General features: G+C 68.2%; 82 protein-coding genes and 1 tRNA gene (2 of these 83 cut by a window edge). 39 read left to right on the top strand and 44 right to left on the bottom strand.

Annotated features, from left to right (window positions below; translation table 11 throughout):
- From HDA45_RS32275 to HDA45_RS32265, 3 genes are all read left to right on the top strand, one after another.
- A protein-coding gene (locus HDA45_RS32275; protein WP_184901726.1) for an inositol monophosphatase family protein crosses the window boundary here: on the top strand, positions 1-412 show its end. 482 nt of this gene lie to the left of the window's left edge; only the last 412 of its 894 coding nucleotides appear in the window; its start codon lies off the left edge, out of view; it ends in the stop codon at positions 410-412.
- 608 nt (positions 413-1020) lie between these two features.
- Positions 1021-1929 carry a S1 family peptidase gene (locus HDA45_RS32270; RefSeq protein ID WP_221471300.1) on the top strand — a complete coding sequence of 303 codons (909 nt, stop codon included), beginning with the start codon at positions 1021-1023 and terminating at the stop codon, positions 1927-1929.
- Positions 1930-2649: 720 nt separating this feature from the next.
- Complete coding sequence (locus HDA45_RS32265) at positions 2650-3594, top strand: hypothetical protein (RefSeq protein ID WP_184901725.1); 945 nt, start codon at positions 2650-2652, stop codon at positions 3592-3594.
- Positions 3595-3976: 382 nt separating this feature from the next.
- Here the strand turns inward: HDA45_RS32265 and HDA45_RS32260 are convergent, their stop codons facing one another.
- The gene (locus HDA45_RS32260) at positions 3977-4951 is read right to left on the bottom strand and encodes a DUF4238 domain-containing protein (RefSeq protein ID WP_281400814.1); all 975 of its coding nucleotides are present in this window, start codon (positions 4949-4951) and stop codon (positions 3977-3979) included.
- 436 nt (positions 4952-5387) lie between these two features.
- Between HDA45_RS32260 and HDA45_RS32255 the strand changes: the two genes are divergently transcribed.
- From HDA45_RS32255 to HDA45_RS32220, 8 genes are all read left to right on the top strand, one after another.
- Positions 5388-5633, top strand: coding sequence for a hypothetical protein (locus tag HDA45_RS32255; RefSeq protein WP_184901721.1), 246 nt, complete (start codon positions 5388-5390; stop codon positions 5631-5633).
- A 160-nt stretch (positions 5634-5793) separates the two neighbouring features.
- Positions 5794-6108 carry a beta/alpha barrel domain-containing protein gene (locus HDA45_RS32250; protein WP_184901719.1) on the top strand — a complete coding sequence of 105 codons (315 nt, stop codon included), beginning with the start codon at positions 5794-5796 and terminating at the stop codon, positions 6106-6108.
- An 8-nt stretch (positions 6109-6116) separates the two neighbouring features.
- Entirely contained in the window at positions 6117-6593 is a 477-nt protein-coding gene (locus HDA45_RS32245) for a GNAT family N-acetyltransferase (protein ID WP_184901717.1), read from the top strand.
- 30 nt (positions 6594-6623) lie between these two features.
- The gene (locus HDA45_RS32240) at positions 6624-6821 is read left to right on the top strand and encodes a hypothetical protein (RefSeq protein ID WP_184901715.1); all 198 of its coding nucleotides are present in this window, start codon (positions 6624-6626) and stop codon (positions 6819-6821) included.
- Between the two features lie 785 nt (positions 6822-7606).
- The gene (locus HDA45_RS32235; protein ID WP_184901713.1) at positions 7607-8617 is read left to right on the top strand and encodes a hypothetical protein; all 1011 of its coding nucleotides are present in this window, start codon (positions 7607-7609) and stop codon (positions 8615-8617) included.
- A gap of 123 nt (positions 8618-8740) precedes the next feature.
- On the top strand, positions 8741-10000 hold the full coding sequence (locus HDA45_RS32230; protein WP_184901711.1) for a hypothetical protein: 1260 nt from the start codon (positions 8741-8743) through the stop codon (positions 9998-10000).
- A 380-nt stretch (positions 10001-10380) separates the two neighbouring features.
- Positions 10381-12282: an AAA family ATPase gene (locus HDA45_RS32225; RefSeq protein ID WP_184901709.1), complete on the top strand. Its 1902-nt coding sequence runs from the start codon at positions 10381-10383 to the stop codon at positions 12280-12282.
- On the top strand, positions 12279-14093 hold the full coding sequence (locus HDA45_RS32220) for a UvrD-helicase domain-containing protein (protein ID WP_184901707.1): 1815 nt from the start codon (positions 12279-12281) through the stop codon (positions 14091-14093). The genes HDA45_RS32225 and HDA45_RS32220 overlap by 4 nt, the downstream gene beginning before the upstream one ends.
- Before the next feature lie 575 nt (positions 14094-14668).
- On the opposite strand, the gene HDA45_RS32215 is transcribed toward HDA45_RS32220, so the two are convergent.
- Complete coding sequence (locus HDA45_RS32215) at positions 14669-17872, bottom strand: AAA family ATPase (protein ID WP_184901705.1); 3204 nt, start codon at positions 17870-17872, stop codon at positions 14669-14671.
- A 1118-nt stretch (positions 17873-18990) separates the two neighbouring features.
- Between HDA45_RS32215 and HDA45_RS32210 the strand changes: the two genes are divergently transcribed.
- Positions 18991-20025 carry a hypothetical protein gene (locus HDA45_RS32210; RefSeq protein WP_184901703.1) on the top strand — a complete coding sequence of 345 codons (1035 nt, stop codon included), beginning with the start codon at positions 18991-18993 and terminating at the stop codon, positions 20023-20025.
- 60 nt (positions 20026-20085) lie between these two features.
- On the opposite strand, the gene HDA45_RS42525 is transcribed toward HDA45_RS32210, so the two are convergent.
- Positions 20086-21153 (bottom strand): integrase core domain-containing protein, encoded by a 1068-nt coding sequence (locus tag HDA45_RS42525; protein WP_184901701.1) that lies wholly within the window; start codon positions 21151-21153, stop codon positions 20086-20088.
- Between the two features lie 797 nt (positions 21154-21950).
- A tRNA-Ile gene (locus HDA45_RS32200) sits at positions 21951-22024 on the bottom strand.
- A 217-nt stretch (positions 22025-22241) separates the two neighbouring features.
- On the opposite strand from HDA45_RS32200, the gene HDA45_RS32195 reads away from it, so the two are divergent.
- Positions 22242-22433 carry a hypothetical protein gene (locus HDA45_RS32195; protein WP_184906587.1) on the top strand — a complete coding sequence of 64 codons (192 nt, stop codon included), beginning with the start codon at positions 22242-22244 and terminating at the stop codon, positions 22431-22433.
- On the opposite strand, the gene HDA45_RS32190 is transcribed toward HDA45_RS32195, so the two are convergent.
- The 7 genes from HDA45_RS32190 to HDA45_RS32160 all read right to left on the bottom strand — a co-directional run bounded on the left by HDA45_RS32190 (position 22399) and on the right by HDA45_RS32160 (position 27805).
- Positions 22399-22812 carry a hypothetical protein gene (locus HDA45_RS32190; RefSeq protein ID WP_246480858.1) on the bottom strand — a complete coding sequence of 138 codons (414 nt, stop codon included), beginning with the start codon at positions 22810-22812 and terminating at the stop codon, positions 22399-22401. The genes HDA45_RS32195 and HDA45_RS32190 overlap by 35 nt on opposite strands.
- A gap of 65 nt (positions 22813-22877) precedes the next feature.
- A complete protein-coding gene (locus HDA45_RS32185) occupies positions 22878-23648 on the bottom strand; it encodes a VTC domain-containing protein (protein ID WP_184901699.1) in 771 nt (256 codons plus the stop codon).
- Positions 23645-24229, bottom strand: coding sequence for a DUF4956 domain-containing protein (locus HDA45_RS32180; protein ID WP_184901697.1), 585 nt, complete (start codon positions 24227-24229; stop codon positions 23645-23647). Before HDA45_RS32180 ends, HDA45_RS32185 begins: the two co-directional genes overlap by 4 nt.
- A gap of 60 nt (positions 24230-24289) precedes the next feature.
- Positions 24290-24952: a winged helix-turn-helix domain-containing protein gene (locus HDA45_RS32175; protein WP_184901695.1), complete on the bottom strand. Its 663-nt coding sequence runs from the start codon at positions 24950-24952 to the stop codon at positions 24290-24292.
- Positions 24949-26340: a sensor histidine kinase gene (locus tag HDA45_RS32170; protein ID WP_184901693.1), complete on the bottom strand. Its 1392-nt coding sequence runs from the start codon at positions 26338-26340 to the stop codon at positions 24949-24951. Before HDA45_RS32170 ends, HDA45_RS32175 begins: the two co-directional genes overlap by 4 nt.
- Before the next feature lie 9 nt (positions 26341-26349).
- Positions 26350-26616, bottom strand: a complete 267-nt coding sequence (locus HDA45_RS32165) for a hypothetical protein (protein WP_184901691.1) — start codon at positions 26614-26616, stop codon at positions 26350-26352.
- A 370-nt stretch (positions 26617-26986) separates the two neighbouring features.
- On the bottom strand, positions 26987-27805 hold the full coding sequence (locus HDA45_RS32160; protein WP_184901689.1) for an NAD(P)H-binding protein: 819 nt from the start codon (positions 27803-27805) through the stop codon (positions 26987-26989).
- 148 nt (positions 27806-27953) lie between these two features.
- On the opposite strand from HDA45_RS32160, the gene HDA45_RS32155 reads away from it, so the two are divergent.
- The 6 genes from HDA45_RS32155 to HDA45_RS32130 all read left to right on the top strand — a co-directional run bounded on the left by HDA45_RS32155 (position 27954) and on the right by HDA45_RS32130 (position 32308).
- The gene (locus tag HDA45_RS32155; RefSeq protein WP_184901687.1) at positions 27954-29099 is read left to right on the top strand and encodes a CaiB/BaiF CoA transferase family protein; all 1146 of its coding nucleotides are present in this window, start codon (positions 27954-27956) and stop codon (positions 29097-29099) included.
- A 58-nt stretch (positions 29100-29157) separates the two neighbouring features.
- Positions 29158-30336, top strand: a complete 1179-nt coding sequence (locus tag HDA45_RS32150; RefSeq protein ID WP_184901685.1) for an FAD-dependent monooxygenase — start codon at positions 29158-29160, stop codon at positions 30334-30336.
- 140 nt (positions 30337-30476) lie between these two features.
- On the top strand, positions 30477-31058 hold the full coding sequence (locus HDA45_RS32145) for an RNA polymerase sigma factor (protein ID WP_184901683.1): 582 nt from the start codon (positions 30477-30479) through the stop codon (positions 31056-31058).
- Positions 31049-31615, top strand: coding sequence for an Asp23/Gls24 family envelope stress response protein (locus HDA45_RS32140; protein WP_184901681.1), 567 nt, complete (start codon positions 31049-31051; stop codon positions 31613-31615). Before HDA45_RS32145 ends, HDA45_RS32140 begins: the two co-directional genes overlap by 10 nt.
- On the top strand, positions 31605-32006 hold the full coding sequence (locus HDA45_RS32135) for an Asp23/Gls24 family envelope stress response protein (protein WP_184901679.1): 402 nt from the start codon (positions 31605-31607) through the stop codon (positions 32004-32006). The genes HDA45_RS32140 and HDA45_RS32135 overlap by 11 nt, the downstream gene beginning before the upstream one ends.
- Positions 32003-32308 (top strand): hypothetical protein, encoded by a 306-nt coding sequence (locus HDA45_RS32130; RefSeq protein ID WP_184901677.1) that lies wholly within the window; start codon positions 32003-32005, stop codon positions 32306-32308. Before HDA45_RS32135 ends, HDA45_RS32130 begins: the two co-directional genes overlap by 4 nt.
- 77 nt (positions 32309-32385) lie before the next feature.
- Here the strand turns inward: HDA45_RS32130 and HDA45_RS32125 are convergent, their stop codons facing one another.
- Positions 32386-33057, bottom strand: a complete 672-nt coding sequence (locus HDA45_RS32125; protein WP_184901675.1) for a fasciclin domain-containing protein — start codon at positions 33055-33057, stop codon at positions 32386-32388.
- An 88-nt stretch (positions 33058-33145) separates the two neighbouring features.
- Positions 33146-34708 carry a molybdopterin-dependent oxidoreductase gene (locus HDA45_RS32120; RefSeq protein ID WP_184901673.1) on the bottom strand — a complete coding sequence of 521 codons (1563 nt, stop codon included), beginning with the start codon at positions 34706-34708 and terminating at the stop codon, positions 33146-33148.
- Between the two features lie 816 nt (positions 34709-35524).
- Between HDA45_RS32120 and argG the strand changes: the two genes are divergently transcribed.
- Positions 35525-36973 (top strand): argininosuccinate synthase, encoded by a 1449-nt coding sequence (gene argG / locus HDA45_RS32115; protein WP_184901671.1) that lies wholly within the window; start codon positions 35525-35527, stop codon positions 36971-36973.
- Between the two features lie 67 nt (positions 36974-37040).
- Here the strand turns inward: argG and HDA45_RS32110 are convergent, their stop codons facing one another.
- A complete protein-coding gene (locus HDA45_RS32110; protein ID WP_184901669.1) occupies positions 37041-37880 on the bottom strand; it encodes a helix-turn-helix transcriptional regulator in 840 nt (279 codons plus the stop codon).
- A 103-nt stretch (positions 37881-37983) separates the two neighbouring features.
- Between HDA45_RS32110 and HDA45_RS32105 the strand changes: the two genes are divergently transcribed.
- The gene (locus HDA45_RS32105) at positions 37984-38679 is read left to right on the top strand and encodes an SDR family oxidoreductase (protein WP_184901667.1); all 696 of its coding nucleotides are present in this window, start codon (positions 37984-37986) and stop codon (positions 38677-38679) included.
- Positions 38680-38890: 211 nt separating this feature from the next.
- On the opposite strand, the gene HDA45_RS32100 is transcribed toward HDA45_RS32105, so the two are convergent.
- The 3 genes from HDA45_RS32100 to HDA45_RS32090 all read right to left on the bottom strand — a co-directional run bounded on the left by HDA45_RS32100 (position 38891) and on the right by HDA45_RS32090 (position 41469).
- Entirely contained in the window at positions 38891-40183 is a 1293-nt protein-coding gene (locus HDA45_RS32100; protein WP_246480856.1) for an SON protein, read from the bottom strand.
- Positions 40184-40255: 72 nt separating this feature from the next.
- Complete coding sequence (locus HDA45_RS32095) at positions 40256-40915, bottom strand: response regulator (RefSeq protein WP_184901663.1); 660 nt, start codon at positions 40913-40915, stop codon at positions 40256-40258.
- 14 nt (positions 40916-40929) lie between these two features.
- The gene (locus tag HDA45_RS32090) at positions 40930-41469 is read right to left on the bottom strand and encodes a DUF1453 domain-containing protein (protein ID WP_184901661.1); all 540 of its coding nucleotides are present in this window, start codon (positions 41467-41469) and stop codon (positions 40930-40932) included.
- Positions 41470-41559: 90 nt separating this feature from the next.
- On the opposite strand from HDA45_RS32090, the gene HDA45_RS32085 reads away from it, so the two are divergent.
- On the top strand, positions 41560-42711 hold the full coding sequence (locus tag HDA45_RS32085) for a sensor histidine kinase (protein WP_184901659.1): 1152 nt from the start codon (positions 41560-41562) through the stop codon (positions 42709-42711).
- Positions 42712-42850: 139 nt separating this feature from the next.
- Here the strand turns inward: HDA45_RS32085 and HDA45_RS32080 are convergent, their stop codons facing one another.
- Positions 42851-44038, bottom strand: a complete 1188-nt coding sequence (locus tag HDA45_RS32080; protein WP_184901657.1) for a PQQ-dependent sugar dehydrogenase — start codon at positions 44036-44038, stop codon at positions 42851-42853.
- A gap of 325 nt (positions 44039-44363) precedes the next feature.
- Here HDA45_RS32080 and HDA45_RS32075 point away from each other — a divergent pair, with 325 nt between their 5' ends.
- Entirely contained in the window at positions 44364-44678 is a 315-nt protein-coding gene (locus HDA45_RS32075) for a helix-turn-helix domain-containing protein (protein WP_184901655.1), read from the top strand.
- A gap of 616 nt (positions 44679-45294) precedes the next feature.
- Here the strand turns inward: HDA45_RS32075 and HDA45_RS32070 are convergent.
- Entirely contained in the window at positions 45295-48318 is a 3024-nt protein-coding gene (locus HDA45_RS32070) for a BTAD domain-containing putative transcriptional regulator (protein WP_184901652.1), read from the bottom strand.
- A 223-nt stretch (positions 48319-48541) separates the two neighbouring features.
- Here HDA45_RS32070 and HDA45_RS32065 point away from each other — a divergent pair, with 223 nt between their 5' ends.
- Positions 48542-49750 carry a hypothetical protein gene (locus HDA45_RS32065; RefSeq protein WP_184901650.1) on the top strand — a complete coding sequence of 403 codons (1209 nt, stop codon included), beginning with the start codon at positions 48542-48544 and terminating at the stop codon, positions 49748-49750.
- Between the two features lie 320 nt (positions 49751-50070).
- Here the strand turns inward: HDA45_RS32065 and HDA45_RS32060 are convergent, their stop codons facing one another.
- Positions 50071-52161, bottom strand: coding sequence for a tetratricopeptide repeat protein (locus tag HDA45_RS32060; protein ID WP_184901648.1), 2091 nt, complete (start codon positions 52159-52161; stop codon positions 50071-50073).
- 808 nt (positions 52162-52969) lie between these two features.
- On the opposite strand from HDA45_RS32060, the gene HDA45_RS32055 reads away from it, so the two are divergent.
- Positions 52970-54127, top strand: a complete 1158-nt coding sequence (locus HDA45_RS32055) for a Cys-Gln thioester bond-forming surface protein (RefSeq protein WP_184901646.1) — start codon at positions 52970-52972, stop codon at positions 54125-54127.
- A gap of 90 nt (positions 54128-54217) precedes the next feature.
- Here the strand turns inward: HDA45_RS32055 and HDA45_RS32050 are convergent, their stop codons facing one another.
- Complete coding sequence (locus HDA45_RS32050; protein ID WP_184901644.1) at positions 54218-54967, bottom strand: AraC family transcriptional regulator; 750 nt, start codon at positions 54965-54967, stop codon at positions 54218-54220.
- 54 nt (positions 54968-55021) lie between these two features.
- On the opposite strand from HDA45_RS32050, the gene HDA45_RS32045 reads away from it, so the two are divergent.
- From HDA45_RS32045 to HDA45_RS32035, 3 genes are all read left to right on the top strand, one after another.
- On the top strand, positions 55022-56200 hold the full coding sequence (locus tag HDA45_RS32045) for an MFS transporter (RefSeq protein WP_184901642.1): 1179 nt from the start codon (positions 55022-55024) through the stop codon (positions 56198-56200).
- 95 nt (positions 56201-56295) lie between these two features.
- Positions 56296-57606 carry a lipase family protein gene (locus HDA45_RS32040; protein ID WP_184901640.1) on the top strand — a complete coding sequence of 437 codons (1311 nt, stop codon included), beginning with the start codon at positions 56296-56298 and terminating at the stop codon, positions 57604-57606.
- A 141-nt stretch (positions 57607-57747) separates the two neighbouring features.
- Positions 57748-58392, top strand: a complete 645-nt coding sequence (locus HDA45_RS32035) for a TetR/AcrR family transcriptional regulator (protein WP_343072203.1) — start codon at positions 57748-57750, stop codon at positions 58390-58392.
- On the opposite strand, the gene HDA45_RS32030 is transcribed toward HDA45_RS32035, so the two are convergent.
- Genes HDA45_RS32030 through HDA45_RS32020 form a run of 3 tightly spaced genes read right to left on the bottom strand, consistent with a single transcriptional unit; the run spans position 58389 to position 61620 of the window.
- Positions 58389-59234 carry an SDR family NAD(P)-dependent oxidoreductase gene (locus HDA45_RS32030; protein ID WP_184901636.1) on the bottom strand — a complete coding sequence of 282 codons (846 nt, stop codon included), beginning with the start codon at positions 59232-59234 and terminating at the stop codon, positions 58389-58391. The genes HDA45_RS32035 and HDA45_RS32030 overlap by 4 nt on opposite strands.
- Positions 59231-60130, bottom strand: a complete 900-nt coding sequence (locus tag HDA45_RS32025) for an alpha/beta fold hydrolase (RefSeq protein WP_184901634.1) — start codon at positions 60128-60130, stop codon at positions 59231-59233. Before HDA45_RS32025 ends, HDA45_RS32030 begins: the two co-directional genes overlap by 4 nt.
- Positions 60127-61620: a flavin-containing monooxygenase gene (locus HDA45_RS32020; protein ID WP_184901632.1), complete on the bottom strand. Its 1494-nt coding sequence runs from the start codon at positions 61618-61620 to the stop codon at positions 60127-60129. Before HDA45_RS32020 ends, HDA45_RS32025 begins: the two co-directional genes overlap by 4 nt.
- A gap of 89 nt (positions 61621-61709) precedes the next feature.
- Between HDA45_RS32020 and HDA45_RS32015 the strand changes: the two genes are divergently transcribed.
- The gene (locus HDA45_RS32015; RefSeq protein WP_184901630.1) at positions 61710-62954 is read left to right on the top strand and encodes a PucR family transcriptional regulator; all 1245 of its coding nucleotides are present in this window, start codon (positions 61710-61712) and stop codon (positions 62952-62954) included.
- A 6-nt stretch (positions 62955-62960) separates the two neighbouring features.
- Here HDA45_RS32015 and HDA45_RS32010 read toward each other — a convergent pair whose 3' ends face one another.
- Positions 62961-65516 carry an ABC transporter substrate-binding protein gene (locus HDA45_RS32010; RefSeq protein ID WP_184901628.1) on the bottom strand — a complete coding sequence of 852 codons (2556 nt, stop codon included), beginning with the start codon at positions 65514-65516 and terminating at the stop codon, positions 62961-62963.
- Positions 65517-65647: 131 nt separating this feature from the next.
- A complete protein-coding gene (locus HDA45_RS32005; RefSeq protein ID WP_184901626.1) occupies positions 65648-65980 on the bottom strand; it encodes an effector-associated constant component EACC1 in 333 nt (110 codons plus the stop codon).
- A 172-nt stretch (positions 65981-66152) separates the two neighbouring features.
- Here HDA45_RS32005 and HDA45_RS32000 point away from each other — a divergent pair, with 172 nt between their 5' ends.
- Both HDA45_RS32000 and HDA45_RS31995 read left to right on the top strand, forming a co-directional pair.
- Positions 66153-67958: a glycoside hydrolase family 76 protein gene (locus tag HDA45_RS32000; RefSeq protein ID WP_184901624.1), complete on the top strand. Its 1806-nt coding sequence runs from the start codon at positions 66153-66155 to the stop codon at positions 67956-67958.
- Between the two features lie 53 nt (positions 67959-68011).
- On the top strand, positions 68012-68791 hold the full coding sequence (locus HDA45_RS31995) for an isocitrate lyase/PEP mutase family protein (protein WP_184901622.1): 780 nt from the start codon (positions 68012-68014) through the stop codon (positions 68789-68791).
- Here HDA45_RS31995 and HDA45_RS31990 read toward each other — a convergent pair whose 3' ends face one another.
- Complete coding sequence (locus HDA45_RS31990; protein WP_184901620.1) at positions 68792-70555, bottom strand: AMP-dependent synthetase/ligase; 1764 nt, start codon at positions 70553-70555, stop codon at positions 68792-68794.
- A 76-nt stretch (positions 70556-70631) separates the two neighbouring features.
- Between HDA45_RS31990 and HDA45_RS31985 the strand changes: the two genes are divergently transcribed.
- From HDA45_RS31985 to HDA45_RS31975, 3 genes are all read left to right on the top strand, one after another.
- On the top strand, positions 70632-71303 hold the full coding sequence (locus HDA45_RS31985; protein WP_184901618.1) for a TetR/AcrR family transcriptional regulator: 672 nt from the start codon (positions 70632-70634) through the stop codon (positions 71301-71303).
- 422 nt (positions 71304-71725) lie between these two features.
- Entirely contained in the window at positions 71726-72367 is a 642-nt protein-coding gene (locus tag HDA45_RS31980) for a DUF2238 domain-containing protein (protein WP_184901616.1), read from the top strand.
- A 90-nt stretch (positions 72368-72457) separates the two neighbouring features.
- Positions 72458-74896, top strand: a complete 2439-nt coding sequence (locus tag HDA45_RS31975) for an ATP-binding protein (protein ID WP_184901615.1) — start codon at positions 72458-72460, stop codon at positions 74894-74896.
- Positions 74897-74906: 10 nt separating this feature from the next.
- Here HDA45_RS31975 and HDA45_RS31970 read toward each other — a convergent pair whose 3' ends face one another.
- From HDA45_RS31970 to eccD, 13 genes are all read right to left on the bottom strand, one after another.
- Positions 74907-75155, bottom strand: a complete 249-nt coding sequence (locus HDA45_RS31970; RefSeq protein WP_246480854.1) for a hypothetical protein — start codon at positions 75153-75155, stop codon at positions 74907-74909.
- 109 nt (positions 75156-75264) lie between these two features.
- Positions 75265-75684 (bottom strand): hypothetical protein, encoded by a 420-nt coding sequence (locus HDA45_RS31965; RefSeq protein ID WP_184901613.1) that lies wholly within the window; start codon positions 75682-75684, stop codon positions 75265-75267.
- A gap of 110 nt (positions 75685-75794) precedes the next feature.
- Positions 75795-90371 carry a WXG100-like domain-containing protein gene (locus tag HDA45_RS31960; protein WP_184901611.1) on the bottom strand — a complete coding sequence of 4859 codons (14577 nt, stop codon included), beginning with the start codon at positions 90369-90371 and terminating at the stop codon, positions 75795-75797.
- 256 nt (positions 90372-90627) lie between these two features.
- Positions 90628-91722, bottom strand: coding sequence for a hypothetical protein (locus HDA45_RS31955; RefSeq protein ID WP_184901609.1), 1095 nt, complete (start codon positions 91720-91722; stop codon positions 90628-90630).
- A gap of 26 nt (positions 91723-91748) precedes the next feature.
- Positions 91749-92066 (bottom strand): hypothetical protein, encoded by a 318-nt coding sequence (locus HDA45_RS31950; RefSeq protein WP_184901607.1) that lies wholly within the window; start codon positions 92064-92066, stop codon positions 91749-91751.
- Between the two features lie 12 nt (positions 92067-92078).
- The gene (locus tag HDA45_RS31945; RefSeq protein ID WP_184901605.1) at positions 92079-94007 is read right to left on the bottom strand and encodes a hypothetical protein; all 1929 of its coding nucleotides are present in this window, start codon (positions 94005-94007) and stop codon (positions 92079-92081) included.
- A 4-nt stretch (positions 94008-94011) separates the two neighbouring features.
- Positions 94012-94386, bottom strand: a complete 375-nt coding sequence (locus tag HDA45_RS31940) for a YbaB/EbfC family nucleoid-associated protein (RefSeq protein WP_184901603.1) — start codon at positions 94384-94386, stop codon at positions 94012-94014.
- Positions 94361-96433: a hypothetical protein gene (locus HDA45_RS31935; RefSeq protein ID WP_184901601.1), complete on the bottom strand. Its 2073-nt coding sequence runs from the start codon at positions 96431-96433 to the stop codon at positions 94361-94363. Before HDA45_RS31935 ends, HDA45_RS31940 begins: the two co-directional genes overlap by 26 nt.
- 6 nt (positions 96434-96439) lie before the next feature.
- Positions 96440-96862, bottom strand: coding sequence for a hypothetical protein (locus HDA45_RS31930; RefSeq protein ID WP_184901600.1), 423 nt, complete (start codon positions 96860-96862; stop codon positions 96440-96442).
- Positions 96863-96894: 32 nt separating this feature from the next.
- Positions 96895-97197 (bottom strand): WXG100 family type VII secretion target, encoded by a 303-nt coding sequence (locus tag HDA45_RS31925; RefSeq protein WP_184901598.1) that lies wholly within the window; start codon positions 97195-97197, stop codon positions 96895-96897.
- Positions 97198-97216: 19 nt separating this feature from the next.
- On the bottom strand, positions 97217-97555 hold the full coding sequence (locus tag HDA45_RS31920; protein WP_184901596.1) for a WXG100 family type VII secretion target: 339 nt from the start codon (positions 97553-97555) through the stop codon (positions 97217-97219).
- A gap of 112 nt (positions 97556-97667) precedes the next feature.
- Positions 97668-99062: a type VII secretion protein EccB gene (eccB, locus tag HDA45_RS31915; RefSeq protein ID WP_184901592.1), complete on the bottom strand. Its 1395-nt coding sequence runs from the start codon at positions 99060-99062 to the stop codon at positions 97668-97670.
- Positions 99063-99064: 2 nt separating this feature from the next.
- Positions 99065-100438, bottom strand: coding sequence for a type VII secretion integral membrane protein EccD (eccD, locus tag HDA45_RS31910; RefSeq protein WP_184901590.1), 1374 nt, complete (start codon positions 100436-100438; stop codon positions 99065-99067).
- Positions 100439-100560: 122 nt separating this feature from the next.
- On the opposite strand from eccD, the gene eccCa reads away from it, so the two are divergent.
- Complete coding sequence (eccCa, locus tag HDA45_RS31905) at positions 100561-104526, top strand: type VII secretion protein EccCa (RefSeq protein ID WP_246480853.1); 3966 nt, start codon at positions 100561-100563, stop codon at positions 104524-104526.
- A 260-nt stretch (positions 104527-104786) separates the two neighbouring features.
- Here the strand turns inward: eccCa and HDA45_RS31900 are convergent, their stop codons facing one another.
- Positions 104787-105893, bottom strand: coding sequence for a S8 family serine peptidase (locus HDA45_RS31900; protein WP_221471297.1), 1107 nt, complete (start codon positions 105891-105893; stop codon positions 104787-104789).
- Positions 105894-106024: 131 nt separating this feature from the next.
- Here HDA45_RS31900 and HDA45_RS31895 point away from each other — a divergent pair, with 131 nt between their 5' ends.
- Together HDA45_RS31895 and HDA45_RS31890 are read left to right on the top strand one after the other, a co-directional pair.
- Positions 106025-109318 (top strand): right-handed parallel beta-helix repeat-containing protein, encoded by a 3294-nt coding sequence (locus tag HDA45_RS31895; RefSeq protein ID WP_184901588.1) that lies wholly within the window; start codon positions 106025-106027, stop codon positions 109316-109318.
- Positions 109319-109390: 72 nt separating this feature from the next.
- On the top strand, positions 109391-111793 hold the full coding sequence (locus HDA45_RS31890; protein WP_184901586.1) for a helix-turn-helix domain-containing protein: 2403 nt from the start codon (positions 109391-109393) through the stop codon (positions 111791-111793).
- A 1-nt stretch (position 111794) separates the two neighbouring features.
- Here HDA45_RS31890 and HDA45_RS31885 read toward each other — a convergent pair whose 3' ends face one another.
- From HDA45_RS31885 to HDA45_RS31875, 3 genes are all read right to left on the bottom strand, one after another.
- Positions 111795-112367, bottom strand: a complete 573-nt coding sequence (locus HDA45_RS31885; protein ID WP_343072202.1) for a sigma-70 family RNA polymerase sigma factor — start codon at positions 112365-112367, stop codon at positions 111795-111797.
- A 125-nt stretch (positions 112368-112492) separates the two neighbouring features.
- Complete coding sequence (locus HDA45_RS31880; protein WP_184901584.1) at positions 112493-112894, bottom strand: hypothetical protein; 402 nt, start codon at positions 112892-112894, stop codon at positions 112493-112495.
- Positions 112894-113220, bottom strand: a complete 327-nt coding sequence (locus tag HDA45_RS31875) for a hypothetical protein (RefSeq protein ID WP_184901582.1) — start codon at positions 113218-113220, stop codon at positions 112894-112896. Before HDA45_RS31875 ends, HDA45_RS31880 begins: the two co-directional genes overlap by 1 nt.
- A gap of 289 nt (positions 113221-113509) precedes the next feature.
- Between HDA45_RS31875 and HDA45_RS31870 the strand changes: the two genes are divergently transcribed.
- Positions 113510-114907, top strand: coding sequence for an amino acid permease (locus HDA45_RS31870; protein WP_184901580.1), 1398 nt, complete (start codon positions 113510-113512; stop codon positions 114905-114907).
- A gap of 159 nt (positions 114908-115066) precedes the next feature.
- Positions 115067-115343, top strand: the 5' end (the start) of a protein-coding gene (locus HDA45_RS31865) for a hypothetical protein (RefSeq protein ID WP_246480852.1). The gene runs 641 nt beyond the window's last position; only the first 277 of its 918 coding nucleotides appear in the window; its start codon is at positions 115067-115069; the stop codon falls past the right edge of the window.

Genomic DNA, 115343 nt, shown 5'->3' with positions numbered 1-115343 from the left:
CGGTACCGACGCGGGTCTACGTGACGTCCTGTGCGCCTCCCTGGACCGCTCCTTCACCGCACGCGCACAGGGACTTCGCCGATACGGATCCACCGCACTCGACTTGGTCTGGGTCGCCGACGGAACCCTCGACGCCTGCGTTCTGCTCGGCAACCGCACCTGGGACACCGCGGCCGGCGCCGTCATCGCCCGTGAGGCCGGAGCTCTCGTTCTCGACTCCGACGCCACTCCACACTCCGTGCATTCCCGTTGCGCCGTGGCCGTCACTCCAGGACTGTCCAAGGACGTGATGCCCCTCTTACGCCTCCTCCGGGGAAGCTCGTTTTGGCCCAGCAGCAACAAGGCCGACCTAGATCGTCTCGCCTCCACAACGCACATCGGCGCTGAACCGTTGAGCCACGACTTCCCGTGAAAAACAACGCGAACAACAAATCCCTCTCCCAGGAAGCCCGTCTAGGCAACCCCTCGGCCGCACCCAGCGCGTGCAGGACCGTCGAGCCCCTGTGCACCCGCGCCGTACACAGCCCAGAACCACCCGTGATTCGCGACTGAATGCGTGCCTGATGCCCCAAAACAACCGGACTGGCGATGAACCCGGCCCTGCATGTGGACCTCGCGGGCGTCCTGCTGGTGGCTGGCGCGGTTCTTGCCCTGCGAGCCCGCGCCCGCCATCGACGTCGGCGCTGGAACGCCCGCCCAGACTCCGTAGCGGGTATCACCGAACGCATTTCGGCCGAGAACCAACAACCTCACCTGGCCTGGCCCAGAGCCGACCGCGACCTCCGGCGGACTACGGCCGATCACGACCAGCCGACTCTCCGCTTTCCCCGCATTCGTCAGCCGAGGACACAGCAAAAACCACGATCCCGCTAGCAACGACGTCCGCACGTTCGGGCAAGACGGCGAGCTGGGCGGGCCTTTACTCGCCGGGCCTAGCACACCCCGGACGTGCCCCGCCTGCCACAGGTAGCAACTCCTCAACGCACGGTTCACACCCCTTCATCGACAGGAAGACGCACCTTGCTCAGAAAGACTTGGTCGTTCGCAGCCACCGCGGCGGTGGGCATCGCCACCACGCTGGCCGCCCCTACGGCGACGGCCGTTCCCGCCACACCACCGCCACCGATCGAGCCGACGCTGATCGGTGGCCACCCGGCCGCGATCGCGCCGCCGGGGATCACCTCGCTGCAGTACGACGCACCGGACCACGGGGAGCAGTACGTCGACTACCACACCTGCGGCGCCGCCCTGGTGTTCCGCGGCTGGGTGTTCACCGCCGCGCACTGCGTCACCGACCCACCCACCGAAGCGACAGCCCGAGCGACGGCCATCCAGTGGTTCAACGCCGACCCTGCACCGATCCCGACCGCAGACAAGGCCTTCCACGTCCGGGTCGGCAGCCTCGACCGGCTCGCCGGTGGCGAGACCGCCACAGTGAGCAAGATCGTGATCCACCCCGGCTGGCAATGGGGCAAGGGCGCGCCCAAGAAGACTTTCGATGGCGCGATGCTCAAACTTGATCATTTGACCCAGCAACCGACCGCGCAACTCGCCCGCGACGCCGCCCGACGTGGCGACACGATCTCCGTATACGGCTGGGGCGTGACCGAGCCCGACAGCACCCGCTCAGGACTGCCGAGGCACCTGCAGCAACTCGACACTCGTGTCACCGCGCCGTCGCGCTGCGCGGCCGCGTTCCTGTCCGCCGGCGAATTCTGCGGCGACAATCCCAGCGACACCGACGGCAGCTGCTACGGAGACTCCGGGACACCCGCGCTGGCCACGATCAACGGCATCCCCCAGCTCGTCGGGACCGCCAGCCGCTCGGCCGACCCCAGGTTCTGCGGAACCCAGCCCGACGTCTTCACCAGTGACCCGGAGCTGCGGGACTGGATCTATCACGTCGCCCGCACCGGCAACGCCACCTAGCAATCGGCCTGGGGTGCCGCCTCGTCGTACGCGTGAGGCGGCGCCCCCGGGTTTGAGACATTTCAGCGCCGAATGAACGGCTCAACCAGAACATCACCAGTCACCGTCACTTGCATCCGGGGCCGTCATGGGTAGCCAGAACGCGCACACCGCGTCGTCACACCGCCGCCGGAACCTACGCCCGCCACCGGGGCTGAGCGTCCGCTACCAGGCCGGCGCCAGCCTCCGCGAGCTCGCGAGCCTCTACCACCTTGACCGTCCGGGCGGTGCGCGCCTTCCTGATCGCGGACGGAGTCCAGATCCGCCGTCCTGGCCGCACAGTCCGAGTCCCCTCCGTTCCGTCCTCCGAACGTCATCCCGCACCTACTGAAACGGCGGTGCTGGCGACCGTGCACCCGCTCCGCCCGCTTGCCGCGCCCCGTGAACCACCGCTCGGCGCGGACGCGCCGTACTGGCCGCGCTTCGATCTCGACCCCCCGCACGAGCCGGGCGCGAGACAGCTCCTCGCGACAGCTGCTCCAGGCCAGCACTGTGTCCGGTCTCACCGCTCCGTATGACGTGCATCAGGTCGACGACAAGCCGATGCCGATCCGCGCCGGCGAGTACACCGCGGTCCTGACCCGATGCGCACGCATCGGCCTCGTTGACGCACCCCTGCCACCGGACGCGCAGCTTTGCGCCGTATGCCACCCCGAACCGCCCACCCAGTGAGAGACCACCGTGCCGAACCCGCTCCCGTACGACCTGACGAACGACGAAGCCGCCGAGCACTACATCCGCGACGCCTTCAGACCGCATCACCGCGGCAGATGGGACGCCCTGCTCGCCGACGACCGCGTCTCGCAGACCTACCGCGTACTCAAGATCATCGAAGCCAACGCGGCACACGGATCCACGCTCCGCCGCGACAAGATCAAGCTCGCCGAAAAACAACGCGACGCCGGACTCATGACCGCCCTCGAGTACGCCAGCCAGTATCGCGAGTTCATCGCCTGGCGGGAGCGCGCCAGCCTCTTCAACATCGTCCTCCACCAGCACCTCGCGCAGGCCGCTGACCGGGTCCGCAAGCTTTACCGCGACAGCGTCGTGGAGACCTTACGAGACTCACTGCTTGCTCTGGCGGTCGCTGTTGACGACCACGGCCAGGCCCATATCGGCGAGGAATCCCTAGCCGATACCGCGCTCTGGGCCCGGCTACAGCTCCTCCCCTGGCCCACCTCCGACAACGCCAGCTACCAGCTCGCTGACGCGGTCGCTGCCGAACGCGGCCGCCGCGGCGCCGCCCGCCACATCAAAGACGGACTCATCGACTTCCAGGGCACACAAGTCACCGGCGAAACCGTGGACATCGCCGACCTCATACTTGAGATCACCGACCACGCCCAGCCCACCTGCGACCGCACCCACCTCATCGAACTCTGGCACCAACGAACCCCAGACCTACTGGACTCCCCCGCCGCCGAGATCGCAGCGTTGAAACGCAGCGGCCGCTACTCGACCCAGCGACTCAGCAAGTCACTCACCTACCTGGAGTCCCAGGGACTCATCGTCCGCACGTCGGCGGAGAAGACAGCAGAAGTCACGGTGATCAACCGAGCCGCCTTGCTCACCCTGCGCCGGCTCTGGGACAACGAGCATTTCCCGCTCGACAACGTCAACGAGTAAGCGCCAAGGGACACCTGGCCGACGCCAGCACTTTTTTCTCGACAGCCTTTGACCCTATGCGGTGCCCGGAAGCCCCGAAGCGACCAAGTCAAGAAAACGGTCAAGGCCGTGCACCAAAACGACGTCCAACACCGGGTCATCGTCCGTGCTCACCTCGACGATTTCGGTCACCGCTTGCCACACAACGATTTCGGGCCGTCCCACCATGACGGAAGTGGCGGCTGGCCTACATCGGAACGGCAGCGTTGGCCAGCAATCGTCCATGGCGGGTGACGACGTCCATACGGTGGCCCCGGCTTTGGCAGTGGAGGTAACCAGACCGATCTGCTTTGCGGCGGGCCCAATGGTGTTGCTACGACGATCATCCGTGTCCTCCGACGATTCAAGGGGCGGCGGCGGAAGAAACAAAAGATGCCAGCGGGCTCCCCTGTCGGTAGTACACGTGCTCGTAGGCGATCTCCATCTGAACCATGTTCAGGTAGTCGACGAACTTGGCAGGCACCTCACCCATCCCTAGGTCTGGAGCCGTCGTGACAAAACAGTCTCGCGCAATAGGCATCCCGACACCATTGGAATCGCCGACAGCTGACCTGATCTTCGTGAACCTCTCCCCTGTCGCGTCGAACAGGTAGGTAAAAGCAGGGGAATCTGATATCAAAAATTCGCTTCCCGCAGGGGCATACATGACATTGATCTGAAGTGGAGTAAATCCTCCTCGAATTCTTTCGAAGGCTTGCTCGACGTCTTGGCGCTCCATTAAGCCGTCCGAGTTGACCCGTCTCCATTCGGCAAAGAACTCGTCTACAACGCACTCAAGCGCCTCGTCGCCAGCCGGATAGAGGCCATACTTTGCCAAAAATAGCCGACTCAGCGGCTGTTTGAACCTGCCGATCAGGTCGGGCCCGAGCGCGCGCTGGGCTTGGTCAATGCTGGCAGAGTGGACTTCAAGATACCTGAGGGAGCGCACGAGATGCAAGGCAATGCAGTCTTTCACCACAGTGACCAGGTCGGGTTTACCAAGGATGCTGCGATCTTGTATCGAAGCCGACACCTGATGCAAGTGGTCTTCGACGGAGGACTTCCATAGATCTTCCAAGGATTGGGACGCGTAACGAATGAAGTGCAAGATTTTTCCGCATCCGCCAATGCCGAGCGGACGCAACTCCCTCTTAGTTCGAACATTATAGGGAATGAGAGTGTCGCCACCATTAGCATCCTTGAAGCTGAAATTCTTCAGCACGGCCCGCGATACTACGTGTTGGTTCTTCACCAACTTCTTTCGTTGAGGCACCAAAGTTGCGCGTTGCTGCGCCAAATCGGCAGAAGACCGACGCGGCGGGAAAGTCCACCCGTTCATGCCTCAGTGTGACATAGCACCTGTAGGCTCCTGTAATCAATTAGCAGCGTTGCCGCTGGATCTCGGCTCGTCGATCTTTCCGACGTCACCCGGCTGCTGCGGCTTGCTGCTCAGCTTCTCGACCTGGACGGAGCACGACGAGGGCACCGAGGGCGACTTCGGCGAAGGTGACGCCAACGAGTTCGCTCGAGGCTCGACGACGCCTTCGAATCTGCTGTTCGCACACAAGCCGAGGAGTACCGCGACCAACTCTTGTGATCGACCACCGAGCGGCGGGCGCGATGCCGGTTGGCCAGCATCGGCTCTGCCGCCTGCTGCTTCCGAAGGTCGGCCCGGTCTAGTGGCGCTACTACTGAGCATGTTGTGGAGTCACGCGATCGTGGACAGGTGAGCGGCGAGGCGGGGGTTCGGGGTTACGGTCATGGGTGTGTGTGGCATGAGCAAGCGGCCGGGGCCGCGGTGGCGGCGTGCTGAGTGGTGGGAGGATCCGCCGGGTGATCTGGAGGATCCGTATCACCCGTTGCCGGGTGACGGGCCGGAACCGGCGGGGTTGACCGCCGAGGAGCGAGACCGCCGGGATCGGTGGGTCGCGGCTCAGGCGCGGCGGTCACCGCCTTCGCCGGGACGAGGCCGGGATCCGGTGAACGAGGTGATCAACCGGCTGGACAGCCGACGGACCTGATCTCACCCCGTACGCGGGGTGCGGGTGGGGCGGCACCCCCGGGTGTGTCGTGGTCGTAGAGTTTCCACGCGTCGATGTCCCATCCCATCCCATAGGCCCAGCCAGCACGGCCAGCGTCTCGGCGGCTGTCGAGGCCGGACGCCGCCTCGGCATACCCATCATGCTCGACGCGCCGACAACGTCGTTATCACGGCAGTGGGTCAGCGCCATGGAACGCGCCAGGGTCGATGGCTTCACGATCACTACCAACATCGACATCGGCATCGCGAGCACGACCTCCCTGACCACGGCCCGCAGGACACGGTCGTGGACCCAGCTCCCCGTGGCGGTATCCGGAGGCTTCAGCCCGGCTGACCACGCGATCATCACCAGCCCTGACTGGGACATCCTCATCGTCGGCCGCAGTGTCGCCGACGCCGTAGACCCCGTAACCGCTGCTCAACGTATGGCCGAACTCGTCCACTCGAACGACTGAGGAGCCACATGAAGATCTCGCCGCTTCGCCAGGAGCTGATCCCTCAGGTGATCGACCTGATGGAACTCGGCGCACCGTACATTCGGCCACGCACCTACTCGGACTACTGGCTTTACGCGTCACTGTTCTCCTCGACGTGCCCCGTCGCCACCATCGACGACGCGCTCGCCGGAGCCGTCATGGCCTTCCGCAGCCAGGACAACCCGGACGACGTCTACATCCAGGACGTCATGACACATCCCTCATACCGACAGCGGGGCGTGTCGAAGTCCCTGATCGCCGATGTCCGTGACCATGCCGTCTCGTGTGGCGCCAAGCGCCTCTACCTCACGTCCGAGCCAGAAAACACCGCCGCACACGCCGCGTGGCCAGCCATGGGGTTCGTCAACCAACCGAGCGACTACAAGGTCAACGACATCTGGGTGACGGCTGATTTCAAAGGACCTGGCAAGGACCGCGCGGTCTACGAGTACCACTTAGGGTAATTGTCCAACCCGAGCGGGTAGGACGGGGCAGTGTTCGCCGCAGCCCATGGTGACCACGACGTCGGCGGCGAGGACTTCGTTGGTGAGGGGTTTGGGGAATTCCTCGGCCAGCGACAGCCCGGATACGGTCATGATCTGTTCGACCTCGGGGTAGATCGCCTCGTGCGGGTCGAGCCGCCGGTGCGGATGTGCACGCGGGTGCCGGCGTGGTGGCGGGCACCCGTTTGACGGCCTTGCCTTCGACTTGGGCGAGGGCGTCGAGCCGTTGTTAGGCGAGCGCTGCCGCCGGCCCGTCGCTGCGAGTCGGCGGCAAGGCCCGGCGGCCCGCTGGCAGCTCAGCTCTGCTCGCTGCAGCAGGGGTTCGCAAACAAGTTGGAGAGCCTCCTGGCCAGCGCGCCCAATGGCCGAATCTCGGGCCGGACGCGGGAACCACCGGGGAGTCCCGCGTCCGGCTTGGTTGCTAGGCGATCATCCGATGGAGACCAGCAGCTACAGCTAGTGCCGCCACGACACCTGCTGCTGCGCCACCCACGGGTAGAGCTGCAGCGCCTACGAACGCGGCTACTAGGCCGATCAGGGCCCAGCGCAGGGGCAGACGATCGGGTTCCGGACGCGGTGCAGCCCCGTTGGAACGAGGTCGACGTACTCTAGACACGCAGCATTCCTTCTTCCTTGCGCGGAGTTGGGAGGTTGCCGGGCGCGGTCTCCGGCTAGGACCGGAGACCGCCCCACCCCACGTGCGGGTAGGGCGGACGAAGCCGCGCTTCGACAGGTGGCCCTCTGGGATCGAGCCCGCGGGGTCAAGGCCAGCTCGTTCAGCCGACCCGTACGCCATGGTGCCCCAGACACGGCGCCCCTGCGTGTACCATCGTCTTACGGCCTGACCGGCCAGGATCGCGATGCAAGTGTCGAAATGTCAGAGGCTCCAGGCGGGTTAAGACGTACGGACCAAGATGTCAGAATCGACTCCAATCTTCCCGCGGGGGCTCCTGGACTTCTCCCAGCCACCCGGGGTGAAGGAGCGTGCGAGGCTTGAGAAGCGCCTGGCGCGCCTCAAGGCCACGGAGCAGGAAGTCGCTGATCGGACTGCTTTTCTAGCTGGCCAGGTCACCAAGCGCGCCTTCACCGTGGTGACAATCCGTAACGAGTTTGTCCGACTCGGTCACAGGCCGAGGTCTGACGCTTCTGACCGCCGAGCTCCAGAGCGAGCTGATCGCCCGCCGGCGACGCGGTTGATCAGCCCGCGTGGTATCTCACTTCGGCTGTACCTGACTGCGCTGTTCTTGGCTCAAGGGCAGGAGCGCAACCGTGCCGGAACGCTTCCTGATAACTTGCTGCCCGTAACGCCACCCACGCTTACGACCCCGTCATGGATCGACACGTTCGCGAGCGACGCGAAGTCGGCTGGCGCCGGGCGAAGCTATATGAGTGCCAGAGCCAAAAAAGTACGTCAGCTGAAGTCCACGTTGGATGTTCTGGCTGCCGAAGGGCTAGTTCGGCTGCCGTATCAAGGGCGGACATCAGGCAAGCACGAGAGATTCGAGCTGTTGCATGAGCGCGGCCAAATCGAGCAAGGTGAAAACGAGCAGTATCGACTGCCCCGATCGAAAGATACTACATTCAGCCTTCCTGCAGCTTTTTTCAAGCAAGGCTGGATCCATGTGTTGGAGGACAGTGAGATCGCATTTCTGCTGATGATCGCTTCGCTTGGGGCAGAAAAGCATCAAGTCGCGATCGAGGCTGAGATTCGCTTGCTGAACTATGGCATCAGTCGCACAACTTACACGGCAAATCGCATGCTTGAGCGACTGGGGCTGATAACTGTAGACGAGGATGACCGCCGAACGGCTGACGGTAAAATCTCGGGCTTCCAGCAAGGTATGGATATAATGCTAGATCGATTCCAGCTGAAGAGCGACGGTTTTGATTCTGTGGCCTATGGCAAGCTCCGTGACCAGATCGAGTATCAACTTGATCGTCTGGAATCGTATCGCATAAACGATGAGCCTGGCCCGGTGCGATAGTGCACAGCAGCGCGGCGCCGATGACGCTGCGGTGCTCGGTTTCTCGACGCCTCTGACCCGCAGCTTCTTCGGATAGCCAACGGCTTCGAGTGGTAGGCACACGGCCGCCGATAATCTAGCTCCATGATCTCCCGCCACCACCTCAAGTGTCCCGGCTGCGATGAAATGTTTGTCGCGCGGCTCGGGGTTGAGCCGACCCGCGGGACGCGCTTCTACCTCCCGTGCCCACTGTGCCGCCTGCCGATTCGAGGGTCGATGTCGGGCTCCGAGCTCTCGAACCACCGGATTGCCATCGACTGCGAGGTGCTGAGCGGCCACGACCCCGAGCCGGACGGCGTGCCGGTGGTGACCGTCAACCCGTTCGTGCCGTCACTCTACGAAGCGGACTCGCTCGCTCCCACAGGGGCCTTCCCCACGATGACCCTCGTGCAGATCCTCGGTCACGACGTCTTCCTCGAGTTCGAGTCGGAGCGGCACCAGGCCCTCGAAGCCGGCCGGGCCCTGTGGCCCCAGGTCCGGATGCTGTTCCAGTACTACCTCCAGGGCCATGCCGAGATGTTCACCCGCATCGCAAAGAAGCATTTCGGGCTCGAGTGGGAGCCGAGCACGAGCCACGAGCGGACCAGCGTCGCGTACCAGGCGCTGGGGATGGCCACGGCGATGATCACGGGGAGCACGGGGACGTGCGGCCCTGAAGTGATCGGCCACTTCGCGCGGAAGCACACCGACGCAATGGGCCAGCACAAGGACCACCTCAGGGCCTTTCGGTGTCGAGGGCAGGCGGCGGCCCCGCTGGAGCGAGATCTGTTCACCGAGCTCAACCGCTTCGTGGAGGAGCAAGAGTCGTGGGAGATGGGCCTCCTCGGCAGATTCGTCGGCGCGGAGGAGAAAGAGGCATTCGATGAGCTGGTGCTCTTCCGCGACGAGTTCTCGACGGTGCGGGATCTCTACCAGCACGGGTTCGAGATCGCTTGCAAGTGCCTGTGGCCGTTGATGGCAGCCCAGAACACCGTGCAGAACGGCAGCCCCGACGACTTCGGGGACGTCCACCCCGAGAGCGTGCCCGTGAACAAACGCCCCAAGAGCCTCGAGAAATTCGACAAGCTGTCCAGCGCATACAAGATCGCATACGTGGCTCAGGTACCCGGGTGGGAGTCGTTCGCGGTTCTGCTCGACAACCGTCGACGCAACACGATCGGGCACGCTACGGCGCACCACGATCTTCAGACTGGCCGCGTGGTCAGCGATGAGGACCCCTCCGGGATGACGTACCTCGAGTTCCTCAGCGAGACCCTCGGCATCTTCGAAGCGCTCTCGACGCTCGCCCAGGTCTTAAGAGCCAGTCGCGTCGCTGCATCGCCAGACTTCGGCCTGCCGGAATAACAGGGTCTGCGAGGGCCGTTGAGGCTCTCTCCGCCGCCACCAAGATCAATTTAGGCCGGGACGAGGACTGGAGGGGCTCCGTCGACCCTGCTCAACCAGGCGTTACGCCTGGGCAACGACGCAGCAAGTTTCGACCTCACGAGGACGGAGCGGGACTGCTTAGCGGTTCCTAGCGTGATGGCGACCAGGCAGCTCGATGTGGCACCCAGCAGCCAACGAGAGTTACTACGATCGCACCATCGCCATCCGTTCGGGCGAACCTATCCTCACCTTCCGTAACAGCGTGCCGTCCGCTCACGATCCTTCTCCCGATTGATCGACTTAGGACACTCCGGACGGAACCTTGCGGGTCGCCCGGAGTGCCGAGCAAGGAGAAACCTGTGCGGTTGACGTCGCTGGAGGCTCGGAACTTCCGCTCTTTGAGGGAGGTGCGGTTGCCCGTCCGCGAGCACCTGACGGTGGTGATCGGCGAAAACAACGGCGGCAAGTCGAACCTGCTGGACCTGGTCCGTCTCCTCACCGATCCGCTCGACGGACGCCGCGACCGCTACTGGGACGCCGATGACGTCGCACGCATGCCCGGCTCCGGCATCGTCGAGCTGGGCGCGACCTTTGCGATGACCTCCCCGACCCAGCTGGGCATCTACAGCCAAGGTGCCCTCGACGATATGGAGTCCGTGCGATACCGAGTTACCTACACCGCGCCTGTCGGGTCCGAGACCCGGGGAAAGCTCACGTGGGTCGCTGGCGAAGGCAGATCGAGCGATCGCGATCCCGAGCCTGAAGCCCGTGGACGGTTGCGGCACGTGTACCTCCCGCCGCTCCGCGACGCGCAGCGCGAGCTGAACTCCGGCTCAGGCAACCGCCTGCGGGTGATCCTGAACTACCTGCTGAACGAGCACAAAGTCCCGGTGGAGAACTTCGTCGGGGCCGTGAAGAGGAACCTCGACACCCTCCGCACGGCCGAGGAGACAGGGGCGGTCCTTGACGGCGTCGAAAGTGCGGTACGCGCGCCGCTGTCGGACGTCTCGGCTGGCGCCAGCCCGCAGGTCGCGGACATCTCGTTCGCCGATCCCGACCTGTTGTCCATCGCACGATCGCTCCGAATCCGCATGAACGACCAAGGGCTCGATCCTCGCGACATCCGGGGGTCCGGGCTCGGCTACGCCAACCTGCTCTACATCGCGACTGTGGTCGCAGAATTACGGACCGCCCGGGATCATGACTTGACTGTCTTCCTCGTCGAGGAGCCCGAGGCGCACCTGCACCCCCAGCTGCAGAGCTTGCTCGTCGAGTACTTGCGGGATGCCGCCGAGGCATCGGCGGCATCGCCCGCATCCGCGGAGTACGCCGGCCGAATCCAGGTGATCGTCACGACGCATTCACCTTTGATCGCCGCTTCGGCCGAGGTCGAAGACCTCGTGGTCCTCAAGCGCCATCCGCTTCGAACCGGCGTCGACCGGCCTTTGGACGGAATGATCGCAGATGAATGGCCAGCGCTCGACCGCAGTCGATTCGAGTCGAAGGTGATCCCCTTGGCCGACCTGGACCTCAAGGACGCCAGCGGGAAGCTCAAGCGTTACCTCGACGCGACGCGAAGCGCCATGCTGTTCGGTCCTCGCGTCATCCTTGTGGAAGGTGTCGCAGAATCTCTGCTTCTGCCGGTTTTCGCGCGAAAGGTCTTACCCCGCCCCGCCGCATCACCACTGTTCCGCACAGCTGCCACGTCTACAGCCGACGAGCAGGCCGACCTCGATCGCGGGCGCTGGGCACGGTTCGTCGGTACCACGATCGTGGCGATCGACGGCGTGGACTTCGCCCCGTATATCCGGGTCCTGCTGACCGAAGCCGCCGGCGGACGCATCGCCGAACGAGTCGCGGTGATCACCGACAAGGACCCCGCACTAAGCTACGACCGGGGCGAGCACCTCTTGAGCCTTGCCAGGGAGCTCGGCGCTGAGGACCGGCTGAAGGTCTTCGTCGCGGACCCGACCCTGGAGCCCGAACTTCTGCGTTCGGGGGGAGCTGCCAACTTCACTGTCGCGGAAAAGGCGTTCAACCGGCAGAAGCGCCGGATTGGCCCCGAGGTGTGGACCGAGATCAACGCCTCCACCGACCCCGATGAGCGCATCCGGCTCTTTCAGAAGGCTTTCGAGGAAAAGAACCTTCGCAAGGGAGACTTCGCCCAGGACGTCGCTGAGCTCAGCACGGAGCACGACGAGTTCGTCGTGCCCGCCTACCTGAGTACTGCCATCACGTGGATCGCGGAACCGCAGCCGTGACAGAGCCGGACCCGTACGCGGAAGCCGCTGTCCGGCAACAGCAGGACGCGGTCCGGCACCCGGCGCCGCTTTACGTGCAGGCCTGCCCCGGCGCCGGAAAGACCCGAGTCATCGTCGACCGGCACCTTGCCGAAGGACAAGGCAGACGCGGCCGGGCCGTCTTGTCGTTCACGAACGTCGCTTGCTCCGAGGTCGCGCAGCGCTGCCGCGAGGCTGGCAAACCCGAGCTCGCCGAATTCCCGAACTTCGTAGGTACCATCGACACGTTCCTCTGGCGCTACCTCCTCCGCCCGTTTCTGGGATCCGGGAAGCTCTGGCGTCGCATCGATTCGTGGGATCGCATCGATGCCTCGACCGAGGTTGGAACAGGCCCCAACCGTCACAAAGTCTTCCTGAACGACTTCCAGTGGAGCCGCGAACCCGGCGCGGCGAGGTGCACTGCACGGCTTCAGCCGAGAAAGAGGGCGATCAAGAGCTATAACGCCCTCTCCAAGCTTGGTCTCCTTGACGACGCCGCAAAGGCAGCAGTGGACAAGCAAAGAGCTCTGGTTGCCGAGGGCTACGTCACCGGCCACGAAATTCGGATCTTCGCTCTACACAACCTCCAGCGCAGACAAGACCAAATCATCGCGATGCTGTCCGGACGATTCCGCGAGATCGTCATCGATGAAGCGCAGGACTGCTCCGCCCACGACCTGGCGATCCTCGGCCAGCTGCACCACGCTGGCATGCCACTGGTCTTCGTGTGTGATCCGGATCAAGCCATCTACGAGTTCCGCGGCGCCCTTCCCGCTCGGATCCGCGAGTTCGGCAAGTCGCTTGAAGGTCGAGTCGACCTGCGGGGGAACTGGCGCAGCAGCCCCGCCATCTGCGGCCTGGCCGCGACGCTTCGCCCCACAGCCACCGCCCGTCCGGCCGACTCCCCTGTCGGACCGAACCGAACCGAGCCGGCGGGCATCCTGCTCATCGGCACCGTCGGGTCACAACCCGACGAAGCACTCGCCGTGTTCATCGAACATGCCGATGCACTGAGCATTCGTAGTGAGAATCGCGTGGTGTTGGCACATGCCGGAACAAGCCTGCCCACGACGACGGGCGTATCCGGCTCTCAACCTCCCGCACACCACGCTGCACGAGTGGCCTGGGCCGCGGCAGTCGCCAAATCAAACCCCAAGAACGCGACTCTGCGGCAGTTCGCCTACGACATCCTCCAGCGGGCACTACTCCGCTACTGGTTCGCTGAGGCCGACACAACCGGCCGCTCCGTGGAGGCGATCTGCGAGCTGGTCGGTCTCGACACTTGGCGTATCCGTCAACTGGCCGGTCAGTTGATTGGGGCGCTTCCCGACCTTGATCAAGGGACGTTCACCGACTGGTGCAAGGAAGCCAGCCGCCAGCTCGGGCTGCTGCCACCGCGTCCCGGCATGAAGCGTCTGGACAACAGCGGCTCCTTGGTCGCCAGGGGAAAGCTGAGGAACAAGACCCCACGAAACGCGAGCGGAGTTCCTCCACGAGGTTCGGCAAGCGGGGTGCGAGCGAGTGTCGTCCATCAGGTCAAGGGCGAGGAAGAGGAAGCGGTCCTCCTCCTCATCCCCTCCGACACCCGGATCGACGGCCTTGTCAACGCCTGGACGACCGGCAATCACCCACCCAACATCGCGGAGAACCTGCGAGTACTTTACGTGGCGGCAACGCGGGCAAAGCGCCTGCTCGCGATCGCATTGCCCGAGGATGCTCAAGACCTGGTGGCAGCCCATCTCAAGCTGAGGGACGTTCCCTTCGAGCTGACGACGACTCGCCGCTCCGATTAGGAGGCATCGGCGGGACTCAACGTCACTACGCAGTGGACCAACCTCGGTGCCGTCGAGACGAGGTTCGATCCGACTGGCCAGCGTCCTAGCAGTCGGTGGATGGGCCACGAGGACCAGTCCGTGACCCGGAACCGTGGATAGGACGTGCTGGGCCGTGCCGTCCAGGTACACCCATTCGGTAAGACGCTCAGCTGTGGCTTGCAGCCTTTCCTTCAGACGGCAGACTTCGGCATCAGGCTGGTACGCAGCAGAGAGGACCGGGTCGAGCACGTTGGAGCCAGGTAAACCCAGCAATCGCATCGTGATCACTTACTGATCATCCGACGCCGCCGTCCCCTGAACATCCGCTCGACATGTGGCAAGGTGAGGCCGGGTCCGGTGCGCTCCCTCCCCCTCCGCGCACCGGACCCGCAACACCGCCTGACGAGTCGCGACACAAATCAGCGCGTCCGTGTCTCATGAAGCACGGCTCTCTGCAAGTCCATTGACTCACGAGAGCTCTCTCCACCTGACAGACCCAGCAGGTACCATAATCCGCAGTAAGAGCGAATTGAGGAACCCTTACTGCCGACGGGTTACGTCTCATCCGTTATCGCATAGTACTTCCCATCACCTCGTGGCAGGTAGGATGTTTTCTTGATCACGGTGATTGCCTCTAAATCCTTGAGGGTTTCCGGATGTTCGGGACCGAATTGCTTCAAGTCGAGTTCATATGCTTCACGAGCTAGCGAAACGGCAGTTTGTTTGTCTCCGAGAATATTGGTCACATGCGCAAGGTGAACTAGTGCAGCCGGTAACTGGGACCGTTCGACGCCGTGGCCGGCACGAAGAACGCGGACTGCTCGTTCCAAGTCAGCGAGGGCATCAAGGAAACACCCGCGGTGGTAGTGAAGCCTGCCGCGAGTCGCCAGGACACCGGCGTACATGGCACTGTCGGTGCCGAATTCGTCGCGGGCACGTTGTTCGGCCTCCTGCAGGAGGTCGGAAGCAAGGTCCAGGTCCTCTGCGCCCACAGCGGCGTCGGCAACGCTAAGCAACATCCAGACGAGCCTCCTGTCGGTCCTCAGATTTCCTCCCTGCCGCCGGTAAAAGTCCAGTACAGCCAGTTCATGTGTGAGAGTCCGGGTGTCATCTCCTAGGTCTCGGGCGATCACACCTGCGACTTCGTGGAGCATGGCCACAACACGAGGAGGACAGTCGGCGTCGGCAGCAGCTAACTCCAGAGCGCGCGCGACGACCGCGTCCGCCTCTTGAGTGCGATTCAGAAACCGCAGCAGCTTGGCATGCGTATGCGCTACATAGACCTGGGTGCCAATACTGTCAATGGCTCGCCCGGGAAGATTGGTGATAGCAGCGAGGACGCTCTCGGCAAGCGCGCGTCTTCCTGTATCAGCGGCAACATCACCGAGACTGCGCACAGCATCGAGCCAGATATTAGGATGAGTGCGTAACCCGAGGTCGTGGTTGAGGTGAAGTATTCTGACCGCTTCATCGATCTGTCCAGCAATCAGAAGTGACTGCGCGAGCGCCGATCTACACCCCGCCAACGCCCTGGCATACGCGGGTTGAATAATAACTTGCTCTTCTGCGACTTCGGTAGCCCACGACGCAAAGTCGATGGCAGACCAGGAATGAACCACGGTCACTGCTGTATCACCAAGCTGGCAAAGGCGACGCGCAAGGCGCTCTGCGAACCACGTCACGACAGGCCCACGCAGGTCGGCGTCGGCCGCTGCGATCACAAGCTCGGCAAGATGTTCCAAATGAGGATCCAGCACGCCGTCTGGTTCAAACATTGCTCCATCTTGCACCTCGAGGAACAAGCCGAAGCCGACCTCGAGCCATGGCCGCCTGTCATCAGCCAAATGGCGCTGCACCAGACTGACCAAGGGATGAACAAGCAGTCCATCGTCGTGAACCGTGACTAGCGAAAAGCGAGCGAGCACTCCAGCCGCACGCTCGCGCACTATGGGATCCGCAAGTCTAGCGGCGATGTCGCGCGCCAGTTGCGTTACATGGATTTGCTTCTCCGGTTGATTGATTAATTCCTGAGTTTGTCGTTTCTCCCCCCGTAAGCGCCAACGTTGTTTTCGGGGCTTCGCGGTCTCCACCGGAGGAGCTATGGCCACGACCATACCCACACCGCCCGCCGAGGCTATGGTCTCGAAGGAGACAGGTGAGCTGCCAAGAAAGGAAAGGACCGTGAGCAACGCCAAAGCGTCTGGTTCCTCGTCGTTCGCCGCGGCGATATTGAGTCGAATCGCCTCGATAATCGACGTCCGATGCCCTAGTGCCTCACCTAGTTGCAAAGTCTCCAACGGCGCCCTGGCCAACAATAAAAGGAAGGCTGGCACGCTCCGGCGGAGGAGCCGGCAGTGGTTGGTCGCCTGGGCCAGGGCAAGTGGATGATCGAACAGAGCTGCAGCCAACTCGTCCCGGTTGCGCTCGCTCACGTCGGGTAGCGTCGTCGCGAGATACTCGTGGCTCTCCGTCCTGCTCCACCCAGTCAGCTCAACGTCGTGATAACCGACGTCGAGGCCACGAGCAGTGCTGGTGATCAGAACGCGACACAGGGACTCGCGCGGGACCAAGCCACGGATAGCATCAGCCTCAGTGACGCCGTCGAATATCAGTAAGGTCGCCGAACTAGCGGGCAATGGCGGCGTCACTGCCCCTCGTGCTTCGGCAACACCTGACGTCCAGGTCCCCGGATCCCAATCTGGTGCCAATGCCGCCAAAGCACGGGCAACTTCTACTCTCGAAGTCGCGTTGATGAATACCGGCCTCAGCTGTTCGCTATAAAGCGCCGCGAATTGCACTGCGAGACTGGTCTTCCCACAGCCAGTCACACCGTGTAGCACTACAGGAACTACAGGGCTGGTCCGACCGGGCTCAAGCAGAACCTCGAGCTGACGTATCTCAGCACGGCGTCCAGTGAACCTCGGGTCGGGCACCCAGTGACTTCCCACATCTGGAAGTGCTCTTGAGACGTGGCTATCGAACTCGTTGAGCAGCAGATCCAGCAGGGCGCGTGTGTCGAGATATCGCTTTTCGAGCTCGCGACGGTCTTGCTGGTCTAGTTCGGACAACGCCACCGCGGTGCAGCGTGTCGGCGCTGGGAACTCGTCAGCCGGGCCGTCGCCACTCATGAGCGTGATCCGCTCCAGGAGTGCGTGGTAGCACTGGGCATCGAACAAGCCCGCGCTCGCCCGGTGCCGTTCCAGCAAAAGCCTCGTCTCCCGGATCCCCAGCGCCGTGATCTCTTTGCGCCGAGGTAACGGCTCTGGCAGTAATTCCAGCGCCTCCAGGAAAGCAGCCGCCTCGGCCTCATTGGTGTTGAGTTCCCGAGCGATGCGCCTGGTCAACTCTAGGGATGGCTGGGCCCCGCCCGCGCACACAGCATGGAGCTCGCGCGCATCGCGAACGAAACCCGCGTTCGTCCAGAACGCCACTGGGCATGCCGACTCAGCCTCCCTCCACCAGGCATACAGCCCCTGCAGCACTCGCTGACCGCGCAGGGCCGACAGCGACCACCCACTTCCATCCGACGCCTGATGTGGGTCGCGATGCTTGATCGACACCAACTTGGGCGGAACTTCTTCACGGATGAGCAGTAGATCGGCAGAGTGCTGCACAGCAACACCGGCCAGGTCCTCGTCAGCAGCCAACGCACGAATGACCGCCAACGTCACACACTCGTGCTCATACCTATTACGCGCCTCGGTCGCCGGGCCGGTGTTCTTGAGATCTTTGGGCAAACGTCGGATACGGAGCGACACATCACCACAGTAAGCACGACCACCGACAAACCGATGAGCTCTCTGTGGCCGAACGAACGCGATTAACGCAGAGCACCCCCAAGATCACCCCTTTGGAGCAAGGCGTCCCATGCCCGCGGCAAGCTATCGGCCCAGCAGGGACGCCGCCTTCCGCCAGCTGCAGCCACATGTCCGCCGGCCCGCCGCATCACCGCCGGCCTGCCTACGCTACTGCAACCTCTCAGTTGGCTCGCCGGGGAAAGGCTTCACCGACCGGCCACTCTGCATTGAGCCCGAGGACCGCGTGCTCGGGATAGGCAGCTCGCCGGTACTCGACGTTGTCCTCGACCATAGGTACGCACGAGATGTGCTTGCCAGTGGTATCGATCCAGGACCGGGAGGGGCGGTGGCAGCCTCCAGTACGTACTGCGGTCCCGTGGCTGACGCACGGCGTTTGCCGGCGGTCCTTGCAGTGGCACTCCGCGGACATCAACAGCGGCAGCGCTCCGATCCGCACCCCCTTAACTGGTGGCTGAGCGAGAACCACTGAAGTCCGTCAAGACCCACACCCTCCACCTTTCAGCGAAGTCGACACCTCGACCACGTTCAAGCCGTCGCCCACGGCTTCAGTCACGGCCTGATGTGCTTGACCAGCCCGGCGACGCCAGTCGCCCCTCCAGCAGCACTCAACGTAGGTGCCGGCTCCGGGTAACCATCAGGAGCACCGACCACCCGTTCGCCCATTACATGGACTTCGAAACGCCGGAGGTCATAGCCGCCAGCTTCCCAAGCCATGTCACTGGTCTCGACCCGCCACTCACGCCCAGTCGCACGCTCCCGCAACAGCCAACTCAGCCCGCACACCTCCTCACCCCACGGCACGGTCGGCCATGCGGTCTGCCACCAAATTAGAACACATGTTCGCCCCCTTGGCCGACGGTGCTAGTCCGAGTAGTTGCCGTGCGCAGAACAGCTCGGGTACGATTCTCTCCAGGCAAGGAGCTCGGGATCGGACCTGAGCCACCACCACATATTTCAAGGCACGGAGCGTTGGATCGCGCCTTCGCCACCGCCTTTCCAGCATTCCTCAGCTATCGTCGGCGTCCCGCACATGGGCTGTCGACCGAAAGGTGACACCAATGACGATCTACTCCCAGCATCCGAACCGCGGGAAAGTTCAGATTCTCGCTACCTTTCGCGGCCCCACAGGCGTGCAGTCGTCGACTGTCACAAGCGTCGACGACGAAGCAACAGCAACGAAGATCGTTTCTGCGCTCAACCGGATTTCCGCCTGCGCCACCGTGCCCCTGTGCTGCTCAGATCGCCGACACGGTGGCTTCGAGCCCTATCCCAACGAGCACCTCGCGGCACTGACTGACCGGGACGGCCGCTCAACCCTGCTACTCGGTACGCACAGCTTGTGGTACGAGCACGTCAAGCTACTCCTCTATCAGGCACTGACCGATCTCGACCACGCGACAGCCAGCGTGCCGACTCCTGTCCAGACCGCGATCACAGCCGAGCTGGAGAAGGAGGCGCGGGATCTCCGCGACGCGCTAGCCGAGTACACGGATGGCATCGAATCTCCCCCGAGCGACAGCCGTCGGGAATGGGATTCCGACCTGCCTTTCGTCCCGTTCGGGGGCGGTTTCGAGGGGTTGAGCGAATCTGATCGTAAAAGCCTCGATCGCCTCGAGCTCGGCGCGACGGAGGTCGAACTCGCGGAAGGGGTGCATGGCATGCGGCTGCTGATCGACGCCTACGAGCAGTGCAGCAACGGCGAGGCGAGGCTCATACTTGAAGACCTCAGCATCTCCGACGATCCCGACCCCTACGGACCGAACCGATACTTCCTCGACGTGCTCGCACCGCTACCCAACGGCGAACTCAACCGCACCGGATGGACCGTGGAGCTAGGTTGGTGGGAACTAGATCCGGCCGACGACGCTGAGGAAGAACCAAGCTCGGCCACAGGCGAAACGGTGCTCCGCTGTGCGATGTCGATTCCGCCCGAACCTTCCCAAATCGTCGGACTGCTGAACCTCAGCGACGGACAACCAGAGCAGCTCCGCACCTGGGCCGCCACACCCGTCGGCCGGGCGCTGGCCGGGACGTCCTTCGTAGTCACGAAACGCTACACCGACCTCCCTCGACAAGCAGAGAAAGCTCGCTAGCGAACGCTCAACACAACCTGCGGGGTTCCACAAGTCTGCCGACGGCTCTGACCAGTAGGGTTATGCCGCCCGTTCGTACTCGTTGATCAGGCCTCCGAGAAGCCGCTGTCGCCTGATCCGCTGAGAGTTGAGGTCTGCCACGGGGTGGGCCGGCCGGGGCGGGCGAAGCTCGCGGGAACGGTGCGGCCGTCGACCGTTGTAGTGCCGGATGTACTCGGCGAGCACGGCGCGCAGATGCCGCTCGCTCAGAATCAACATCCGGTCGGTGAGCTCGGTTCTGGCCGTGAGCACAAACCGTTCCGCGTAGCAGTTCGCCCGCGGGCAACGCGGAGGAATCCTTACCGCCTCCATGCCGACGTCGGCCAGGACGGCGTCGAACGAGGACGCGAACTGGCCAGCCCGATCACGGATGAGAAACCTGAACTCGTCGATGCGATCATCGAGATCCATCACGAGGTTGCGGATCTGCTGCGTAGTCCACTCGCCGTCCGGATTCGTTGTCGTGCCCAGAATGTGCACGTAGCGGCTGCCGACCTCCAGCACGAAGAACACGTAGATTCGTCTGAGGGTGAGCGCACAGTCGATATGGAAGAAGTCGCACGCCAGCATCGTCGAGGCCTGCGTGCGCAGGAACTGCCGCCAGGTCGTATCGGTGTCCCGGACCGGCACGGGAGGTACGCGTGCCCGCTTCAGGATCCGCCGGATCGTCGACGCACCGACCCGGTGTCCAAGCTTGAGCAGCTCACCCTGAATCCTCTTGTAGCCCCAGCTGTGGTTCTCCCTGGCCATCCGTTCGATCAACCCAGCGATCGCGTCGTCGACCGGTGGACGACCGACCCGGTGAAGATAGGTCCACTTCGCAGCCACCAGGCGCCGATGCCAGCGCAGGACCGTGCCCGGGGTGACCAACCGGTGCAGCCGCAGCGCCTTGGGCAGCAGGCGGACCAACGCGGCGAACACAGCCCGGTCAGCCCAATCGAGGCGAGGTTTCAGGTTGCCTCTGCGCAACACGGCCACCTCATGGCGCAGTACCAGCAACTCGACATTCTTCGACGCCGACGAGCGGCCGAGCAACACCACCAAACCCGCCAGCCGAAAGAAGATCAGATAGAACAAACGCAACGACATGGCCGCCGATCATGCCCTACCCGCCGAACACGCCTGTCGCCGCAGGTCTGATGCATGAACCGACTTCTGGAACCCCACAGGTTGTCGGCTGCCCATCCGCGGACTGGGAGGCTGTTCGAGCTGGAGATCCTGGTCGTCACCCCACTCTCCTGCCGTCGAGCCGCTCAACTCTCACACCAATTTGCCTGGAGCAAATCTGGAGCACGACGCCGGTTACAACAGCGCCCAACGACACCGGACCGCATCAAACAGAACACAACTGCGCCAGCCGACCAGCGGGTTCTCGATAACCGCAGGTCAGCGCCCTGCCAGAACCTGACTGGCAGTGAGGGGGTCACGAGTGCTGTTCTTGCAGGTCAGGTGCTGTCGCTGACATCGCACTAGAAGCATCCAAGACGGCACGCACAAAGTACTGATCAACCTCGAGCACCATTGGTTGTACGTAGTCGGTAGACACTGCCAAAGGATCGGCGCGGTCAGTGTCGCCCCACCAAAACCGTGGACGTCACTGGCCTTCTACTCGAGAACACAGATCACGCCCAGCCGACCTGCGACCACACCAGCTCGTCCAGCTGTGGAAGCAAAGAACTTCAAACCTGCTGAAATCCCCACCCCAGCGGTCGTGACGAACAAACAGAAGGCTGCTACGCCACCACCTGGCACCACAGAACACTCCTCCACCTATGAGCACACCGGAGCAAACGGAGACATAACGGAGCCCAGCCACGATCAACGCCAAGGCGAAAATGCCGCCGAAGGGCCAACATTTCTGCAGGTCGACAGCGATGTTGATGTTGTGGGCCGGGTCGGGCTCGAACCGACGGCCAAGGGATTATGAGTCCCCTGCTCTAACCAACTGAGCTACCGGCCCCAAGGGTGTCCTGACACCTCCGCGGGAGCCGTCCCCAGCCCGATCAGCGGGTTTGCTTACGCACAGAAGTCCCAGTTCGCTCCAAGTTATCACAGCGCTCACCTGCCGCGATCGCCTAGGCCAAACAGCTGGTTTCCATCACGGGACGGGTTCCGCTCGTCTAGGTTGCAGAGACCAACGCCGGGCGGCCGCGCCCGGGGACACGCTGACCATCGGGATGGGCCTGGGGTATCTCGCCCATCAGGGCAGGGAGGCGCTCGTGGCGAATTCGGTCGCCATCGGGCTCGGCGTCGTGGCCGTCATCGGCGCCGCGTTGTCACTGAGGGCGAGCATCCGGGTACTGCGACGGGCCAGTCTCCACATCGACGCGATCTTCACCGAAGAACTGGACGACCGGCCGCCGCCGTGACCTGTCCTTTTTGGACAGTCAGGTTCCGGAGCGGGAGTCGTCGTGGCGGGTAAGTCGGTATCGCCCCGCCCGTCTTCGGCGTGGTCTGGTTGAACATCGCCCACACCTGGAACGTCGTCGCCGTGTACGAACCCTGCACCGTGTTCAGCATGAACGCGTTGAACTGCCCCGGCGTGTTCGGCGACACGACCACCACCGCCGGGACGGCGCCCAGTGCGTGCTGCACGGTGCACATCCCGGCGCCGTCGGTCACGCACGACGTCTCCGCGGCCTGCACACTCGGCGCCGGCGACCCGGACGTCCCGGCGAACACCGTTCCCCCCGCCGCGGCGACGGCCAGCCCCGCCACGGCGAGCGCGGCTTTCTCCCTCGTCTTCATGTTCGTCCTCCCTGCCGTCCGGCCTGATGGCCCGACAGCAGGGGTCAGCCGCCGTGCCGCGAGCGTTACGCCACCCCGAGCCGCCGCAGCGCCGGGCGCCACCGGTTCCCGCCGGTCGCCAGCCCCAGCGCCACCAGGCCGGCGCAGTACTTGCTCACCGACTGCTCCCGGATCCGCAGTTTCGCCAGCGCCTCGGTGACGCTGCTGCGTTCGGAAGCCGACTTCACCTCCAGCAGCACCAAATCTCCCCCGGCGGCGAGGCTCCGCGAGCCCGAACGCCAGATCAGCGAGGTATCGCAAGTGATCCGGGTGTCGGCGGTGACGAGGGTGGTCCGCCGGTAGTCGGTGACCAGCGCGGGGGTCAGCGGCCGGGGCGCGGGGCGGCCGTAGGCGGCGGTGAGGGCGTCGTCGAGGAACGTCAGCGCGGGCGCGGTCAGGCCGTGTGCCGCCTCGGCCGGATGCGGGCGGCGGACCTTCACCGTTTCGTCGCGCCGCCCGCTGACCTTGAGCTCGCAGTAGGTATCGGCCGAGTCGGTGTAGGTGCGCGTGCGGATCTTGAACCGGCGCCGCCGGTCCTGCCGGTGCGCACGGAAGATCGCGAGATCCGGTGTGTCGAAATAGGTCGACGAATAGCCGAACACCCGCTTCCCGTCGATCTCCAGGCACCTCAGCGACGCTCCCAGCGTTTCCATGACGGCCAGGAAAGCGTTGAGCGGCAGGACGTACTTCCGGTCCGTCCGGCTCATCAACCCGCTCGTGGCGACGACTTCGGCCAGCGAAAGCGAGGGCAGCCCTTTCGCCACCGCCGCGACGGTGGCCGTTCCGCGCCCGCTCACCGGTGACCCGCCGGAGCGCCGTGGACGACCGGGGCTGCGTCCGGCCGGAACCGGACGTCGACGACGGTGACCTCGCGGACATAGTCCACTTCGGACACACTGTGCCGCACGACCGTTCCGCCGAGCCGCGCCCGCAGCTCCATCAGCATGGTCTGTTCGTCGGGGTACACGGTGTCGAGTACGACCGTCCGCCGCTGCGGCCCGCGCGTGCGCGACGGATGGTCGGCGATGTACATGACGGCGAGCAGCAGGACGTTGAAGACCGCGACGATCCGCCAGTCCGCGGACGGCAGCCCGTTCACCAGGCCCAGTACCAGCGCGACGAAGTAGTACGCGACCTCCTGCTGGCTGATCGAATCGGACCGCAGGCGGATGATCGACAGCACCCCGAACAGGCCGAGTCCGAGTGCGCTCGCCGTCGACACGGAAAGCAGCACGGCGACCGAAACGCAGACGCCGACGTTCAGCGCGAGGTACGCGCAGGCGAGGTCACCGCGATGGTGGCGGCGGGCGTAGATCCCGTAGGCGAGAATGACGGCGGCGACGAGGTCGACGGCGAGATGGAGCAAGGTCGTGGTCATGGAAACCACTGTGCCGCCGGGAAAAGAGACCGTCGTGAGAGCCGGATGAGAACCGTCTCATCAGGACTCACCGAGCCGGTAGCCCATCCCTCGCACGGTTTCGATCCGTTCCGCGCCGATCTTGCCCCGCAGATAGCGGATGTAGACGTCCACCACGTTCGAGCCGGGGTCGAAGTCGAAGCCCCAGACGCCGCCGAGCAGCTGCTCCCGTGACAGGACCTGGCCGCGGTTGCGCAGCAACGTCTCCAGCAGCGCGAACTCGCGGGCGGTGAGGTCCTTATCCTCCCCCGCCACCGAGACCTTCCGCGTGCGCAGGTCGAGCGAGAGATCCCCGGCGCGCAGCACCGCCGGTTCGGCCTCGGGATTTCCCCTCAGCCGCAACCGGATCCGCGCCAGGAGTTCCTCGAACGCGAAGGGTTTGGCCAGATAGTCGTCGGCGCCGCCGGACAATCCGGCGACCCTGTCGACGACGCTGTCCCGCGCGGTCAGGATGATCACCGGCACCGTCCGGCCCGCCGCGCGCAGGGCGCGCAACAGATCCGAACCGTCGAGGTCCGGGAGCCCGAGATCGAGCACGACCAGATCGTGCGCGCCGGTCAACGCCTCGGTCAGCCCCTCGGAGCCGGTCTTGACCCAGCGGGTCGCGAAACCTTGCGCCTTCAAGCCTTTCTCGACGAACGCGCCGATCCGGGCGGAATCCTCCACCACCAGCACACTGGTCACCGGTCCGCACCTTCCGCGACGGGGATCTCCATGGTGAACCGCGCGCCTTCGCCGGGCGCGGTGTCGAGCAGGACACGGCCGCCGTGCGCCTCGGCGATCGCGGCGACGATCGCCAAGCCGAGTCCGGCGCCGTCGTCACCGCTCGAGTTGCTGCCGCGTTTGAACCGTTCGAAGATCCGGCTCCTCGAATCGGGTGGGACGCCTTCGCCGGTGTCGCGGACCCAGAGTCGTGCCGTCGTCGCGGTGACCTCCGAGCCGAGCGCGATCTCCTGGCCGGGCGCGGTGTGCCGGACGGCGTTGGAGACCAGTTGCAGCAGTGCTTGTGTGAGCCGCTGGCCGTCCGCGCGGACGGTCACCTCGGCGACGGCGTCGAGCCGCCAGACACGGTCGGCGAGCGGACGGGATTTGGCGAGGGTCTCGACGGTGAGATCGGCGAGGTCGGTGTCTCCGGGCGCGAGGAAGTCGGGGCTGCCGGATTTCGCGAGGACCAGCAGGTCGTCCACGATCCGTTGCATCCGGCCGAGTTCGTCGAGGACCAGATGCCGCGTGGCCGCGTTCTCCTCGGGGTCCTCGCCCATCAGCTCGAGGTGGCCGCGGACGATCGTGATCGGCGTGCGCAGCTCGTGACCGGCGTCGTCGATGAAGTCGCGCTGCCCCGCGAAGGCGCTTTCGAGCCTGTCCAGCATCGTGTTGAAGGTGCGTCCAAGCGCGGCGACGTCGTCCGAGCCGCGGACCTCGATCCGGCGTGAAAGATCGGTCTCACCGATCTGTTCCGCGGCGAGGCGGACTTCTCGCACCGGCGCGAGGATGCGGCCGGCGACCAGCCAGCCGATCAGCCCGGCCAGCACCAGCGCGGCGCCCGACATCGCGGCCATCACTCCGACGACGTCGTTGATCTCGCCCGCGGCGTGGTCGACGAACTCGACGATCACCAACGCGCCGCGGCCCGGCGAGCCCTCGATGGTCACCGGGACGACGCCGTAGCGCGCGGAGCCGACAGCGGTGGTGACCGTGCCGTACGCCGGGCTCGTGGCCCGGGACAGTTCGGCGACGAACTTCGGATCGGTGTCGAGCCGGACAGGCGGCTCGATGGCGCTCCTCCTCGAGGCGGCGCCGTCGATGATCGAGAAGAACGTTTCGTACTTCTCGGGCAGGTTCCGTTCCAGATGACGGCCGAGGATCGCCTCGACGGTGGCGGGCTGACCGGCCGGGCGGGCGTCCGCCGAGGCCAGGAAGGCCCTGAGTTTGCCTGTCTCGTGCGCGATCTCGTTGTCGAGCCGCTGGTCCAGCTGGTTGTGCAGGACGGTGCGGGTCGCCAGCAACGACCCGGCGAGCGCGAGCAGCACGACCAGCAGGACCCAGGCGAGAATCCGGGCGCGGGCGCTCATCGGCCCCGCTCAGTCGTCGAGGTCGAAGTCGAAGTGGTCGTCACCGTCATCGGGGTCATCATCGGGGTCGTCGTCGTGCCCGGCCAGCCGGGGCGGGACGACGGCGGGCGGGGCACCGGCCTCACCCGGCCCGGTGACTGCGTGCCCCGCCGGTGCGACGACCGCCGGGCCGAGGTCGGGCGGCGCGGCGGCGGTGGCCGCGATCACGGCGAACGTGCCGGTGGCCGCCACCACGACGGCGGCGACCCCGGCCAGGACCAAGATTCGGACTCGCATACCACCCAGGTTGCCCGGCGCGGATGAGCCGCCGATGAGGGCTCGATGAGAACTTTCTCATCCGCGATCCTCGTGCGGATGCTCGGAGCCGAGCGTGTCTTAGGTACCGGCTGGGTTCTGGCTGCTGTTGTTCGTGGGTCCGGTCCGTGAAGGGCTCCTTGCCTACTCTGAAGGTAGTGAAGGAGGCCTTCACTACCTTCGTCTGACTTGCGTGAGGACGGTGGCTGCGCGGGTCAATCCGGTCGCGGCCCGGTGGCAGGCAACTCGACCTTCTCATCCCCCCAAGTACATGAAGGACCCCTTCACAGCGCTAGGCGCAAGGAAGGGGTCCTTCATGTACTTCAAGCAGGGCGACCAACGCGAGGCCTGGTCACTTGAACGCGGCCGCGTGCCGCGCCGCCCACTCGGCGAAGGTCCGCCCCGGTCGCCCCAGTACCCGCTCGACGTCGGGACTGACCCGCTGTTCGTCTTCCGTCGGCCTGCCGAGGATGGCGAGCGTGGCCTCCACGACCACCGGCGGCATGAACGCCGACATCGCGGCGCGCGCCTCGTCCTCGGTCAGTTCGGCGAACCGCAGCGGCTCGCCCAGCGCGTCGCCGAGGGCCGCCGCCTGCTGCCGGGGCGAGACCGGCTCGGGTCCGGTCAGCACGTAGGTCCGGCCGTGGTGACCGGATTCCCGCAGCGCGACGGCCGCGACGTCGGCGATGTCGGCCGGGTCGATCACCGGCAGCGCGACGTCACCGAACGGCGCGGCGACAACGCGATCGGCGCGGATCGCCGGTGCCCACTGGAACGCGTTCGACGCGAAGCCTCCCGGCCGTAGCACTGTCCACTCCGGACTCGACGTCTTGACCGCCTCTTCGAACGCCGGCGCGTGCCGTCCGCTCCCGACGCCTTGGGAGGACAGCAGCACGACGCGGGCTTCCCCCGCCGCCGCGACGACGTCCGCGACGTCACCGCCCGCCGCCATGAACTCCCCCGACGTCAGAAGGAAAACCCGGTCCGCGCCGTCGAAAACCTGCTTCAGGTCGCCGGGCACCGCGAGGTCGGCCCGCACCGTCCGCACGCCGTCCGGCACGTCCGCCGGGGAGATCCGCCGCGACACCGCCGTCACGTCTTCTCCCGCTGCGGCAAGGGTTTCCACCAGCCGCCGTCCGACGTTCCCGGTCGCTCCGGTCACCACGATCATGGTCGCTCCTCGGTTCGTGTCTCGTTGACACGGCCGAAGCTACCTTCCTGGAGATAGTAGGTACCTAGAGGAAAGTATTGGGAAAACCGGCCTTTCGTGAGCGCGATCACAACTTCGAAGGGGCGAGCGGCCGCTTAGGGTCGGGGCCATGCCCGATACCGCACTCGGACCGCTGCGCGTCCTCGACTTCTCGCGGGTGCTCGCCGGCCCGTTCGCCACCATGCTGCTGGCCGACCTCGGCGCGACGGTGGTCAAGGTCGAGCGGCCGGGCACCGGCGACGACACCCGCAGCTGGGGGCCGCCCTACGACGCGTCCGGCCAGGCGACGTACTTCCAGTCGGTGAACCGGAACAAAACGAGCGTGGCGCTGGACCTCGGCGATCCGGACGATCTCGCGAAGGCCCGCGCGCTCGCGCTCGAGGCCGACGTCGTGGTCGAGAACTTCCGGCCCGGCGTGATGGACCGCCTCGGCCTCGGCCCGGAAGCCCTGCGAGCGGCGAACCTCGGGCTGGTCTATTGCTCCGTCACGGGTTTCGGCTCCGGCGGCGGTGCCGCGCTGCCGGGCTACGACCTGCTCATCCAGGCCGTCGGCGGGCTGATGAGCGTCACCGGCGACCCCGCGGGCGAGCCGCAGAAGGTGGGCGTCGCACTCGTCGACGTGCTGGCCGGGCTGTTCGCGAGCGTCGGCATCCTCGCCGCCCTGCGCCACCGCGACCGGACAGGGCTGGGACAGCGCGTCGAGATCGACCTGCTGTCCAGTCTGCTCGCCGCGCTGGTCAACCAGGGCAGCGCGTACACCTCGGGCGGGAAGGTCCCGGCGCGGATGGGCAACCGGCATCCGAGTATCGCCCCGTACGAACTCGTCCCCTGCGCCGACCACGAACTCGCGCTCGCCGTCGGCAACGACCGGCAGTTCGCGGCGTTGTGCGAGGTCATCGGCCTGCCCGAGCTCGCGGGCCAGGCCGGATTCGCGACCAATCCGGCGCGGGTCGAGCACCGCGCCGAGCTCCGCGAGCTGCTCGAAGAGCGTTTCGGCCGTCGCCCGGCCGCGGAGTGGGCGGCGGATCTGAGCGCGGCCGGGGTACCCGCCGGGGAGGTCAACGACGTCGCGGGCGCGTTCGCCCTCGCGGAGCGGCTCGGCTTGAGCCCGACAGTCGACCTCCCCCGGCCCGACGGCACCTCGGTACGGCTGACCCGTAACCCGATCGGGTTGTCCGCGACGCCGCCGCGGTACGAGACCGCGCCCCCGGACGACCCCGGGCAGCTCACCCTTCCGTTGCCCGGCTGGAGCTGACGGACACCGTCAGCGGACTGTCAGCGCTCCGTCAACGCCGATGGCGAAGCTTTCGGCCATGACGAACAAGACAGTTCTCATCTCCGGCGCCAGTATCGCCGGACCGGCACTCGCCTTCTGGCTGTCCCGCCAGGGCTACGCGGTCACCGTCGTCGAGCGGTCGCCGGAACTCCGCACCGGCGGGCAGGCGGTCGACTTCAAGGGCGCCACCCACCGCACGGTGCTGGAGCGGATGGGCATCCTCGACGAGGTGTACCGGCGCCAGACCGGCGGGCAAGACCAGACCATCATCGACGCCACGGAACGGCCACTGGCGGTCATGCCCGGTGAGTTCACCGGCGGCGACGTCGAGATCCGGCGCGGTGACCTGGCCGAACTCCTTCACGAGCGGACCGCGCGGGACTGCGAGTACGTCTTCGGCGACTCCATCACCTCGCTGACCGAGACCGCCGACGGCGTCGATGTCACCTTCAAGCACGCCGCGCCGAGGCGGTTCGACCTCGTCTTCGGCGCGGACGGCATCCACTCCACCGTGCGGCGGCTGGCGTTCGGCCCGGAGGCCGACTACGTGAAGCACCTCGGCCACTACTACGCCCTGGTCGAGACCAGCGAGGCCGACGATTTCCGCGGCCCCGGCGGCACCTCGGTCATGTACAACGAGCCCGGCCGCCTGGCCGCCACCGGCGGGCCCAAGGCACCCGCGTTCTTCGTGTTCGCCTCCCCCGAACTCGGCTACGACCGGTACGACACCGAACAGCAGAAGGAGATCCTGGCCGCGGCGTACGCCGACGGTGGCTGGCGGCTGCCCGAGCTGATGGAGGCGGTGAAGCGTTCGGACGACGTCTACCTGGACTCGATCAGCCGCGTCACGATGGACACCTACTCCTCCGGACGCGTCGCGCTCATCGGCGATTCGGCTTACGGCAACACTTTGGGCGGTTTCGGCAGCGGGCTCGCCATCGTGGCCGCGTACGTCATCGCGGGGGAACTCGCCTCGGCGGACGGTGACCACGAGGTGGCGTTCCGGCGGTACGAGGAGAAGTTCCGCGGTTACGCCAAGATCGCCCGCAGCGCCAACGCGGGGCCGTTCCTCGCGCCGCCGACGAAACTGCGGATCAAGCTGCGCGACCAGATGTTCCGGCGGCCGCTCATGCTGCGCTGGATGCTGTGGGTGACCGACAAGTTCGCGACCGACATCACCCTCGACGACTACCCCGCGCTCGTCCGCGCACGCTGACCACCCGGCTTCGACATGCGCGGGCCGCCGGGGCGTGGTCGGCTGGTCCGGGTTTCCCGCGTGACGTTTCCGGGGAAGCCGTGTCTTACGGTCAGGGGTGAAGGGAGCTTCGGCATGGCGGCACTGCACAGGTGCGCTCGATGACGACTTCGGCGAGAAGTGACGCGCCCGCCGCGGGTGAGACGGTGCTGGACGACGCCACGCTGGTGGCGCGCGCCCGCGACGGCGAAATCCGCGCGTACGAGCAGCTCGTCCTGCGGTTCCAGGGGCCGATGTACCGGCTGGCGCTGCGGATGCTGGGGAACAAGGGGGATGCCGAGGACGTCGTCCAGGAGGTGTTCCTCATCGCCTGGCGGCGGCTCGACCAGCTGCAGGAGGACGCGGCGTTCGTCGGCTGGCTCTACCGGATGACGACCAACCGGTGCCTGAACGTGATCCGCGCCAGGAAGCCGGTGGCCGACGTCGAACTCGACCTGCGGGAGTCCGAGGGGTCGGCCGGGCGGCCGGACCGGGCCGCGGAGACCAGCGCGCAGATGACGGCGCTGACCGGAGCCTTGGACCAGCTGACCGCCGAGCAACGAGCCTGCTGGCTGTTGCGCGAGGTCCACGGCCGCTCCTACGAGGAGATCGCGAAGGCGATCGGGGCGACCACCACCGCGGTGCGGGGACGCATCGCGCGAGCACGAGCACAGTTGGCGGAGGTGATGGCGCCATGGCGATGAACCACGCGACTCAGGACTACTTGCTCCCGTGCGGCAGGGACGTCGAACAGGTCTGGGAACGACTCGACGAGGTCGACGCCGGCCGGGCGGACGCGCACGAACTCGACTGCCCGCACTGCCGGGCGACCCGCGAGAGCCTCCGGGTGCTGCGCGGGCTGACCAGGGAACTGGCCGACGACGACGCCGAGCCGTCGCCGGATCTCGCGGGCCGGATCATGTCCGCGGTCCGCGCCGAGGTCCGGCGACGTGATCTCGTGCCGCTGGCCAGCCCGGAGCCGGGGGAGGTGCAGGTGAGCGATCAGGCTGTCGCGGCGGTGCTGCGGTTCGCCGCGGACTCCGTCGACGGCGTCCGCGCGCGGCACTGCCGGGTCCGGCGCTCGCCGGAAGACACCGACGCGCTGGCCGTGGACGTGGAACTGAGCCTGGCGATCGCGCATGATTTCGACGGTGACTCGCTGGACGTGGTCCGCGAGCGGGTCACGGCGGCGGCGGGCGCCAGGGTGGGCCTCCGCCTGGCGCGGCTCGATCTGGTGGTGGAGGACATCTATGACGCGTGAGCAGGCACCGGCCGGGCAGCTGGTCGAAACGGTGATCTCCCCGCCGGTGATCGCGGCGGTCGCAGCGCATGCAGCGGCGAAGGTCCCCGGCGTGGTACGCCTGGAACCCGGGTTGCGCGGGCTGGCGGGTTCGGTGACCCGGATCGCGCGGCAGCGGATCAAGGGCCTCGAACCGGCGCCGACCGAAGGGGTCCGCGCGTTCTTGGAGCAGGATCCGCCGGGTGTTCGGGTGGAGATCGACGTCGCGCTCTCCGGGCTGGATCAGGCGGCCGCGACCGCGCAGGCGGTGCAGCGTGCCGTCAGCCGGGCGGTCACCGAGGCGACCGGACTCATCCCCACGGCCGTGTCAGTGACCATTTTGGACATCGAAATCCGTGGAGGACTGTTGTGACCGCACGTTCCGAACTGACCGCGTCGCTGCTCAGCACGCTCCGCGACGTACCGGGGCTGCGCGCGGCCACGCCGTCCACCACGGCCGCCGCCTCGGCGGTGCCGTGGGATCTCGACGTGATGGCCGTCGACATCTCCGAGCACGTCGTCGAGATCCGCGTCGTCGCGCTGGAGGTGCCGATCCCGCCGCTGACGGAGGTCGCCGGCGCCGCGTTGCGCGCCGTCCTGACCGGAACCCCTTGGGAGAACGCGAGCCTGCGACTCGTGGTGACCGATGTGGACGCCGCCGCGCTCGTGCCCTGACACCGTTTCCCTTGGCACAGCGACGATCGCGGTGGCCTCGCCCGAGGGCGCGGCCACCGCGATCGTGGTGTGGGGACCTAGTTCTTGTTGGTGCCCGGGGTCATCACCTTGTCGATGACGAAGACGGTGGCGTTCTTGGTGGGGATGTTGCCACACAGGATCTTCGCGCCGTTGACGGTCAGGTTGTCGCCCGAGCCCTCGATCTTGAGCGGGCCGCCCGCGGTGTTCAGGCTCTCCAGCGACTTGGCCGACTCCAGGCCCTTGGCGTCGTAACGCTTGCCGACGACGTGGTACTGCAGGATCGGGGCCAGCTCGGCAGGCTTGCCGGCCAGCTCGTTGAACTTCGCGTCACCGAGGGCGGCGAAGGCCGGGTCCGCCGGGGCGAACACGGTGATGGCCTGCTGGCTGTTGAGGGTGTCCACCAGGTCGGTGGCCTTGACCGCGGCGACCAGCTTGGTCAGCAGCGGGTTGGTCGAAGCTGCGCTGGCGACCGGCTGCGGGCCCATCGAGTCCAGCGAGCCGGGCGCACTGCCCTGGGGCAGCTGCGAACAGGCCGGGCCGAACACGTCCGCGTTGGTGGTGACGCCGTCACCCGAGGCCGCGCTGGACATCGGGGCGGACATCGAGCTCGAAGGCGCCGGTGCGCTGCTGGAGCTGCCCGACGAAGCGGTGTCGTTGCTGCTGCAGGCGGTCAGTGCCAGTGCGGCGACCGCGGTGAAACCGATTCCTGCGACGCGAAGCTTGCTCACGGAAAATCACTCCATTTGTTTCTCGGACTCTTACCGGGTATTCGGAACTACTGCGAAATCGGATTGCCACTCTTTCGGGTGACGCCGATCACCGTGCGGTGAAACTGATGACGTGCCAGCCCGTCGCGCCGTCCGGAACGGTTCCGGCGCGCGCGTCGGTCTGGGTGTAACCGGATTTGTCGACCGCGCGGACGGTCACCTGGTGACTGCCGGCCGGGGCGTCGAATTCGGTCCACCACATACGCCAGGTGTTGAGACCCACCTCGCGGGAAAGCGTTGCGGGCTGCCAATTCCCGTTCGCGCCGAGCCGGACTTCGACCCGCTCGACACCGGTGTGCTGCGCCCAGGCGACACCCGAAACCCGGACCTTGCCCGCGGGTACCGTTTCGAATCCTTTCGGACTGTCGATCCTGGACTGCGTTTTGATCGGGGCCTGTTCACCCCAGCCGCGGTCGAGCCAGTACGCGCGGCGCGCTTTCCAAGTGGTGATCTCCAGGTCCTTGACCCATTTCGTCGCCGAAACATAGCCATAGAGACCGGGGATGACCATTCGGGCGGGGAAACCGTGTTCGACCGGCAGCGGTTCCCCGTTCATCCCGATCGCCAGCATCGCGCCGCGTTCCGGGTCGAGCGCGGCCACGACCGGGCTGCCCGCGGTCCAGCCGTCGACGCTGGTGGAGAAGATCTGCTCGGCACCGGGCAGGACTTCGGCCTCCCGCAACAGATCCCCGAGGTCCACACCGATGAAGTTCGCCGTGGACACGTAGGTTCCGCCGACCTCGTTGGACACGCACGTCATCGTGATCGTGCGCTCGATCAGCGGACGGTTCCGGATGTCGTCGTAGGTGAACCGTTTTTCGTTGCGCACCATGCCGTGCAGCCGGAGGCTCCAGTCCTCGGCCCGGACCTGCGGCACCGACAACGCGGTGTCGACGCGGTAGAAGTCGCGGTTCGAGGTGAGGAACGTCGGCGTGCCCAGTTTGGCGAAATCCGCGTCGGCCGGGATCGGCGGGGCCGGCTCGGCCGGAACGAGCCGCCCGATGGCCGTCCGGGAAGACTCCGCGTCTCGCGTACCGGAGATCAGTTGCCCACCGGCGCCCGCCGCGCCCGCGGCGACCACCACACCGGCGCCGGCCAGCAGCACCGACCGGCGCGACGGAGCGTCCTCGGAAGTCTCCTCCGTGACGCGCGCCCTGGCCGTGGCCAGGCGGTGCAGCCAGAAGAAGACGCCGACTCCGGCGATCAGGCTGGCCAGCGGCGCGAGAAGAGCGACCGTGGAGAGGTCGGGCCGCTGCGACACGGCGAATCCGCCCAGCAACCCGAAGGCCGCGATCAGCACCATCCCCGGAACGGGTGACCGGCGTGAAGCGATCCCCGCCACCGCGGCGGCGAGCACCATCACCACGGCCATCCCGCCGAGCAGGACGAGCTTGTCGTAGACACCGAACGTCCGGACCGCGAAATCCTTCAGCTCCACCGGGGTCAGGTCGATCGCCCCGTTGCCGACCGCCAGATACGGCGAGGCGTTGGCGCTGATGAACCCGGCCACCAGATGTCCGGCCGCCAGTGCCGCGGCGAGGGCCACGACACCGATCAGCGCCGCCCCGAAGAAGGGGAGGCGTGGTTCCCGATCGGCCCGCGAAGTCTTCATGCCAGGTATTCGGTGCCGCCGGTCGTACGGACTGGTTTTCTTTTCACCGCAAGGAAAATCGCCGATTCACAGAGGGCCTCGCCCAGTATTCGTGGCGAAGGCGCCCGCGGACAGGTCACAAAAGGGACACGGTCGCGTGACGTCCACAGTGGACGCCTGGCGTTTCGGGTCGGAGCGGACGTCCCAAATCATCCACCGTCGACTCCGACACCCGCGCAACCGTCACCTCAGTGCAGGTCAGGTGAACACAGGTCCACCAGAACCCGAATTGCCACTCGCGACCAGCCGGTCCCGGTGGTCGCTGCTGTCGTCGATGTCGCGAAAGCCACTTTCGGGACGTCTAATGTCCTGAAAGTGGCTTTCGCGACATGGTCCGCTGGGTGGGCCGGCGGTGAGGTGCCGGTGCAGGTGGTCGTGACAGGCCCGGTCCGTGAAGGCCTCCTTGCCTACCCTGAAGGTAGGGAAGGAGGCCTTCACGGACCGCAGGGCGACCAGGAGGCCGCGCCGTGGCCAGTCGGGGTGGTCGCGAGGGGCGTCGAGGGTTAGAACGGCCCCGTATTCACCTACCTACGCCGGACCTGCTCGAGGACGACAGGTTGTCTCAAGGTCACGCCGGTCACGACACCCCGCGGCGACTGAGCCCACGCAGGCAACCGGCACGAGCTCCGCAGGCTCACCGGGACGGCATCCGGTCCGCTAGAACCCGAACCGCCACCAGCCGACCCCACCTTCCACACGCGTCCCCGACCACCCGCCCGAGTTGCCCTGCTCACCCCGGCTTGCATGGTCATACACTCCTATGCATATACTTCCATCATGTCCAAGGTACTCACCTCTCTGCCTGTCGGCGAACGCGTCGGGATCGCCTTCTCCGGCGGCCTCGACACCTCCGTAGCGGTCGCGTGGATGCGCGAGAAGGGTGCGGTGCCGTGCACCTACACCGCTGACATCGGCCAATACGACGAACCCGACATCGCGTCCGTCCCGGGCCGGGCGAAGGCCTACGGCGCCGAGATCGCGCGGGCCGTCGACTGCAAGGCCGCGCTGGTCGAGGAAGGGCTCGCGGCGCTGGCCTGCGGCGCCTTCCACATCCGCAACGGCGGCCGCACCTACTTCAACACGACCCCGCTCGGCCGCGCGGTCACCGGCACGCTGCTGGTGCGCGCGATGCTCGAGGACGACGTCCAGATCTGGGGCGACGGCTCCACCTTCAAGGGCAACGACATCGAGCGGTTCTACCGCTACGGCCTGCTCGCGAACCCGTCCCTGCGGATCTACAAGCCGTGGCTGGACGCCGCGTTCGTCAGCGAGCTCGGCGGCCGCAAGGAGATGTCCGAGTGGCTGCAGGGCCACGGGCTCCCCTACCGGGACAGCACCGAGAAGGCCTACTCGACGGACGCGAACATCTGGGGCGCGACGCACGAGGCCAAGTCGCTGGAGCACCTCGACACCGGCATCGAGATCGTCAACCCGATCATGGGCGTCCGGTTCTGGGATCCCGAGGTCGAGATCGCGGCGGAAGACGTCACGATCGGCTTCGAGCAAGGCCGTCCGGTGACGATCAACGGCAAGGAGTTCGCCACCGCGGTCGACCTGGTCCTGGAGGCCAACGCCATCGGCGGGCGCCACGGGCTCGGCATGTCCGACCAGATCGAGAACCGGATCATCGAGGCCAAGAGCCGCGGGATCTACGAGGCGCCGGGCATGGCGCTGCTGCACGCGGCGTACGAGCGGCTCGTCAACGCGATCCACAACGAGGACACCCTCGCCAGCTACCACAACGAAGGCCGCCGTCTCGGCAGGCTGATGTACGAAGGCCGCTGGCTGGACCCGCAGGCCATGATGCTGCGCGAGTCGCTGCAGCGCTGGGTCGGCGCGGCCGTCACCGGCGAGGTCACCCTGCGGCTGCGGCGCGGCGAGGACTACTCGATCCTCGACACCACCGGCCCGTTCTTCAGCTACCACCCGGACAAGCTGTCGATGGAGCGCACCGAGGACTCGGCGTTCGGCCCGGTGGACCGGATCGGCCAGCTCACCATGCGGAACCTCGACATCGCCGACTCGCGCGCCAAGCTCGAGCAGTACGCCGGGCTCGGCATGGTCGGCGGCGGGCATCCGACGCTGATCGGCGCCGCGCAGGCCGCGTCGACCGGGCTGATCGGCGCGATGGACGCGGGCGGCGCGCAGGTGATCGCCTCACGCGGCAAGGCTTCGGGCGACGACGAACTGCTCGACCACGCCGCGATCGAGTACGGAACGGACTGACCCGAACCAACGGGACGCGAAAGCGCCGGGCGCGCGGCATCGAAGCCATTCGTCCGGCGCTGTTCTTTCATCCGGTCAGGGACTGTGTCCCGAGGACGGTGAGCAGCGCGAGCCGCTCGGCGGCTTCGGAACCGGGTTCGGCCGTGTAGACCATGATGTGCAGGTCGCAGCCTTCGACGGTCAGGACGTCGCAGTCGAGTTCGACCGGGCCGACCGACGGATGGTCGATGACCTTGCGCGCGGACTCGTGCCGTCCGACGGCGCCCGAGTCCCACAATCGTGCGAACCGCGCACTCCCGCCGCGCAGCTCCGCGATCAGCCGGGTGAGCCGCTGATCGGCCGGGTAGCGGGCGGCCGCCGAGCGCAGATCCGCGACGAGGACCGCTTCGAAGGTCCGCAACGATTCCGGAGTGTGCCGGGCGCGCGTGCCCTCGCCGAGGAAGTGCCGCCAGACGGCGTTGCGCTCGAACCCCCGCGCCTGGGACGGATCACCCATCAGCGCGGCGTACGGCGGGTTCGCCGACAGGAGTGTCCAGGTGGCGTCGAACACCGCGACGGGTATCCCCGTCATCCGGTCGATCAGCCGTTGGACACCGGGCGTGAGGTACGCGGAGGCGACGTCCGGCCCCGGCACCGCCAGCCCGGCGAGACCGAACAGGTGGGCCCGTTCGGGCGCGGAGAGCCGAAGCGCCCTCGCCAGCGCCTCGACGACCTGATCGGACGGATGCGACGCGCGGCCTTGTTCCAGCCTGGTCACGTAGTCGACGGAAATCCCCGCCAGCAGGGCCAGTTCCTCGCGGCGCAGCCCGGCCGCGCGCCGCTGACCGCCTTCGGGCAGGCCGACGTCCGGCGGCGAGACACGATCGCGCCAGCGCCGCACCGCCCTTCCGAATTCCGTCGCCGCCATGTCCTCCAGTCTGCCCCGCTCCCCCGGGAACCGCCTGGTACCGCGAGTCCCAGGAAGATCGGTCGACTGGCTGTCCGGGTCCCGCCGGGACGACGCTGATCCCATGACCACGACACTGATCACCGGGGCCAACAAAGGCCTCGGCCGCGAGACCGCCCGCCGCCTCATCGCCGACGGCCACACCGTCTACCTGGGCAGCCGCGACGCCGAACGCGGCCGCCTCGCCGCCGGAGAACTGGGCGCACGCCTGATCCTGCTCGACGTCACCGACGACGCGTCCGTCGAAGCCGCCGCGAAGACCATCGAGGCCGAGGGAGGGCTGGACGTCCTGGTCAACAACGCGGGCGTGGAAAGCCGGCCCATGCTCGGTGCCGCCGACGTGACGGCGGACGAGCTGCGCACGACCTTCGAGACCAACGTCTTCGGCACCGCGCGGGTGACACACGCGTTCCTGCCGCTGCTGCGGCGCTCCGCCGCCCCCGTGGTGGTCAACGTCAGCAGCGGCCTCGCCTCCCTCACCGGGCTGACCATGACCGACTCGCCCGCGTACGCCTATCCGGGAGTGTCGTATCCGGCGTCGAAGGCGGCGGTCAACGTGCTCACCGTCCAGTACGCCAAGGCGTTCCCGGAGATGCGGATCAACGCCGTCGAGCCGGGCTACACCGCGACAGACCTCAATGGACGGTCGGGGCATCAGACCGTCGAGGAGGGCGCCGAGATCATCGTCCGGATGGCCTCGATCGGGCCGGACGGCCCGACCGGCGGCTACTTCGACGTCTCGGGGCCGCTCCCCTGGTGAGTGATCGGGCGTGATCTCCGCCCAATCACACGAGTTCGCCGTCTGATCACGCGAGTTCCCCGCCCGATCACGGGTGATCTCCATCCAGCCGCGTTTCGTGCGACAGGGCCTCGTCGAGCCGGGCCGGTCCCTCGCCGGAGTCGAGACGCAGGTCCTTGACGCAGCGGTCGCCCGCGAAGCCGTAGTGGTCCGGGTCGGGCAGTTTTCCAGGTCACTTGCCGCCGAGCTTCGACCGCCGCTCCGAGAGTTCGTCGACGAGCCGGGTGATCTCGACCTGCCCGATCGCCTCGGCCACCACGGAAACCGACGCGATGCTCTCGATCCGGTACTGGATCGGCACCCCGCCCGCGGCCCGCGACTGCGCCTCCGCGTCCGCCTTCTTCTCCGCTTCGACGGACGAGAAGACCCCGCCCGCCCCGCCGTTGACACAGCTGATCGAGCCCGAGCCGTTCAGCGGCAGGGTCGCGGTGTTCTGACAGCTGCCCGCCGAGCGGCCGCCGATGGTCACGTTCGCGGTCATCGTGGCGTTGACCTGGCCGGTGACCTTCCCGCCGCTGTTCGCCGAGGCGGAGTTGGACACGTTCGCGGTCACCGTGCAGCCCGAAGCGCTGCAGGCGACCGTGGCCGCGCCGTCCATGTCGAACCGCACGCCGGTGTCGACGGCGTTGGACAGCTTCTTGGTGTTCGACATGAGATCTTCGTAGACGGCGTCGGTCTCTTCCGGCGACAAAGCGTCCACATCGGACTCGCCGAGGCTCCCGCCCGAAGGCATCCGGGGCCGTGACTCCGTGTCGGGCATCGTCGGGAGCTTCGGGACGGACGGCATCCCGCCCGGCACGCTCACGGAGTAGCGGAGCAGCCGGTGCGGTGCCGCTTTCGAGACGTACAGGTCGCCGGCGGGCGTGCTCGCCTTGATCGCCGGGACGTCGCGGACGGTCTCGTTCTGGTCGCCCGGAATCGCCTTCGCCTTCTCCAGCGCCTCGCGCAGGCGGGCGGCGAGCTTCTCCGGGGCCTCGAACTGTTGCAGGACAGGGCCGAACAACGCGTCCTCGCCGGTGATCCACCGGTCCTTGAGATCCTCGGCCGCCGACGAGTCCGCACGCGACCCGGGCAGCAGGCCGTCGGGCGCCTTGAAGTAGACCTTGCCGCCGACGACCAGGATCTCGATCTCCCGGCCCTGGAAGGACATCGTGCCGGACGTCTCGCCGAACGCGGTGGTCTTGACGTCCGTCTTGATCATCCCGCCGACCGCGGAGGTGCTGTGCCGGACAGACGGCGCCGAGGAAAGCGCGGCGAGCGCCTGTTCGAAGGGCTCGCGACCCGCTTTCGAGGGCCACAGCAGCCACGTCGTCAGTCCGGCGAGGAGTACCAGCACGAGCCCGGCGATCCCGCCGAACAGCAGCCACCGCCGGGGTTTCCTGGCGGGCGGCGCGGGGGCCGGTTGGGGAACCCAGCCCTGCGGCGGCGGCCACTGCGCGCCTTCGGGTGGGAATGAGTGCTCCACGTCGCCTCCATCGCTGAATTCACCAGACGAACTCACGCTAAAGAGGGAGGATGAAAACTTGATGAAACGCGATCAGGTGAACCGGTAGGGCGCGGGAGCCGGGGCGCTCAGCGCGTACCGGACGGCCTCGGCGCGGGAATGGAAGCCTGCCTTGGCGAACAGATTGTTGATGTGGGTCTTGACGGTGGCCTCGCTGATCACCAGCCGCGCGGCGATCTCCGGATTGCGCAGGCCTTCGCCGATCAGCCCGAGGATCTCCTTCTCCCTCGAGGTGAACCCGAACCGGTCGCCCTCGTCGGCCGCGCGAGCACGGCGTGACGCGAGGGTGAGCAGCCGTCGCTGGACCTCCGGGGCGAGCACGACCTGCCCTTCCGCGGCGGTGTGCACGGCCTGCTCGATCTTGGCGCGGTCGGCTTCCTTGGTCAGGTAGCCGCTCGCACCGGCTTCGAGCGCGGCGAGGATCGACTCGTCGTCGTCCAGGCTGGTCAGCACCACGACCTGGACCTCCGGCGCCGCGGCCTTGATGCGGCCGGTCGCTTCGACGCCGTTCAGCACCGGCATGTGGAGGTCCATCAGCACGACGTCCGGCGTGTGCCGGGAGACCACGGCGACGGCCTCCTCCCCGTTGGTGGCCGTCGCGACGACGGTGATGCCGTCGGCGATGTCGAGCATCACCGCGAGGGCTTCTCTCACGGACGCCTGATCGTCGACGACGACGAGCGAGACGGTCACCTCGGCACCTCCGGTCAGCGGCGGGTCATCCTGGCCTGCAAATCGTCGAGGAACGGAGACGTGGTGTGCGCCTTGCCGTCCTCGCCCTTCTTCCAGACGATACGGCTGTCGGTGCGCACCGCCCTGGCGAGCACCACGACACCCTCGACGAGCATGCCGGCGCCGATGGTCAGGATGACACTGTTGCCGCCGGAGGCCACCCCGGTGATCAGGCCCAGCAGCAGGTTCGCGCCGACCTTGGCGGCCACGTTCAGCGCCCACAGCGCGATCGTGAGCCAGGTGTAGCGCATGTGCGCGACGCCGTCTCGCTGGTAGATCCGGATGCTCACGCCGCGCAGGACTCCGAACAGGACACTCACCGCGAGGGTGCCCGCCAGGAACGCCACCGCGGTCGCGGATTTCACGCTGTCGTCCACATCGGACAGGCCGATCACGGTGAGGATCGCGGGCAGCAGCAGCATCCGCTTCGCCTCGGCGACGTCCCCGGCCAGCCGCCGGATCAGGATGTATCCGACGGCGGCGACGATCAGGACGATTTCGACTGGAGTGCTCATGACTCCGACGCTAAGGCGGTGAGCGCGAGCCGTCGTGCGGCGGCGGCCGTATCTTCGGGTGGAGAACCCTCTCCACCTTCAGGAGCATCGATGACCGGAAGCCCGACGGTACTCCGCCGCGAGTGGTTCGCCGACCAGCTCCTCCGGCCTGTCATGATCATGGCGGCGACCGTCGCGACCGGGGTCGGGATCTTCACCCAGGACGTCCATTTCCGGCCGTTGACGACGGGGCTCTTCTTCCTCGTCGCGCTCTTCGCCGTGGTCTCGTTCCTGCCGTGGGACCGGATTCCGCGGCGGGCGCAGACCCTGCTCGCGAGCGGATACGCGGTCTCGTCGGCCGTACTCCTTCCCTTGGCCCCGCACACCTTCGCGCCGATGTTCGCCTACCTCGCCGCCGTGGTCGCCGGGATCAAACTCGCCTCCCGCACCACGGCGATCGGGATCGCGATCCTCGACGCCGTCTGCTGTGCGGTGGCGGTCGCGGTGATCGGCGCGGTGACTCCGGCGGCGGACGGATGGCCGTGGTGGCTCGCGCTTTCGGTGGGTCTGCCGGTGCTGCTCGGCATCGCCCGCCGAGACCGGCGCGACGCGCTCTTCAACGCCGAACGCGCCGCCTCCGAAGCCCGGCGGGCCGCCGCGTCCGAGTCGCGCGAGGCCGCCCTGCTGGAGCGGACGCGGATCGCGCGGGAACTGCACGACGTCCTCGGCCACTCGCTGACCGGGATCGCCTTGCAACTGGACATGGCCGACGCCCTCGGCACGAAGGGCAGGGACGCGGAGGCCGGCGACGCCGTGCGCCGCGCGCGATCACTGGCTGTCGACGGTATCGGGCGGATGCGGCAGGCGGTGCACGAATTGCGCGAGGACGCCTTGCCGCTGGAGAAGACCTTGGCGGCGTTGTGCGCGGGAGAGGCGGTGCCGTTCGAGGTCGAGGGCTCCGCCGGGCCGCTCGGCGGCGGCGTCGCGCACACCCTGGTGCGCGCGGCGCAGGAAGCGCTGACGAACGCGGCCAAGTACGCCCCCGGAGCCGGACGTGCGATGGAACTCGTGTTCTCGCCGGAAACGGTCACGCTCGTCGTCACGAACGGCCCCGCCGGAGGACGCCCCGCGCCGGACACCGGTGGAGGGATGGGACTGGTCGGGATGCGGGAACGGGCCACCGCGCTGGGCGGGTCGGCGCGGGCGGGTCCGGCGCCGGACGGCGGCTGGACGGTCGAGGTCCGGCTGCCCCGAGCGGAGTGAGCCCTCGGCCGCGCCGGGCGGACGCGGCCGAGGACCCGGCTTCTCATTGAGGGGTAAGGCAAACGTGCCTTGGTCGTGGGTGCGTTGCGACGCCCGAAGCCGACAGGCGAGCGAGCAACCCGACACCTTGCCTTGCCCCTCAATAACCCTTGCGCGCGAACGAGATCCGGTGCAGTCCGCCGGGCGTCTCGTCGGCGAGGTACAGCTCGCCGTACTGGTCGGTGCCGAACGTGGTGGCGTCGAGCGGGAACTCGCCGATCCGGGCGCTTTCATAGGTGCCGTCGGTCTTCTTGCGGACGGCCCACGCCGTGCCCTGGCAGAAGTCGGTGGCGAGGTAAGTGCCGCCCGCGAGCGAGGCGTACTTCTTGCCGCGGTAGACGTGCCCGCCGATCACCGCGCAGCCTTCCGCGCCGGAGATGTAGTGGAAGACGGGTTCGGTGTAGGTCACGCCGTCCTTGCACCGCGTCTGATCGAAGACGACGGGGCCCTCCTTGCAGGACCAGCCGAAGTTCGCGCCGCCCTTGCCCGCGGCGAGATGGTCGACCTCTTCGAACCGGCCCTGTCCGACGTCGCCGATCCACAGCGAGCCGTCGGCCGGGTCGAAGGAGAAGCGCCACGGGTTGCGCAGCCCGTACGACCAGATCTCCGCCCGCGCGCCCGCGACACCGACGAAGGGGTTGCCCGCCGGGACGCAGTACTTCAGCGGACGGCACGCGCGGTTGACGTCGACGCGCAGGATCTTGCCCAGCAACGTGTCCAGCCGCTGCCCACTGGCCAGCGGATCGCCCCCGCCGCCGCCGTCGCCGATCCCCCAGTACAGATACCCGTCCGGACCGAACGCCAGCTGGCCGCCGTTGTGGTTGGGGAACTCGGAATGCGGCTGGGTGATCAGCTCGGTGAGCTCGCCGGTGTCCGGCCGGACCCGTGACAGCGTCACCGCGCTGTCGGACTTGCGGGTGTAGGCGACGTAGACCCGCTTGTCCTTGGCGATCGCCAGCCCGAGCAGCCCGCGTTCGACGTCCGCGCCGTTCACCTTGGCGCTGATGTCCAGAAACGGTTTGGCGGCCAGTCCGGTCCTGGGGTGGTAGGCCCGGACGACCCCTCTTTTCTCGACGACGAGGATCCGGCCGCTCCCGTCGTTGAGCGCCGTGATCGCGGTGGGGTTCACCAGCCCCGACGCGACCTGGGTCGCCGTGGCGGTCAGCTCACCGAGCGGAACACCCCGCGTTTCCCGGGGTTCCGCGCTGCTCGCGGCCGGGAGCAGCGCTCCGGCCATGGCGAGCCCGGCCACCAGGGACAACCCCCGGCGGAGGTGGCGTCGCGTCATGTGGACTCCAATCACCGTTGAATGGTCTGGTCCAATTCAACAGCGGCCGGAGCAGCGGCGGTACCTCCATCCGCGAGCTTTCCGTCGGTTTCTTTCCGACCCCTCCGAGCGATGGAGTTGCGGCCCGGCACTCCGGAAATGGACACCATGCACCCCGCGAGTTGTCGGCGACATGCCGGTGAAGGGCACCACAATCGAGTGAAATACCCGGTCAGCGGTGTGCGACCGAGCCTCCGTGCCCTTGTCTGGAGGATCGGGATGGAGCCTGGAAGACCAGGGTCCTCACTTCGGGCGACGATCGAGCTGTGCGGGCGGCGATGATCCGGTGACCGAGAACGACGACAACGCGGGCGAACCGGCCGAGCTCGTCCGTCTCTACAACGACGGCGCGACGATCCAGAGCCTGGCTCAGCGCTATGGACTGAGTTACCAAAAGGTACGAACCATTTTACTGGCCTCCGCTGTCACCCTGCGACCTCCGAAGATCCAGCTCCCACCCACGCCGCCAGGTCTCGTCAACGCCTACCTGGCAGGCAGGAGCATCCGGCAGCTGGCGGACATCCACGGCATGAGCTACAACCAGACCCGCCGGATCCTGCTCGCGGAAGGTGTCGACCTCCGCCCTCGAGGACGACAGTAGCCACCCTGACCGACAGTTCGAGGTCGGTTCTCCGGGCGAGCGCCACACCCGGAGAACCTAGATCCTACGCACAGCGAATGATTTCCATCATCACGCTGCGTACACAATCCAAATGTCGAGTCCGTTCACGGTCGACTGCTCCTTCTCATGTCCGCTATCGTGAGTCGACTCAGCAAGATCAGGTCGCATCTTTAAGCTTACGAAGCGCTCTTTCACGTATTGAGCAGGCTTTGACCGGATGATCTCGCTTGAGACGAGGGGCAGCTTACAACCACTCTCAGAGAGCCCCGTGACGGCCCATCACACTTCCGTGCGTCAGTCTTCAGTGCCACCCCACACGAAGGTTTGACATGGGGTTTCTCTCTGCGTTCGCGCAAGTTTCCGACCCCGGGGGTACTGGCGACACAAGCCACCCACGAGCGGCCGTCGGCCCCACCAAACGCGTCATCCTTGAATCTACTCTTCGGTAGTCGCGGAATCGGCCTAATTCACGAAAAAGATTCAACACCGACGGATGTACAAGCCACCCCGAAGAACGACCCCGAGTAGCGAACAACCGGTCGAGAATACACCTTTCAGTGACTACTCACCGGTACGCTATTGCGCCCCGCGAGTGTCAAACGCGGTTCGCGCGAAGGATCCGGAGATGCGGCGAGGGCATCGCCACGGTGTCCCCCTCGCCTTCACGTGCCGCCGGGATGAGCGACCCACGCGCGTCCAGTTCGGCCAGCCGCGTCTCGATCGCTTCGGCCTTCGCTGTCCGCGCCCGGCCGCGGAACAGCTCCGCGGCCTCCCGCCACAGCTTCCGCGCGTCGTCGGGGTTGCCGTGATCGCAGACAATCAGGGCCAAAACGGACAAAGCACGCGCTTGCCCGGTCGCGTGCTGCGACCGGTTCGCCAGATCGACCGCCCGATGCGCGTGCCGTAACGCCGCCCGATCGTCGCCTTCGGCGTGCCGCAACCGAGCGAGAAGGGTCTTGAGTTTCATCACCGCCGGGAGCGGGCCAGCCCCGGCCAAAGCCGTCGCCGCATCGCATTCCGCGGACGCTTCGGCAAGCCTGCCGAGCTGGACCAGCAGCGTCCCGAGTGCGATGTGCGTCAGCATGAGTTCGGTGGCGTCGCAAGCCTCGCGTCCGCGCCGCAGAGCCTCCCGATACAGACCGAGCGCCTCTTCGTCGTGGCCGCCCATCTCGACCAGCGCGTCGGCGAACCGGCGTTCCGCGACGGCGCACAACATCGGCTCGCCCAGTTCACGAACGGACGGGAGCACCTTCCGGTACCTCTCGACCGCTTCGGCCGCGCGACCGGCATGAAGATGCACGCGGGCGAGATTCAACCGGACCGTCGCGCCGCCGACCGCCATCCCGTGGGCGTCGGCCAGTTCGAGTGCGCGCAGCAGACACTCCTCGGCCGCGTCGTCGGCACCGATCAGCATGTGCACGACCGCCAGATCGTTCAGGCACGAAGCCAACGAGTCCACGTCGCCCTGTGCCGCCGCCGCGCGGACGGCGATGGTCAACCCCTCGACCGCGTCGGGGAAACGTCCTTGCAGCATGAAGAATTCCGTTGTCATCGTGGGGAGAGCGCACGAGATACCGTTCAGGACGCCCTCCGACGCCGCGATGATCGCCATCAGTGAGCTCCTTTCCCGCAGTACCCATTGCCGCGCTTCGGCGACGGTGCGGAATCCCGGCGTCGGCGCCGCCGGCACCATCGGAGGCAGGTTCAGCAGGTTCTTGTGCGGGAACTGCAGCCGGTACGCGTCGACGACCATCCGCAGCGAGTACTCGAACATCTTCCGCCGCGCGAGGTCCACATCGGACAGTCGAGCTGCCAGAGACGCGGCGTAGAGGTGCAGAAGATCGTGCACGCGATAGCGGTCGAGGTCGGCGGGGTGCTCGATCAGATGAGCGGCGACCAGCACATCGAGCGAACGCCGTACTTCCGGCACCGGACGACCGTCCGCCGCGGCGATCGCGTCGCCGGTCAATTCGGCGCTCGGGTGCAGGCCGATCAGTGCGAACACCCGCTGTTCGGCGGGTCGAAGCGCTTGATAGGACAGGGTGAAGGCGGACCGCAGGCTCGTCCCCGGCCAGTCGCCCTCGTCACCGAGGTCCAGCAGCATTTCGGCCGCGCGCAACTGGCTCGCCAAGGTCCGCATCCTGGTGCCCGCGCGCGAGACCGCGCGTTCGGCCACCAGGGTCAGTGCCAGCGGGTTGCCTCCGCACAACCGCACCAGCTCTTCGACGCCCTCCGCATCGTCTCGCGCGCGGGGGCCGATTCGCCGGGCCAGCAGGGACGAGGAATAGCCGTCCTCGAGAGGAGCGACCGTGATCACCGGCGGGGTCAGCTTCGCCGACAAGGACTTCAGACGCCACCGCGAAACGATCAGCACCGTGCACGACGACAGGACACCCAGCAACGGGGCGACCTGATCGGTACTGCGCACGTTGTCGAGGATCACGAGCATCGAACGCCGGGCGAGCAGTGTGGTCAGTTTGGCCGCGCGCGCGATGGGGTTGACCACCTGATCGACCGGAAAGTCGAGCAACGACAACAAAGTGTCGACGATCTCTCCCGCGTCGGCCCGCGCGGCCTGGCTGTCACCGCGAAGATCCAGCATGACCGCACCGTGCCGGTGACGTCGTTCGGCGCGATGGGCCCATTTGGCCACCAAGGTCGTCTTCCCGACTCCGGGCCCACCGTTCACCACCACGACGCCGCGCCGCGGCGCACCCGCCGAATCGGTCGTGCAGGCGTCGAGCAGGGCGATCAACTCGGCCCTTCCCGCGATGTCGTCGATGTCCGGCGGCAAATGCCGGATCACCTGGTCCGGCGGCTCGGAAGAATCGGGAATGACCCGGCTTCGCCGCGGAATCGCCCGATCCGGCCGGATGAGCACTTCCTCGTTGACGGTTCGCAGTTCTTGTGCCGCCCTTGTCTCCCCCGCTTCCCGGTAACGGGCGTGAGCCGCCCGGAAGAAGTCGGCGGCTTCGGCGGGTTGATCGGCCTCGGCCAGCGCGCGAATTCTCAATTTCGCGAAGCTCAACTCCATCGGATGCGCCTGTTCGAGTTCCGTCAGTTTCCGTACCGCGGCATCGGCCTGTCCGGTCGCCATTTGTTCCGCGACGACGAACGCATTCGCCGGAATCCACTCGCTGCGGACCCATCGGGTACGCCATCCGTCGGCGCGTTCGGTCCGCAGATCGGCCAAGGCGTCGTCCCGCGACAATCGCACGGCGGACAGCGCTTCGATCAACGCGCGGTCGTGCTGCCCGAGTTCGCGGAATCGACGGGCCCTGTCCATCGTGGCCTGGAACCGGACGTGATCGATCAGTCCCGGGTCGACCTCGAGAAGACAGCCTCCTTTACCGACACTCACCTGCGCGGGCAAGGATTTTTCGTGGAACGCCTGCCGTAACTTCGCCGCGTTCTGATGCAGTGTCGAGCGGGCGTCCAAGGGCGCCCCTTCGTGCTCTTCCCACACCCAGTCCACGACGACGTCCAACGGCATCCGCCGGTTCGGCGCGGTCAGCAACGCGGTCAGCACCTGTCTCGGCCGCGGGCCTGCCCAGTTCACGTCCACATTCCCGTGCAGAAGCATGGCCGTTTGCCCGAGAATTCCGAATGCGATTTCCACGAGTGCGCCCCTTCCCCATGGCGAACCCCGGTTCGCCACCCCTGTCCCGCCGGATCATTTTTCCACCCGGCGGCACATAAGGCCAGGTCATCACCATTATTGTCAAACTTCGGCGATCACCGTTGATCGATTGTCAAGGAACTGACCACGGCGTGAAGCCGATTTCTTCACGTGCACTCCCACGCTGACTACGGATACCGGAGATCGAGCGAGGGGAAGAGTCATGACCGAGTTGACGTGGGTCCGTAGTCCGGTGGGAAGTCCGGACCGGCATTTGGCGACACGCACGGGCGTCAAATCCGTGCTGGTGATGATCCCGCACATCGTCGCCGGAAACCGGCTGCTCGATCTGCTGCCCCTGCTGGAGGCCGACTCGCGCCTCCAGGTCATCTTCACCTCGCCGGAATGGGAGTCCTGGCGTGCCACGCACGATTTCGTGGCGGCACAGGGCGGAATCGTCCTGCCCTGGGCCCAGGCCCGGCGCGGCGAATACGACCTCGTTCTCGCCGCCAGTCAGCGTGGCATCGACGAAGTCACCGGGCCGGTGCTCCTGATCCCGCACGGCGGCGGGTTCGGCCAGTACCGCCCGTGGCGCCCCCCTGGCGCCGGCGACGGCTGGCGTCCCCAGATCGGGCTCGAAGCGGGTCAGCTGATGCGGGAAGGGCGGGTGCGCGCCGACTCGATCGTGCTCGTCCACGACCGCGAGAGGGACGTCCTCGCCGAAACCTGCCCCCGCGCCGTCCCCGCCGCCGTCGTCGCGGGTGACATCGCCCTGGACCGGCTCACGGCCAGCCTCCCCTTTCGCGACCACTACCGGCGGGGTCTCGGCGTCTCCGACGACCGGCGCCTGGTGGTGGTCACCTCGACGTGGTCCGACCGCTCGGCCTTCGGGCGTCACCACGACCTGTTCGACCGGGTCATCCGCGAGCTCCCGCCCGGGCGGTTCCGGGTACTCGGCGTCCTGCACCCCCAGATCTGGTCGCACCACGGTGTTTGGCAGGTTCGCGCGTGGCTGGCCGACGGTCTGCGGTCCGGGCTCACCCTCCTGCGCCCGGAAGGAAGCTGGCGGGCCGCCTTGATCGCCGCTGATCACGTCATCGGCGACTACGGCTCCGTGACCGGTTACGCGTCGGGCATCGGCAAACCGGTGCTCCTGGCCGTGGACGGCACCCAGCCGTTGCTGCCCGGCACCCCCAGCGCGGTCATCGCCGAGCACGCGCCGAAATGGGATCCCGGCCGTCCTCTCGTGCCTCAGCTGAGCGATGCGGAGTCCGCGGTGCCGGCCGACCGGGTCCGCGCGTTGCTTTCTTCCCGGCAAGGCAGGGCGGGGGCGATCTTGCGCACCGAGATGTACCGGCTACTCGGTTTGACCGAACCCGCGCGGGCTGTTCCGGTGTCCCCGGTGCCGATGGCGGAGGTGCTGCCGTGCTGATCTCGGGAGCACGTCTGCGTGTCCTTTGTCCGCCTCACACCGGGAGCCATCGCTTCGACATCGAAGGGAGCTCGTTCCTTCTGTCCACGGCAGGCGACGGCATCCGCGCGTCCCTCGCCGACGTGCTGGTCCATTCCGGACCGTGCCGGCTCGCGGACGCCCGAGCCTTGATCGCGAGCGACCTGGACCGGTTGCCCGGTCTCACGGTCGTCGCCGTCGCGTGTTCCGGCGGGCGCTGCCTGGTCGGCGACCGCTCGGGAGACGTGGCCCTCGTCCGGTGCGGATCCGCCGGACCGGCGGGCGCGGGCGCCTACCTTTGGCTACTCACCCGCCGAAGGCTCCGGCTGCTCGGCACGATCGCGATCGGCGTCCAAGGCGAGCAGCCGGGATCGGACCAGTTCCAGCTGCGCTCCTCCGACCGTCCGCAGCAGTTCCAGTGCCTCGGCCAGCTGACCGCGGGCCGCGTCGAGGTCACCTTCACGCTCGGCGACCTCGGCGAAGACGATCAGCACATCGGCCTGGTACCCGGCCGAACCTGACTCGGCGAACACCGCGGCGGCGTGCTCCAGTCTTCGCTTCGCCGCGGTGACCTCGCCTGCCAGCGTGTCGATCCGGGCCAGCACGACGGCGACCCGGGCCCCGGCCTTCGCGTCGCCCATCTCCTCGAACATCTCTCGCGCGAGATTCAAGTGCCGGGCGGCGTCGGTGGTCCGGCCTGCCTGCAGCAAGGCCTCGCCGATCCGGCGATGCCGCAGGGCGACGCCGCGATCGATCCCGAGTTCCCCTTCGATCACCAGGCTTTCGCCGAAGAACTCGACCGCCCGGTCGAAGTCGCCGCGTCCTTGGGCCGCCATGCCGAGCTGGTCCAGTGCCACGGACTCGTTGTGCCGGCTTCCGGCCCCTCTGGCCAGCTCAGCCGCTTGCAGGCATTCGCTTTCCGCGGCTTCGAACCGGCCCAGATCGAGGTAGGCGCGAGCCAGTTGACAGCGCAGCCGCGCTTCGGCCACCGCTTCGCCGCACCGGCGTGCCGCGGCGATACCTGTCTCGTGCGTCCGGAGCCACCACTGATAGTGCTTGCGATGGAGAAACAGTTCCCAGAGCGCTTCGCACAGTTGCCAGGTCAGGTCGTCGTGCCGCAGTGCGAACGTCTCTTCCAGCACCTTGACGATGTCCTGCAGCCGGTCGTCCAGCCAGCGAAGGGCCTCGGCGCCCGTGGTGAACAACGGCGGTGAGTCCTCATACCTGGCGCGGACAGTGCTCACCCGCCAGCGCATCGGGATCACCACCAGGTTCGCCCGGGTCATCCGGTGCAGATACCAGTCCGCGATCCTGGGGACGACTTCGAACCGTTCGTCGTCGGGCAGCGCCCGCGCGTGCAGCCGCACCAGATCGTGGAAGCGGTAGCCGTCCTCGCCGATCTCCTCGAGGAGGCTGGCGTCCGCCAGCACCTGGAGCCCGTTCGCGGCCTCGTCGTCGGAAACCCGGACCGCGGCGGCGGCCGCTCCCACTTCGACCGTCAGTCCCGGGTGCTCGCTCAGGAGCCGGTAGAGCCGGGCGGCGTGGGGTGGCAGCGCCGAATACGACGAATCGAAAGTGGCCGTCAACGACGCCTCGCCCACCGGTGACAGCCTCGTCAACCGCACTCGTTCGTCCCGGAGCTCTGCCACCATCCTGGCCACCGGCCACTTCGGCCGCGACGCCAATCTCGCGCCGGCCACCCGGAGCGCGATCGGCAGCCGCCCGCACAAAGCGGCCAAGGTCGTGACGTCGGGCAGCTCGTCGGCCACCCTCGACTCCCCCACCGATCGCATCAGCAGCTCGACCGCGTGTTCCTGGGGCAGGGGCGCCATGTCGACGAACCTCGCGCCCTCCGCGTGCAGGCCGTCCAGCCTCAATCTGCTGGTGACCACCACGACGCAGCCCGACGACGCCGGGATCAACGGCCTGACCTGGGCGGCCGAGATCGCGTTGTCCACCACCAGCAACAGGCGCATCCCCGCCGTGGTGGTCCGGAACAGCGCCGCCTGCTCGGCCAGCTCGACCGGCACCCGCTCGGGAGGGACGCCAAGGGCCCGCAGGAACGCTCCGAGGGCGTCCTCGGGCGGGACGGCTGTCTCCGGGGAGAACCCGCGCAGATCCGCGTACAGCTGCCCCTCCGGGAAACGTCCGGCGTTCCGGACGGCCCAGGTGACGGCGAGCGCGGTCTTGCCGACTCCCCCGGGGCCGACCACCACGGTCACCGCGGGCAGCTGATCGACCGAGTCGTCGTCTTCGCCGTCGGCGGCCGAGTCGAGCGCCGCGAGTTCGGCGGTCCTGCTGGTGAAATGCGCGGGGGTCGGGGGCAACTGCCGGGGGATCGGGGCACCGGGGGACGGTCTCTCGGCGGCCGCCGTGCCGAGATCATCTCCCATGGGGGTACTCCGACCGGTGGCAATTCGAGCCCGAATCGTGTCGCCGCAATTCTTCACGACCGATGAAACAATGACATTTCCAGCGCAATCGTGAATTGATCGCCGAAGATCGCATGCTCGTGATTCCCCCGCACGGGCCTATTTTGTTGTGCACACAGTACCCGGACGCGGAACCACCTCGTGCCGCACACTCACGCCTCATCCGAGAACTTCCGACAAATCCTCGAACCTCTCTGTTTACCTCGCCGACGGGAGCTTTCCCCTGCACGGCAGGCAGATCTACCCGAAAGAACCAAGAATTCCGGCATACGGAAGCGACGCCGACACCTGAACGCGGGAGGATGGGCGGCGTCACCACGCACTGTGACATCCGACACCGTCCCCCAACTCCGCACGCCGCGCTCACGAATGCGCGCAATCCACGGCTGCGCCGAGCCGGATGTCAATCGATAAAAAATGCTACCGCGATCGATTCCGAATCCGTCGCCGGACATGCCGGGACGGATTATCGATTTCGAGTGATCTTCGGGCGGAATGCCCGGACGACCCCCTGGCCGCCGACCTGGCACTACGAGGCGCCCGCCCCTCGAGGTCATCTACTCGCCCAAGATCATTCTCTCGGCGTTCACTCTTCTTTCGGGGCAATTCGGACATCGCCCGTACCCCGGGGTAGCCGAGTGTATGACCTCTGTATGCTCCGCTCTCGCTCGATGGGATTACTGATCCCCCATGTGGGCGAGCCGTTGCGGTCGGGGCCTGTGGTCGCACGCGGCACTGGCATTCGTGGTCCGTATCGGATGGGAGACACATGCACGGCAGGTCAGTTCTGGTTCGCGGCGGGATCGCGGTCGCCGCCGCGGCCGTCGCGATGACGATGGCCGCTCCGACCGCCCTCGCCGAGGACGGCGCGGCGCGGGGCCGGGTCATCGACAAGGCCGGCGAGCGGGGCTACAGCGTCAACTTCGGGGACCCCAAGCACTACGTCCCGGAGCTGTTCGAGCTGAAGCTCTCCGACGGCAGCAAGCTCAAGATGTACTGCGTCCAGATCGAGGTCAACATGCGGACCGATCAGGACATGATCGAGCGCCCGTGGAACAAGTACCCGGACGCCTCGTCGCCGTTCAACAAGAACAACTCGAAGATCAACTGGGTGCTGCACCACGGCTACCCGGCGGTCGGCGTGAAGGCCATCGAGGGCACGCTCGGCAAGAGCGGGGTCAAGTTCAAGGGCGGACTGTCGACCGGTGAGGCCGTCACCGCGACCCAGGCGGCCGTCTGGCACTTCAGCGACGGCAAGGACTTCGACCGCGAGAAGCCGCTGATGGACGGCAACGCCGATGCGTCGGCCGACGTGCTCGCCCTCTACGACTACCTCACCGGCAAGGACAACGTCGGCATCAGCGCGCAGCCGAAGCCGACCCTCGACATCGGCCCGGCCAAGGCCTCCGGTGCGACCGGCAGCAAGATCGGCCCGTTCAGCGTGGCCACCACCGGTGACATCACCGAGCTGACCAGCAAGCTGCCCGAGGGTGTCAAGGTCGTTGACGCCGACGGCAAGGAGATCAAGGCCGCCGCCATCAAGGACGGCACCAAGGTCTTCGTCGACGTCCCCAAGGACGCCAAGGACGGCGACGGCTCGTTCTCGCTGAAGGTGAGCGGCCACCTCGACACCGGCCGTCTCTTCGTGGGCGAGAACTACGCCAAGGTCCCCGCCCAGTCGCTGATCGTGGCGGACTCCGAGAAGACCTCGGTCACCGCGAACGCGACCGCGAGCTGGAAGCAGGGCGGCGCGCCCGCCACCGAGACCCCGGCCCCCACCACGCCCGGTGGAGCCGAGTCGGGTGGCGGCGACGAGCTGGCGAACACCGGTGCCTCGGCGACCCTGCCGCTGGTCATCGGCGGCTCGCTCCTCGGCGCGGGTGTGCTGATGGTGCTGCTGGTGCGTCGTCGCCGTAGCCAGGCGTAAGCAGACGAACCGAAAGCGGGGCCGGTCCACTGTGGACCGGCCCCGCTTTGTCTTGGGCGAATGCCGCTCCGCCAGAACCCGAGACGCCACTCACGAGCCCGGGCTGAAGTGCGTGCCCGGCGTATGCCCGAAGGCGCGGCGGAAGACGTCGATGAACGCGCTGGTGGACGACCAGCCGCAGGCATGCGCCACCGCGGTCACCGGGGTGTTCTCGGCCAGGAGGACCAGCGCGCGGTAGAGCCGCAGCTGGGTGCGCCATTGCGGGAAGGTCATGCCGAGGTCGGCCTTGAAGAGCCGGGCCAGGGTGCGATCGCTCGCCCCGACCCGGGCACCGAGGGCGGCCAACGTCCGGCTGTCTGCCGGATCGGCGCTCAGGATCTCGCACAGCTCCCGCAGCCGCGGATCATCCGGCGTCGGCAGGTACAGGGGTTGCTGCGGTGAGGCGCGAAGCTGATCGAGCAGGACCGCGCGCAGCCGGCGGCGTTCCGGGCCGTCGTCGTGCGGCGGGTCGGTGTAGGCGCGGATCAGCTCGCGCAGGAGCGGGCCGACGGCCAGCACGCTCGGTTCGTTCAGCCGCAACGGGTTCTCGGTGGCGGGCAGGCCGACCAGACGGAGTTCGAGGTCGCCGTGCGCCTGATGGGCGTGCACGGTCCCGGCGGGCACCCAGATGGCCCTGGTGGCCGGGGCGACCCAGGAGCCGCTGTCGGTGGTGATGGCCAGTACGCCACGGGCGGCGTAGACGACCTGGTGGTCGTCGTGGCGGTGTGCGTCGATGGTCGCGCCGGAGGCCAGGGAGCGGACCTGGGTCGGCGCCGCGGGCAGGTGGCGGATTTCCGTCATTGGTTGTCATTTTATCGGAAGCGCGACACGGCCGTCCACGGCGAGCATGACGGGGTGCCCAGGAACAAAGCGATCGTCCTGTTGTCGGCCGGACACGCGTGCGTGGACGTGTACCAGGGTTCGGTGGCCGCGCTCGTGCCGTTCTTCGCCGCCGAACGCGCCTACGGATACGCGGCGGTTTCGGGCATCGTGCTCGCCGCGTCCCTGCTCTCGTCGGTGGCGCAGCCGTTGTTCGGCGCGCTGACCGACCGATGGGCGATGCCCTGGCTTCTCCCGTCGAGCACGATCCTCGGCGGTGTCGGCATCGGCCTCGGCGGACTCGTCGATTCCTACGCGCTGACGCTCGCCTTCGTCGCCTTGTCGGGGATCGGGGTGGCCGCCTACCACCCCGAGGCCGCGCGGGTCGCGAGGATCGCCGGTGGCGGCAGGCATACGGCCATGGGCTGGTTCTCCCTCGGCGGCAACATCGGATTCGCCGCCGCTCCCGTGCTCGTCACCGCGGTCATGGCCCTCGGCGGGCTCCGGATGTCACCACTGCTCGTACTGCCCGCACTGGCGGGCTCCGTGCTCTGCCTGCCCGTGCTGCGCGCGCTCGCCACGAAAGCCCGCGACAGCGGCGCGGCAGTGGACGTCGCGGGCGTCGACGACTGGAGGTCGTTCACGAAGCTGTCGCTGGCCGTCGTGTTCCGCTCGATCGTCTTCGTCGGGCTGAGCACGTTCGTCTCGCTCTACGCCCAGCAGCGGGCCGGAGGCGGCACGACCACGGGCAGCGCCGCACTGTTCCTGCTCTACCTCGGCGGGGCGGGAGGCACTCTGCTGGGCAGCAGGCTGGCCGGACGCCGAGACCGAGTCACTGTGGTGCGCCGGTCCTACCTGGGCACCATCGCCGCCGTCGCCGGGGTGGTGTTCACACCGGGCCCGGCCTTCTTCCCGTTCGTCCTGCTGGCCGCCGTGGGCCTGTACATCCCGTTCTCCCTGCAGATCACGCTCGCCCAGGACTACCTCCCCCGTCGGGTCGGCACCGCCAGCGGCGTCACCCTCGGCCTGACCGTCAGCATCGGCGGCCTCGCGAGCCCCGTCCTCGGCACGATCGCCGACCACACCTCGTTGCGGACGGCGTTAGTCCCGTTGATCGCACTGCCGTTTTTGTGCTGGATCACAACCCGGACCCTGTCGGAGCCGTGCTCCGTCCAAATCGGAACGCCTCGCCGGGCGGCGATGTCAAAGTCGTGACAATAGATGGTGTACGCCTCTGTACATCATCAGTTACCGGCTGGTAGGTTCCGAACATCCACAACGTGATCCACTTCATGATTCAAAGGGGAGTCATGACCCGAAAGCCCGCCCGCCTGCTGGCCGTCGCGATCGCTCTCGTCGTCACTTTCGCCGCCGCGCCCGCCGCCTCCGCCGCCCCCGCGACCGATCCTTTCTACAGCTACAACGGCAGCGAACCGCTGTCTTCGTACAGCCCCGGGACAGTCTTGAAGACCCGGACGCTGAATTACCACGTGATCGGCATTCCCACGCCGCTCAAGGTGACCCAATTGCTCTACCGGACCACCGACGCGTTGGGGAAACCGTCCGCCAACGTCACTTCCGTGGTGCGCAGCCTCACCGGCGACAGCACCAAAGCCGTTTCGTACCAATCGTTCTACGACTCGCTCAATCCCGAGCACGGGCCGTCGAGGGCGATCGCCGGTGGCGTCTCGTTCGGTGGCCTGATCGCCAACGCCGAGGCGCTGTTCGTCGCACCCGCGCTGTTGCTGGGCTACAACGTCGTCATTCCCGACACCGAGGGCCAGAAGGCGAACTTCGCGGCAGGCCCGGAATACGGGACGAACACCCTGGATTCGGTCCGCGCCGCGACGCGGGCGCCGGAAACGGGACTGAACGACAAGACCAAATTCGGTCTCATCGGCTATTCGGGTGGTGCCATCGCGACCGGCTGGGCCGCCGCGCTCGCGCCGACTTACGCGCCCGAGGTCAACAAGAATCTCGTCGGATTCACCGAAGGCGGAGTGCTCGTCAAACCGTCGCACAATCTCAAGTACGTCAACGGGAGCATCGCCTGGACAGGCGTCATTCCGATGGCCCTCATCGGAGTCTCGCGTTCGTTTGAGATCGATCTCAAGCCGTACGCGAATTCTTACGGCCTGAAGGTGCTCAAGGACATGGAAAAGGCGTCGATCGCCGACGCGCTCGGCCGCTATCCCGGGCTGACGTGGGAGAAGTTCGTCAAGCCCGAGTACACCAACCCGAACAAGGTGCTGCCGTACGTCGAGGCCGTGAACAAGATCAACCTCGGTTCCGCGCCGACGCCCACCGTGCCCGGTTACATCGCGCAGGGCAACAACGGCGTCGTGGAAGGCACTTTCGGTAACCCGCCGGGGATCGGGACCGGCGACGGCGTGATGGTCGCCGGCGACGTGCGCTCGCTCGCCCGGCAGTACTGCGACACCGGCAACAAGTCGATCAAGTACGACCAGTACAACACGCTGAGCCACGTCGGGGCGGCCGTCGCCTGGGCGCCGCAGGCCATCGGCTGGCTCAACGACCGGTTCGCGGGCAAGCCCGCGCCGTCGACCTGCGGGAAGATCGCGCCCGGCAACTCGCTCGCCCCGGAGGTGCCGGTCAGCTGACCGCGATGGTCCGTGAAGGCCTCCTTCCCTACTCCATCCATGCCCCCGCCGCCGCCCTCCACGGACGCGCTGCGCGCGCAAACTGGATTCCAGGTAGGGAAGGAGGCCTTCACGGTTGTCTGGACCTGTACGGTGCTGCACGTGACCGAGCACCGCAAGCTGCCGAAGGGGCCGCACAACCTCAGCCGTGACGAGGTCGCCGGAACCCAGCGGGCGCGGCTGATCGACGCGGTACTCGAGAACACCGGAAAGCGCGGCTACGTCGCCACCACCATCGGCCACATCACCGCCACCGCGGGCGTCTCGAAGACCTCGTTCTACGAACAGTTCACCGACAAGCAGGACGCGTTCCTCGCCGCTTACCGCGAGATCACCACCGAGTTCATCGCCCAGGGTGTCGCCGCGGGTGCCGAGGCCGCGACTCCGCTGGAAGCCGTCGCCGCCTGCTGTGACTTCCTCGTCGACTACGTGCGCCGCCGACCCACCGCCGTCCGCGCCGCGCTGCTGGAGATCTACGCGCTCGGCGACGCGGGGCTCGAAGCGCGGGAGAGGACCCTGCGCGCCGGGGAAGCCGTATTCGATCAGACAGCGAAATGGCTGCGTGCCAACGATCCCGCGCTGCCGTCACCGCCGCCGTTCACCGCGCGGACGGTCGTCGCCGCCACCATCGAACTGATCACGCAGGCCATCTGGAACGGCACCGAGGACGCCTACGGCCAAGCACGCGAAGCCGTCCGCTACACCTGGCTGCTCGGCTTGTTCGGGCACCGGAGCGTGGATGCCTAGCTGCCGAGGCGCCGCTCGAAGCCGACGATCAGCTTCGGGTAGCGGCGCGGGAGCAGCCGGACGAGCCTGTCGACCAGTTTCGCGTCGTTTCCGACGAGCACGCGCGGTTTCCCGGCCTCGACCCCGTCGACGATGATGCGGGCGGCCTGATCGGCGGGCATCTTCAGCAGCTTTTCGTTGTACAGCCGGACGCGTTCGAGCTGTTCGGCGGTGGGCTCGATGCCGCGGGCCTCGGCCTCCTTCAGCGCCGCCGAGGCGATACCGGTTTTGACCCCGCCGGGATGGACGACCGTCACCCGCACCGGATGCTTGCCCGCGATCATCTCGGTACGCAAGGCTTCGGTGAAGCCGCGGACACCGAACTTGCTGGCGCAGTAGGCGCTGAGCGTCGGCTGGGCCATGAACCCGTTGAGGCTGGAGACGTTGACGACCTGGCCGTCGCCGGAGTCGATCAGATGCGGCAGGAAGGCCTTGGTGCCGTTGATGACACCGAAGAGGTTGACCGCGAGCGTGCGGTCGTAGAGCTCCCACTCGGCGTCGAGGACGGTCTGCCCGCCACCGGCGATCCCCGCGTTGTTGTAGATCTGGTGCACCACACCGAACTGCGCGGCGACCGTGGTCGCGTACTCCAGCACGGCCGCCCGGTCGCTGACGTCCAGCGTGGCACCCTGCACTTCCGCGCCGAGGGCCTTGACCTCGGCGACCGTCTCGGCCAGCCCGGTTTCGTCCACATCGGACACCGCGAGCCGGGCGCCGCGCCGCGCGAGTTCCAGCGCGAGCTGACGGCCGATGCCGGAACCGGCGCCGGTGACGACGGCGACCTTGCCGCGAACGCTGCTCATCGGGATTCTCCTGCCGGATCGAGTGCCAGTTCGGCGGTCAGCTCGACGAGCTGGCCGACGAGGTCCGGAGCGATGTGGTGGCCCATCCCTGGGATTTCCACATAGCGGGCACCGTGCACGGCCTTCGCGGTCGCGCGCCCGCCGCTGTGGTGGACCATGCGGTCGGTGTCCCCGTGGACCACGACGGTCGGGCAGGTGACGCGGCCGAGTTCGGCGGTGCGGTCACCGCTGGCCTGGATCGCGCCGATCTGGCGGGCGATGCCGCTGCGGGCCCGCCTGCCTCCGGCGCGTTCCCACAGGCCGGTGGCCCAGGCCGTCTCGACGTCCTTGTCCAGCGGGAACGTGGACGAGCCGAGGTGGCCCATCATCGCCAGATGTCCGACCACCGATTCCTCGACCGTCCGCGCGGGACGCCTCGCCATGCGCAGCAACGTCGACCGGGCGGGCTGCCCGACCCGGCGATGTCCGGTGGTGGAGAAGATCGACGTCAGCGACAGGACCCGGCCGGGGTTCCTGGCCGCGACCGTCTGGGCGATCATGCCGCCCATCGACATGCCGACCAGGTGTGTCTTCTCGATGCCCAGGTGGTCCAGCAGGCCGACGGTGTCCGCCGCCATGTCCCCCAGGTCGTACGCGTCCGGCAGCGGCCGGGCCAGCAACTGCCTGAGTTTGCCGGGATTCGGCGCCTTGATCCGGTCCGAGCAGCCCGCGTCCCGGTTGTCGAACCGGATGACGCGGAAGCCGCGGCGGGTGAAACCGTCGATCATTTCCCGCGGCCACGACGTGAGATCCAGGCCGAGCCCGGCGATCAGCACCAGCGGTACCCCGTCGGCGGGCCCGTCTTCGCGGTAGCAGATCCGCGGGCCGCCGGGCAGGTCGGCGAAGCTGTCGGTCACGAGCTCACCGCTTCCCGGACCTTCGCACGGGAGAAGTGCAGCTCGGGGTCGGTGATGTCGTCCGCGCGCAGCAGCTTGATGTCCGAGTGATAGCTCATCGAGGTCAGCCACGGCATGCGGTCGCCCTGGCGCGGGAGCTGGTCGAGCGCGCGCTGCACGTACCCGGCGGCGAAGTCCAGGAACGGCTTCGTGGGCATGTCCGGATCGGCGAGGACGGGACGGCAGACGTCGTAGCCGTGGGTGTCCATATGCGCCAGCAGACGGCAGAAGTGCTCGCACAGCAGGCCGATCTTGAGCGTCCACGACGAGTTCGTGTAGCCGATCGCGAAAGCGGCGTTCGGCACGTCCGAAAGCATCATTCCCTTGTACGCCACGGTTTCCGGCAGGATCACCGGTTTGCCGTCGACGCTGAGCTTCGCCCCGCCGAACACCTGGAGGTTCAGGCCGGTGGCGGTGATGACGACATCCGCCTCCAGCTCGCGTCCGGATTCGAGCAGCACACCCTTTTCGGTGAAGGTCGCGATCTTGTCGGTGACGACATCGGCCTTGCCCTTGCGGATGGCGGCGAACAGGTCGCCACCGGGCACCGCGCACAGCCGCTGGTCCCACGGGTCGTACGGCGGGTTGAAGTGCTCGTCGACCGGATAGCCCTTGGGGAGCTGCTTCTTGTTGACGTAGCGGATGAGCGAGCGGGCGAGCTTGGGGAACTTCTGGCAGAACTGCCAGACCGCGAGCCCCTTGCGGATGTTCTTGCGGCGGGTGAGCGAGTAGGCGCGCTCGTCGCCGAGGATCTTGCGCAGGCCGTTGGCGATCTTGTCCTCGCGCGGCACCGGCATGACGTAGGTCGGGGTGCGCTGGAGCATCGTCACGTGCGCCGCGGTCCCCGCCATCGCCGGGATCAGGGTGACCGCGGTGGCGCCGCTGCCGATCACGAGGACGCGCTTGCCCGCGTAGTCGAGGTCCTCCGGCCAGTGCTGCGGGTGCACGATCGTGCCGGTGAAGCGGTCGCGGCCCTCGAAGTCCGGGGTGAAGCCCTCGTCGTAGCGGTAGTAGCCGCCGGCGTTGAACACCCAGCCCGCGCTGAGCTGCGTGCGCTCACCGGTGTCGGTCCGCTCGATCTCCAGCAGCCACCGGGCCTCGTCACTCGACCAGGCGGCCGAGAGCAGCTTGTGGTGGTAGCGGATGCTGGGCTCGAGGCCGTTCTCGGTGACCGTCTCGCGCAGGTACGACAGGATCCGGGGCGCGTCGGCGATGGACTGCTTGTCCCGCCACGGCTTGAACTCGTAGCCGAAGGTGTGGAGGTCGGAGTCCGACCGGATGCCGGGGTAGCGGAACAGGTCCCAGGTGCCGCCGGACGCGCCGCGGGCCTCCAGGACGGCGAACTTCTTGCCCGGATGCTCGGTCTTCAGGTAGCGCGCGGCCCCGATCCCGGAAATCCCGGCACCGATGATGACCACGTCGAGGTGCTCGACGGGTGTGCTCGTCGTCATGCGGTACTCCAGCCTCGTCTCGGTTCCCCTTACGATGCGGGTCCGCCGGGGAATTGCGCTAGCACTATCTGCACCATCATCATGGACCCATGGTGCAAAGTGCCGCAGCGCGGTGGCCGACCCTGTCCCCCGGGGCGCACGATCTCTTCCGGCGTGGCGCGGAGATCGTCCTGCATCCGCGCGCCGAATGGATCGAGGAGCTGCACGAAGCTTCGCTCGGCGGCGGCAGCATGCGCGCGGTCGCCGAGGACCCCGTCCTCACCGAGGGGACGAAGCGCGCGAATCTGGCGAATCTGCTGCACTGGGCGGCCGCCAACGTGCAGCACCCCGGCAAGCGGGTCTCCGCCAACCTGAACCAGGAAGTGCTCGAAGGCGCCCGCGACATGGTCCGGCGCGGCTTCGACTCCGGCGGTCTCGACGCCTACCGGCGGGCGCAGGGGGTGGCCTGGCGGCGGTGGATCGAGATCTGTTTCGACCTCACGTCGGACCCTGTCCTGCTCCGCGAGCTGCTGGACGTCTCGTCGCTTTCGATCACCACGTTCATCGAGGACACCGTCGCCGCGGTGTCCGAACGGATGGCCGCCGAACGCACGGAACTGACCCGCGGCGCCCACGCCGAACGGCGCGCCACGGTCACACTGCTGCTGGAAGGCGCTCCCATCAGCCGTTCGCGGGCCGAGGCGCAACTGGGCTACCCGCTCGCCGGTCCGCATACGGCCGCGATCGTCTGGAGCGGCTCGGTCACGCCGTCGTCCCAGCAGCTCGAAACCGCCGCCGAGACGCTCATGCGGGCCAGCGGCGCTTCGCACCGCCTGACCGTGGTCGCCAGCGCCGCCGCCCTGTGGGTGTGGCTGCCCGGCCGGACCCCGCCGCGAGCGGACCGGCTCGCCGAAGACCTCGCGCCCCACCCCGACGTCCGGGTGGCCTTGGGACGGCCCGGCAGCGGCATCGACGGCTTCCGCCGCAGCCATCTGGACGCCGCCGCCACCCAGCGGATGCTCGCCCGGCTCACCTCACCGCAGCAGATCGCGCGCTACCAGGACATCCAGCTGCTCGCGTTGCTCACCGGCGATCTGGCGCAGGCGAGCGAGTTCGTCGCCGACACCCTCGGCGAACTCCGGCACGCCGACGCCGAAACCCGCGAGACCGTCCGGGCCTACGTGCACGAACTGGGCAACACGACACGGACCGCGGAGCGGCTCTACACCCACCGGAACACCGTCGTCCGGCGGCTGGCGCGGGCCGACGAACTGCTCCCGCGGCCGTTGGCGGAGAACGCGGTGGACGTGGCTGTCGCACTGGAAACGTTGCGGTGGCTGGGAAGCGGCGCGTGACCGACCTCACCCGTAGACGACCGCGAAACAGAGCACGACCGCCAGGAGGTAGACGGGGTACCCGATGCGGGCGGCTCGGCTCAGGGCCAGTTCGGCGTTGTCACGTTTCGTCACCGCGAGACGTTTGCGCAGCATGGTGATCAGGACGCAGATCCCGGCGAGCAGGATGAACGAGTAGTACCCCCATTCCAGGGCCACGATGTAGCTGACCGAGGGAAGTTGGGAGGTCACGTTGTTGAGCAGGACCGCGGTGCTCAGGATCGCGGTGACGCCCATCGACACGGCCGCCCTGTCGTCGGCCGGTTTGAAGAACAGGCACAGGAACGTGACGCTGATCAGCAGGACCAGCGGCAGCAGGTTCTTGATCAGGAACGGCAGCGTGTCGCGTTTGAGCTCGATCTCGCCCGCGTATTGGCTGTAGTGGATGCCGGCCGCGGCTCCCGTGGACTGGCCGTCGCCCAGCGCGTCGCTGCTGCCGACGGTCTGCCGGTAGAACCGGACCGACGAGGCGACCCAGTTCGGGACCTGGTTGATGTCGGCGGTCGCGTCGGCGCCACTGCGCAGGTAGACCCGGGGATCCTGGTCGAGGATCTCCTTGTCGGTCACGTACGACACCTGGTCGGCGGTCTGCGTCCGGTTCTGCAGCAGGACGGTGAGCCGCTGGCGGTCGAAGGGGAAGTCTCGGAACTCCAGGCCGCTCTTGAACCGGTCGGCGACCCGGTACAGGCGATAGGTGCGCCCGTTCTCGGTGACATCACGCAAAGGCTCCCCGAGCGCCAGATCGGGGCGGACCGCGTTGATGAACTGCACGTCGGCCGCGCCATGGCTGCCGGCGTACTTCAACCAGACGAAGAAGTCGACGAAGTAGGTGCCCGCCGCGGTGTCCAGCTCGCGGATCTCGTTGAAGTTGATCCCGGTGGCCACCACCTGACGGCGGCTCAGATACCGGTTCTTGACCGCGATGACGTTCCCCTCTGCCACGTCGGCCTTCAAGGCTTCCTCGGTCAGCGGCTCGTGGATCGTGAACTGCGTCGGCGCCGAGACGAACCGGGCCCCGTCGCTGGTCACGACGGACACCGCCATCTGCGCCGACCCGTTCGCCGTGAAATACAGGGGTCCCAGCAGCGCGGGAAAGGAGTTCTTCTTGTCCTTCAACGACGCCATCGTGTCGCGCACGCGCACGCGGTCCCGCTCGCGGTGTTCCTCGTCGAAGTCGAGACCGCCGGTCTGCATCGCGTGCAAGCCGACGTTGACGGCCTGCCTGGCCGTCGCGGCCTGCCATTGCGGGCGTTCCCCGTAGCGGCGCTCGTAGGCGTCGGCCCAGACCTGGGCGGTGCCGGACAGCGAGTCGTGGGCCATCGGCGTCCCCATGAACAGGTTCCCGGTGAGCGAACCCGGACGGCCGTGCTTCCGTTCCGCTTCGACCAGTGAGGCGTGAAAGGTACGCGAACTCAGCGCCGAGACCCCGACGATGGGCGCCGTGACACCGGCGGAACGCAGCGCTTCCACCAGCTCGAGGCCGCTCTTTTCCTTGACGGCGAGCAGGATCGGCTCACCCGGATCGTGGGTCCCGAGCTCGGCGACCGCGGCCCGCACCGACGCCGCGCGCGATTCCGCCCCCAGCGCGATCGGCAGATCGGCGGTCACCCGGCCGAACTCGCCGAACGACTCCAGGAACGTCTCCCTGCCGGATCGGCCGTCCTCGTCCTCCTCGTGGACGACGGCCGCGGTGGCCGAGCCCAGGACACGCGAGATGTAGACGGAGAGGAAGTCGCTCTGGGTCCGGTTCCCGAACATGCTGCGGAAGTACCAGTCGCTGCCGTCGGTGATCCGCGACGCGCCCGCGGACGGGGTGATGGCCGGGATCCTGGCCCGCTGGTAGATCGGCGCCGCCGCGAGCGCGGTCTCGCTGCCGGCGTGCCCGATGACGAACATCGCCTTGTTCTCGTGGACGATCCGCCGCGCGATGTCGACCGCCTTGTCCACGGTGTCCTCGTCGTCGTGGACGAGCAGTTCCACCGGATGCCCGTCGACCCCACCCGCGGCGTTCACGGTGTCGAGATGCATGCGCACCGCGCGCTCCATATGCGAAGCGGCCACGGCGTTGGATCCGGTCATCCCCGCCACCAGCGCGATCTGGACCGGCTCGCCGCGATCGTCACCCGCCACCGACCACACCCCGAGCACCGAGAACAGGACGACCGCGGCCGCGCCCATCGCGACCCAGCGCGCGGTCCGGCGACGGCCGGGAGCGGGCATGGCGGGTGGCGACGGGTCGATCAGGTCGGCGATCTCGGCGGGTGGCGCGGGCGGCACGGCGGCCAGCGCCTTGCGGGCCCGGGCGGTCGCCGAGTCGACCTTGATCGCGTACGCCCTGTCGAGGCAGAACTTCCGTTCGCCGTCGTCGGTGACCAGGTCGGCGAGCCAGCGCCACGCGGGTTCGTAGTCGTAGTCCTTCGCGAGCGCGGCGCCCAGCAGTTCACGGGCCAGCGCGGGATCCGATCCGGCGAGCCTGGCCGCCTGATGGGTCAGCGTGGCCGCGGTGTCGGGCCTCTCCGGCACGGGCGGACCTCCGGGACTGTCGGTTCACTGGCGAACCGAGAGTAGGCAGCGCCCGGCTACCCGATCGAGAGACCTCCATCCCCTGATCCGGTGACACGCCTCGACAGCCATCCACAGTGGACGATCGGCGGTCACTCGACGTCTTCCGGACGGGCCAGCGGGAGGTCCAGGTTCCGGAGCATGGCACGTTGTTCGCCGGTCAGGGCACCCTCGATCGTGATGGTGAACGGGGGTGTTTCCTTGCGGGAGTGGAGAAAATTACCCCACGCGATGCCGAGGTTGGCCAGCCCGGTCAAGGAGCCGATGGACATGAAGATGGCCTCGAACGCCCCCAGGTGGACCAAGTCCGGCGACTCCGCGGTGCTGATCGTCGCGGACCGGAGCACGTCGGCGTCGGCGCGCAGCCAGTCGCAGAACTCTTTCAGCGCTTGTTCGTCGCCTGCGGCGTTGATCGTCAGCTCCACGGGACCTCCACTCGAAGTGACATCCCTAGACATCGTGTCCTGGCCTCGGCGCGTAACAGGAATTCTGTCCCGTGATCTGACCGGTGGTCCCCGTTGACCGGTCGGTGATCAAACCCGGATCATGAAAGCCGTCCCAGATCCGGTGCTTGGCCGATCCCGAGGGCGGACAACGATGTCACCGCTGCTCCATCTCGCGCTTTCCCTGATCCTGACAGCGATTCCCGTACCGGCGGCGGAACCGGTCACTTCCGCGGCGGCGGTCTGCGTGCTCTCCTGCGACACGCTCGACCCTTCTCACGCACAGCAAGACACGTTCCCGGTTCCGGACAAAGCGCTCAACGGGCGCCAGGTCCGGCTGCACGTCTCCGACGCCGACGGGATGGCCTGGGGCAGCATCGATCGCGGCTCCGCCGGGGATTCGGTCTGGCTCGACCGGTCTTGGGACGGCGGCGCGACTTGGGAAGGGTTGCTGGGCAAAGCGATCATTCCCGGCTCTTGGACCGGCACGAGAACCTTGATGTACAACGTGACCGATCCCGGCGAGCACCGGCGCGGCCTGATCCGCGCGTGCGGGGACGCCGCCGGGGTCGCCTGTACCGAATGGATTCACCCGACGGTCTGCGATGTCGTCTGCGACGGCACGACCCAGGCGAACGGCGACACCCAGCCGGTTCCCGCGACGACGTTGTTCGGGCGCACGATCCGCCTGCACGTCGACCGGAACGCGATGGCCTGGGGCACCATCGAATCCGGTGCGCGGGGCGACGAGATCTGGCTGGATCGCTCGTGGGACGCCGGAGCGAGCTGGGCGGGCGGTTCATCGCTCGGCCGCACGCAGGTCGCCGCGGGCGCGAGTACCGGTGGGACGGTGTTGTTCGCGACCCGCGATCCCCGTGGCCGCCACCACGGCGGTGCCGTCCGTGCCTGCGGCCGGGAAGCCGGGCACCAGGAAGGATCCTGTACGGCGTGGGCGCGCCCGGCACCGACGCGCGCACAGGCGGCGGCCGACGCGCTCCTCTACTCCTATGATCCGTATCCGGGCTGGTGGCCGAGCAGCTGGTGGAACTCGGCGGCGACGCTGACGGCGGTCATCGACCACGGGGATCGCCGCCACGACTGGGTCATCGCGCGCACCTTCGAGCGGAACCGCGGCGTTTTCCCCGCCGGTGAGCGCGGTTCCGATGCCATCGAAGGGAATTTCGAGAGCCGCGCCATCGACGACAGCGCCTGGTGGGGGTTGGCGTGGGTGGCCGCCTACGACCACACCGGCGATCCGCGGTACCTCTCGATGGCGACCACGATCGCCGCCTACGTCCACCGGTACTGGGACACGGGTTCCTGCGGCGGTGGCGTCTGGTGGGATCGGGAACGGACGTACAAGAACGCTGTCACCAGTGGTCTGTACCTGCGGCTCGCGGCTTCCGTGCACCGCCGGACACCGGGTGATTCGCTGTGGTTGCAACGATCCCGGACCGCGGCGGACTGGTACCTCGGCAGCGGGATGGTCAACGCGAACGGACTGGTCAACGACGGTCTGACCCGCGATTGCCGCAACAACGGCCAGACTGTCTGGACGTACAACCAGGGTCTCGGCATCGGCGGTCTCGTCGAGGTCTGGCGTGCCACCGGCGAAACCCGCTGGCTCGACGCCGCCCGGCGGCTGGCCGACGCCGCGGTGACCGGCCCGGTGCTGACCAGGAACGGCGTGCTCACCGAATCCTGCGACGTCGGGCAGAACTCCTGTGACGACAACCAAAAGCAGTTCAAGGGTATCTTCATGCGCTTCCTCGCCGACTTGGCGAACGCGACGAATTCGTCGGTCTACCGCGACTTCGCGCGACGGCAGGCCGACTCGCTCTGGGCGTCCGATCGCGACCCGCTGAACCGGATCGGGCAACGCTGGGCGGGCGGGTCGCCGAACCAGGTCGACTGGCGGACCCAGGCGAGCGGGCTCGGGGCGCTCACCGCGGCTTCTTGAGCGCCTGCCGCCGCGTCCCCCGCCCACCCCCTCGCAACCTCTAGATTGAAGGCATGGTTTCCATCGCCGAGAAGGCCACCCGGCTGCAGGAGCTGCACGCCGCCCCCGAACTGCTGCTCGTCGTCAACGTCTGGGACGCGATCACCGCGAAGGTCGTCGCCGAAACACCCGGCACCCAGGCGCTCGCCACCCCGAGCCACGGCATCGCCGCCGCCCGCGGCTATCCCGACGGCGAGGTGATCCCCCGCGACGAGATGATCGCCGAGGTCGCCCTGATCGTCCGGACGGCGGGCGATCTGCCGGTCACCGCGGACCTGGAAGCGGGCTACGGCGACCCGGGCGGCACGGTCGCCCGCGCGATCGAGGTCGGCGCGGTCGGCTGCAACCTCGAAGACCAGATGAAGCCGCTGGACGAGTCCGTCAAGGCCGTCGAGGCCGCGGTCGCCGCCGCTCAGTCCGCGGGTGTCGACTTCGTGCTCAACGCCCGCACCGACGCCTTCCTCAGGGCGGGCGACCGTGACCCCGAGGAGGTGCTGGCCGAGGCGATCACCCGGGGCCGCGCGTACCTGGACGCCGGCGCGTCGAACTTCTTCGTGCCCGGCAAACTCGACGAGACCCAGGTCGGGCGGCTGGTCGAGGCACTGGGCGAGCGCAAGGTGAACCTGATCGGCGTCCCGGGCTCGATCCCGCTGGCGACGGCGCAGTCACTCGGCGTCTCCCGGGTCTCCTACGGGCCGTTCGCCCAGAACGTCGCGCTCACCGCGCTGGCGAAGCTCGCCGAGGACGTCTACGCCGGCGGCGGCCTGCCCGCCGACATGCGCAAGCTGAACTGATCACCCCCGAGGCCGGTACAGGGCGGCGATCTCGGTGGCGTAGGCCTCCGCGATCGCCGCCCGCTTCAGTTTCATCGTCGGGGTCAGTTCGACGCCACCCGGCTCCCAGCAGACCGGCAGGATGGTGAAGTCCTTCACCTGTTCGACGCGCGAGAGCCTGCCGTTGGCCCGTTCGACCACGGCGGCGACTTCCTGACGGACGATCGCGTTCCCGGCGAGGGCGGCGGGATCGGCCGGGAGCCCGTGACGCTCGGCGAAGGCGGCGGCCGCGTCCGGGTCGAGGGTGATCAGGGCGACCACACAGGGTCGCCGGTCGCCGATCGCGACGGCCGAACCGATCAGCGCACCCGCCGACTTGAGCGCGTTCTCGATGTTGGAGGGCGACATGTTCTTGCCCGCCGCGTTGATGATCAGTTCCTTCTTGCGATCCACGATGGACACGTAACCGTCCTCGTCGATGGTGGCGATGTCGCCCGTGTGCAGCCAGCCGTCGGCGTCGATCGCCTCGGCCGTCCGCTCGGGGTCGTTCCGGTAGCCGCGCATCAGGGCGGGGCTGCGCATCAGCAACTCCCCGTCCCCGGCCAGCCGCAGCTCCGCGCCGTACTGGGCCACACCGACCGTGCCCGGCCGGATCGCGTGACGCGGGTTGATCGTGCCGTGGACCGAGGTCTCCGACATCGCCCAGCCCTCGCAGATCGGCAGGCCGACGGCCATCAGGAAGTCCAGTGTGTCCACCGCGATCGGAGCGGCGCCGCTGATCGGGATCACGCAGGCGTCCAGGCCCACCCCGGCGAGCACCTTGTCGAGGACGAGCCGCCGCGCCAGCCGGTGCCGCCATCGCGAGCCCTTGCCCGGACTGTGCACTGTGGACAGTCCGACGGCGAGCGCCCAGTCCGCGATCGTCCGCCGGAGGCCGGTTTGCGCCGCGAGGGCCTGCTCGATTCCCGCCTTGATCTTGTACCAGAGCATGGGCACGCCGAGGAACACCGTCGGCCGGACGGCGGGCAACGTGGCCACCACGGCCTTGGGGTCCGCGACGCAGGTGACCGTCGCCGCCGAGACGATCGGGAAATAGTGCGCGAAATACCGGTTGGCCAGATGCGCGTCCGGCAGGAACGAAAGCACGCGTCCCTTGTGGACGGCGTCGGCGATGTCGGGCGATTCCAGCGCCGCGCCCATGCTGTAGGTGAGGTTGCGATGGGTGAGTTCGACGCCCTTCGGCGGCCCGGTGGTGCCGGAGGTGTAGATCAGCGTCAGCACATCGTCAGGACCCACGGCTTGCCACGCGGCGTCGAAATCGAACTCCGGCGACCCGGCGTTTTCCAGCTCCGCGAAGGAAATCGCGCCCTCGGGAGCGCCGTCCACGCAGACGACGCGGTCCACATCCCTCACCAGTGGGAGAAACCGCTCCTCGCAGACCACGATCCGGTTGCCCGCGTTCGCGAACAGGTACTCGATCTGCTCGGCGGAACTGGTGTTGTAGATCGAGAACGGGATCGCGCCCAGATGGATCGCGGCCACGTCGACCAGGTGGAACTCGGGCCGGTTGGTCAGCATCAGCGCCACGGTGTCCCCGCGCCGGACGCCGAGCGCGTGCAGCCCGGCGGCCAGCCGGCGCACCCGTTCGCCGTACTGCCGCCAGGTCAGCGACACCGCGTCGTCCGGTGTCCGCAGCGCGACGACGTCGCCGGACTCCGCGACCGTGCGCTGGAAAACGTGACACAGACTGGAAATCTCCCGTAGTTCGGCCGCGCCGACGCCCATCCGCTCTCCCGAGATTAATACAAACGTATCAGTTAAGAGTGAGACGCTAGTATCGGTTCGACCGAAGGGGAAGTCAATGACCGGTAGTCGCGGGAAGCAGCAGGCACGGAGCCGGGAGCGCCGTGAACTGCTGCTCCGGGCCGCGATGCGGCTGATCTGCGACAGCGGCGTCAAGGCGGTGACCCACCGCGCGGTCTCGGCGCACGCCGGGCTGCCGCAGGCCGCGGCGGGCTACTACTTCGCGACCAGCGAGGAGCTCATCGCCGAGGCGCTGCGGTTCCACATCCACGAGCGGATCGAGGTCGTCCGCGACCTGCTCGCCGACGTGCTGCGGGACGCGGAATCCGTCCTGGAAGTCGGCGAACGGCTCACCCAGGCCCTGGTGGCGGGCAAGTTCGGCGTGACAGTCGCCCAGTACGAGCTGTACATGGAAGCCGCCAGGAACCCGGCCATGCGCGCCGTGGTCGACGAGGCGATGAGCGCTTTCGAAGCCTCCGCCGCTCCCCTGCTCACCTCGCTCGGCATCGCCGATTCCCGGCGCGCGGCCAAGGCCTTCATGGCCCTGCTGGACGGCTTGGCGCTGCACCGGCTGGCCAACCCGCAGCCGATCGAAGACGATCTCGAGCTCACGAAACGCTCATTGCAAGGCCTCTTCCTCGCCTTCGCGATGGACGCCGAAGACCTGCGACGACAGACCAGCGTCCCGCTCGCCGATCGTGATGACGGCGGTGGCCGCGCCGGGCTGTGAACCGTGGCAGGTGCGCACCGTCGCGACCTCCCGCTGGAGAACCTCGTCTTCGACGGACGGGGCCCAAGACGCTCGGCGGGACACCCGGCCTGAAGACCGGGACCATCGACATCTTCGATGTTGCGAAAGCCACTTTCGCAACGTGCGCGGGCAGTGTCGGAAGGCGTCGCGAGCGGTAAGGGCGGTGAGAGCCAAGGGTTTCTTGGGTACCTGCTGGATTCCGCGTGCGAGTGATCGCAAGTGCGTGATGCCCAGCGGCCGTGTCGCGAAAGCCACTTTCGGGACACCAGACGTCGCGAAGGTGGCTTTCGCGACAACCGGACTGGCCGGCGCGGCCCTCACGACGGCCCGGATCGGCGAGTCCTCACCACTCACGAGACTGACGACCGGCGGCAGGACTCACCCCGCTGTAGGGTTTTCCCATGGTGCGCGGAGTCGGCCGGACCGAGGGGACGCTCCTGGCCGGTGTGGTACTCGCCGTACTCGTGGCGACCGGGATCCAGGCCACGTCGCCCGGCACCTGGCTGCTGGAAGTCGTCTGGGTGCTGATCGGGCTGCCGCTGGTGGTGGCACTGCGCAAACGCTTTCCGCTGACCCGCTTGCTCTGCTGGCTGCTGGTGCTGCACGCGATCGTGCTGTGTTACGGCGGGCAGTACACCTACGCGGAAACCCCGGTCGGCGAATGGGCCCAGGAACTGATGGGCACACAGCGGAACAACTACGACCGGCTCGGCCATTTCGTCCAGGGTTTCGTTCCCGCGATCGCCGTCCGTGAAGTGCTCCTGCGCCGGACGCCGCTGTGGCCCGGTGGCTGGGTCGCGTTCCTGACCGTCTGCGTCTGCCTGGCGATCGCCGCCGGTTTCGAGTTCGTGGAGTGGTTCAGCGCGCTCGTCGCCGGGTCCGGCGCGGACGATTTCCTCGCCACCCAGGGAGATGTCTGGGACACGCAGTGGGACATGTTCCTTTGCCTGTGCGGTGCGGCGTTGTCCCTGCTGGTCTGGCGCCGGGTGCACGATCGGCAGCTCGCCGGGCGGCCAACCGCTCTTCACTCCTGCGAAACTTGATCGTCCGAAGGGGTTAACGCACCGATTCGAGCGTCCGGGATCACTGCGGGCCGTCCTTGAGCGGGCACCGTCCGCATGGATAATTCCGGCATGACGAACGCGGCCTTGGGCAACGGTTCCACCACCTTCAAGGCACTTCTGCACCAGTACCGCGTTCGCTCCGGACTCACCCAAGAAGAGCTCGCGGAAGGCTCCGGTGTCAGCGTCCGGGCGATCAGCGACATGGAGCGCGGCGTCGCCAAAAGCCCGCAACGTCGCACGATAGAAGCCCTCGCGGCTCCGCTGGCCTTGACCGACGACGAGCTGACCCACCTGCAGAAGATCGCGAAGCAGGGCCGGGCCCGCGCGGTGCCGACGCCGGACGTGGCGCCGACGCGGCTCTACGGTCCGCCCTCGGCGGGCGTGCTGCCACCCGATCTCGAAGACCTGACAGGACGCGAGCACGATCTCGGCGCGCTGCGCGCTCTCGCCGGCGAACTGGACGGCGGCAAGCGCCGCTCCGGGCACGTCGCGGTGCTGAGCGGGCCTCCCGGCACCGGCAAGACGAGCCTCGCGGTGCGGACGGCCAACGATCTCGCCGGGCACTTCCCCGACGGCCAGCTCTTCCTGAAGCTGCGCGGGATGTCGTCCGAACCGGGCGAACCGTCCGACGTCCTGCACCTGGCGCTGCGGTCACTGGGCGTCGACGCGGTCCAGATCCCGGCCGAACTCGACCACCGGGTGAGCCTGTGCCGAGCGTTGCTGAAGGAGCGCGCCACCCTCATCGTCCTCGACGACGCGGCCGACGAAGCGCAGGTCCGTCCGCTGCTGGTCGGCGGGCGGCGCTGTCTCACGCTGATCACCAGCCGCCAGATGCTGGTCGGCCTGGAAGGGACCAGCAGGATCCCGCTCGCCGTGCTGGAGCGCGAAGACGCCGTCGCGCTCCTGACCAGCATCATCGGGCAGTCGCGGGTGGCGCGGGAGAGCGCGGCGGCGACCGAACTGGTCGAGCTCTGCGGACGTCTGCCGCTCGCGCTCCGCATCGCGGGCAACCGGCTCGCGAGCAGGCCGGTGTGGCCGCTCTCGCGGCTCGTCGACCAGCTCCGTGACCGGGGCAGGCGCCTGACCACGCTCACGGCGGGCGACCTCGACGTCCGCAGCGTGTTCGAACTGTCCTACCGCCAGCTCACCCCGACAGCGGCGAGGGTCTTCCGGCGGGTCTCCCTCGTCCCGGCCGCCGACTTCTCGGTCGGCGCCGCGAAGGAACTCATCGACGCGCCGGACGAGGACGAGGCGGCGATCTTCCTGGAGGAGCTGGCCGACGCCAGTCTGCTGCAGACGTCGTTCCACGACGGCCGGTACCAGTTCCACGACCTTCTCAGGGTGTTCGCCACGGAACGGCTCACGAGGGAGGAAACCCCCGAGGCGGTGCAGGAGGCCGAGGACAGGCTCAACCGCTGGCTGGTGCGGACGGCGACGGCCGCGGGCCGCTACTTCCAGCCGTCCGACGAGATGAACGCGCCCGCGGTGACGACCTCGTCGTTCGACGATCACGCCGGCGCGGGCCGATGGCTCGAGGTCGAAACGAAGAACTGGTCCGCCGCCTTGAAGAGCGTCGCCGCGAGCGGTGGACACCGGCAGGTCCTCGAACTGGCCGAGGCCATGCACTGGTACTCGGAGATCGGCGGCAACGCAGGCATCTGGCAAGAGGTGTTCGACCTCGCCCTGAAATCGGCGCTCGCGATCGGCAGCAAACGCGACGAAGCGGTGCAGCGCAACTACCTGGCCTGGGTGCTGTCCACCCTCATGGGGCATACGGACGACGCCGTCCGGATGGCCCAGCTCGCGTGGGAGGCCGCCGTGGACGCGGGCGACCTGCGTGAACAGGGCTGGGCGCGGGTCTATCTGGCGAACGCGCGCCTGCAAGGCGGCAGCCCGCCGGAGTCCCGGGGGCCGTTCGACGAAGCGATCACGTTGTTCGCCGAGGCCGACTACCCGCTCGGGCTGCACGTGGCGCGGGCGATGCGGGCCAGCTACCGGCACGCGAGCGGGGACTTCGACGAAGCCGCCACGGAGTTCGACCTCTGTGTCCGCTACTTCAGGCAGCCGCAAGAAACCCCTCGCACGCCCGTCGACGACACCAGTTACTCGTATCTGTTGTTGCGCTCGGCGAAGAACCTGGCCGCGCTCAAGGCTTTCGGCACGGCGCTCGGCCAATGTGAAGAAGCACTCGAGCTGTTCCGCAGCCACGGCGCGCTCATGGGCCAGGCACGCGCACTCCAGGCCATCGGCAGGCTTCTGCGCCGCCAGGGAGATCACGCGACCGCGCGCGACAGGCTGACCGAGGCCCTCTCACTGTTCGAGCGATTCGGGCAACCGAAGTCCCAAGTGGACACTCTCTGCGATCTGACGGCCCTGTCCGAGGAAACGGGCGACCCGGCGTCCGCCCGTGACACCAGGGAACGCGCACTGTCCCTTTGCGACAGATTGGACCGCTCCGAGGCCGTCAAACTGCGCGAAAGGCTCGCCGGGCATCCCAACGCGTCGTGACCACGCCCGGTCAGGCGGACGAACGGGTGAGTTCCTCCCAGGTGATGTTCCCGAGCAGGACGTCCTGGATGGTGTAGCGGGGCGCGGGTTCGAACTCGGCGATGGTGGTCCGCTCCCCACGGCCGGCGGCCGCGGCGATCCGGACCCCGAGCTCACTCGCGTCCATACCGCGAATTTCGTCGCGGGACACATAAACGGCCACCATGTCCTCGTCCGCGCTGGCGGGACGACCGGTGAGACCTTGGATTCGTAGCGACACGTCAACTCCTCTGGTTGAGCGGTTCTGCGACTCGTGTTCCAGTACACGCGACCGGCTCCTCCGCCACCATGAACAACGACCGGCAGAAGGACCGGAGGAAGAGCGGGGATCAGCCCTGGCTCCACACCGGACGGCGCTCGGGCCCCGGCGGCTCGAGCACGAACCCGGCGGCACGCCGGACGACCTCCGGCGGCACCCGGTCCGCCACCCGCCCCCGGATCCGGTTCAGCAACCCCGGCTCGGGTGCCAGGCGGTGATGCTCCAGGTAGTAGGTGACGGCGTCGGTCCAGATCCACTCGCCGTCGGTGCGGAAGTCCGCCGGTACGACCGCCGTCCGGGCCGGGTCGACGACGTCGTCCATCATCATCGGTGTGACCAGGACCGGGGCACCGGCCGCCAGGTACGCGACCAAGGCGCGGCGTTCTTCTTCGTCTTCGACGAGCGGGTGGCCGGGCGCGAAGCCGGGGCCAGTGGCGGGATCGACCAGGTCGAACACCCTGGCCAGGGTGAACTCCTCCGTTGTGGTCACCGGCTTCTCCTCCAGTGGGCGCGAACTCGACCACATCAGCACACCGGATCGGGGCTCCGGGCACCATGCAGGAGGGGCGGCAGAACCGTCCGGCAGTTCCGGCCCGCGGGTCAGATGTCCGAGAGGACCAGCTCTCTGTACACGTCGTCGGAGCTCGGCTCCTCCATCCCGGACTCGCGAGGAGCCTCCTCCGGTGTGCTGTCCGGCGTGGTCTCCGGCCGGGGGCGGCGGTGGGGATGGGGGCGCGATTGCTCCTCGGCGGCGACGGCCTCGTCGAACAGGGCCTCCAGCTCCCGGTACTTCTTCCGGTACGAGAGCTTGCCGTTCTCGCGTTCGGCGTCGGAGTACTCCAGCCGGTGCTCCTCGGGCACCAGCACATGCGCCTCGTCCACGACCTCCATGCCGGTCAGCTTGTCGTAGCCGTTCCACACCTTCCCGTCACCGTCGTGGACGAACTTCGCCTGAGCGCTGTAGGACGAGAAATCCGCCTGGTAGTACTGGTGGAACTCGCGGAACAGCTCCCGGACGTCGCGGGCGTCCGGAGCCGTGCCGTCCGGCCGTTTCGCCCACGACGCGAGGTCCCGCACGAAGTTGTACACGGCGTGCTTGTCCATGACCGTCTTGTTCTCGGCGGTTTTCTCCTCGCCCTTGTTCTCCTTTCCCTTCTTTTCCTTCCCTTTCTTCTCTTTGGCCTTCTTCTCGACGCCGATGTCGCGGAAGTAGTAGCCGAACGGGTCGGAGTCGACGAACCGGCAGACCAGGGTGAATTCACGCTCGTCGGTCCAGAGGCCCTCGTGGCGGCGCATCTGTTCGATGGCACCTCGGTGCTCCGGCTCCTTGTCGTGCCGGACCTGCGCGTCGCCGTACTGGTTCTTGGAGTTCACCTTCTCCATGTCGTGGAACAGGATCGCCTTGACGACCGCCGCCCTCGGCACGAACCGGGCGCCGTCGTGGTGGCCACCGGTGATCTTGAGATACTGGTTGATCACCATCTGCGCGTGCTCGCCGAAGCTGTTCACGGCGGGGCCGGTGACGACCTTGACCGTCTCGGCGAATTTGCGCGACAGCTTGGCGAACGGGTCGGTGACCCGCGCGTCGACGTCCGCGACGAACCGGTCGAGGATCCTCTTGGCGGAGCGGTCGTCCGGCCCCGACAGCTCGGTGTCGATCGCCACGGTCAGCGCGTCGCCGATCCGCCGGTGCGCGGCGAACACGTCCCGATCGTGCTTTTGCGTGTAGCCGTCGTCCTGCCGCGCCAGCCAGCTGCCGTAGTCGTTCGAGAACGGATCGCCGTCGATCCGGCCGTTTTCGAGCCGGGTCTGCCGGGTGTTGAAATCGACCTTGATCCGTTTTTCGTCGGTGGCGATGAGGGAACCGATCTCCGCCTGCGTCGCGTATTCCGGGAGCAGGTCCATGAAGTCGTCGGCTTGTTTCTCGCTCACCTTGCCGAAAGCCGCCTCGTCCAACGGCAGCGCTCGCACCACCGGGGCGACCGCGGCCGAGACGATGGCCCTGGACTCCGCACTGGCGAGTCGGCCGCCGCTCTTGCCTTTCATCTCCTTGGCCAGTTCTGACGCGACATTCTCCAATTTGGCCTCGAAAAGCGTCTTCAACGCCTTGGGGTCGAGGCCGACCAGCTTGTTCTTGGTGACCGGGCGGATGGCCTTGGGCACGACGTGCTCTTTGATCTGCGCCGCGAAGGCGTTCTGGGAGATCCTCAAGTCCGGGGCCGCGAATTGCGTTCTGAGGGCGACGCCGAGCTCGTCGAGGATGCTCTTGGTGAACGCCTCACCGCGGGCGCCGCTGAGATACCCGCGCTTGGCCGGTGCCAGTGCGTCCAGCTGGTCGCCCCAGCCGGACGCCAGCCGCTCGATCCGCACGTGCACGGTCTTCCGGACGACGCCGAGGACCACTTGGGTGAACTCCTCGTCGATCGCCGCCTGCCCGAGATGGGCTTCGAGGGTTTCCTTCAGGTCCCCGGTCACGATTTCGGCCGCCCGCACCGCGATTCCCGGGTAGTCGGCCAGCGCGTCCCGGATCTTCTGCAAGCTCCCGTGCCTCGCGGCGTTTCCCGCGACGGCTTGCATCGCCTCGGCCAGAACGTATTGCGGCACCTGCAAAGTGGCCTTGATCTGGTTCTGGACGGTTTCCTTGAACTCCGCTTGGCCCACCGGCACACCGTCGGGGGCGTGCAGCGCGACGGCGTCGTCGATCGCTTTGCCGATCTTCGACGCCAGCTGACCGACGGCCGCTTTGCCGGGACCTTGGGTGTTGAGGAAGACGTTCATCTCTTCCTTGCGGCGGATCTCGCTGTCCGCGGCCTTGTCGGCCTCGTTCCCCGGAATCGCGTCGGTCACCGGGTCGAAGAAGACCTTGGGCGAGTCGTACCACGTGTGGTAGTGATTGCCGAGCGTCTTCGCCAAGCTCCGCAAGGCGACCGGGTCGTTGCGGAAGTACTTGCGGCCGTCCGCCGACCAGTTGAACCAAGGGTCGTTCTTCCGGCCCAGCCGGTCGGACCGGAAGTCCGGACTGAGACCGAGCCGGGAATACAGGTCGGCGATGTCCTCCTGGCGGCCGGCGACCTCCGGCATCGACGTCTCGGACGCGCCGTGCGTGTAGGTGATGAGCGAGCCGTCGAGAGCCCGCCCCTTCAACCGGGCGAAGTCGACACCCCGCAACCCGAACTGGTTGGTGTCACCGTTCTGGTCCACGTTCATCGAGAGTTTGTTGCCCTCGGACTTCGACTCGACGGTGGCCTGGCGGCTGGCGTCCAGGAAGGTGTCGAGCGGCACCAGGAACGACCGCAGGGCCGACGGCACCTCGGGCACGCGGTGGGCGTCCGTCTCGTATTTGGAAATCCACTGCACCGCGCGCAGGGGGCGTCCGCCACCGACCCAGAAGACCTCTTTCTCGCCCTCGCGCCCCTCACCGCTGAACGGCTCGACCTTGCCGTCCCCGTCCTGGTGGACGTCCTTGAACTCCGTCCCCTTCCCGGCGGGCGCCAGCACCGCCGTGTAGAGCCGGACGTGATGCTCTCCCTTGACGGTTTCGATCTCGAATTCCCCGCGGTGCACGACCTTGCGCTCGTCGCCGGTCACGATCACCGAGGATCCGGGGTAGCTCACGTAGGGCCGTCCGATGTGGACGTTCTCCCGGGTGCCGAGGTAGGACTCCGCGCCGTCGACGTCGGCTCGCAGGACGTGCACGATCCGTCCGGTGTTCTTGCCGTGGCTGGTCCACGTGCCGTCCGGGGCGAGAACGTGCACGTGGACCCCGGCGGCGTCGGCGATACGGCCGAAATCGGTGTCTTCGGGGTGTTCTTCCGCGAAGGCCTTCAGTTTGCCGATGATGCGCTTGTACTCGAGTGGCGACCTTTCCGACAGGCCGGCCGCGACGGCTTCGCGGAAGGCGTCGTGCGGAGCGCCTTCCTCGACCAGGATCATTTCCATCCCGTGGATGCCCAGCACCCGGCGCTGTTCCCCGGACACGATGTCGCGAGGCAGCATCATGCCCGGATACGGGTCGGTGATCACGACCGAGTTGACGGTGACCGTCGACCTCGACGACATCCCGGACGGGTTCCGGCTTCCCGGCGACGGCCTCGGCGGCGGTGTGGCCGCGGCCTCGGCGAAAGCGGCCAGCGCGGCGGGATGGAGGTCGACGGAGATCACCGTGCGACGGCGGGCCTGCTTCGCGGTGAGGTTCTCCGGCAACGGCCCGTCACCGAGATCACGTCCCCGTGACGTCGGGACGATGTCGATCCGCGACGCGGGTATCGGCGAGTCGTCCGGCATCTTGCCGTCGACGGCGGCGCGCAGCTCGTTCGCGACCGTTTCGGCGCGCGCCTGCCCCGTCCTCGCCGCCCGGGCCCTGTCCATGAAACCGCCGTTGCCGTATCCGACCACGCTCACCGTCGGGCGGCCGGTGCGGACCGCCGACACCACGAGGTCCGCCGCGTCGTCCAAAGTGGAGCGTTGCGAGGCGGGGAAATCCTTTTCCCCCTCGGCGAACTGGATCTCGAACCGCACCGGTCCGGTTCGCTCGTGCGGGACGACCGTCGAGACGACGACGTCCTGCTCCGTGTCGGAGGCGATCGTCGCCAGCGGGGTGTCTTCCGGCAGGGTGGACCGCAGTTCCCCGGCGATCGCCGGGAGCCGCGGATCGTCCGGCCGCCCCCGCACCTCCACCGGCGGCGGGACCGGCTGGGCGGCGACCACCGCCGCGAGCCCGGCCAGGTTCGTCCGCACGGTCTCCGGGTTCCCGACGCCACCCTCGTCGTTCTCGTCCCCGAACGGCATGGAGCCGGGGATGGACCTCTCGATCAGGTCGCCGCCGTCGACGGGCACGACGTCGAACCCTCCCGGCGCCTGCCGGAAGACGGGCGGGTCGTCGTCGCCGGCGACCAGGTACGCGCCGTGCTCCGTCATCTCGATCTCGGAGTCCCCGGTGAACCGGAAACGCAGCCAGTGACCGTCGCCGGTGACCACCGGACGGCCGTCGGCGCGGAAGCCGATCCGGCTCGCCACCACCACTTCGCCCGGTCCGGTCCCGGTTTCCTGGCCGGGCGTGGACCAGACGGCGGTGTCGCCCGCGTAGGCGTCGGTCTCGATGCCCTGGTCGGCGAGTCCGTGCAGCACGGTGGACACGTAGCTCTGGATGTCCGGCGAACCGAGTTCGCAGGCGACGAACCGCAGGGTCTTGCCGTCCGTCCAGGTGCCGTCCTCGGCGAGCCGCGTCAGCAGGGCGGTCATCACCTCCGGGGTGATCGGCCTGCCACCGAACTCCGGGACACCTTCGGGGCCGACGTGCGCGACCAGGGTGAAGAACCGGGTGTCTTCGCGGAGGGCGCGGAACGCGGTCCGCTGCGCTTCGGTCGCGGCCGGGTCCGCGGCGGGATCGGCGAGCAGGATCCCGGAGCCGCGCCGTTCCGCCTCGGCCAGCACGTCGGCGGCGAGCCTGTCGGCGGACTCGGGCTCGGGGGTCTCGGGCTCGGGGGTCTCGGGCTCGGGCGTCACGGCCTGCACCGCATCCGGCCGCGAAGGCACCACGATGGCGCGGTCCGCCAGCACGTCCCGGCCGACCAGGAGATCGTCGCGCTTCGCCCAGCGGACGAACCCGTCGACCGAAAGGTAGTCGTAGTGGGACTTCTTCGGATCACCGAGCACGAACATCCGCTCGCCGCCGACTTCGGCCGCCTTGAGGAACATCTGATGAGACTCCGTGCCGACCCGGACACCGGTGCCGGACCGGAGCCACCGCCAGAACGCGTCGGGATCCTCGAGCCGCGGTGCGAGCGACACCTCTGGCTCGTTGCGCAGCTGGCCTGGGTACTGCTCGCGAGGGGCGAGCGCGAGATGCCGCGAGACGGCGGCGCGGAACGGATTGTCGTCGAGGCCGGTCGCGCGCCGCATCGGCTGGTCGACGGCGAGCGGCAGCAGGAGCGGAGCGCTCAATGCCCAAGCACCGGGAATGATCTTCTTCGTCAGGATGGGCACGGAAGAGCCGTCGCGCCGGTCGAGCCGGACCACGCCGGCGAGCTTCTGCAGCGTCCGGCCCCACTGGCCGGTGAGCCGGGCCCATTCCTTGCGGACGGCGGGATCCGCGGCGTCCGCCGTCGCTAGCAGGAGCGCTCGCCTTTCGAGTTCGTCGAACCGGCTGCCCGCGTCGCCGACCCGTTTCGCCGCCATGTCGCCGATGGTCCGGCCGAAGGGCCGGTCCTTCTTGTCCAGCTGGTCCTTCGGCACCGTGCGCAGCTGCTGCCGGACTTCGTCGGCGACACCACGGCCCACCAGGATCAGACCGGCGAGAGTCGGGACCGTGCTCCGGATGTCGGTGTTGGTGGCCGCCGCTTCGCAGGTGTTCATGAAGTGCTGCTCGTCGTGACCGGTGGTGGCGAACAGGGCCTCGGTCATCGCGGCGGGATTGGCCAGTAGCGCCGCGAAAAGCTCGTTGTCCTGCAAGCCGGCCCGCGACCCAGGTTCGACGTTCGTGAGTCCCAGCCGGGCCAGCCGGGACGGCAGTTCCTCGCCGGGCCGGTAGTCGATCCCCTGCACCGTGGAGCCTTCGACGGTGAACGGATCGCGGCCCGCCTCCAGGTTCACCGCCAGGTCGCCGAGTACCTGCCGCAGCCTGTCGATCGAGAGCGGCTGCACGACCCGGCGATCGCGCACGGTCCCCAGGCCGAGCCGGGAATTGTCCCGGACGTCCCGTTCCCGCGACGGTGTCAGCGAGGTCACCAGGACCGCGTCGTTGACCAGCGATCGCACCCTCGCGCGGAGGTCCGGATCGGTCAGCCCGGCGTCGATCCGGCCCAGCAGCGCGGAGATCTCGTCCGAGCCGAGGACGGCTTCGACGTGGTTCTCGAGCCGTCCGCCCTCGGCGATCCGCGACAACCCGCCGAGTCCGGCGTCGGTGCTCACCAGGTTCGGCAATCCGGCGAAGACGGCCTCGTAGCGGGCCGCGTACTCGTCCGTGCCGTCCTCGTCACCGAGTTCGGTGGTCTCGGCCTGACCGCCGCCGTCCGACTCGCCGAACGTGTGGTTCACCGGAGCCTGCCTCGTCGGCGGCCTCGTCTCGGCTTCCCCCGGGATGCGGCGGGTGGCCAGGAAGTCGGCCGAGGACGAGAGGACCACGCGCACCGGCTCGCCGTGGGCGGGGCCGAGGAAGACGGTCGTTCCGCGTTCGGTCAGCAGCCGCAGCCGGATGTTCAGCGCCCGCGCGACCTCCTTCGGCGTCGCGTGCCGCAGCGACGCGCCCAGTTCCCGCAGTTCCGCTTGCCGCGTGGGCGAATCGGGCGCCAGTGTCTTCGCGATCGCCTCGATCAGATTCGACTGGACCGTGTCACCGCCGACCCGGAAGGTCTCGCGCCGATCCCTGGCCAAGATCGCTCGCTGGGTGTCGTTGAGCACGGACGGCGGCGCTCCCGGGAGGTCGTCCTGGCCGGGGTCGCCGATCCGGCTTTCCACCCCGAGCCGGCTTTCCATCACGTGCTGGATCTGCCAGGCGTGGCGCGGCAGCAGTTTCGGCACCTTCCCCGGGTCTGCCACGTCGGCGCCCATGATGCCGCCGTCCCCGGTGACGACACCGGACGTGCCGTCGTCTTCCTTGCTCAGGAACACGCGGTCCGGATCGTGCTCCTCGTCGGGCGCGCCGAGGTAGTGGAGCAGTTCGTGGGCCAGCTCCTCCGGGGTGGCGTCCGGGCGCCAGGTGGTCTGGGTGGTGCGCTCGTCGCCGCGGGCGACCACGTCGTACGCGCGGTACCTCGGTTCGCCGTTCACCGCGGGCAGGCGGTCGTCGGTGAACTCGACGCGGACGTGCAGCTGATCGCCGTTCGGCAGGCCGTGACGTTTGTTGATCAGGGTTTCGATGCCGGTTCGCGCCCGTTCGCGCAACCGCGCGAGCTGCTCCTCGGTGACGCCGGGGCCGGGCACGAGGTTGATCGGCACGGTGAATTCGGTGACATGACGCTCGCCGACCTCGAACCTGCTGACGCCGTACCGGATCACGCCGTCGTAGCGCTTGTCCGATCCGGTGAGCAGCGTGGTGAGCACGTCGGCGGTCTCGGTGGCCACCGCCCGCCTCGGCGTCTTCGCCCGCTCCGGTTCCCACTGCCGGGGGTCGAGCGGATCCGTCACCGTGAACCACGGCGCGTCCGTGGCCCGGCTGTGCCGCCACGCCGCGTCTTCCGGCGAGCTCGGCTGGGCGGCCAGCCGGGCGAATTCGTGATCCAGCGCGTCTTTCGCCAGCCACCAAGCGTCCTGTTTGGACTCGGCGAAGTCCAGCCACGCGGCCTGCAGCACCGCTTGGGTCCTCGCGACCTCCTCGGCCGCCACGACCTCCAGTTCGGGTTGAAACGCGTCGGCGGCGGCACGCACCTGTTCGAGCCGGGTCCGCGCGGCCTCGGCGACGTTTTCCGCTTCCCGCAACGCTTGTTCGGTGGGCCGCGCGTACTTGTGGTGCCGTTCCCCGACGGTGCCGGGACGCTCGGCCCGTGCCGCGGCGACCGTGGCCCGCCAGTCGATGCCGACGCCCAGTTCCCGCACCAGGGCCTGGGCTTTGACACGGTGCTTCTCCGCGCCGGTCTCGGCCTCCCGCCACGACTTCGCCGTCCTGGCGACCCTCCCCTGCCGTGCCTTGAGCAGACGGGAAAGCTTCTGGCCGACCTCCGCCAGACCGCCGACCGGCATCCGCACGTCCGCCGAGGCGGGCAGCGAAAGATCCACGACCTCGGTGCGGTCGCCGACCTCGACCACGACCCGGTAGTCCACGTCGAAGCGCACCAGCGCGGTCCGCCCGGCCGGTTTGAGGTTCGCGGCGGCGGATACGGCGGTGCCGTCGGTCGTGGCGGCGGCGGGCTCGTCGGCCCAGCGCCCCTCGACGCCGGTGAACAGCCCTCCGACATTGGCCGAATCCTTGACCGGCGCGACCGACGGCCCGCCGACGGTCACCTCGCCGACCTCGGCCGTCTTGCGCTCCGCCGAGCGCGTCACCGTCGCGTTCTTCGGGTTCTCCAGGTTGACGCCGTCGCTCAGCGCGACCAGGCGGGGCGCGGTGAGCCGGGCGTGCACCTGGACGTCCGCGCGTTTGCCCCGCAGCACGGCCGCTTCACGGAGAGCGGGCACAGGAAGGCTTTCGCTCGTCATCGAGGGCAGGAACGCTTGCAGCACTTGAGGGCTCAGTGTGGACCACAGCGCGTTGATCGTGCCGGAGCCGTAGCCGGTGATACCGCTGTCCGCCCCGGCTTTGACGAGTGTCTCCCGTACGACCTCGCGCAGCCGCGCGGCGGCGCGCACGGATTCCACCGACGCCGCTTCCGGCAGTTTCGCCACCCCGCCCTGGCGCCACGTCCGCAACTCGCCGGGAAGCGCGTCTCGCCGCGAAAGCCCGGTCAAGCCGGGCTCCCCGAGGGTACCCGCGCCCGGCGTCAGGTTGTCGGCCAGCAGCCGGATGCCGAGGGTCCGCTCGCCGGTGCCCACGAAGGCGACGGAGCGGCCGTCACGGCGGACCTCGAGCGTGAACTCGATCGGGACGTCGAACCGCGCGGCGGGACCGGTTCCGGTCCGCAGGTGGGTTTCCTGCCTGCCGGTGACCTCGTTCGTACTGATCGTTTTGGTCACGCCGACGCCTCCGGTGACCGCGCCGCCGACCGAAGTCGCCGTGGCGCCACCGGAGAACTTCTCCTGCCCGCCCAACCGCAGCGCGGCCGCCCACGCGGTGGCCTTCCCGTCCGTGCGGGTTTCCTTGATCGAGCGCGCGGTGCTGTGCTCGATGGTCCGGCCGTCGTTGACCACCCCGCGGAACCTCGGTTCACCCACGACGTTCGCGGCCAGCAGGACCTGATAACCGCGGTCGGTGAACATCTTCGGCAGCTGCGCCTGCAAGGGAATGCCGCCGTCGAGCGCGCTGTCCACCAGCGCCTGTACCGCGTCCGGCGAGAGGAGGTCGGTCAGCCGCGACCAGTTGTTCATCGCGTCGTCCAGGAAAGCGCCGGGCAGCAACGGCACGTCGAGCCGGGACAGCCGCGCGGTCAGCGCCGGGGCCAGGCCGGACAGATCGGGCAACCGCTCGATCGCGCCCAGCCCCAGCGCGCCCGGCCGCCGCGGCGGCAGCGTCGTGGGCCCGAGGAGCCGCTCGGTTCGCTGCCGTGTCGCCGGCGCGTCGGGCAGGAGACGGTATTCGCGGGCCTGTTCCTCGGTGAGCCAGACGAAAGCGGCGCCGGGAAGATCGACGAAACGGGCGGCACCGCGGGCGTCGGGGCGCACCACGGTGGTCTGCTGCCGCGCCTCCGCGAGCACCGTGAAGGCGATGTCGAAGCGCGCCAGCACCCTCGGCGTACCGGCCGCCGTGGTGACGTTGCGGTCCACGCTCGCGGAAATTTCGAGACCGTCGGCCTTGGTCGTCGTCTTCGACCAAGGTTTTCCGGACACGCCACCGGTACCGGAGCTCGCGGGATCTTCGTTCGCCGCGCCGGTGACCGCGACTCCGGCGGTGACCGTCCACCCGTTGCTCTTGCTCTCGCCGCTCTCGAACCGGGAGCCGCCCGCCGTGGAGCGTTCCGCGCCCGCGTCGTCGGCCACGCGGACGAAGACGGGGTTGCTCAACCGGGCGACGACACCGAGCCTGCCCACCCTGTCGGCTACGCGCCGGGGATAGACGAGTTCCGTGCTCAGCACCCCGCGGGTGAAGGAACGCAGCGCGGCCTTGATGTTCTCGGCGCTCAGCATCGCCTGGACGCCCGCCCAGGCGTCGCTGCCGGGAAGGGTGAGCGCGCGGTCGCCGTCCGACGCTTCCACCAAGGCCGCCATGGCCGCTTCGCTGACGCTGCCGGTGTGCGCGATGGCCTCGACGCCGACCCACTCGCCGACGTCCGGCGGGGTGAGGGCCTGGAGGTGCCCGATGATCGACCTCGGCGGGTCGAACGCGCGCACTCGCGGCGGGCCGGGGGCGAACTGTGCCGGGTCAGCCGTCAGCGTGACACTGTCCGCCGTCAGCAGCGTGTAGGCCGCCGGAAGCCGGTATGGGCCTTCGTCGGGCTCATCGGGGGTCGTGTGGATCGGGCGGACCTGCGGGACCTGCGTCCCCGGCAGTCCGGGAAGGGTCTGCCGGACCACCGCGCGGGCGCGGGAGTATCCGGTGATGGTCACGACGAACCGGCCCGTGTGTTCGAAGACCTGGGAGTCGGGGCTGCCGATGTTCAGTGAGGTCGCGTCGGCCGTCGGCCCGCCGCCGGTCTTGGTGGTGACGGAGCGGCCGTACTTCGCCGAGGCCGTCGGCACGATGCCGAGCGTGGCCGCGCCGACCCCGGTGCCGACGGTGACCTTCGCTTCCGGGCCGACCGACCAGCCCTTGGTGGCCGAGGAGGACGCGCCGAGCGCCGGGCTGGTCGTCGTGGCGTTGCGGACCACGCGTTCCGTGACCTGTCCTCGGTGCTCGGCGGTCTTCTGCTCCAGCCGGACGGTGACGGTGACGCGGTCGGCCCGGAAGTCGCCCTGGCGTTTGAGGGTCACCGAAACACCGGCTCCCAGCAGCGCGTCCATCCGGTTGCGCAACGCCAAGGGGGACAACGCGGCCTGCAGCCGGTGCTCGTTGGCGAGCATCTCCAGTGTCCGCGCCGTGTCCGCCTTGTGGCCGTTCCAGCCGGGCAGGAGAGCCGCGTACCGCGAGACTTCCCCGAGCCTGGCGCGAATCTCGGCGAGCACGCCGTCCGCGCCCTCGAACCGGCCCACGCGCACGTTGCCCGCCGCGAGGCCCGCGGCGAGGTGCGCGGGCTGGAACTTCCTCTTGGCGGGCGGGGTGATGCCGGTGCCGGTGCCCGACGGCACCGGGAGGCCCTGCGCGGCCGCCTCCGCCATCCCCACCCTGGCGTAGACCGTCGCCGTGACGGGCGGCGCTTCCCGGCCGTCCAGCGTCTGCACCACGATTTCGGCCCGCAACCGGTAAAGTCCGACGTCACCCTTGAGCTGGATGCCCGACTTCGCCGTCGACGAACGGCCGGACGCGGTGGTGTCCCCCGCCCGCGAGGTGAAGCCTCCGCCGACCCCGGCGGCGACGCGCACTCCGGCGATACTGCCTCCGCCGCCGACCGCGCCCGAGACGTCGAACCCGCGTTTGGTGGCGGCCGAAACGGCCGATCCGGTGGTCGCCGACTCATGCAGCCGCAGCTGGGTTCCGGTGGTCGGGCCGACGAGTTCGGCACCGGTCAGCACGGCCTTCATCCGCACCGCGCCGACCTTGCCGCCGTCCTTGCTGAGCAGGGCGGGCGAAGTCACCCAGCCGTCCAGCATGGCGCCGAAGTGCTCCCTGACGCTCGCGGTGCCGAGGAACGCGCGCACCGTGTCCCGCCCGGAAGCGCCCAGCGCCGTCACGGACCCGTGCAGCAGGCCCGTGGCGCCGGTGAACAGGCCGTCGAGCCCGGTGACCGCCTCGGGCACCGGATTCTGCAGCCCGCGCCCGACGGCGGGGTGCAGATCGGTCGCGGCTTGCGTGGATGCCGGGGTGATCCGCACCAGGTCGTCCGGCAGGCGCAGCGTGACACTGCCCGGAACCGGCTCGCGGCGCGTGCCGACCTCGGTGCCGTTCTGATCGTGGACGCTGACGCTGAACTCCACGCTCCTGACCACGCGGCGGGAACCTTCGCCGGAGCGGATCGCGCGCTGGTCCGCGGTGGACACGGTGACCGTCTGCGCCGCCGCCGGTGCCGCGAGCGTCGCCTTGCCGCCCACGGTGAGGTACGGACCGGCCGCCGGTGTCTGCACCGTGGCCGCCATCCCGACGTCACCGGCATGCGAAACCGTCGAGTTCTCCGCGTTCGTGACACCGGCCTGGACGGTGAGATCCGCCTTGGTCTTCTCTTTCGGCTCGCTCGCCACGTCGCCGAGGAAGACGGCCTGGATCCGGATCTCGCGCCAGCCTTCCACCGTGCGGAGCGGGAAATGGAGACCGCTCAACGCGGATTCGAAATCGTCGCGGACGGCCTCGCCGATCGCGTCGAGCCGATCCGGCGTGACTCCGGGGAGCAGCCTGCCGAGTTCGTTCCGCAGGTCCTCGACGCCGTCGACGGCGAGCACCGGCGCGGAACCGAGCGCTTGGCCGTCGGCGAGGAACGGCGGCAGGTCGGCGAGCGCGAGCGTCTGCTCGTTCGGCTGGGCTTCGGCGGCCGCGGGCTGGGGCTGGGACTCGGCTTGTGTCTCGGTCTCGGTCTCGGTCTCGGTCTCGGTCTCGGTCTCGGTCTCGGTCTCGGTCTCGGTCTCGGTCTCGGTCTCGGTCTCGGTCTCGGTCTCGGTCTCGGTCTCGGTCTCGGTCTCGGTCTCGGTCTCGGTCTCGGTCTCGGTCTCGGTCTCGGTCTCGGTCTCGGTCGTCGTGGTCTCGGTGGTCTCGGTCGTCTGGGTCTCGGTGGTCTGGATGATCTCGGTGGTCTCGGTGATCTCGGCTTCGGTGGTGGTTGTGGTGACTTCGGGCTGCTGCTCCGTCTCGGCGGAAGCGGTGCGCAAGGGGGCGGGGCGCGTGCGCGGACGCTCTTCGTCCGTCGGTGCCGTCGCTTCGGAGGAAGTACGCACGGCCTTCGGTTCCGGCGGCTTGACGTCGGCCGTCGTCTTGCCGGGCGAACTCGTCTTGACGTCCTGCGCCGGTTTGGTGACTTTGGTGTCCGAAGTGGACTTCGCTTCCGGTGCTGCTTTGGTGTCGCTCGCGGTTCGTGTGTCCGAAGTGGGGGCGGTGTTGGGGGCGGTCGTGGTGGGCGTCACCGGGTCTGTCCCGGTTTTGGTGTCGAGTGTCGTGTTCGCCGAAAGGTCGCCGAGCGAGCCGAACTTCTCCTTCAGCGAGGTGACCGCCGCGTCGAGTCCCCGCTCGCCGATCCCTTCGAGTTTGTGGCTCACGGCGCCGCCGACCACTCCACCGGCGAAGCCCATCCCGTACTCGGCCGCCGACACGGACTCGCCGTTGAGAGCGGCCATCGTCGCCTGGCTCATCACGCCGGAAACGCCCTCGAACAGGAAAACGGTGCTGAACTCGGCGGCCCTCGCCGCGAGGTTGCCTCCGAGCCGGTCCCCCACGTTGCGGGACAGGACATCCGGCACATGGTCGGTGAGCAGGTCGACGGCGTCTTTGCCGATCTTGTCACTGTGCGGGTCGAGCACCCGGCGCAAACTGTCGTTGAAGGCCCCGGTGCCGTCCAACCCGCGTTTGCTCCAGTTGTCCACGAAGGTGCGCGCGTAGTCCCGGCCGAGTTGCCGGGCAGCGTCGTCGCCGAGGGTCTTGCCGAACGCGGTGCCGAACCTGTCGGCCACCTCGTCACTGAAGCCCTCGATAGCCCGCTTCGTGAACGCGCTCGCCGGATCGCTGAGCTGTTTGCCTGCCCGGTCGGTGAGGGTGCGGCCGATGTCACGCAGCCAGTTGTCGGCGAGTTCTTCGCCGCCCGGCAGTTTGATGTCCTTGACCATTTTCAGCAGATCGTCGGTGGCGATCTTGCCGAAATCCTTGCCGAGGAGGCTGCCGATCTTGCGTCCCAGCTTCTCCCCGAGTTCACCGACGGCGCCGCCGAGCAACCCGCCGATCGCGCCCGAGATCGCCGTCTGCTTGGTGGTTTCGTCGTCCCATTCGGTGCGTTCCCGTTGCAGGCGCTGGACGGCGGCGTCGATGATCAGCCCGCCGGTGATCCCGATGAACATCTCGAACACGATCGCCCGCACGAGCATCTTGAACAACACGAGCAGATACCCGCGGGTGAGCGCGTAATGCCAGGTGAGATTCGCGAGCGACGCGCCGGCCGTGACGGAGGCGAGCGCGTACTCCATCGCGATCTCGTAGGCGAGCAGGAAAAGCTGGCCGATCGCGGAGAACTTCGTGTACTCGACGTCCAACGCGACCTTGCGGCAGCCGTCGGCGATCCCCTTGGTTCCTTCGGCCAATTCGCCGAGCAGGTTCGGCGTCCCGCCGGTGAGCGGCTTCATGCTCTTGTCGAACGACTCGCCCGCTTCGGGCATCGACAGTTTCTGGTCGATCCCGCGTTTGACACTGGCGATGTCGTCGGGCAGCTCGGTGAGCTGCTTCGTCACCAGGTCGTACTCCTGCGCCACCCGGCGGAACTTGTGCTGGTTCGCGGCGGGCCACGAGACGCCGAGCACCTCGAGGAGGGTGCGCGCCCATTCCGGCACGTCGCCGAAGTCGCTGCGGTCGACCTTGATGGGCACGCTTACCTCCGAACGGTTTCACCGGAGAGAACGCGCGCCGCCGGGTGGACGGTTCACTTCCACGTCCAGGCCTCGTGAGTGGTATCGCCGCTCGGCTGTCATGAACGGGTGTCACCCGAGGTGAGGCTGTGAGCGTGACTCGCGTGATCGGGAACCGCACTCGTGTGATCAGAGACGGAACTCGCGTGACTGGAGGCCGCACTCGGGTGTGCGGTCCCTGATCACGCGAGTTCCGGGTCTGATCACGCGAGTGACGTCAGGCTTGGCACTTGGCTTTCACCGTCGACGCCGCGTGGTGCGCGTAGGTCTTGTTCGAACCCGACCAGTCGCGGCCCCGGTTGAGCAACTGCACGGCCAGCTTCGCGCCGTTGATCCGGAACGTGCCCACGCTCACCCACCGGCCGCGGTTCGCGATCTGGTCAACCTGGAACGTCCCGACCGGCGTGCCCTTGTCCACCGCGAACCGGTCGAAGACGCGGTAAACCGACGGGCTGCCACCGACGGCGGTGAGGTCACCGTTCGGGATGAACACCGAGACCGCGCAGGTTCCGGTGGTCACGGGGCCGGTGTTGAACGTCCACAGGCCGTACGCGCTGGGGTCGTCCTTGTTCGCGTCGCCGGACATGGGGATGGACGCGAACGACGTGCCGCAGCCGCCGTTTCCGTGGTTCACCCAGCCCGCCTTGCCGTCGCTGTAGGCGCCGACACCGGAGAATCCGGTGCCACCGCCGCATCCCTTGCCCGCCGTGCCCTCGTAGGACACCGTCTTGGCGGCGGGCGGGGCGGGCGGGCCCTGTCGCTGGGGCTGCTGCGCGGGGCCCGGGCCGCCACCGGCTGCCGGAGCGCCTGGAACCGCGGGGCCGCCCGGTGTTCCGCCTTGGGCGGACGGGACAGCCTGGCCCGCCGGAACGCCGTCGGCCGTCTGCCCGGGGAGCGCTTGACCGGGCTGGGCGCCGGGCTGGATCCCCGGCAGGGCGGCGTCCGTGGGCGGGGCCGCCACGCCTGGCACGAAACCGCCACCCGGCGGGAGATCCTGCGCGTATCCGGCGTCTTTCGTTCCGTCGCCAGGATTGTCGTCGCCCAGCAGCCCGCCGAAGGCCATCGGCAGGGCGACCAGCACGACACCGGCGACAGCCGCCGCGACGATCACCGGTTTGGACATCCGGCCCGGCGCCGATCCTTCGGCCGCGCCGCTCGCGTCCACGACAGGGGGGACCGCGCCCGCGGCGACGGTGGCGGACGAGGTCGCGGACGACGTGGTGTCGTTGTCCGCCTTCGCTTCCGTGACGACCGGTGCCGCTTCCGCCTCGGCGACCGCGACACCGGTGGACTGCTCTGCCTCCGTGGGCATGGTGTTCCCGCTTCCTTGGTCGTTCACTAACGCTTGAGACCTTTGTGGACGTTCACGACGTTCGTGCTCTCGGCCGCGGCGAGCTGGGCGGCCATGCCCTTCGTCACGTTGGTCTGGTTCTCGACGACAGTGCTGATCGAGGTGAAGGCGCCCTCGATCTTCGCCGCCGGGGTGTGGAGATTGCCTTTGATCTCCTCGCCCATCTCGTCGTCACCGCAGGCTTCGAGCAGCAGATCGATGCGGTCCTGGCCGAGTTCGCAGATCCGGTACATCTTCGCCGCGATCGAGCTGTATCCCTCCGAGATGACCTCCATGGACCTCGGATCCGCGCTGAAGTTCGCCATGGTCTCCCGTCCTCATCCGGTGGTGGTGCCCGTGCCGTGACCGGCAGCGGGTTTCTGGCCGAGCCCGAACGTGTAGTCGCGTTCCGGGTTCGTGCTCTGCGGGACGCCCGCCCGCGACCGGCGCCGTCGTCTGCCCAGGACACCGGGCGCGACCGTCGGATCGGTCCCCCAGGTCTCCTCGTCCTCGGCGAGCCACGTCGTCCGGTCGCGTTCGCCCTTCCCCTGGCCCGCGCTGCCGGGGCCACCGGCCGTCGGCGGGTAGAACGGCACGCCGTTGCCCGAAGTGCCCTTGGGCCCACCGAGCGGAGCTTGCTGCCCCGCCGTTTTCCCGCCTGGCGCGGGCACTTCCGGCGATACGCCCATCCGGCCGCCGCCGAGCGAGCCCGGCCCGCTGTGGAAGTTCGACTGGGGGTCGTACCTCGACATCGTGATCGGCAGGGAGTCCGGTGCGCGCAGCGGCGGCAACGACGGCGGTGGCGTACGCCGCAACGACTTGAGGTGCCGTTCCAGCGCCGACTCGCCGTTGTAGCTCTTCCGGACGCCCTCCGGCGGCGGATAAGGCTTGCGCAGCCGGTCTTTCTGCTCGAGGTTCCCCGAGCCCCTCGGGCCGATGATCTCGCCGTTGCCGCTCACCCGGGAACCCGGCGGGACGATGATCGGCCTGCCGTCGGGGCCCAGCACGGGCTTGCCGTCGGGGCCGATGACGACACCGTCCGGGCCGACGTACGAACCGGTCGGCACCTTCAGGAACGGGTTCGACCCACCGGGAACGGGAGGCGGAGGAGGACCGGTCTTGATGAACGGCGGCGGTGGTGGAGGCGGTGCCGAGGACTTTTCGGTGAAGACCGGCCCTTCATCCTTGGCCGGGCCGTCTCCCCCGGCGGGCCCGGGCCCGCCGTCACCCTGGCCGCCGTCACCGGTGCCACTGTCACCGGAGCCGCCGGAAAGGTTCAGATAAACCGGTGTCCGGATCTCCGGCAGGTACTGCCTGGCCGTCTGGTAGGCCGCCTCCAGCAGGCCGACCGCGCTGGCGCCCCAGCTGTCCACCAGGACGAGATGATCGCCCCAGACCCGCTTCGCCGCCAGCTCCAGCTTCTCCCGCGGTCCGGACTCGCTGAACTTGCCACCGAGGATCGTGCTCGCCGGCGTGTTGTCCCCCACCGCGTCCGCGTAGTAGCTGTACGCCTCGTGGCTGTTGACGTCCTTGACCAGTTCCGGCGCCTGCCAGATCGCGCGGATCACCCCGACGGGGGTGGACAGGTCCTTTCCGGACGCCGTGACCGAGAAGCCCAACCCGGTGTCGTAGGTGAAGGAGTTGCCGCCCTCCCACATTTCGCGTCCGTCGTTGAGGTACCCGGCGAAGTGCTCCATCAGTTGCTTCGCGTCCTGGAGCGCGACCCAGGACGCGCGTTCCCGCATCATCTGCTCGATCAGGTCGGCGCAGCGATGGGTGAGCTTGTCGAGCACCGTCCAGAACGCTTCCGCGCCGGTGCCTTGGAAGGCGTCTCCGCGATGCCCAGTGTTGTCGCGCCAGGTCTGCAATGGACCCAACTGCTCGAACAGCAGATGCGCCGTACCGCCCAGCGTGTTCGCCGCCCGTTCGAAGGTGGACCGCTTGCCGATGTCGTTCGAATCGTCGAGCAAGGAGTACACGATCTTGTCGATGTTCGTCGAGTACTTCGCCGCCAGTTCGGTCATTTCCGGGGTCGCGTCGGCGGTGGCGTAGTACGACGTGTAGGCCGTCATGATCTCGGCGTGGATCAGATTCGTCGGCACCTTGTTGCTCGGACCGCGGATATGCGTGTGGGTGCCCCAAGACAGCCAGGTCTTCTTGATGATGTCCTCACGCGAGGGCACGAGGGGAAAGTTGGGTTCCGACGAGAAGATGTTGAGCGCCTGCTCCCACACCCACGTCCGCGAGTCCGGCCCGCCCAGGATCACGGGATCAGTCCCTTCGCCTGCCGAAGACGTCCGACGGCGCCTCGTTCCAGAGCCCCGCGAACGCCTTGTCGACCTCGGTGTTGCCCGTCATGGCCGCGCGGAGGTCGTCGCGCTGGTCCATGAGCGGGCCGAAGACCTCGACCACCGTGTCCGCCATCTCCCGCCGGGCGCGGCCGAGCACGTCGACCAGGGTCCTCGCGAGTTGCTCCGGTGCCATCGAGCGGTACTTGGTGGTGTGGAACTTCATGCCCACCACGGTGTTCTGCGCGTCCACGGTCACGGTGACCAGGTGATCCGCGGAGGTCGCGGAAGTCGTCCGCGCGGCGAGTTCGGCCTTCGCCGACTCGATCCGGTCACGCTGATCCTTCAGCGTGGCCATAGCCTGGTGAAGTTGATCCTCCAGCCAGTCGGCCATCGTTTCCTCCCTGTCCGTAGTTGTTCGGGCCGCCGGTCCCGCGTCCCGCGAGCCGCCTGCCGCGTCTGCGGGCACCGAGCACCGACGGCGGGAGCTTCGGGTCGGTACCCCAGGTCTCCTCGTCCTCGGCGAGCCACGTCGTCCGGTCGCGTTCGCCCTTGTTCTGGTCCGCGCCCGCGCCCGCCCCGGCGCCGCCCGCGGTGGGCGGGTAGAACGGCACCCCGCCCATCCCGTTCTGCGGCGCGCCGGTGCCCGGCGGGTTCTTGATCAGCGACGGGCCGCCCTCGGTCGTCACCGGTTTCTCGGGCGAAGACACGGTGGGCGCGGGCTTGCCGTCGCCGATCGAACCCGCGTGCGGCGCCGAAAGTCCACTGTGGACACCCAGCGGGCCACCGGAGGACATCGAGACCGACGAGGGCGCTCCCGACAGCAAAGTCGGCATCGACGGGGCGTTGTTGCCGCGCAACGACTTCAGATACTGGTCGAGCTCGTTCTGAGCGGGGCCGTCCTTCTTGACCGGCTCCGGCCGGGCCAGCCGGTCCTTCTCGGTGAGCTTGTCGCCCTTCGGGCCGAGGATGTCGCCGTTCGGGCCGATCCGGGAACCCGGCGGCACGACGATCTGCCGTCCGAACGGATCGAGCAGCGGCTTCTTGTCCGGGCCGAGGACGACGCCGTCCGGCCCGATCGTCGAGCCCGTCGGCGCCTTCAGGTTGTCGTCCGGTTTCGGGCCCACGGGCGGCGGCTTGTTCGGGATGTTCGGGAACGGCGGGTTGTTCTTGTCGGTCGGCGGCGGGGGCGGCGCCTTGGTGTCCTTGTTGTCCTTGCTGGGATCCGGAACCTTCGGCGGCCCGTCCTTGGACCCGGGAGGCGGCTTCGGCGGCCCGTCCTTCGAGCCGGGAGGCGGTGGCGGCGGGGTCTGTGATCCCGGAGGAGGCGGAGGGGTGGTCGGCGGCGGCTTGTGGAGATTGAGCCGCCTCGGCTCCCTGATCTGCGGCAGCAGAAGGGCAAGTTCGTTGTAGTTCGGGGGAAGGTCCTTGAGCACGGAGTTGGCGGCCACGTCGAGCGTGGTCGTCATGTGGTCGGTCCAAAGAGCTTTCGCCGCGTCGATGAGCGCGTTCCAGAATTCGGGGCTCCTGGCGTCCGCGCCGATGAGGTCGCTCTTCGGGTAACGGTCTTCGAAACCCCAATAGCTGTCGGTGGTCCTGTTCCGCTTCAGATCCGCGGTGAAGGCGTCACAGTTCCAGATCGCCGTGAGGCAACCACCCGGCCAGGCCAGCTGGCTGCCCTTCACGTCGAAGGTCCCGAACTTGGCGGTGGTGCAAGTGACCATGGCATCCGACATCCACTTGGCATAAGCCTCGTGGAGTTTGTCGAAAGCCCAGCGAAGACCGGCCGAGGCTTCGTTCGCGTCCTTCGTCTCGGGGTTGTCCTCCGGGCTTTTCGTCTTCAGCTGATCAGGACGCGTTCCCAGCTGGCTCACCAGGTTGTCGCACCGGTAGATCACTCCGTCGAGCACTTCGCGGAACGCTCCGGCACCGGTGCCCTGGAAGTCGTCACCCTTCTTCCCGACCTGGTCCCGCCAGCTTCCCAAACCGGTGGACATCCCGGTGAGCAGGGTTTTCGTGCCGTTCAAGGCGTTGAACGCCTTGGTGAACGTCGACGGCTGCGCCACCGGGTTGGTGTTGTAGTAGCCGTTCATCGAGTCGAGGATGTCGTTCATACCGCCGTAGTAGGCGGTCATCACCGGCCCGAAAGCCTCGTAGTTCGCGCTGGCCACCGCCCAGAACTCTCTCGTGCTCGAGTAACTGTTGACGGTGTAGTCCCAGCCGCTCGGCCGATAACCGTGGTAGTGCCGGGTCGACGACCAGATGTCCCATTTGAGCCACTGGACGCCCATGATGCTCTCGCGAAGGGGCATCTTCTTGAGTTCACCCGTCGGGCCGGCGCCGGTGAAGTAGTTGAGGACGTCCTCCCACGGCGTCTTCGATCCTCCTGGAAGTCCGGAAGTCATCGCGGCTCAGCTCCCCGCGGGCGGCGGAGCGGGAGTGGTCGTGAAGATCTCGCCGAGCTGGCTCATGTTCAGTTCGGTGGACAGTTTGAGGTTCTCGTCCTCGCCCTTCTCCGCGATGGCCACCACGTACGAGATGTTCTCGTTCAACGTGATCAGCTGTTTCCGGATCGCGTCGACCTGGTTGTACAACGTCGGTGCCGTCCCGGTGGTGGATTCGTATTTCTCGATCAGCAGCCTGGCGGGCTCCCAGTCCTCGGACCCCGCCAGCAGCCGCCGTTTTCCCTTGGCGCTGGTCAAGGTCTGGGCCAGCTCCGCGACGTTCGGATCCTTCACCAGATCGTCGACCATCTTCTGCAGGACCTTCTCCTGGAAATCCTTCAGAAAACTGGGGGTGATCTTGATGTCGCCGCTGTCCGGCTTCTCCGCCACGCCCTACTCCTTTCCCCGCGACCGGCCAGGACCTAGATTCCCTGGAACTTCGCCCCGATGCTCTTGTCGGTGCGCGTGTAGTTCTCGAAAGACAGGGACAGCGTCTGGTGGCCCTTGGTGAACCGGCCTTCCATCGCACTGGTCGTGGCGTGCCACTTGTCCTGCAAGTCCTTGTAGGACGTCGCACCCTGACCGAGCCAGGTGTCGGTCATCGGCTTGAGGGACTTCTCCAGATCGATCAGCGCGTTGTCGATCGCCTTGCTCAGCCCGACCATGCGCTCGGCGAGGTGCGGGAGGTTGCCGCTGACCGCGAAACCGTCATTGGGGGAGGTCATGATCGTTTCCTTTCGGTGCTCAGGACAGTTCTTTGAGGACGCGGTCGCTTTCGCCGCCGAACGACGTGGCCGCGTACATGTTGATCTCGTCTTCGGCGGTGTTCATCTGCTGGTCACTCGCGTTGACCATTTCCTTGATCTCCGTGAGCAGATTGAGCACCTGGAGGTATTCCGTCTCCCATCCCTCGAGCTGGTTGAGGAAGGTCTGGGAAGCCGCGCCCTGCCAGTCGTTCTTGAGGTCCGCGCGGACGGAGGTCACCCCGCTGTGGATCCTCTTGCATTCGTCTTCGCAGGTCTGGATGGCCGTGAGGCCACCTTTCATGCCCGAGTCGGTCTTTTGGAAATGCGGCATGCTCATCGGTGGTCGTCCTTCCCGTGGTGTCGCTGACGCTCCAGGGCAAGCTCACCAACACCGGACGCGGGAGACCATGCGGAACCACCGGCAGAAGTTGCTTCGCGGGTTCCGCTGGTCAAGAACCGCACGCGGCGGCCGCGGGCAGCACCGCACCTCCGTCACGCAGCACCGACGGGTCCAGCGCGGCCCCGGTCGGCAGCAGATTCAGCAACGGCGTCGGCAAACCGCGGGCACCGGAAGGTTCGAGGCCGAGCGCCTTCGCGCCTTCAGGAGGCACGGGGTACTTGACGCCGGTGTCGGTCACGAGGAAGAGCGCGTCGCCGGGCCTCCCCGACGCCGCCGTCGCCTTGACAAGGGCGCCGGAACCGGGCCGCACCGCGATCCGGTCGACCCGCACACAAGGCGCCGCGACACCGGGCTGGCTGAACGGCGGTTGCCCCGCTCCGGAGAGTCTGTCGGCGATCGCGACCTGCGTACGCGGCGTGTCGCCGTCCGGGGTGACGACCGCGCACAGTGCTTGTCCACTGTGGAGGGTTGTCGCCTTGGGCGGCTTCAGGGGTGGCGGCGGTTCGGACGGGGACAGATGCTCGCTGACCACCCGGCCGGGCAGCGACGCCGTCGCGACCTCACCGCCGTCGTAGGCGAGGCGGCGGACCTCCGGGTCCACGGTCAGCAGCCGTGCGTCGAGTTCCGAGATCGGCCGGAGCCCCGATCGCGTGAGCACGTAAGGCTGTGCGGGCTCGCCCGCCACCGTGTACAGCCTGCCGACCGCGCCGAGGCCGGGCACCTCGGTGCCGAGCCCGTCGATCGCGGGCGGCCCGAAGTCCGGCCCGGCAGGAAGAGCGTCGAGCAGCGCCGAGGACGCCTTCACCGGCTGCAGGACCCCGTCCAGCGCGTCGAGCGCGCCCCTCGCTGTCGTCACGCGATGACGTTTGCCGCGCCACAGCAGGAAGTTCGCCCCGTCTTCGGTGACGACCACGACGGCTGCGTCGTCGCCGAGGGGGTTCGAGGTGACCCCACCCACCCGCAAAGTGGTCGGCCCGGACTGGTCGCGGCCCGCCGCGGCGCACACCTCCCACGGGTCGGTCGCGAGGGACGGCAGCGAGTCGGGCGCGCCGATGATGCCCAGCGGGTCGCCCCGGGGCACGTCCTTCAGTGACGCTTCGCCGACGTGCTTCACGACGAGATGGTTGCCCGCCACGAGTTTGGCCGAGGCGTAGTTGAGAACCGGCAGGAGTTTGCCGCCCGCGTAGAGGAAGCGCGCCCCGGACGAGTCCGCGATGACCAGCGCGCCCTCCACCCGCCACGACTTGTTCCCGCCCGGTGAGACGAGGCCGAACACCAGCATGCCGAGGCAGGCGAGGACGGCGATCAGCACACCGATGATGCTGCCCCGGTATGTTCGCTGGAGCGGGCTCTCCGGTGCGTCCGGATCGACCCGCAGCAGAGCCGACGAGAGCCTGCCCTGCATGAACTTGTGCGCCTGGACCTGATCGGTCTTCGAGTTCACGCTCAGCCCCCGAGACCGCGCATGAAGGCGAACACGCCGAGCAGCCACAAGGCCAGCGGCAGCAGCGACACCGCCGCGAGGGTTTCCGCGAGGTCCGCGAGCCTGCCCCACTGCGGGAGCATCCTCCGGCCGGGCAGTGTCCATCTGGCCACGATCAGCACGGCGGCGAGCACGAACACGCCAGCCACCATCGGCAGCGGGTTCGCCGAGTCCAGCTGCGTGGCGAGCAGCAGCCGCAGCACGCCGTAGACGCCGGGCACGATCACCGAGAGACGCTGCCACACGCTGCCCAGCGCGCGGCCGTGCACCAGCAACAGGGTGCTGAGCACCGCGGCGAACGTGGTGGCCTGCCACGAGCTGTCCCGGACCACGAATTCGATCGCGACGACGCAGGAGGCGCCGATCGCGGTGAACAACGCGGTCACGAAGGAGTCCGCGATCTTTCCCTTGCCGACGACCTCGTCACCGGCGTGCGGTTCGAGTTCTTCCTGCAGTTCGCGGGCGCTGGTGGGCAGTCCCGGCAGCCGCAGCCCGGCCAGCCGGAAGGCCAGCCGCGGCACGAACGCGCCGAGCAGCACGGCGACCACCGCGATGATCGTCGCGGACGCGGCGGCACTCGCGCCGCCGAGCATCAGCACCAGACCACCGGAGGCGCACAACAACCCGAGTGTCGCGACGGAGATGAAGACCGGTGCGGCGCCCGCCACCGCGGCGAGCCCGAGCGCCGCCGCTCCCGCGCCCGCCACACAGGCCGCCAGCAGCCGCGCGCCGGTGAGCACCATGCCGTCCGGTCCACTGGGGACGATCGAGCCCGCGAGCCCGACGAACGGGACAGCCGCCAGTGCCAGCGCGAGTGCCGCGGTTTCGTCGCCGAGCGCGCGGGCCGCGGTGGCCGAGCAGACAAGCAGGAAGACCGCCGCGGCGGCGGCCGCGACCAGCGTCGGCCAAGCCGCCGGGGCGGACACCAGCAGCCCGAACGCGAACGCGACGAACGCCAGGACACCGCCGAGCATCGTCCAGCGCGTCGCTTGCGGGCTCCACGAATCCGGACGGCCGCGGGCCTCGGTGGACAGTCCGTCGATGATGTCGTCGAAGTGGACTGTGGGGAGCTGCTCGCGGCGGGGCCGCAGATGCAGGGTCTCGCCGTCGCGCAGGTTCAGCGAGTCGACGGTGGATTCCTGGTCCAGCGGTGGATCCCCGAGCCGCTGCAGCGTCCAGCCGTCGTGGTCGACGCCCTCCTCCGCGAGCTCGCTGCCCGCGTGACCGAGGATCGTCGGCATCAGGTCGATCAGGGGGATGTCCACCGGAACCGCCAGCTCGAAGCAGGCGGACGGGGCACGGACCCGGAGTTTGCACAGCCCTGAAGTGGTCGCCATGGCACACGCCTTCGTTTCGGCGACCGACGCGCGGGATCACGAGTGAACCGTCGCGTGGTCGGATTTCGTCACCTCTTGTGGAGCCGCCACCACAGCGCGTCCGAGAGGGAAGGAATCCGGGCTTGAGTGTAATCACATTCCGCAAGGGGCCGCGACGGCCAGGACCGGAAATGCCCGAGGGCGAGCTGAGCATCCAAGAACCGCCGACGCTGCCCGAAGTCCAGCGCAGCGCCGGCGCCGTGATGATGTACTTGCCGATGGCGCTGTCGTCGACGGCGACCGTGCTGCTGTTCGTCCGGCCGGGCGAGAACGGCGCGTTCAGCTATCTGGCCGCCGGGCTGATGACGGTGTCGTCGATGGCCATGCTGGTCGGACAGCTCGGCCGCAGCGCGGGCGAACGCAAACAGAAACTCAACGACGCCCGGCGCGACTACCTTCGTTACCTTGCCCAATCCCGGCGCAAGGTCCGTGAAGTGGTCGCCAGCCAGCGCGAAGCCCTCGCCTGGCGTCACCCCGACCCGACGTCGCTGTGGTCACTGCCCGGCACGTCGCGGATGTGGGAACGCGACGCGCAGGACGAGGATTTCGGAGAGATCCGGATCGCCAGGGGCCCGCAGCGGCTCGCCTGGCGGCTGAACCCGTTGTCCACCAAGCCCGTCGACGATCTGGAGCCGCTTTCGGCGCACGCGCTGCGCCGGTTCATCCACGCCTACGGCACCGTGGACGGCCAGCCGGTCGCCGTGTTCCTGCCGTCGTTCGCGCGGATCCTCGTGCGGGCCGACGGCGAGGACAGCGAACCGGTCCGCGCGCTGGCGCGGTCGATGATCGCCCATCTCGCCGTCTTCCACTCCCCCGCCGAACTGCGGATCGTCGTGCTCACCTCGCCGGAACGGCGGGCGGCATGGGAATGGGTGAAATGGCTGCCGCACAACCTCCACCCCAGCGAGACCGACGGCGCGGGCGAGGCCCGGCTCGTGCTGGAATCGACCGCGGAGCTGGAAAACGCGCTCAGCGACGAGTTCGCGACCAGGCCGGGGTTCGATCCCGACGCGCTGCCGGACAGCCACGAACCGTGCGTGATGCTGTTCGTGGACGGTGCCACCGTGCCGCCCACGTCGAGGCTGGCCGGTGACGGCTACCGCAACACGACGGTCGTCGACCTCTCCTCGGCACTGTCCGAAAAGGACGATCAGCAGACACTGCGGCTCCGGCTCGAGGGCGGGCTGCTGAAACTGATCACGGTGGACCAGCACAACAAGGAGGTCGCGGGCGACCTCGGACGGCCGGACGGGATCGGCCTCAACACCGCGACGGCGCTGGCGATGCGGCTCGCGCCGTACCGGGTCGGCGCGCGGCAGCGGTCGGCCGAACCGATGACCGCCAACTTCGATCTGACCGCCATGCTGGGCATCGCGGACATCCAGACCTACGACGTCGCCGCGGGGTGGGCGGCGAAACGGCCCGGTGGCAGGCTGCGCGTACCGCTGGGCGTCGGCCCGACCGGCGCGCCTGTCGATCTCGACATCAAGGAATCCGCCCAGGCGGGCATGGGCCCGCACGGCATGCTGATCGGCGCGACCGGATCCGGGAAGTCGGAACTGCTGCGCACTCTGGTGCTGGCTCTCGCGCTCACGCATTCCTCGGAGATCCTGAACTTCGTCCTGGTGGACTTCAAGGGTGGTGCGACGTTCCTCGGGCTGGACGGCCTGCCGCATACGTCCGCGGTGATCACCAACCTCGCCGACGAGGCCGCGCTGGTCGGCCGGATGCGCGAGGCGCTCAACGGCGAACTGGTGCGACGTCAGGAACTCCTGCGCAAGGCGGGCAACTACAGCTCCGCGCTGGACTACGAACGCGCGCGGGCGAACGGGACGCCGCTGGCGCCGCTGCCCACGCTTTTCCTGGTGGTGGACGAATTCAGCGAGCTGCTGTCGGCGCACCGCGACTTCATGGACCTGTTCATCATGATCGGCAGGCTCGGCCGGTCGCTGGGCGTGCATCTGCTGCTCGCCTCCCAGCGGCTCGACGAAAGCCGGATCCACCAGCTGGAATCGCATCTGTCCTACCGGATCGGCCTGCGGACCTTCTCCGCGATGGAGAGCCGCGGCGTGCTGGGCGTGCCGGACGCGTACCAGCTGCCGTCCGATCCGGGCAACGGTTTCCTCAAGAGCGGCACCGCGGCGCTGGACCGGTTCAAGGCGGCTTACGTCTCCGGGCCGCACCGGGTGGTACGCCGCAACGTCGAACAAGCCGTGGTGGCACAGCAGATCGTGCCGTTCACCTCGAAGTTCACCGCCCGCCGCGAACCCGAGCCCGTCGTGGTGCCCGAAGCCGAGCCGGAAGACACGGCGCACAGTCTCCTGGAGCTGGCCGTCGACAGGCTCCGGGACAGCGGTCCCCCGGCGCACCAGGTGTGGCTGCCGCCGCTGGACGCGCCCGGCTCACTCGACGAACTGCTGCCGTCGCTGGTGGAAACGGCCGGACGCGGCCTCAGCGCGGAAGACTGGTCCGGCCGCGGCGCGCTGACCGTGCCGATCGGCCTGGTGGACCGTCCTTTCGAGCAGACAAGGGATCCGCTGCTGGTCGATCTGGCGGGCAGCGACGGGCACGTCGCCATCGTCGGCGGTCCGCAGAGCGGCAAGAGCACGGCCCTGCGGACCCTGATCACCTCGCTGGCGCTGACGCACACCCCGGCCGAAGTCCAGTTCTACTGCCTGGACTTCGGCGGCGGAACGCTGTCGAGCCTGCGGAAACTGCCGCACGTCGGCGGCGTGACCGGACGGCTGGACGTCGAACGCATCCACCGCACGATCGGCGAGGTCACCGCGCTGCTGACGCGCCGGGAGCGGTTCTTCACCGACCACGACATCGACTCGATGACCACCTACCGGCGCAAACGGGCGGCGGGCGAGTTCGCCGGGGAACGCCACGGCGACGTGTTCCTGGTGGTGGACGGCTGGTCCACCATCCGGCAGGACTTCATGGACCTGCTGCCGACGTTCGTCGAGCTGGCCTCGCGCGGCCTCAACTACGGCATCCACCTGATGCTGGCGTCGAGCCGATGGAGCGAAATCATCAGCGCCGTCCGGGATCTGGTCGGCACGCAGCTCGAACTGCGGCTCGGCGACCCGGTCGATTCGGTGATCAACATGCGGGCCGCGGCGACCGTCCCGAAGATCCCCGGCCGCGGCCTCACCGACAAGGAATTGCATTTCTTGACCGCGTTGCCGTCGATCGACGGCGCGGAGGGCGACGTCGCCGAGCACGTCGAGACCCTGGTGACCCGGGTCGCCGCGGCCTGGCCGGGTCCGTCCGCTCCCCCGGTCCGGATGCTGCCGGTGGTCCTGGACCGGGCCGAACTACCCGAGCCGGACGCGGACGTGCGGCTCGCCCTCGGCCTCGACGATCAGCGTCTCGAACCGTTGTGGCACGACTTCGAGGACAACCCGCACCTGATGGTCGTCGGGGACGTGGAATCCGGGAAGACGAACCTGTTGCGGCTGGTGATCGACGGCATCACCCGGCGGTACGGCCCGAAGGAGGCGCGGATCATCACCGTGGACTACCGCCGCGGCCTGTACGACGCCGTTCCCCAGGAGTACAAGCTGGGCTACGCGGTGTCCGGCGACTCGGTGGCGGAGATGATCGACGGCGTCGCCCGCGCGGTGCGGACCCGGATCCCCGGCCCGGACATCACCCCGGCCCGCCTGCGGCTGCGCGACTGGTGGACCGGACCGCAGGTGTTCGTGGTGATCGACGACTACGACATGGTCGCGTCGTCGTCGAACGCGCTGTTCCAGCAGCTGTTCGACCCGCTGGCACAAGGCAACGCGCTCGGCCTGCACCTGATCGTGGCCCGCGGCGCCAACGGCATCGGCCGCGGCGCCAACGATCCGCTGCTGCGGCGGCTCACCGAGGTCAACACCCCGGTGATGCTGCTGTCCTGCCCGCTTTCGGAAGGCATGGTGTTCGGCGAAGTCCGGCCGCGTGTGCTGACTCCGGGCCGGGCGCAGTACGTCACGCGGCGCGGGACGACCGTGGTGCAGACCGCGCTCTCCGCGCACGAAGCGGAGCTCGTCGCGAAATGACCGGCTCGCCCTCCCCTGCCGTCTCCCCCCAGCGGCGGTGGAGGGCCACTCCGGCGGCCGCCCCAGCCGCCGGCGCGGAGCCCCGGGACCGGGTCCTGTCCCGGGGCTCCGCCCCTTTCCCGATGGCACGTAAGGCGTGACTCGCGTGATCAGGAACCGCACTCGCGTGATCAGACGCGGAACTCACGTGATTGGACGCCGCACTCAAGTGTTCCGGCTCTGATCACGCGAGTTCCGGGTCTGGTCACGTGAGTGCGGCGTTAGCGCCCGGCTCGCCATCCGCGCCGCCGCCCCCGCGGCATCACCACGGCCGCCGCGCCCAGCAGGCACACCGCCAGCAAAACCCCGCCCACCACGGCGAAAGCGCTCTGCCGCACAGGAGCGACGTCCGGCAGCGGCACCACCGCGACCGGCTCACGGCGCACCGTCGCGGCCCCGCCCGACGGAGAGGCCGACGTCAGGGCGGCGAGCGGGTCGAGCACGGGGCCACCGGCCTGCGGCGAGGCGGTGTCCCGCAGCCGCCGGGCGAGGTCCGCCGCCGTCACTTCTCCCCGGTAAGACCGGATCAGCGCCGCGGCGGCGGCCACGTGCGCGGCGGCGAAAGCGGGTCCCGCGCCGACGACCTGGCCACCGCCGGGGCCCTTGCCCACCACCAGGTTTCCCGGTGCCGCAAGGGTTCCCCGCGCAGGTGTGGTCTTCCCGTCCGGGCCGAGGGCGGTCACCGCGAGCACCCCGGGGAACGCCGCGGGATAGTACGGCCCAGGCTGGACGTCGCGGGCCGTGGTGAGGTCACGTCCGGCCGCCGCCACGATCAGCGCGCCCGCGGCGATCGCCCGGTCGACGGCTTGGCGCAGCGCCGGATCCGCTTCCGTCACGGCCGCCGCGACGCAGATGATCCGCACCCCCGCGGCGACGGCCTCGTCGAGGGCGCCGGCGATGCCCGCCGCGGTCGCGGCCCCGAACTTGTCGGTACCTCGCAGCGCCAGCACGCGCGCATCCGGCGCGAGCCCGGAAATCCCGCCGTCGGGACGTGCCGCGATCAGGCTCGCGACGACGGTGCCGTGCCCGACGCAGTCCGTTCCGGCCTCACCGGCCGCGTCGGCGGGCAAGACCGACTTGTCGACGCCGGTGTCCACGACGGCCACGGTCACGCCCGCGCCGGTCGAGAGCGACCACAGGCGATCCGCGCCGAGATACGGCAGCTGCCACGGCGCCGAGGGGACCTTCTTGCCCGAAGACGCGGTGCACGGCTGCCCGGCCCGCAGCGTCTGCGGGATCTGCGGGAGCTCCGTGTCCTGCGCGGCCGCGAGGCCACCGTTCGCCAGCAGGGTGAGCGTCGCGCACGCCACGGTCAGGTGTCGCCTCATCGTCCCAGTCCAGCACGCGCGGCCGCGGCCGAACACGAAGAAGAACCGGCAGTTTCCCCGCCGAGTGAACCGCCGGGGACCTCCACCGCGTTCTCACCGGTGGAGCCCGCAGAACGACGAGGGGAGCGCTCGTGTCACGGCACGTGCTCACAGTGGACCGCGATCAGGGGTATCGCACCATTTCGGCAGCGCTGCAGGACGCGCGCAACGGCACGGTGATCTCCGTGCTTCCCGGCCGCTACGACGAATCGCTGGTGGTCACGAAGGTGGTCACCATCGCCGCCAGCGACGTGCGCGGCAGCGTGGAGATCGTGTCGCGCAACGGCAGCGCGCTGCAGCTCGCCGCCGAAGCGGTGAAACTCACCGGTCTGGTGCTGCGCGGTCAGCACGAGGAACTGCCCACGGTCGACGTCGCGCGCGGACAGGCGGCGGTGGAGGACTGCGAGATCATCGGCGCCGCCTGGACAGCGGTGCTGGCCCGCAATTCGGGTTCGCTGGCGATGCGCGGCTGCCGCGTCACCAATCCCGGCGGCGCGGGGATCGTGGTCACCTCGCCCGCTCCCAGCACGATCGAGGACTGCGTCGTCGAACACGTGGGGACCTCCGCCGTGGTGATCGCCGAACGCGGCAATCCGACGGTCCGCGACTGCACCTTGAGGCACGCCAAGGGCAACGGCGTCTGCGCGAACGGACAGGCGCAGGGCACCGTCCAGCACTGCGACATCTCCGCCACCGACAGGCCGGGCATCGCGCTCGAAGAGGACAGCGCGACGAAGGTGCTCGACACCACCGTCCGCGACAGCACGAGCGGGGTCTACGTCAGCACCCATTCCTCCCCTGTGCTCGAGGAATGCCGCGTCACCAACACCACCGGCGACGGGATCACCGTCGCCGACGGCGCCGATCCCCTGCTGCGCCGCTGCCGCACCGCCAAGACCGGCGGGGTCGGGGTCCGGGTCACCGGACGATCTCGCGGCACTTTCGAGGACTGCGAGGTGGCGGACGCGACCGGCGCGGGCATCCACGTCGACGAGGCGAGCGGCCCGTCGTTCCACCGCATGGCCGTCCGCGGCGGCTCGGCGACGGGTCTGCTGCTCACCGACGGCGCGACGGCCGAGTTCGACCGGCTTGAGGTCCACGACGTCGCGGGCGACGGCGTCCGGGTGGAGGCGGCGGCCAACCCGCTTCTGCGCCGCGCGACGCTGAACGGCTGCCGCGGCAACGGCGTCGAGGTCACCGGCAACGGCCGCGGCCGCCTCGAAGACTGCGAGGTCCGCGACGCCAAGAAGGCGGGCCTGAGCGTCTCCGAGGGCGGAAGTCCTTACGTCAGCACGCTTCGGGTGTTCCAGCCGGGACAGTCCGGTGTCCTGATCGGACCGGGCGGCGTCGGCTCGCTCCGGGACTGCGAGATCATCGACGCGGGCGAAGACGGGGTCGCGGTGCGCGACGGCGGTGAACTGACGCTCTCCCGGTCCACGGTCCGGCGTTCCCGGGGCCACGGTGTGCAAGTGGACGCCGGTGCACGGGCGAAGCTGACGGCCGACGACCTCAGCGGCAACCGTCGCGACGGCGTCCGGATCGAGTCGTCCGACGCGGTGAGCGTGGTGGACTGCACCGCGTCCGACAACACCGGGGGCGGCCTGCGCGTCACCGTGCCCAGCGCCCGGCTGTCGGTGGAAAACCTGACCAGCAACGGCAACGGCGCCCCGGACACCGACGGCAGTACGGCCACGGCGAGCACGGTCGAGGCCGCCGGAGCCGAAGCGGCACCGCAGAACGGCGAGGACGAGGGCGCGCCGCTCGCGAAGCTGGAAGCGCTGGTCGGACTCAGCGGCGTCAAACATCAGGTCAAGACCCTGGTGAACCTCAACAAGATGGCCCGCCGACGTGAACAGGCGGGCATGGTCGCGCCGCCGACCAGCAGGCATCTCATCTTCGCCGGGCCGCCCGGTACCGGGAAGACGACCGTCGCCCGGCTCTACGGCAGCATCCTCGCCGAACTCGGCGTCCTGCGCGACGGCCACCTGGTCGAGGTCGCCAGGGCCGATCTGGTCGCCCAGATCGTCGGCGGGACGGCGATCAAGACCACCGAGACCTTCACCAAGGCGCTCGGCGGCGTGCTGTTCATCGACGAGGCGTACACCCTGACGGCGCAAGGCAAGGGCAGCGGTCCGGACTTCGGCAGGGAAGCCGTCGACACGCTGGTCAAGCTGATGGAAGACCACCGGGACGAGCTCGTGGTGGTCGCCGCGGGCTACTCGCCGGAGATGACCAAGTTCCTGCAGTCCAACCCCGGTCTCGCGTCCCGGTTCACGCGGACGATCGAGTTCGAGAACTACGCGACCGACGAGCTGGTGACGATCGTCGAGCGGATGTGCACCGCCCACCAGTACCAGGTGCCCGAGGACACCAGGAACGCCCTGTCCGTCCACTTCGGACGGATGGAACGCGGCGACGACTTCGGCAACGGGCGCACCGCGCGCAAGGTGTTCGAGGAGATGGTGGACCGGCAGGCGTTCCGTCTCGCGAGCGAACCGGACGCCGACGACCAGAGCCTGTCCCTCCTGCTCCCCGCCGACGTGCCCGGCGGCGCGGCGGACAGCGCGGGCCACGGTGACGACGACGCGCTGACCGCGTTGCGGACGCGGCTGGACTCGATGATCGGCCTGACCGGGGTGAAGGACGCGATCAACGATCTGGTGAACCTGATCGCCACCGCCCGGCAACGGCGTCAGGCCGGTCTGCCGGTCCCCGCGATCAGCAACCACCTGGTGTTCGCCGGCGCGCCCGGTACCGGCAAGACCACCGTGGCGAGGCTCTACGGCGAACTGCTCGCCGCGCTGGGCGTGCTGCGCAAGGGACATCTCGTCGAGGTCGCGCGGGCCGATCTGGTCGGGCGCTACGTCGGGCACACCGCGCATCTGACCAGGGAGGCGTTCGAAAGCGCGCGTGGCGGCGTGCTGTTCATCGACGAGGCGTACGCCCTCACCCCGGAGGGAGCCACAGGCGGCGACTTCGGTCAGGAAGCCGTCGACACCCTGGTCAAGCTGATGGAGGACCACCGCGACGACACGGTGGTGATCGTCGCCGGATACTCCGCGGAGATGGGGAAGTTCCTGTCCTCCAACACCGGTCTCGCGTCGCGGTTCTCCCGGCACATCGAGTTCGAGAACTACGGCACCGACGATCTCGTGACCATCGTGCACCGGATGGCGACGACGAACGGCTACGAGTGCGCCCCGGAGACGATCATCGCGCTGCGGCGGCATTTCGCGGACGTGGATCGCGGCGCGTCGTTCGGCAACGCCCGCTACGCCCGCCAGGTGATGGAGATCATGATGACCCGCCAGGCCGGGCGGCTCAGCACTTCAGGCGCTCCCACCGTCGCCGACCTGCGGCTGCTGTCCCCCGCCGACCTTCCCTGAGCCCTCTCGGCGACGCCGTGCCATGGCAGGATGACCGCCATCGGCACGGCTCGCTGAGAGGAGCTCGACTGCGTGGGTACGACCGCGTTCGGTGACTTCCTGCGTTTCTACCGGCTGCGCATCCCCATGACCCAGGAAGAGCTCGCGGAGCGGACCGGGATCAGCGTGCGCAGCATCAGCGACATGGAACGCGGACGCGTCCGCAGCCCCCAGCGGCGCACCGCGGAACTGCTGGTCGAAGGGCTCGGCCTGGCGGGGAAGGAAGCCGGTGACTTCGGCGATCTCGCCCGCTCCGGACGCCGGACGCCGTCGGCACCGGAGGCCGCCGTAGCGGAGCCCGAACCCGAAACCCCCAGGGCTTTCGTCGCCGCACTTCCGCCCAACCTCACCGAACTGACCGGCCGGGAAGCCGAACAGCGGATCCTCGACGACGTCGCCCAGGACGCCGAATCCTCGTCCCGGCTGCAGGTCGCGGTGCTCCACGGCCTGCCGGGCGCCGGGAAGACCGCGCTCGCCGTGGACGCCGGGCACCGGCTCGCCCGGCATTTCGGTGACGGCTGCCTGTTCCTCGACCTGCGCGGTATGGATCTCGAGCCGCTCGCCCCGGAACGCGCCGTCCACCGGCTGTTGCGCGGATTCGGCGTGGACGAACGCCAGCTCCCCAACGATCCCGAAGACCGCCTCGCCCTCTACCGCTCCCTGCTGCACGACCGCGAAGTGCTGCTCATCCTCGACAACGCCGCCAATGAGGCCCAGGTGCGGCCGCTGCTGGCCACCAGTCCCGGGTCGATGGTGCTGGTGACGAGCCGCAACACGATGGCGGGGCTGGACGCGCGGCACCGGATCTCCCTCGGCTCGCTGTCCGAAGACGAGTCGGTGGCACTGCTCGGCTCGATCGCGGGCACGCGGCGGCTGGCGGGCGAACCGGACGCGGCGCGGCGGGTGGCGAAGCTCTGCGGCGGTGTCCCGCTGGCGTTGCTCATCGCCGGGAACCGGCTGGCCAGCCGATTCCAGTGGACGATCGCGCATCTCGCCGACCAGCTGGAGAACGAACGGCGGCGGCTGTCCGTGCTCACCGCGGGCGATCTCCAGGTGCGCGCCGCGTTCGAACTTTCCTACCGCCACTTGACCCCTGAGGTCGCCAAGGTCTTCCGCCTGCTGGCGCTGGTGCCCGGATCGGACACCTCCGTCGAACTCGCCGCGGTGGCTTCCGGGCAGGAGGCGGACGAGGTCGAAGCGGCACTGGAGAAGCTCGCCGAAGCCAGCCTTCTCGGCTTCAGCGGCACACCCGGCCGGTACACCAGCCATGACCTGTTGCGCGTCTACGCCATGGAACGGCTCGAAACCGCCGAACGCGCGGAAGACGTGCACGCCGCCGGCGAACGCGTCCGGAAGTGGCTGCTCACGGTGGCGACGAAGGCGGCGCAGTTCTTCGACCACGACCGGCCGGAGGTGACGATCACCGTCGACGGGCCCGATCCCGTGCGGGACCGGGATTCCGCGGCCCGCTGGCTGGCGCGGGAACAGACCCACTGGCGCGGCGCCCTGCGCGCGGCCGTCGGCCGGGGTGAGCACCGTCGGGTCCTCGATCTCGCCGAAGCGATGCACTGGTACTCGGATCTGCGCGGGACAGGCGATCTGTGGCTGGAGGTGTTCCGGGGCGGCGCGGCGGCGGCACGGGCCTTGGGTGACGTCAAATCCGCGGCCGAGCAGCTGAACTACGTGTCATGGGCGCTCTACGCGCTCTGCGGGGAACCGCGGGAGGCTCTGGCGGCGCACAAGCTCGCGGTGGCGGCGGCGAGCGAGGCGGGCGACGTCCTCACGGAAGCGTGGTCGCTGTACTACGGGTCGGCCATCACCCGGCGGCTCGGTTCGCCCCGCGAGGCCGCGCGGGTCAGCAGGCGCGCGGTGGAACTGTTCGAGCAGGCGGGCTATCCGAACGGTCACCATCTGGCGCTGTCCCTGCTCGGCAGCATGCTGCACACCCTCGGCGAGTTCGACGAAGCCGTGGCCGTGCAACGACGGAGCGAGGCCTACTACCGGGGTTCCGCCGACGCGCCGGGCAACGACGAACTGCTGTCCATGGTGCTGACCAGGCTCGCCGACAGCCTGGCGGCGAGCGGTGACGTGGCGACCGCGCTGGAGCTGCTCGAAGAAGCCGAGTCGTTGTTCCGCAAACACGACGCGACGTTCGCGGTGGCGCGGACGCAGCATCTTCGCGGACGGGTGCTGTCCAGGGCCGGGCGGCTGGAGGAGGCCGAAGAACAACTGGTGGCCGCCCTCGCCGAAGAACGCCGCTCCGAAACGAAGATCGAGATCATGGTCGAACTGGCCGACATCGCCGATTCCGGCGCCAAACCGGAGGAAGCCCGCCGCCACCGGGTCCGCGCGCTCGCCGAATGCGCCCGGTACGAGACTCCCCTCGCCAGGAGCATGGCCCGGAAACTGGCCACCACGCTCGGCGTCGCCGTCTGAGTCACCATCCGGCGGCCGTGACACCGCTGCAGGCCAGCACTTCCGTCATCGCGATCCTCGCGTGGTGCACCCGCGATTTGACCGTGCCGACAGGCACCCCGATGCTCACGGCCGCGCGCTGCCGCGTGCGGTCGTACCGGTAGACCTGTTCGAGGGCTTCACGCTGCATCGGCGTCAGCTGGGCCAGTCCTTCTTCGACGACGCAGCGCTCGACGACCTCGTCGGCGAAATCGGTGCCGCCCGGCAGCAGATCGAAGTCGTCGTCGCCGAACACCACCGGGCGCGCGTTGTCACGGCGGGACCAGTCGACGATGAGGTTGCGGGCGACGGTGAACAACCAAGCGCGGACCGAGCCCTTCTCCGCGAGGGTCTCACTGTTCCGCCAGGCCCGGAACAGGCATTCCTGCACGACGTCCTCGGCCCGGTGCGGATCGGTGGGCAGCAGGCGGCGGGTGAACCGCAGCAGCTGCTCCCGGTGCTCGGTGTGCAAGGACGCGAGGAAGACGTTGCCGTCGGTGGGCGACGGTGCCCGGTCCGCCAGCGCGGTCACCCGGCTGGCACGGTTGCTCGCCACGCTGACCTCCCTGTGATCGACGGCTTTGCTCCGCTCAATTCCACCTTCGGAGCCGCTCGGCGACCATGAGGAAGCACCGGCAGAAGTGACGGCCGAGGGGTTCTTCCGGCCCCCGGCCGAATTCCTCAACCGGGACTGACCGTTCCCCACCAGACGGCGACGAGGAGGCAGGCGGCGGTCAACACGAGACAGACCGGTGCCAGCGTGTAGTACGTCTTGACGGCCTTCGAGACGGTGTCGCCCACCTCGTCGGCCTCTTTCCGCTTCCCGTCCTCGATGTCCCGTTCGAGCGTCGTCGCGCGGTACTCGTAGCCGCCGTACCCACGCGCGAGGCAGTAGCCGGTGACCGACACCATCGTGACGAACAGCGGCAGGAGTACGCCTGGCGCGCGATCCCAAATGCCGGTGGCGACGTCGCCGGCGCCGAAAAGCCCCAGGCCGCCGAGGCCACCGCCGCCCAGATAGAGCGTGAGACCCTTGCGCCGCTCGGCGACCTCGATCTCCCGGCGCACGGTCCGGACGTGCATCACTCGTGCCAGAAACTGTTGAAGAACCACGTCGAGACATCGCGGAACAGGCGGATGTCGGACGCGGTCAGCGGCGGTTCGTCGTTCACCTCCCGCATCGCGGCCGCGACGACCACCTGCTCGACGAACTGCTCGGCCGCCCGAACGGGAACCACCCGCCCCTCCAGGGCCCCGATCGCGAACTCGATGGCCTGGCCGCCGACCTCACCCGAGGGCATCGGCAGTTCGTGCCTGCCCAACCGTTCTTCGGCGTACCGCACTCCGGCGTTGACGACGTCGTCCGAGGCGCCAGGGGGCGCGGTCTGGATGGTTCCGATCTCCGGCACTGTTCCGCTCCTCGTCTTCCGCGGACGGTTCTGGCATCGGTGAAGACGCCGGACGCGAACGCCGGGTTACCCGTCCGCGCCGCCGTTACCGGAGAACCGCACAACCGTGACCGCCCCGCTAGGTCACCCGCCCCGATGTCGCGAAAGCCACTTTCGGGACATCTGATGTCCCGAAAGTGGCTTTCGCGACACCCGGAACCGACACAGGCGAGCGACCCGGACGCTTTGCCGCGAGCCCCCGGTTGATCTCCTGCGCCGGGCGTTCAGGCCGGAAGATACGGTCGTCGGCATGAACCTGCGAGCCGCGGTGGTGCGGCGGAAACCTGTCGCCGACCTGATCGCCGAAAGTGATCACGGCACGCTGAAGCGCTCCCTCGGCCTGGGCCAGCTGACCATGCTCAGCATCGGCGCGACGCTGGGCAGCGGTATCTTCGTCGTGCTCGGCGAGGCGGTGCCGGTGGCGGGCCCCGCGGTGGTGCTGTCGTTCGTACTCGCCGGGATCACCGCGCTGTTCTCGGCGCTCTCCTACGCCGAACTCGCCGGGATGATCCCCCTGTCCGGTTCGTCCTATTCCTACGCCTATGCCACCCTCGGCGAGCTGGTCGCCTGGGTCTGCGGCTGGTGCCTGGTGCTCGAGTACGGCGTCTCGGTGGCGTCGGTGGCCGTCGGCTGGGGGCAGTACCTCAACGAGTTGCTGCGGCTGGCCTTCGGATTCGCCATCCCGGACGCCTTCAGCCAGCCGCCGGGCTCGGGCGGGATCGTCAACGTCCCGGCCATCGTCGTCGTGCTGCTCGCCATGTTCCTGTTGCTGTCCGGCGCGAAGGAGAGCGCGCGGGCCAACGCGATCATGGTCGTGATCAAGATCGGCACGCTGGTGTTGTTCTGCGCGATCGCGTTCTCCGCGGTGCGGGCGGCGAACTTCACGCCGTTCCTGCCGCTCGGCCTCGCCGGGCTGAGCGCCGGGGCCGCCAAACTCTTCTTCTCCTACATCGGCTTCGACGCGGCATCGACGGCGGGTGAGGAGGCGAAGAACCCGCAGCGGGACCTGCCGCGGGCGATCTTGCTCTCACTCGCCATCGTCACCGTGCTGTACTGCCTCGTCGCCGTGGCCGCCGTCGGCGCCTTGCCGTGGCAGCAATTCGACGGCCAGGAAGCCGCGCTCTCGCATGTGCTCGGTGCCGTGTCCAGCAACCCTCTGTGGGCCGCGCTGCTCGCCGTCGGCGCGATCGTGGCGATCTCCAGCGTCGTGCTGACCGTCCTCTACGGACAGACGCGCATCCTGTTCTCGATGTCCCGCGACGGGCTGGTACCGGCCGCGCTGTCCAAAGTGGACTCCAAATCCGGCACGCCGCGGATCAACACCTTGGTGGTCTCGGGCTTCGTCGCGTCACTGGCCGCGTTCATCCCGCTCGGGAAGCTGGCCGACGCCACCAGCATCGGCACCCTCTTCGCCTTCGGGCTGGTGAACGTCGCCGTCGTGCTGCTGCGACGGCGGCAACCGGAGGCGCCGCGCTCGTTCCGCGTGCCGTTCTCCCCCGTCACGCCGATCCTCGGGGTGCTGTGCTGCGGCTACATGATGCTCAGCCTCGACGGCGCCACCTGGATCGTCTTCGGCGGCTGGATGGCACTCGGCCTGCTCATCTACTTCGGCTACAGCATGCGCAGGTCGCGATTGGCGCGGACATAAACCCCTTCCGCCATTCGCCGCCATAATTCCTGGGCTGTACAGCCGCAGTCTGAGCTAGATCATTGAGTGAAGGTGACAAGTAGGGGACACTCCGTTCCGATCCACGGAAAATCCCTACCGTGAACCGAGGTCCTCATGCATCGAAAATATCCCATTTCCATGCTGACCGTATGCCTCGCACTGACCCTCACCTCAATTCCGGTGACCGCCGCGGCCCAAGAAGCCGGTACGGCGGGCGTCCGCGCCCCCTTCTGCTACGAAGAACCCGTGCAGCCGAAGGCCGACGTCAGTGACATCAAAGCAGGCTTCCAGTCTTCGAAGTGGTTGCAGACGATCCAAGCCGTGTACAAACGGCGATGGCCCAGCGGCGAGGGCCTGGCGATCGCTCAAGCGAAGGACAAGTATTTCAGCCAGTTCGTCACCAAGACCAGCTTCA

The sequence above is a fragment of the Amycolatopsis umgeniensis genome (assembly GCF_014205155.1).
GTDB classification, from domain to species: Bacteria; Actinomycetota; Actinomycetes; order Mycobacteriales; family Pseudonocardiaceae; genus Amycolatopsis; species Amycolatopsis umgeniensis.
The sequence above is the reverse complement of the archived record's forward strand: the minus strand, read 5'-3'. Positions and strand labels throughout refer to the sequence as shown.

Bases quoted from the DNA above. Each gene is read 5' to 3' on its own strand.
- HDA45_RS31870 (WP_184901580.1), top strand. From the start codon at position 113,510: ATGAACCTGCGAGCCGCGGTGGTGCGGCGGAAACCTGTCGCCGACCTG.
- HDA45_RS32195 (WP_184906587.1), top strand. From the start codon at position 22,242: ATGGGCCTGGGGTATCTCGCCCATCAGGGCAGGGAGGCGCTCGTGGCG.
- HDA45_RS32020 (WP_184901632.1), bottom strand. From the start codon at position 61,620: ATGACGACGAGCACACCCGTCGAGCACCTCGACGTGGTCATCATCGGT.
- HDA45_RS32140 (WP_184901681.1), top strand. From the start codon at position 31,049: ATGGCGATGAACCACGCGACTCAGGACTACTTGCTCCCGTGCGGCAGG.
- HDA45_RS32135 (WP_184901679.1), top strand. From the start codon at position 31,605: ATGACGCGTGAGCAGGCACCGGCCGGGCAGCTGGTCGAAACGGTGATC.
- HDA45_RS32015 (WP_184901630.1), top strand. From the start codon at position 61,710: ATGGTGCAAAGTGCCGCAGCGCGGTGGCCGACCCTGTCCCCCGGGGCG.
- HDA45_RS32230 (WP_184901711.1), top strand. From the start codon at position 8,741: ATGATCTCCCGCCACCACCTCAAGTGTCCCGGCTGCGATGAAATGTTT.
- HDA45_RS31920 (WP_184901596.1), bottom strand. From the start codon at position 97,555: ATGAGCATGCCGCATTTCCAAAAGACCGACTCGGGCATGAAAGGTGGC.
- HDA45_RS32165 (WP_184901691.1), bottom strand. From the start codon at position 26,616: ATGCGAGTCCGAATCTTGGTCCTGGCCGGGGTCGCCGCCGTCGTGGTG.
- HDA45_RS31985 (WP_184901618.1), top strand. From the start codon at position 70,632: ATGACCGGTAGTCGCGGGAAGCAGCAGGCACGGAGCCGGGAGCGCCGT.
- HDA45_RS32120 (WP_184901673.1), bottom strand. From the start codon at position 34,708: ATGAAGACTTCGCGGGCCGATCGGGAACCACGCCTCCCCTTCTTCGGG.
- HDA45_RS32060 (WP_184901648.1), bottom strand. From the start codon at position 52,161: ATGGGAGATGATCTCGGCACGGCGGCCGCCGAGAGACCGTCCCCCGGT.
- HDA45_RS32210 (WP_184901703.1), top strand. From the start codon at position 18,991: ATGACGATCTACTCCCAGCATCCGAACCGCGGGAAAGTTCAGATTCTC.
- HDA45_RS31935 (WP_184901601.1), bottom strand. From the start codon at position 96,433: ATGACTTCCGGACTTCCAGGAGGATCGAAGACGCCGTGGGAGGACGTC.
- HDA45_RS32255 (WP_184901721.1), top strand. From the start codon at position 5,388: ATGAGCAAGCGGCCGGGGCCGCGGTGGCGGCGTGCTGAGTGGTGGGAG.
- HDA45_RS32145 (WP_184901683.1), top strand. From the start codon at position 30,477: ATGACGACTTCGGCGAGAAGTGACGCGCCCGCCGCGGGTGAGACGGTG.
- HDA45_RS31900 (WP_221471297.1), bottom strand. From the start codon at position 105,893: ATGAGGCGACACCTGACCGTGGCGTGCGCGACGCTCACCCTGCTGGCG.
- HDA45_RS31880 (WP_184901584.1), bottom strand. From the start codon at position 112,894: ATGCACGTCCGGACCGTGCGCCGGGAGATCGAGGTCGCCGAGCGGCGC.
- HDA45_RS32245 (WP_184901717.1), top strand. From the start codon at position 6,117: ATGAAGATCTCGCCGCTTCGCCAGGAGCTGATCCCTCAGGTGATCGAC.
- HDA45_RS32160 (WP_184901689.1), bottom strand. From the start codon at position 27,805: ATGATCGTGGTGACCGGAGCGACCGGGAACGTCGGACGGCGGCTGGTG.
- HDA45_RS32110 (WP_184901669.1), bottom strand. From the start codon at position 37,880: ATGGCGGCGACGGAATTCGGAAGGGCGGTGCGGCGCTGGCGCGATCGT.
- HDA45_RS32260 (WP_281400814.1), bottom strand. From the start codon at position 4,951: ATGAACGGGTGGACTTTCCCGCCGCGTCGGTCTTCTGCCGATTTGGCG.
- HDA45_RS32040 (WP_184901640.1), top strand. From the start codon at position 56,296: ATGACCCGAAAGCCCGCCCGCCTGCTGGCCGTCGCGATCGCTCTCGTC.
- HDA45_RS31995 (WP_184901622.1), top strand. From the start codon at position 68,012: ATGGTTTCCATCGCCGAGAAGGCCACCCGGCTGCAGGAGCTGCACGCC.
- HDA45_RS32105 (WP_184901667.1), top strand. From the start codon at position 37,984: ATGACCACGACACTGATCACCGGGGCCAACAAAGGCCTCGGCCGCGAG.
- HDA45_RS32155 (WP_184901687.1), top strand. From the start codon at position 27,954: ATGCCCGATACCGCACTCGGACCGCTGCGCGTCCTCGACTTCTCGCGG.
- HDA45_RS32150 (WP_184901685.1), top strand. From the start codon at position 29,158: ATGACGAACAAGACAGTTCTCATCTCCGGCGCCAGTATCGCCGGACCG.
- HDA45_RS32000 (WP_184901624.1), top strand. From the start codon at position 66,153: ATGTCACCGCTGCTCCATCTCGCGCTTTCCCTGATCCTGACAGCGATT.
- HDA45_RS32180 (WP_184901697.1), bottom strand. From the start codon at position 24,229: ATGACCACGACCTTGCTCCATCTCGCCGTCGACCTCGTCGCCGCCGTC.
- eccD (WP_184901590.1), bottom strand. From the start codon at position 100,438: ATGGCGACCACTTCAGGGCTGTGCAAACTCCGGGTCCGTGCCCCGTCC.
- HDA45_RS31950 (WP_184901607.1), bottom strand. From the start codon at position 92,066: ATGGCGAACTTCAGCGCGGATCCGAGGTCCATGGAGGTCATCTCGGAG.
- HDA45_RS32250 (WP_184901719.1), top strand. From the start codon at position 5,794: ATGCTCGACGCGCCGACAACGTCGTTATCACGGCAGTGGGTCAGCGCC.
- HDA45_RS32080 (WP_184901657.1), bottom strand. From the start codon at position 44,038: ATGACGCGACGCCACCTCCGCCGGGGGTTGTCCCTGGTGGCCGGGCTC.
- argG (WP_184901671.1), top strand. From the start codon at position 35,525: ATGTCCAAGGTACTCACCTCTCTGCCTGTCGGCGAACGCGTCGGGATC.
- HDA45_RS32170 (WP_184901693.1), bottom strand. From the start codon at position 26,340: ATGAGCGCCCGCGCCCGGATTCTCGCCTGGGTCCTGCTGGTCGTGCTG.
- HDA45_RS32050 (WP_184901644.1), bottom strand. From the start codon at position 54,967: ATGACGGAAATCCGCCACCTGCCCGCGGCGCCGACCCAGGTCCGCTCC.
- HDA45_RS32055 (WP_184901646.1), top strand. From the start codon at position 52,970: ATGCACGGCAGGTCAGTTCTGGTTCGCGGCGGGATCGCGGTCGCCGCC.
- HDA45_RS32030 (WP_184901636.1), bottom strand. From the start codon at position 59,234: ATGAGCAGCGTTCGCGGCAAGGTCGCCGTCGTCACCGGCGCCGGTTCC.
- HDA45_RS31940 (WP_184901603.1), bottom strand. From the start codon at position 94,386: ATGGCCACGCTGAAGGATCAGCGTGACCGGATCGAGTCGGCGAAGGCC.
- HDA45_RS32090 (WP_184901661.1), bottom strand. From the start codon at position 41,469: ATGAGCACTCCAGTCGAAATCGTCCTGATCGTCGCCGCCGTCGGATAC.
- HDA45_RS31980 (WP_184901616.1), top strand. From the start codon at position 71,726: ATGGTGCGCGGAGTCGGCCGGACCGAGGGGACGCTCCTGGCCGGTGTG.
- HDA45_RS31975 (WP_184901615.1), top strand. From the start codon at position 72,458: ATGACGAACGCGGCCTTGGGCAACGGTTCCACCACCTTCAAGGCACTT.
- HDA45_RS42525 (WP_184901701.1), bottom strand. From the start codon at position 21,153: ATGTCGTTGCGTTTGTTCTATCTGATCTTCTTTCGGCTGGCGGGTTTG.
- HDA45_RS31955 (WP_184901609.1), bottom strand. From the start codon at position 91,722: ATGCCCACGGAGGCAGAGCAGTCCACCGGTGTCGCGGTCGCCGAGGCG.
- HDA45_RS31925 (WP_184901598.1), bottom strand. From the start codon at position 97,197: ATGACCTCCCCCAATGACGGTTTCGCGGTCAGCGGCAACCTCCCGCAC.
- HDA45_RS31990 (WP_184901620.1), bottom strand. From the start codon at position 70,555: ATGGGCGTCGGCGCGGCCGAACTACGGGAGATTTCCAGTCTGTGTCAC.
- HDA45_RS32065 (WP_184901650.1), top strand. From the start codon at position 48,542: ATGACCGAGTTGACGTGGGTCCGTAGTCCGGTGGGAAGTCCGGACCGG.
- HDA45_RS32190 (WP_246480858.1), bottom strand. From the start codon at position 22,812: ATGAAGACGAGGGAGAAAGCCGCGCTCGCCGTGGCGGGGCTGGCCGTC.
- HDA45_RS32085 (WP_184901659.1), top strand. From the start codon at position 41,560: ATGACCGGAAGCCCGACGGTACTCCGCCGCGAGTGGTTCGCCGACCAG.